Below are 110,916 nucleotides of genomic sequence, written 5' to 3'. Positions count from 1 at the left end.
GAACAGCGACCGCGCTGCGATCACCTTGGGCAGGGTCTGCAACAGCCCCAGCCGCGGGTCGGCCTGCATCCGCGCGATCATCTGGCGGATCGTCTCGCCCTCCATCAGGCTGTCGGCGTCCAGGATCACGGCAAAGCGATAGGCCCCGCCCGAGGTCCTGATGAACTCCTCGATATTGCCGGCCTTGCGCCCGCGATTGTCGGTCCGGCGGCGATAGAACAGCCGCCCCGCGCCCCCGGTTTCGGCCAGAAGGCGCGCAAAGGCGTCGCGCTCGCGCTGGGCGGCGGCGGGGTCCTGGGTGTCGGACAGAACCGCGATATCGACAGTCAGCCCCGCCGCGCGGATCGAGCCGTCCATCGCCGCGATGCGGGCGAAGGTGGCCACCGGGTCCTCGTTGCACACGGGCACCAGCACGACGGTCGGCGGGTGCGGCATCACCAGGGGCACCGGGGCGGCGCGGCGGCGGCGCGGCGCCAGCCCGGCGAACGCGCCCGCGGCCCCCCAGGCGAGCCACGCGGTGGTCGCGAAGATCAGCACCGTGCGCACCACGTCCCAGCCATGCAGGCCGTCCTGGGTCGCGGCCTCGGCCAGCAGGGCGGCCGCCGCCCCCGCGGCCAGCGCGGCAAAGGCAAGCGCCGCCGCCCGCAGCGCGCGGGTGGGCATGTCGGGGGAAAGGGGGCCGGGCATGGCGGGGCCTAGCCGTGCTGAACCGGGCGCAGCAGGCGCATCAGCCAGGCGAGAACGCCCTCGTGGCGCGGTGCCTGCTCCAGCACCTGGCGCGGCATGTCCAGCGGCGCGGCGGGCGGCGCCCAATGGGTGGCCTCGATCGCAAGCGCGGTTTCGGGGTCGATGATACGCTCTGCACTCATTCCTTGATCCATTGGTAAAGCCAGGTTTCGCTGAGAGGCCTGCCATAACCCGCAAGCTCGGCGCGCAGTTCCACCAGGGCGCCGGGTTCGGCGCGCGCCTCGATCACCAGCCGCCAGGTCTGGGTGCCGGAAATGCGCGACAGCACGGTTTCCACGATCTCGCCGCCGCTGGCATGCACCTGCGGTTCGATCTCGGCATCGTCGGGCAGGCCCGACAGCGTGCCGCCTGCGAAATCGACCACGAACTTGCGCCGGTCATGGCCGCCCTCGACGCCCGAGACGCCGCCCTTGCCGACACGCGTCCGCACGATCCGCGCGCGTTCGGTGCAGGCCGCGCCCGGCGGCGTCGCGCCCCAGTGCATACGGTAGGCGAATTCCAGCGCGTCACCCTTGCGGGCGGGCGCGTCGGGCACCCAGAACGCCACGATGTTGTCGTTGCCCTCCAGGTCGGAGGGGATTTCCACCAGCCGGACCGTGCCCTTGCCCCAGTCGCCCAGCGGTTCCACCATCAGCGAGGGGCGGCGTTCGTAATGGGCGCCCGCGTCCAGGTAGCTGTCGAAGGCACGGTCGCGCTGGACCAGCCCGAAGGATACCGGGTCGCGGGTGCCCAGGTAGGAACTGGCCAGGCGCGGCGGGTTGTTCAGCGGGCGCACGAAGGTTTCACCGCCGCGCGTGTTCAGCACCAGCACCTCGCTGTCATGCACGCGGGGGCGGAAATCGTCGAACGTGCCGTGGTCGTTGTCGCCCAGCAGGTACATCGAGGTCAGCGGCGCGACGCCCAGTTGCGCCACGTCCTCGCGCAGGAACAGCCGCGCAGTGACGTCGATCACGGTGTTTTCGCCCGGCCGCACCACGAAGCGGAAGGCGCCCGTCGCAGACGGGCTTTCCAGTGCGGCATGCAGGGTCACGTGGTCGGCGCCCGGGGCGGGGCGTTCGATCCAGAACGCGCTGAAGCGGGGGAATTCCTCGCCCTTGCCGATCGCGGTGTTGATCGCAAGACCCCGCGCGCTGAGGCCATAGACATTGCCCCGGCCCAGTGCCCGGAAATAGGACGCGCCCAGGAACACCACCACCTCGTCGAAGATGTCGGCCCGGTTCAGCGGCGCGTGCAGCCGGAACCCCGCGACGGTGGGCAGGGCCAGCCCCGCGGGCACGCGGTCGGCCAACGCGCCGTCATATTCGAAATCCTCGGCCGAGAAGGCCATCGGCCGTTCGGTCCCGTCCACCACCTCGTACAGCGTGACCGGCGCCTTGTAGAGCCAGCCGGGGTGGAAGGCATGCAGCCGGAACGCCGCCTCGGTGCCGGACCAGCGGGCATGGTCGGGGCGAAAGCGGATCCGGCGATAGGCGTCGTAATCCAGCCCGGCGATCACGCCTTCGGGTTCGGGCGGGCTGCGGTAGGGCGTGGCGGCCAGCGCGCGCATCCGCTCGGCGAGCGCGTCGAACGAGAACGGTGCGGGGGGCATCGCCATCGGTTCGGCCTGCTGCGCCGCCGCAATCGGCGGCAACAGCGCGGCGGCCGCGGCCGTGCCGGCCAGCGCGGCCAGCGTCTGGCGTCGTGTCATGAAAGACCTGCCGGACCCGTGCCCGGTAGTCGAAAAGCCTGGCTTCATGGGGCGCCCCTTGCGCAGCAGCTCGCATCTATTGGTTGCCACGAGAAAAGCGGTTTGTCCCGGTGTGTCGTGATTCCGTCATGCTGCACGGCAGAATCACGCCGCTCCGCGGCATTCCGTGAGCGGAATTTGGTGTATCTTTCGGCGGCTGCAATCTCTCTTTGAGGAGAAGTGCGGAGTTTGGCCGCTAAACCTGTGGCTGATCGGCGGAAACCTGCTTACAGGCTTGGGTTTGCGCCGTTTTTCCGGGCCGGCGACGAGCCGGGGATGCGACCTTTTCTCGCGCCGCGCCATGGGGCAGAACGGGGCGGCAACCGGGGCCGGCGGCCCTGCAGGAACGGGAAGCCATCGCGATGACGGGGACGACACTGGCGATCGGGGCCTATGACGCGGACGACCTGGCCGCGCTGCGCGATGAACTGGGGGCGGCGCATGTCGCGGGGCCGGACCTGCTGGGCGGGCTGGACCAGGCCACGCGTGCCGCCGTCACCGCCGTGGCCTATAGCGGGCAGGCCCGGTTCGGCGCGGCCCAGATGGACCTGTTGCCCAGGCTGGGGATCGTGGCGAATTACGGCGTCGGGTATGACGCGATCGACCTGGCCGCGGCGCGGGCCCGCGGCGTGGCCGTGACCAACACGCCGGGGGTGCTGACCGATGACGTGGCCGACCTGGCGGTGGCGATGTTGCTGACGCAGGCGCGTGGCCTGGTCGCGGCCGACCGGTTCGTGCGCTCGGGCGGTTGGGCCGGGGGCGGGGCCTGGCCGCTGCAGCGCAAGATCGGCGGGGCGCGGGCCGGTATCCTGGGGCTGGGCCGGATCGGGCGGGCCATCGCGACCCGGCTGGCGGCCTTCGGCATGGAGATCCACTATCATTCCCGTGCCCCGAAACAGACGCCGGGCTGGGCCTTTCATGCCGACCCGGTGGAACTGGCGCGCGGGGTGGATTTCCTGGTCGTGGCGCTGGTCGGTGGCCCCGAGACGGCGGGGTATGTCTCGGCCGCGGTGATCGAGGCGCTGGGCCCGGCGGGCGTGTTGGTCAACATCGCGCGCGGCAGTTGCGTCGACGAGACGGCGCTGCTGGACGCGCTGGAAACGGGGCGGCTGGGCGGGGCGGCGCTGGACGTTTTCCGCAACGAACCCGATATCGACCCGCGGTTTCATGCCTTGTCGAACGTGCTGCTGCAACCCCACCAGGGCTCGGCCACCCATGCGACGCGGGCCGCGATGGCCAGGCTGCAGCGCGACAACATCGCCGCCTTTCACGCCGGTCGCCCGCTGCCGACCCCGGTCGTCTAGGGGCGGGCGCGGCAAGCGGGGCGATCGTCACCGCGCCGCGCCGCCCTCGATCGCCCCCCGCACCAGCGCGCCGGGCGCCCGGATCACCCGCCCGGCCAGCGCCATCGCCGCCGCGGCCGCCTCGCGCGGCGATTGTGCCTGCGCCAGCCCCGCGATCAGCCCGGCGGCAAAGCTGTCGCCCGCGGCGGTCGTGTCCACGACGCGCGGCACGGGCGCGGGCGTCAGCGTGGTCGCGCCCCCGCCCGCCTGCCAAAGCACCACCGGCCCCGCCCCCTGCTTGACCGCCACCAGCCCCGCGCCAAGGCCACCATAGCGCGCGATCGTCGCGGCCGGGTCCGCATCGCCGAACAGCGCCGTTTCCTCGTCGAAGGACGGCAGCACGATATCGGCGACCGACGCGCCCAGGGTCAGCCCCGCGCGCATCGCGTCCTCATCCTCCCACAGCCGCGGGCGCAGGTTCGTATCGAACACAACCCGCGCCCCCGCCGCCCGGGCGCAGGCCAGCGCGTCGCACAGCCGTTCCCGGCTGTCCGGCCTGAGGATCGCCAGCGATATTCCTGAAAAATGGATAAAATTCCGCCCCGAAAGGGCCGCGTCCAGCCAATCGGGATCGTCGGCCAAGGCGCGCGCCGCGGATTGCCCGCGCCAATAGGAAAAGCTGCGCTCGCCCCCGGCCAGCGCAATCATGTAAAGCCCCACGGTGCGGTCGGGCAGCCGGCGGATCGGCGCGGTGTCGATCCCCTCTGCCGCCATGAAATCCACCATCTCGCGGGAGACCGCGTCGGTGCCCACGCAACTTGCATAGGCCACCGACCAGTCCGCCGGCAAAAGGCGGCGCGCGTACCAGGCGGTGTTGAACGTGTCCCCCGCAAAGCCACGCCGGTAAAGCCCCCCGCCCGTCGGGGCCAGTTCCACCATGCATTCGCCCAGCGCCAGGACCGAACTCACGACAGGCCCCGCGGCGGGATGGGGCCGGTGGCGATGGGGGCGGGCGCCATGGGGCCTCCGTCAGCTTTCGGGCGGCAGCATCTTGCCGGGGTTCAGGATGTTCGCCGGGTCCCAGGCTGCCTTGATCGCCCGCATCCAGGCCAGCGCGGGCCCGTGTTCGGCGGCCATGTATTTCTGCTTGCCCAGCCCGATCCCGTGCTCGCCCGTCACCGTGCCGCCCAGCCGCAGGGCGGTTTCGGCCAGACGCCCCGAGAAATCCAGCACCCGGGCCATTTCCGCCGCGTCCTCGGGGTTCACCCGCACGCCGCAATGGAAATTCCCGTCGCCGACATGGCCCACGATGGCGCTGGTCAGGCCCATGGTGCGGGCCAGGTCCTGCGCCTCGACCACCGCCTCGGCCAGCGTGGAGATCGGCACGCAGACATCGGTGGCCAGCGTCCGCTTGCCCGGCTCCAGCGCGCCGGTGGCGTAATGGGCGTTGTGCCGCATCGCCCACAGCGCGCTGCGCGCCTCGGTCGTGGTGGCGTCCTGCCAGCCCGCGACGCCGAACTCGGCCGCGATCTCGCGGAAGGCGGCGGCCTGCTCGGCCACGGCCGTGGGCGCGCCGTGGAATTCCAGGAAAAGATGCGGTTTCTCTGGCAGGTCGGTGCCGGAATGCAGGTTGAAGCCGCGCACCATCATCTCGTCCACCAGTTCGATCCGGGCCATCGGGATGGCCGACTGGATCACCAGGATCACGCAATTCACGGCATCCGCCACGGTCGGAAACCGGCAGGTCGCCGCGGCCACCGCCTCGGGCAACGGGTGCAGGCGCAGTGTCAGTTCGGTCAGGATGCCCAGCGTGCCCTCGCTGCCCACCAGCAGATGCGTCAGGTCGTAGCCCGCGGAGGATTTGCGTGCCTGGCTGCCGGTGCGAATGATCGACCCGTCCGCCATCACCGCCTGCAACGCCAGCACGTTCTCGCGCATCGTGCCATAGCGCACGGCGGTCGTGCCGCTGGCCCGCGTCGCGGCCATCCCCCCCAGCGAGGCGTCGGCGCCCGGATCGACCGGAAAGAACAGCCCCGTCGCGCGCAGTTCCTCATTCAGCCGTGTGCGCGTCACGCCGGGCTGGACCACCGCGTTCAGATCCTCGGCATTGACCGCCAGAACCCGGTCCATCCGCGACAGGTCCAGGCTGATGCCCCCCCGGATGGCCAGGTGCTGCCCCTCCAGCGAGGTGCCCGTGCCATAGGCGGTGACCGGCGTGCCATCGGCGGCGCAGGCCCGCACGATCGCCGCCACCTCCTCGGGCGTTTCGGGAAAGGCCACCGCGTCGGGGGGTGCCAGTGCGTAATGCGCCTCGCTGCGGCCGTGCTGCTCGCACACCGAGGCGCCGCGCGACAGGCGCGGGCCCAGCATGGCGGCGATGTCGTCCATGGCGCTCATCGGCAGGCTCCTCGTGGTGAACCGCCCCCTTGAACACCCGAAGGGCAGGCGGCTGCAAGGGCCATGGCGGTGCTGGGGACCAAGCGCGCCAATCCGGGCCGGGACTCGCGGCATCTTCTTCTGGCCGAAAATATCCCGGGGGGTCTGGGGGGCAACGCCCCCCAGCCGGTCGCTCCGGCGTCAGCCGGGGCGAAACCCGCATCACGCGACCGCCCGCCTAGCCATGGCTTGCCAGCAGCGCGCGCAGGTCGGCCAGCGTGTTGGCCTCCTCCACCGGCTTGTCGCGGCGCCAGCGCGCCATCCGCGGAAAGCGCAGCGCGACCCCCGATTTGTGGCGCGGGCTTTCCTGTATCCCCTCGAAGGCGATCTCGAAGACATGTTCGGGTTTCACCTGCCGCACCGGGCCAAAGCGTTGCAGCGTGTTCCTGCGCACCCAGGTGGTGATCTCGCGGAACTCGGCATCGGTCAGCCCGGAATAGGCCTTGGTAAAGGGCACCAACTGGTCCCCGTCCCAGACCGCGAAGGTGAAATCGGTATACAGCGTCGCGCGCCGCCCGTGGCCCGCCTGGGCATAGATCATCACCGCGTCCACGCTCAGCGGGTCCAGCTTCCATTTCCACCAGTCGCCCTTCTTGCGCCCCGCAAGGTAGGGGGCGCCCGCGCGTTTCAGCATCACGCCCTCGGCGCCGGCGGCGCGCGCGCCGGCGCGCGCTTCGGCCAGCGCCCCCCAGTCGCCGAACGGCAAGAGCGGCGACAGCCGCAGGGGGCTTTCCGCCGGCAGCCCGGCGAACAGGTCTTCCAGCCGCGCGCGGCGGTCGGCCAGCGGCGTTTGCCGGAGATCGCGGCCGCCCTGCTCCAACAGGTCATAGGCCTTCAGCACCACCGGCGCCTCGGCCAGCAGTTTCTTGGGCACGGTCTTGCGGGTGATCCGCTTTTGCAGCGCGGCGAAGGGCAGGGGGGCGTCGACGCGCCACGCCAGGATTTCGCCGTCGATCACCGTGCCCTCGGGCAGGAAATCGCGCGCGGCGACCAGCTCGGGGAAGCGGTCGGTCATCAGTTCCTCGCCGCGCGACCAGACGAAATGTTCGCCTCCCCGCACGATCAGCTGGCCGCGGATGCCGTCCCACTTGTATTCCGCCAGCCAGTCGCCCGCCCCGCCCAATGCCTCGGGGCCGTCCTCGACCTGGTAGGCCAGGTAGAACGGGTAGGGGCGCGACAGCGCGGCGGCGGGGTCGGGCGCCTCGATCAGCCCCTGCCAGGAGACCGTGGCGGGGGTCCAGTCGCCCATCAGCCGGTGCGCCAGTTCCGCCTCGTCGATCCCGGTCGCGCGGGACAGTGCGCGGGTCATCAGCTTCTGGCTGACGCCGACGCGGAACCCCCCGGTGATCAGCTTGTTGAACAGGAATCGTTCGGTGCCGTCGAGCCCGTCCCAGGCGGCGAGGATGCGCGCCTTGCGCTCGGGTTCCTCGACCGCGGCCAGCGCGCCGATCTCCGCCATCCAGTCCGACAGGCTGGCCGTGCTGGTTCCGGTCGCGGGCGGCAGGACCAGCGCGATGGTCTCGGCCAGATCGCCCACCACCGGGTAACATTCCTCGAACAACCACAGTGGCAGGCCCGCGCGTTCCGCCGCCCATTCCCTCAGCCGCGTGGTCGTCACCGCCCGGCGCGGCCGGCGGCCGGACAACAGCGCCACGGTCCACAGCCGGTCATCCTCGGGCGCCTCGGTGAAATAGGCGGCCAGCGCGTCGACCTTGGCGGTGGTTTTCGTCGTGCGGTCCAGCGCGGTGAACAGGGCGGCGAAACGCTTCATGCCTCGTCCTCTGCCCGGTCGAGGCTTTCCCCTTCGAAGGCGGTCTGGACGATTTCCGCCTCATAGCCCTGCTCGACCAGCCAGCGGCGAAACACGCTGGTATAGCCGTGGGTGACGAAGACCCGTTCGGCCCCGGTTTCGCGGATCGCGGTGTTCAGCCCCGCCCAGTCGGCATGGTCGGACAGGACGAAGCCCCGGTCGGCGGCGCGCCTGCGGCGCACGCCCCGAAGCGCCATCCAGCCCGAGGCGAAGCCGGTCGCGGCCGGCCCAAAGCACCGCGCCCACGGCCCGCCCAGCGCCGAGGGCGGCGCAAGGACCAGCCCGCCCGCATGGGCCTTGAGGTCGGTGTCGGGGGTGACCGGCACGGTTTCGGGTAGCGCGATGCCCTGCGCGCGCATCACCGCGCAGGTCGCCTCGACCGCGCCATGGGTCAGGATCGGGCCCGTCGCGGCATCCACCCCCGCCAGCAGCCGCTGCGCCTTGCCCAGCGCATAGGCGCCCAGCAGCGTGAACCGCCCCCGGGCCGCGTTCCCGGCCCACCAGGCGTTGATCCCGGCGAACACCTCGGCCTGCGGCGCCCATTTGAACACGGGCAGCCCGAAGGTGCATTCGCTGATGAAGGCATGGGCGCGCACCGGTTCGAACGGTTCGGACAGCCCGTCCTCCTCCAGCTTGTAATCGCCCGAGACGACCCAGACCTCGCCGCCCACCTCCACCCGGATTTGCGCGGAACCCGGCACATGCCCCGCCGGGTGGAACGACACGGTCGCATCGCCGATCCGCCGCGCCTTGCCATAGCCGACGGTTTCCAGCGCGATATCGCCCAGCCGGTGGCGCATCACGGGCGCGGCGGGGGCGGTCGCCAGGTAGTGCCGGTGGCCGGGGCGGGCGTGGTCGGCATGGCCGTGGGTGATGAGCGCGCGGTCCACCGGACGCCAGGGGTCGATGAAGAAATCGCCCGCGGGGCAATAGATGCCGCGCTCGGTGAAGGTCAGGACGGACATGGGGCGCAGTATAGGGCGCGCGGCGCGGCGCGCCATGGGCCCGGCCGGGTCAGGCGCGCAGCGCGTCCGCGTCGCCGCGCGCGGGAAGCGGCCGGGGCGGCGTGGCGTGGCGGGTGAAATGTTCGGCGGTTTCGTCGAAGACGCGGGCGCGGGTGGCGGCGCCTTCCATCATCACCTCGTGGCGGGCGCCCGCGACCTCGCGCAGCGTGCCCGCGGCCCAGGCGCCCTTGAGCGTGCGGATCGCGTTGGGGCAGACGATGCGTTCCTCGCTGCCCAGGTAGGTCAGCGCCGGCACCGCGGGCGGGGCCATGCGCACCAGCGCGCGGGTTTCGCGCAGCGCCTCGTGCAGCCAGGTCAGGCTGGGCCCGCCCAGCGCCATCTCGGGGCGCGCGGCGATCTGGCGGCGCATATAGCCGAACATCTCGGGATCTGCGGTCAGCTCGTTTTCCTCGAAACTGCTGGCCATCACATAGGCATCGCCCCCGCGCCCCGGCGTTACCCGTCCGCCCAGGCCCAGCGGGCGGCTGGCGGCGCTGATCATCCAGGCGGCGGGGCGCATCAGGGGCGTCATCCTTATGCCCCACATCGGCGCGGTGAACACCGCCGAGGCGACGTCCAGACCGCCGTGCAGCGCACGCAGCCCGATGCAGCCGCCCATCGAATGGGCCAACAGGTGGAACGGGCGCGGCAGGCCCAGCGCCGCCGCCGCGCGGGTCACGGCCTCGACATCGCGCTGATAGGCGTCGAACCGGTCGACATGGCCCAGGATCGGATCGTCATGCAACCGGTCGGCCAGCCCCTGGCCGCGCCAGTCGACCGCCACCGTGGCAAAGCCGCGCGCGGCCAGGTCGGCGGCGGCGCGGCCGTATTTTTCGGCGTATTCGGTGCGGCCGGGAAACAGCAGCACCGTGGCCCGCGCCCCCTGCGCGCCCCAGACGGCGATCCTCAGCCGCACCCCGTCGCCCGCCCGTATCCAGAACGCGGCGGCGTCCCCGGGCCCCTCGGCGATATCGTTGTAAAGCGGCGCTGGTTCCATTTGCCCTAGGTTAGGTCAGGTGAATATCTGGGCAAGCTGCATCGCCTTGCCCATGTCGCCCTCGATCTTGAGCTTGCCGGTCATGAAGGCGGCGGTCGGGTTCAACTCGCCCTCCATCATCGACCGGAACGTGTCCAGCGTGGCGATCAGCGTGACGTCGGCATTCGCCTCGCCGGCATGCGCGCCGCTCGAATCGACGATCACGTCGCCCTCGTCCTCGATCGCGAACTTGGCGACCCCGTCAAAGCCCCCGTCGATCTTGTCGTTCAGCATTTCCACGACCTTGTCGATCACGTCGCTCATGGGCATCCTCCGATTGTGAACGCGGGGCCTGTCGCTTTTCCCGCCGGTTGCGCTATCCTTGGCTGTTATGGGCATGCGGCGTCACATTCTCAATCCCGTCGTAACGGCAATTTGCCTCGTACTTGCGCTGTCTGCGCCGGTGCGGGCCGACGAGGCGCGGGCGGCCGAACTTCTGGACGAGTTGCAGACCCCCGACCTGCCGAACTGGAAACAGGTCGAGGAGGCGATCTGGGCGGAATGGGCGAAATCCGGATCGCCCTCGATGGACCTGCTGCTGAAACGCGGGCGCGAGGCGGTCGAGGCGGGCGCGTTCGACACCGCCATCGCGCACCTGACCGCGCTGACCGACCACGCGCCCGATTTCGCCGAAGGCTTCAACGCGCGCGCCATCGCCTATTTCAAGGCCGGTCTCTACGGCCCTGCCATCGCCGATATCGCCCGCACGCTGGACCTGAACCCGCGCCATTTCGGGGCGCTGACGGGGCTGGGCGCGATCCTCGAAGAGACCGGGCGTTACGACGCCGCGCTGGAGGCGGTGCGCGCCGCGCGCGCTATACATCCCCACGATCCTGACCTAGAAGAGGCCGAGAAACGGCTGGAGCTGCTGACATCCGGCCGCACGCTCTGAGGCTGGGCGAAAGGGCAGAGAATGTCAGACCAGGCGAGGATCACCGCGGTCCTCGGGCCGACCAATACCGGCAAGACCCATTACGCGATCGAGCGGATGCTGGCGCACCGGACGGGCGTGATCGGCCTGCCGCTGCGCCTTTTGGCGCGCGAGGTCTATGACCGGATCGTGGGGTTGCGCGGGCCGTCCTGCGTGGCGCTGGTCACCGGCGAGGAACGCATCGTGCCGGACCGGGCGCAATACTGGGTCTGCACGGCGGAAGCCATGCCCACCGGCACCGGCGCCGATTTCCTGGCGGTGGACGAAATCCAGCTTTGCGCCGACCCGGAGCGGGGGCATGTCTTCACCGACCGGCTGTTGAACGCGCGCGGCCATCATGAAACCCTGTTCCTGGGCGCCGAAACCATGCGGGGCGCCATCGCGGCCCTTGTTCCCCGCGCGCAATTCATGCGCCGCGAGCGATTTTCGGAACTGACCTATACCGGCTCGAAAAAGATCAGCCGAATGCCGCCGCGCTCGGCCATCGTGGGGTTCTCGGTCGAGAACGTCTATGCCATCGCGGAACTGATCCGCCGGCAAAAGGGCGGCTGCGCGGTGGTGATGGGCGCGCTGAGCCCCCGCACCCGCAACGCCCAGGTCGAGTTGTATCAGAACGGCGATGTCGATTACCTGGTGGCGACGGACGCCATCGGCATGGGGCTGAACCTCGATATCAAGCACGTGGCCTTTTCCAGCCTGTCGAAATTCGACGGGCGGCGGATGCGGCCGCTGATGCCGAACGAACTGGCCCAGATCGCGGGCCGCGCGGGGCGCCACACCCAGGCCGGTACCTTCGGCGTCACCGGCGAGGCGCGCCCGCTGGACGCGGAAATCGCCGAGGCCATCGTCGAGAACCGTTTCGCCCCCGTGAAAAAGCTGCAATGGCGCAACGCGCGGCTGGATTTCGGCACGCCCGAGCGGCTGATCGCCGCGCTCGAGGCGCGCGCCGAGGGCGACTGGCTGACCCGCGCGCGCGAGGCTGACGACCTGCACGCGCTGAAAACGCTGGCCGCGCTGCCCGAGTTGCGCGACCGGCTGGGCGATGCGCGGGACGTGAAACTTTTGTGGGATGTCTGCCGGATACCCGATTTCCGCGGCATTTCCGCGGCCGAACATACCGGCATGCTGGAACGCATCTTCGGTTTCCTGCACGAGGGCGGCCGCGTGCCCGACGACTGGCTGGCCCGCCAGGTGAAACGAATCGACCGGACAGATGGCGACATTGACACGCTGTCGAAACGTCTGGCGTATATCCGCACCTGGACATATGTCGCACAGCGCACGGGCTGGGTGGCCGACGAAGCCCATTGGCGCGGCCTGACCCGCGCTGTAGAAGACCGCCTGTCCGACGCGCTGCACGGCGCGCTGACGCAAAGATTTGTTGACCGGCGGACGAGTGTGCTCCTTCGCCGGTTGAAGCAGAAGGAGAGCCTTGTGGCCGAGGTGAACGACAAGGGTGAGGTGACGGTCGAGGGGGAATTCATCGGCCGTCTGGAGGGGTTCCGGTTCCGTCAGGACGCCTCTGCCAGCCCCGACGAGGCGCGCACCCTGCGCCAGGCGGCGCTGGCGGCGCTTGGCCCCGAATTCCACCTGCGCGCCGACCGGTTCTACAATTCCCCCGATACCGAGCTTGATTACACCGAGCAGGGCGGGTTGATGTGGGGCGAGCATGCGGTGGGCAAGCTGGTGGCCGGCGCCGACCCGCTGAAACCCGTGGTCGAGGCCTTAGTCGACGAAGAGGCCGGCGCCGAGGTCATCGAGAAGGTGCGCCGCCGGCTGCAGCATTTCATCGACCGCCGGGTGGCAACCCTGTTCGAGCCGCTCTTGAACCTGCAGCGCGACGAGTCGCTGACCGGGCTGACCCGCGGCTTTGCCTTCCGCATGGTCGAGGCGATGGGCGTGCTGCCGCGCGAAGGTGTCGCGAACGAGGTCAAGGAACTGGACCAGGATGCGCGCGCCGCGTTGCGCAAGCATGGCATAAGGTTCGGCCAGTTCACCATCTTCATGCCGCTCTTGCTGAAACCCGCGCCGACCCGGCTGCGGCTGGTGCTGTGGTCGCTGTCCCGGGGGCTGGACGAGTTCCCCGAAAGCCCGCCGCCGGGGCTGGTGACGATCCCCGCGGGCGAGGGCGTGGCGCCCGAGGTGCACACGCTGTCGGGCTATCGCGCGGCGGGGGCCCGGGCGATCCGCATCGACATGCTGGAGCGGCTGGCCGACATGCTGCGCGCCGAGAATACCCGCGGCGGGTTCGAGGCCAAGGCCGACATGCTGTCGATCACCGGCACCACGCTGGACCAGTTCGCCGACCTGATGCAGGGGCTGGGCTACACGGCCGAGCGCGGCGAGCGGCCCAAGGTCAAGGCCGCGCCTGCCCCCGCGCCCCAGGCCCCCGAGGCGGAGGCCGCCGTGGACACATCCGCAACGCCCGCCGAGGGCACGGCGGACACGCCCGCCGCGGACGCCGAGACAGCGCCGGCCGAGGCCGCGACCGAAACCCCGGCAGAAACGCCCGTCGCGGAAACGCCCCCGGCCGAGGTGCCCGCCGAGACCGCCGCGGCGAGCGCGGCAGAACCCGAGATCGAGGTGTTCTATACCTTCTCCTGGGCGCCCCGGCGCAAGGGCGGTGGTCACCGCCCGCGCGGCGACAAGCCCCAGGGCAAGGGCGGCAAGCCGCGCGGCAAGCCCAAGGGCAAGCATGGCGGCGGTCCGCGTTCCGACAAGCCGCAAAGCTTCCAGGCGCGCCCGCCCCGCAAGGAAAAGGCGATCGACCCCGACAACCCCTTCGCCGCCGCGCTGATGGGGCTGCGGGACAAGCAGTAACCGCGTGACCGAGGTCGCCCGTCCGACGATCCGGCTGGACAAGTGGCTCTGGCATGCGCGGTTCTTCAAGACGCGCACGCTGGCCGCCCGGGTTGTCTCGGGCGGCCATGTGCGCATCAACGCGACCCGCACCGACAAGCCCGGCGCCCGCGTCGGCCCGGGCGACACGCTGACCTTTCCGCAGGGCCGCGACATCCGGGTGGTGCGCATCCTGGCGCCGGGTGTGCGCCGGGGGCCCGCGACCGAGGCGCGCACCCTGTACCAGGACTTGACCCCGATCAAGGAAAGCCCCCCCGAAAATCCGCGATACGAGGGGGGCGGACGGCCCACCAAGAAGGATCGCCGCCAGATCGACGAGCGCCGAAAACCCCCGCTTGAATGATCCGCCCCGGTGTTCTAGTTCGAACCCCAAAAGGAAAACGCGAGTCTGCAAATGACCTATGTCGTCACCGACAACTGCATCGCCTGCAAATACACCGACTGTGTCGAGGTCTGCCCCGTGGATTGTTTCTACGAGGGTGAGAACATGCTGGTGATCCACCCCGACGAGTGCATCGACTGCGGCGTGTGCGAACCCGAGTGCCCGGCCGACGCGATCCGGCCCGACACCGAACCGGACATGGACGAGTGGGTCGAGTTCAACCGCAAGTATTCCGAGATCTGGCCGGTGATCATCACCCGCAAGGACCCGCTGCCCGAGGCCCAGGAACGCGACGGCGAAACCGGCAAGCGCGAGAAGTACTTCTCCGAGGCGCCGGGCGAGGGCGGCTGAGGGCCGATTCGGCTTTCCTGCCCATTTCGTGGGCAGGAAATGGCATTGGATGCCAAGGGATTGACCGGGCTTCTGCACCGCGGCGCTTTCATTGCGCCGGTTTTTGTGTTATCTTCTCTTCATAAATGGCTGACCGAATCCTGAGTCCCACGCGCAGATTTCACCGTCTGCGGGGTGGTTTTTCAGCGCCAGAGCATCCACGTGACCGGAAAACATGTTTTCCGGACGCCGCTTTTGTAGCTGTCCAGGTGGTCCAAGCGAGGAAAAACTGAATGACGAAGACCAAGAAAGCCGAGTTCCGCCCCAACGATTACGTCGTCTACCCCGCCCATGGCGTGGGGCAGATCGTGTCGATCGAGGAGCAGGAGATCGCGGGGATCCCGCTCGAGCTCTTTGTGATCTCGTTCGAGAAAGACAAGATGACGCTTCGCGTGCCGACCAACAAGGCCAGCGAGGTGGGGATGCGCTCGCTCTCGACCCCGGATGTCGTGTCCAAGGCGATGGCCACGCTGAAAGGCAAGGCCAAGGTGAAGCGCGCGATGTGGTCGCGCCGCGCCCAGGAATACGAACAGAAGATCAATTCCGGCGACCTGATCTCGATCGCCGAGGTGGTGCGCGACCTGCACCGCACCGACGATCAGCGCGAACAGTCCTATTCCGAGCGTCAGCTTTACGAAGCCGCGCTGGAACGGCTGACCCGCGAGGTCGCCGCGGTGTCCGGCGCCGACGAGGCCGCCGCGCAGAAGCAGGTGGACGAGGTGCTGGTCTCGCGCGCCGCCTGATCGCTGTCGATCACGCTTTCCGGGCCGTGGCGTTCGCGCCGCGGCCCTTTTTCATGGCCGCCCTCAGCCGCCGGGCAGGTCCAGCACGACGTTGCGGCCGTTCTTGACATAGCGCAGCTGGCTTTCGCCGATCGCGGCGACCCGGCCGCCGTCGATCCGGTCACCGACCTTCACCTTTTCATAGCGGCCGCTGGGCAGGCGCACCAGCGCGCGCCGGTCACCCGACGCCCCGTAGACCCCGATCAGGTTAACCTCGCGCAGGTTGATGGCGTTTTCCACCGTGGCCTGGCGCGCGACATTGGCGCTGGTGGGCAGGCGGGGTGCGGGGGCGGCGGCACTGGGCGGCACCGCGGGCGCGGCCGAGGCCACCCGGTCGGCCAGGTCCGAGGGGCGCGCGGCGGGCCGGATCGAGCTGCCGATGGCCAGTTCCGATTCGGCGGCATCGGCCTCGGCTTCGGTGTCCTCGGCAAGGGCGGCTTCCAGCGCGGCCTCGATATCGGCGCCCAGCGTCGGGTCGGGATCGGGCAGGTCCGGCGCAGTTGCGGTCTCGGGTATGTCCGGGCGCGGGCGCGGGCGAAGCCCGGGATCGGGCGCCGGCACCGGCGCGGGGGCCAGCGCCGCGGGCACCAGCGCTTCGGGCCGCAGACGCGGGCGATAGGGCGCCAGCCGCGTCGCGGTCGCGGCATCGGTCGCGATCACCGCGGTGTCGGGCAAAGCGGGCATTGCCGGCCCGGCGTCGTTCCCGGCGGTCTCGGGGGGGGCGTCGGGTGCCGGCCGGATGTCTTCCCCCGGCGGCGGCACGCTGCCCGTCCGGGCCCGCGCATCCGTGTCGGGCGCCGGGGGGGGCTCGGCCTCGGCCTCGGGCGCGGGGGCCGCGGTGTCCGGGGCAATCGCTGCGGGTTCGGGCGCGGGCGCCGTTTCGGCGGGGCGCGCGGGCGGGGTCACCGGCGGTGGGCCGATCGTGACCGGCACCACCAGTTCGGGCCGCGGCGGCGGCGTCAGGTCGGGGCGCCCCTCGATCACGATCACGCCCTCGGGCACCGGGGCCGGTTCCAATGGCACGGCGGCGGGCGGTGCGGCTGTGGTTTCGACGGGGGCTGCTGCCGCTGTGCGGGCATCGGGCGCCTCGGGGTCGACCGCGGGTTCTGGCGTGCGGCCGCGCGGCATCACAGGGGGCGGCCCGGCAAAGACCAGCACCCCCTCGGGCGTCAGCGCGCCTTCGGGTGTCGCCTCGACCAGGCCGCGCGCGTCGACCACGAAGGTCTGGTCCGGGCCGGGCGGATCGGGCTGCAAGGGCAGCGCCTGATCATTCGCGCGGCTGTCGCGCGGATCGGGCAGGCGCACGGCCTGCGGCGGGCGGATCGACGGGTCGAGTGCCGCCACGTACAGGTCTTCGATCCGGTCCTGCGGCGGGGCGGTCATCGGCTCGGGCGCCAACTGCCACACCCCCGTGCTGGCATAGGCCTCGGCCGCGGCGGTTTCGTCAAGTGCGGGTGTGGGGGCGGCCGGGGCGGGCTCGGCCCCCGCATCGGGCAGCGCCGCGTCGCGCGTCGGGGCATCCTCGGCCACCGACGGCATGGCAGGCGGCGTCAGCGCAGGCGGCGCGGTCACGGGTTCGTCGGGCAGGACGGCAAGTTCGCGGCCACCGGCAGGCGGCGTGTCCGATATGCGTGCGACCGGGGCGGGGGCGGTGACGGGCGCCGACGCCTGCGGGGCCTCGGCCCCCTCGGGGCCATCGGGCAGCAAGGACCAGAGCGACACCCCGGCCATCGCCAGAACCAGCGTGCCGGTCAGCGCCAGAACCAGCCGCAGGCCCGCGCGGCCGGGGGCGGCGGGGCGGGCGGCAAGCGCGGTGTCGATCGGAAAGGCCGGCTGGCGCGGCGCGGCGGCGGCAGGTCGGGGGGGCGCGACGATCGGCGCCCGGCGGGCCGGCGTTGGCGGCGGCGTGGTACTGGTCGGGGTGTCCGCCGTGACCTTGGGCGGGGTGTGCGGCGCGGTGGGGGCCGGGTCGGCGCCCGGCGGGGTCAGCGTCAGCCGCGAAGGCGCGGGGGGCGCCGGCGGGACGTCGCCGCCGCCAGGGACGGCGGGCTCGTCTTCCCCGCGCCGACGCGAGGCAAAGGGCAGGGCAGGCACCTCGGGCGGGGCGTTGGCCTGGGCCGCCTCGTCCCGGCGCGGGGGCGCGGGGGCGGGCCCCGGTTCGGGCGTGCGCGGCGGTGCCGCGGTTTGGGCGGCCGGCACGTCGGGGGGGCTGGGCGGTGCGGCAGGCTTGGCCCGGGCGGCGGGCGGCACCGGCTTGGGCCGGGCCTTGGCGGCGGGTCTGGCCGGTTCGGGCGCATCGTCGCCCGTGGCGTAATCGGCCATGCCGCCGGGGCGAACCGGGCGTCCGTCGGGTTCGGGCTTTTCGCCCTTGCCCAACAGGTCGCGCGCGGCGGCGGTCGGTCCGAAGAACGCCTCGCCCTTGAACTTGTCCGCCGGGGGGGCGGCGACGCAGCACACCGGGTTGAACGCGTGCTGAACGGCAAAGGCCTCGGCCTCGTCCAGGGTTTCGCGCGCGACGGCGGCGATCCGCGCCGTGCCGTCGCCGACCTCCTGCCAGTCGAACACGATCTCGTCCAGCGCATAGGGGGTCAGCCCGTCCAGCCCCCGCCTGAGACTGGCGCGTTTCTCGGCCGGGCTGTCGCCGGTGATCGGCAGCGTCGTGTAAAGCAACTGGCTGTCGGGAATGACGAGCTTTGTCAGAAGCTTGCCCGCGGCCAACCCTTCGGCGGTGCCGCGCATGAGCCGCAAGGTCTCGCCCAGGCCGGGATCGTCCAGCGACACGTCGCCCAGCCTCTGCCACCCACCCCTTGCGCGGTGCAGCAGGCCGATCCCGTCCTCGGAGAGAGTCAGCGCAAAACCTGGCTTCATTACCGCTTTCTAAACCGGCCCCCCACCGGTGCCAAACCGGAGTCTGGGGACTATAGCAGGAAAACGCCGAAGCTTAGAAGGGGCATGAGGCATTCGGCATGTCGAAGCCCGCGCGGCGGGCGGTGCCCGGGGTCTGCCCGGGGCCCGCCGCCGCGCGGGTCGCCGGGCTCAGACCTTGGCCAATGCCTGGTCGAGATCGGCGATCAGGTCGTCGGCATCCTCGATCCCGATCGACAGCCGCACCACGTTGGGCGCGGCGCCGGCGGCCACCTGCTGTGCCTCGCTCAGCTGCCGGTGCGTGGTCGAGGCCGAGTGGATGATCAGCGAGCGCGTATCGCCCAGGTTCGCCACGTGGCTGAACAGGTTCACCGAATCGACCAGTTTCACGCAGGCCTCGTAACCGTCCTTCAGCGCGAAGGTGAACAGCCCCCCCGCCCCCTTGGGGCAGATCCGCGCGACCCGGTCGTGCCAGGGCGAGGACGGCAGCCCGGCATAGGTGACGGCGGCGACCTTGGGGTGGGTTTCCAGCCAGGACGCCACCTTGACCGCGTTCTCGGTGTGCCGCTCCATCCGGAGCGACAGCGTCTCGATCCCCATCAGCGTGTAATGGGCGGCCTGCGGGTTCATCGTCATGCCGAGATCGCGCAGGCCCACCGCGATGCCGTGGAAGGTAAAGGCAAGGGGGCCGAAGGTCTCGTGGAATTTCAGCCCGTGATAGGCGGGTTCCGGCTCGGCAAGCGAGGGGAACTTGCCCGAGGCGGACCAGTCGAAACGCCCCGAATCCACGATGGCGCCGCCCGTGACCGTTCCGTTGCCGGTCAGGTATTTCGTGGTCGAATGCACCACCAGCGTGGCGCCGTGGTCGATCGGCCGGCAGAGATAGGGCGTGGCCGAGGTATTGTCGACGATCAGCGGCAGGCCCGCCGCATCGGCCACCCCCGCGATGGCGTCGAGATCGGTGATATAGCCGCCCGGGTTCGCGATCGCCTCGCAGAAGATCGCGCGGGTGTCGTCGTCGATGGCGGCCTTGACCGCGTCGAGATCGTCGAAATCGACGAACTTGGCCGACCAGCCGAAGCGGCGGATGGTCTGGCTGAACTGGGTGACCGTGCCACCGTAAAGCCGGGTGGAGGCGACGATGTTGCGCCCCGGCCCCATCAGCGGGAACAGCGCCATGATCTGCGCGGCATGCCCCGAGGAACAGCACACCCCGCCCACGCCCCCTTCCAGCGTGGCGATGCGTTCGGCCAGCACGGCGACGGTGGGGTTGGTCAGCCGCGAATAGATGTAGCCGACCTCTTGCAGGTTGAAGAGCGCCGCGGCGTGGTCGGCATCGCGGAACACATAGGCCGTGGTCTGGTAGATCGGTGTCTGCCGCGCGCCGGTGGCCGGATCGGGCCGCGCGCCCGCATGCACCTGCAACGTGTCGAAGCCGTAAGTGGGGCCCTCGCTCATCGGAACTCTCCCTGTTTCCCGTGTCGCGCAAGGATTAGGCCATCGCCCGCGCCCCGGCAACATCGCGCGCGGGGAAAGCATCGGGGCGCGGACGCCATTCACCGATCCCGATGGGGGCGCGCGGGATGGCCCCGCCATGTTCGGCCGGCCCACGTGGTCGCCTTTGCGATTTCGCCTTGGCTTCGCCAAGTCGACCCGCGCGGGGGGCGCTGCCCCCCGCGACCCCCCGGAGTATTTGCGCCAAGAAAAAGAACGCGGCGGCCTTTTCCGGCCTGGACGATCCGGGAAGTGCAGCGCCCTTGCCCCGCGCTCCATGGCAAGGAGGCGCGCGAGGCTAGAGCGCGCCCAGCCCTTTCAGGATGTCTTTCAGTTCCGCCACCTGTACCGCGCTCAGCGGGGCCTGCGGGGCGACCGGGGGGCCGACCTCGAAGCCTTGCAGCGTCAGCCCCGCCTTGATCGCCGCGGCCAGGTTGAACCGGGCGAAGGCCTCGTTCACGGCCCAGAGGCGGCGTTGCAAGTCCATCGCCGCGTCCCAGTCGCCCGCGCGGCACAGCCGGTAAAGCTCGGCGCTTTGGGCGGGCACGATGCAGGACGGCCCGGCCATCCAGCCCAGCCCCCCGATCATCATCACCGCCACCGTGATATGCGAACTGGCCGCGAAGACGCCGATCCGGTCGCCGCAGCGGTTCAGGATCGACAACAGCCGCCCGGTATTGGTCGAGGCGTCCTTGAGATAGGCGATGCGCGGGTGGCTGCTGAGCGTCTCGATCGCCGACAGCGACAGGTCGGACCGCTGGAAGTTCGGGTTGGTATACATCGTGACGGGCAGGTCGGTCGCATCGGCCACGGCGGTAAAATAGTCGACCACGCCCGTCTCGGGCACCGGGAAATAGGCCTCCATCACCGCGAGGATCCCGTCCGCCCCCAGCGCGGACCAGTCGCGTGCCTGGCTGACCGCATCGGCCGTGGCGGTGGACGCGACCCCCGCGATCACCGGCACCCGGCCCGCCGCGGCCGAGACCACCGTTTCCACCACGTGGGCCTTCTGCTCACGCGTCAGGTAGGCGAATTCGCCGGTGGAGCCGAGCGGGCACAGCCCCTGCACGCCTTGGTCGATCAGGTGGTCGCAAAGCCGGGTCAGGACAGGGCGGTTCACCTGGCCGGCCGCGTCCAGCGGGGTTGCGATATAGGGGATCACCCCGTGCAGGGTTTCGGTCATGTCTCCTCCTCAGCGCATCCAGAGATTGTTCTTTTTCAGTATGTTGCGGATCGCCTGTTCGCGCCGGGGCAGGGCGGCGCGGTCGAACAGGGCGCGCGCCCTGGCGCCCTTGCCCTGGTAGACGAAACGCTTGATCGGCTCGTGCGCCTTGATCACCTTCTTGACCCTGTTGGGTGCGCAGACTGCCTCCAGCATCTCGACCACGCGGTCGTTTTCGCGCGCGTAGAGCAGCGGCAGCGTGCGCCAGTGGCAGGTGACGTCGCCATCCAGCCCCGCCAATTCGGGCCCCGGGCGCCCGCCGCCGAGGGCGTGGATCACCAAGGGCAGCGCCACCTGGTCGAGCCAGGGGTCGAGCGACTGGCAGACCAGTTCCGGGGGCGGGTCGTCGCGGATCGCGGTGGCATAGTCGAGAAAGTGTGCGCCAAAGGCCCGCGGGCAGCGGTAAAAGAACCAGCCCGCGTTGAAGTAGAGGTAGCGTTGCCAGTATTCGTCGGGCTGATCGGGGTCGAGCGAGCTTTCGAAGTCGAGGCCGAACTTGTCGTAAAGAGACCGCCAGATCGCGCCATGGCCGGGCCCATAGAGTTCGATCTGGGGCCATGTCCCCTCGCGCCGCATCGAGGCCGCGGGCCGGTCGAAATCGAAGGGGACGTCCGACAGGGCGCCGGTGACCAGCGTATCGGTGTCGAAAAACACGAAGGGGCGGCCCTCGGGCAGGGCGGCCAGCGCCTCGATCTTGTTGCCATGGGGATAGGCGGCGCCGAAGGCGCGGCTTTCGAACGGCACGATCTCGGCGCCGAACCCGGCCAGCAGGTCGCGCACGCCCGGGTCCGCGATGCGTGGGTCGCGGTCCCACAGCGGGCCGGGCTGCGGTTCGGCCACGAAAAACCGCCCTGCGAATCCCGGGTCCGCGGTGCGCAGCGAGGCGGCGAACAGCACCGCCTCGTATTGCAGCCGCCCGTCCTGGGCCACGATCACCACGTCGAAGGCACCGTTGCCGGACCCGCCCGCCGCCTGTGTCGCTGTCGTCCCGCTGGCCATGTCCGCCGGTCCCGCCCCCGTTTGCGCGCACTATAGGCGGGGGCATGGGGCTGCGAAAGCCGCTTGCGGCCTGGGCGCCGGTCCTTGTGGGGGCACGAAAGGGGGGAAGTGGTGGGCGACCCTGGAATCGAACCAGGCATGGGTCTCCCCGGCGGATTTACAGTCCGCTGCCGCACCTTGCAGCGCGTCGCCCTAAGTGGGGCGCTGGATACGCCGTGCCCCCGGACGCGTCAACAGGAAAATCCCTTGCGCCCCGCGCCCCGAATGCCCATGGTCCGCGCCAGTCCGAAAGGGGACAAGACGTGGCCAAGAAACCCACCTGGGTGATCGACAAGGAACGCGCCCGGCGGGCGGCGGCGGCGGAAACCGTGTGGCTGTTCGGGCTGCACGCGGTGCGCGACGCGCTGATGAACCCGGCGCGCGAAAAGCTGCGCCTGATCGTGACCAAGAACGCCGCCGACCGGCTGGCCGAGGCCATCACGGCGGCCGGTGTCACCCCCGAAATCAGCGATCCCCGCCGGTTCGAGGCGCCACTCGATCCGGGCGCGGTGCACCAGGGCGCCGCGCTCGAGGTGCGGCCGCTGGACTGGGGGCGGCTTGCCGATCTGTGCCGGGGCGGGCCCGGCGCGCGGGTGGTTCTGCTCGACCGTGTCACCGACCCGCATAACGTAGGCGCGATCCTGCGTTCGGCCGAGGTGTTCGGCGCCCGCGCCGTGATCGCGCCGCACCGCCATTCCGCCCCCGAAACCGGCGCGCTGGCCAAGACCGCCTCGGGTGCGCTGGAACGCCAGCCCTATCTGCGGGTGCCCAACCTGGCCCGCGCGATGGCCGATCTGAAGGACCTGGGCTACACGCTGCTGGGCCTGGACGGGGCGGCCGAGCAGACCATCGGCGCGGCGCTGTCGGGGCTGGACGCCGCGCCCGTCGGGCTGGTGCTGGGAGCCGAGGGGCCGGGCCTGCGGCCGCTGACGCGCGAGACCTGCGACCGCCTGGTGCGAATTCCCGCCGCAGGTGCGTTCGGCTCGCTCAACGTCTCGAACGCGGCCGCCGTCGCCCTATATGCGGCAACGGAACGCACAGTCTGAGGTCCCATGCCCCAGGGCATAAAGATCGCCACCTGCTGCTATTGCGGAACCCGCGCGGCGCTGACGCTGCGGGGTGAGGTGCGGCACGAACTGTCCTGTGCGGCCTGCGGTGCGCCGCTGCGCGAGATGAAGCGCCTGCCCGCGGATGCCGCCGGCAAGCCGGCCCGCCCGAGATGCACCCCGACCCGGCCCGAACCGGCCAAACCCAAGGCAAAACCCAAGGCCAAGCCGATGAAAAAGCGCCGCAAACCCCTGTGGCGCAAGGCCCTGGAAGAGGCGGTCGACCTGGTCGAGGACCTGTTCGACTGACCGCCCCCTGTGCCCGTTCGATCACAGTTCGATGATCGCCACTGGAACGCGTCCCGGTCGCGCCCTACCTTCCGTGGCAGAGGGCAGGGCCCCGGAACGGTCCTGTCCTGCTTCACTGTCCCTCGTTCCGCGACTCGCGCCCGGTGCTATCGCCCGGGCGCCTTTTTGTGGTAAGGCCGGGGCCATGGCCGCATATTCCGACGATTTCCTGAGCGAGACCCTGACCCGGGCGCGGGTGATCGCGGTGGTGGGCGTGTCGCCCAACCCGGTCAGGCCCAGCCATTACGTCGCGCGTTACCTTGGCCTGCGGGGCAAGCGGGTGATCCCGGTGAACCCGGGCCACGCGGGCAAGCGGCTGTTCGGCGAACAGGTCTATCCCGACCTCGCCGCGATTCCCGCGGATATCGCGGTCGACATGGTCGACATCTTCCGCCGCTCGGAACACGTGCCGCCCATCGTGGACGCGGCGCTGGCCCATCTGCCGGCGCTGGAGACCGTCTGGATGCAGATCGGTGTCGAGAATGCGCAGGCCGCCGCGCGGGCCGAGGCGGCGGGCAAGCGGGTGATCCAGGACCGCTGTCCCAAGATCGAGTATCAGCGCCTGTTCGGCGAACTGCGCATGGGCGGGTTCGCAACCGGGATCATCTCGTCGCGCCTGTGACGGGGCGCGCGCCGCGCTAGCGCCGCGCGGCCTTTTCGGCGATCCCGCTGGTGCCTTCGCGCCGTTCCAGTTCCGCCAGCACCTCGGCCAGCGTCACGTCGCGCGCGGCCAGCATCACCAGAAGGTGATAGAGCACGTCCGCCGCCTCTGCGGTCAGCCGTGCGCGGTCGCCCTTGACCGCCTCGATCACAGCCTCGATCGCCTCTTCGCCGAATTTCTCGGCGCATTTCTCGGGGCCCTTGGCCAGCAGCTTCGCCGTCCACGATGTTTCGGGGTCGGCGCCCTTGCGGGCGGCGACCGTCTCGGCCAGCCGCTCCAGCGCGCTCATGCCAGCCTCACGGGGATGCCGGCGGCGGCCATGTGGGCCTTGGCCTCGCCGATGGTGTAGGTGCCGAAATGAAAGATCGAGGCGGCCAAAACCGCGCTTGCGTGGCCTTCGGTGACCCCCTCGACAAGGTGATCCAGCGTGCCGACGCCGCCCGAGGCGATCACCGGCACGTCCACCGCGTCGGCGATGGCACGGGTCAGCTCCAGGTTGAAGCCCGCCTTGGTTCCGTCGCGGTCCATGCTGGTCAACAGGATCTCTCCGGCGCCCTTGGCGACCACGGTTTTCGCGAACGCGACCGCGTCGATGCCGGTGGGGCGGCGGCCGCCATGGGTGAAGATTTCCCATTTCCCCGGCGCCACGGTCTTGGCGTCGATGGCGACGACGATGCACTGGCTTCCGAAATGGTCGGCGGCCTCGCGCACCACGTCGGGATTGGCCACCGCGGCCGAGTTGAAGCTGACCTTGTCGGCGCCCGCCAGCAGCAGCGCGCGCACGTCCTCGACGCTGCGCACCCCGCCGCCCACCGTCAGCGGCATGAAGCATTGTTCCGCCGTGCGCCGCACCACGTCGAACATGGTGCCGCGATTCTCGTGCGTGGCGTGGATGTCGAGGAAACACAATTCGTCCGCCCCGGCCGCGTCATAGGCCTTGGCGGCCTCGACCGGGTCGCCGGCGTCGATCAGGTTCACGAAATTCACGCCCTTGACCACGCGGCCGTCGGCCACGTCGAGGCAGGGGATGATGCGGGTCTTGAGCATGGGGTGGCTGTCCTTTGCCGATCACGGGGTGTTTTATGGGCAAACCGGGCCAGAGGCCAGAGACTGATCGGTATGTCCGCAACCCGAAAGGAAACGTCATGTTCCGGTTCGCCCTTCCGCTTGCCGCGATGCTGACCGCCATGGCCGCAGGGCCGACCGCCGCCAGCGGTGACATCGTCAGGATCAAGTCCGCCGCCACCGTGTCCGCCACGGCGGATGCGCTGGAATCCGTCGTGGCCAAGGCCGGGGCCACGGTGTTCGCCCGAATCGACCACGGCGCGGGCGCGGCCTCGGTGGGGATGGAGATGCCCGACTCGCAGCTGGTGATCTTCGGCAATCCGCGCCTTGGGACGCCCGCGATGCAGGACGACCCGCTGGCTGGGCTGTTCCTGCCGCTCAAGGTGCTGGTCTATGCCGATGCCCGCGGCCAGACCTGGATCGCCTACGAGGAACCCGGGGAAACGCTGGACGATCTGGGCATCCCGGACGACGCGCCCTATCTCGCCAAGATGCGCGGGGCGCTGCAGAACCTGACCATGGCCGCGGCGGCGGGCGGCTGAACGCTAGCGCCCTGTCACGCGGCGCGCTGCCCAGAACCCCACGCCGCCCAGCCCCAGCCACCCCAGGACCACGGGGGCCAGCGCCGCGCCCGGCCCGCCGATCCCGGGCAGGCGCGTGACGTCGAGGCCCAGGACGAGACACGGCGCGGGTGGGCGCAGCGCGGTCGGACAGGCCGACAATTCCGTCACCGCCAGCGCCAGCAACACGTAAAGCGACAAAAGCCCCAGCGGCAGCACGTAAAGCGCGACCGCAATGCGCATCGCGTTAGCCTTTCAGTGCGGCCAGCGCCGCGCGCAGGTCCAGCGCCCCGTCATACAGCGCGCGGCCCGAGATCGCCCCGGCGATCACGCCCGTGTCGCGCAGCGCGACCAGGTCGGCCAGCGACGACACGCCGCCCGAGGCGATCACCGGGATCGACACCGCGCGGGCCAATGCTTCGGTCGCCTCGACATTCGGCCCGGCCATCGCGCCGTCGCGGTCGATATCGGTATAAATGATCGCCGCCACGCCCGCGTCCTCGAACGCGCGGGCCAGGTCGGTGGCCATCACGTCGGTTTCCTCGGCCCAGCCCTTGGTCGCCACGCGGCCCTTGCGGGCGTCGATGCCGACCGCGACCTTGCCGGGAAAGGCGCGCGCCGCCTCGCGCACCAGGTCGGGGTTTTCCACCGCCACCGTGCCCAGGATCACGCGCGCCAGCCCCTTGTCCAGCCAGCGTTCGATCGTGGCCATGTCGCGGATGCCGCCGCCCAGCTGCGCGGGCACGTCGACCGCCGCCAGGATCGCCTCGACGGCGGCGGCATTCACCGGGTGCCCGGCAAAGGCGCCGTTCAGGTCCACCAGGTGCAGCCATTCGCAGCCCGCATCGCAAAACGCGCTTGCCTGCGCCGCAGGGTCGTCGCCGAACACGGTCGCCTTGTCCATTTCGCCGCGCAACAGGCGCACGCATTGGCCGTCTTTCAGGTCGATGGCGGGATACAGGATCATGGCGCGGGGCTCCTCGGGTTGACCGGGCCGGGTTTTGCAGGATTGCGCGGCGAATGCAACGCGGCCCCGCGCCATCACATATCAGCCGATATGGCCTGTGTCGGCCAGCAGCGCCTGCAACTCCTGCCGCATCCGCGTCACCTCCTGCCGCAGCGGCACCGGCAAATCGGCCTTTTCGGCTGCCTCGAACGCCTTGATGACGGTCTCTTCGCCGCTGCGGATCTGGTCCATCGTGTTCTTGTCGATCTCGTCCAGAAGCGCGCGGGTGCCGACCACCAGCCGGTTCACATGCGCCATGAACGACCCGTCCTCGTCGGGATCGCAACCCGCCCCCAGCAGGAGGGCGGCCAGCGATCGCGCGTGGCGCCGGTGCAGGTCGCGAAAGCGGATGGCGGTGGGGCGGAACGGGGCTTCGGCCTTTTCCACCATCTTCTCGTGACCGGCCAGCACATCGACGGTGCGGGTATGGGCCGTGGCCAGCGCGTCGCGCGCGTCATCGTCCAGCGTGATCGTCGTTTCGGTCTGCATGGGGCCTCTCCTGTCGCGCGCCCTTTGGCGCATGGACGCCCTCAACGGCGCGGGCCGGGAAAGGTTCCGCACGGCTGGGCCGCATTTCGGCCGAAAAAGCGCCACGGGGGCGGGGTAGGGCGGGTCTGGATGCGGCGCAGCGGGCCGCGGCACGAACGGAGACGGCATGCCGGCACGATACCTGATCCTCGGTGCGGTTCTGTCGCTGATGGCCGCCTGGCCCGGCCCCGGCGCCATGGCCCGGGGGTGCGATCCCGACTGCCAGAAAGAGCTGCGCGAAAAGGTGCTGCGCGACCTCAAGGCGTTCAACGCCGGCGCGCGCCGGGCCTGAGCCTTAGCGCTCGATCCGCACCGTCTGCCGTAACGCGCCCGTTCCCGCGTCATAGATCAGGATGCGGTCGTCTTCGGTGACCACGGCCACCCAGTCGCGCCCGCGGGTAAAGGCCGTCGCCTGCGCCCCCTCGGGCAGCACCAGCGCCTCGGGCAGGGGCAGGGCATCGCCGCCCCCCGGCATGCGGATGACAAACAGCGCGACGATCACTAGAAAGCCTGCGATCATCGTCACCATCAGCACGGTGACCAGCACGCGCAGCAGTTTCAGGTTCGGGGGCAGGGCCTCCGGCTCCGGGGAATCGTCCATGTCCACGCCCATCTCCACGCCTCGGCGGCTGACGGTCATCATTGGCCCGAACCCGCCCGACCGCCTTGATAAGGCGCTTGCCCGCGATGTGCCAGAGGCCGAGGGGCTGACCCGGTCGCGCCTGGCCAAGCTGATCGCGGCGGGCGGCGTCACCCGCGACGGCGCGGCGCTGACCGAACCGCGCGCCCGCGTAACCGAGGGCGAGGTGATCGAGATCGCCTTTGCCGACCCCACCGAAGTCGCGACCCGGGCGCAGGCGATCCCGCTGGACGTGGTCCATGAGGATGGCGCCCTGATCGTCATCGACAAGCCCGCCGGCATGGTCGTTCACCCCGCGCCCGGTTCGCCCGACGGCACGCTGGTCAACGCGCTTCTGGCCCATTGCGGCGACAGCCTGTCGGGGATCGGGGGCGAGAAACGGCCCGGCATCGTGCACCGCATCGACAAGGAAACCAGCGGCTTGCTGGTCGTGGCCAAGACCGACAAGGCCCATGCCGCGCTCGCCGCCCAGTTCGAGGCCCACAGCGTCGAGCGGCAATATCTTGCGCTGGTCCACGGTGTGCCCGACCCGGCCGACCCGCGCCTGCGCGGCATCCAGGGCGTGGCGGTGGAACCGGGTGGCGTGATCCGCATCGCCACGCAGATCGGCCGCCACCGCACCGACCGCCAGCGCCAGGCGGTGCTGGCCTCGGGCGGGCGCCACGCGGTCACGCGGTTCCGCGTGGTCGAGGCGTTCGGCACGCCCCCCGCCGCGGCGCTGGTCGAATGCTGGCTGGAAACCGGGCGGACGCACCAGATTCGCGTCCACCTCGCCCATGCCGGCCACGGGCTGATCGGGGATCCCACCTATGGCGGGCGGCGCAAGCTGTCGGAAAGGGCACTGGGCCCCGGCGCCGTCGCGGCCGCCGCCGCCTTTGCGCGCCAAGCGCTGCACGCCGCGACGCTGGGTTTCGTCCATCCCGAGACCGGCGAGACGATGCGCTTCGCCTCGCCCCTGCCGCCCGATATGGCCGCGCTGGCCAAGGCCCTCAGGGGTTGAAACAAACGCGCAAACCTGCGTGAGCGGCTGACATGTTTACCGGAAATTTACCCGTTTTCGACGGAATCGCGCACATCATGCGTGCAACCATGTGAATCGACGTAACTTGAACCGCACGGTTCAGTTCCTAGATTCAAGGACAAGCACGAGGGAGCAACAGGGACTCAAATGAGCAACTATGCCAATCTTCCGGCCCCGTCCCCGGAACAGGGGCTGAACCGGTATCTGCAGGAAATCCGCAAGTTTCCGCTGCTGGAACCGGAAGAAGAATACATGCTGGCCAAACGCTGGGTGGACCACCAGGACACCGAGGCGGCGCACCGCATGGTCACGTCGCACCTGCGGCTGGCGGCCAAGATCGCCATGGGCTATCGCGGCTATGGCCTGCCCCAGGCCGAGGTCATCTCCGAGGCCAATGTCGGCCTGATGCAGGCGGTGAAACGGTTCGACCCGGAAAAAGGGTTCCGCCTGGCCACCTATGCCATGTGGTGGATCCGCGCTGCGATCCAGGAATACATCCTGCGGTCGTGGTCCTTGGTAAAGCTGGGCACGACCAGCGCGCAGAAAAAGCTGTTCTTCAACCTGCGCAAGGCCAAGGCCCGCATCGGCGCGCTGGAGGAGGGCGACCTGCGCCCGGAAAACGTCCAGCGCATCGCCACCGACCTGAACGTCACCGAGGACGAGGTCATCGCGATGAACCGCCGCCTGTCGGGGGGCGATGCCTCGCTGAACGCGATGGTGGGGACCGATGGCGACACCTCGACCGAATGGCAGGATTGGCTCGAGGATGAAGACGCCGACCAGGCCGAGGCCTATGCCGAGAAGGACGAACTGGAAAGCCGCCGCGCGCTGCTGGTCCAGGCGATGGACGTGTTGAACGAGCGCGAGAAGGACATCCTGCTGCAACGCCGGCTCAAGGATCAGCCGGTGACGCTCGAGGAATTGTCCGGCGTCTACGATGTCAGCCGCGAACGTATCCGCCAGATCGAGGTGCGCGCCTTTGAGAAACTGCAGAAGCGGATGACCGAACTGGCCCGCGACAAGGGAATGCTGACGCCGGCATAATCGGACAAGACGTCTAAAATTCGTCTTGTTTCGAGAGAAAAATGGACAGATTCCACACGTAGAACGGGTGTCCGAGGGGCGCCCGTTCTTGTTTTGTATGTGGTGAGTGGAATGTCTGTCGATTTTACCGAGCTGCTGACGCGGCTGGAAAGCGCGGCCCGTCGGGGCGCGTTCGACGAGTTCGAGCTGCTCTTGCGCGAGGCCGAGGCGGCGATCGCCGCGCTGCCGCCCGAGGCGCAGGCGGAGAGCGCCACCGGCCGCCGCGCCATCGCCGCGGCCCGTGACCAGCTGGTTCACAGCCCGCAGTTTTTGAAGGAAAACGAACTTTTGGGCGATGCCCTGCTCGCCGCCGAAACGCGCGGCGAAACCGGTCGCGCGCGCCGGTTGTCGGACGCGCTGTACCGGCGCGGCAAGACGATCATGGCCACCCTGCGCCACCCCGAGGACCAGGCCGAGGCGCTGTCCGGCCCCGCGCGCGCACTGTTCGCCGCAATCGCCGCGGGCGATGTCGCGGCCGCCCGCGCACACCTGGCCGGGCTGGATATCAACGCCCGCCACGGCCCGCTGGAGGAAACCGCCCTTTATCACGCGCTGTCGGTCGAACGCCGTTCGCTTGCGATGGTGCACATGCTGCTGGCCGAAGGCGCCGACCCGAATGCCGGCATGACCGAGGGCTATCGCCCGCTGCACGCTGTCGCGGCCTATCCCTGGGGTTGGGAAAGCGCGGCGACCAAGGCGCTTTTGGCCGATGCGCTGGTCGCGGCGGGGGCCGATACCGAGGCGCGGACCAATGGGTGGGGCTGGACGCCGCTGCACCGCGCCGTCCTGGAGGGCCAGGCCGACGAGCTCGAGGCGCTGTTGCGCGCGGGCGCCGATCCCAATGCGCCCTTCGACGGGCGGTCCGAACCGTGGTTCACCGCCGGCCGGCTGCCCCTTCAGATCGCCGGCCACGACACGGCCAAGGTGCGGCTTTTGCTGGAATACGGGGCCGATCCGCGGCGCCCCGACGCGCTGGGCGAGGATACCGCGACCTATCTGCGGTCGCTGATCGCCGAACATATCGCCCACCGCGCCGAAGAGGACGCCCAGCGCGAGGGGCTGGAAAGCTCGCTGGCGCTGGTCCGGGGCTGGCCGTCGCGGACCTGACGCCGATCAGGGCAGCACCGCCAGCCACAGCCACACCGTCAGGATCGAGGCCGCCGTGCCCACCAGCACCGAAGATGCCGCCACCCGCCGCGCGGCGCCGTACATGTTGGCGAAGATATAGGTGTTGACCCCCGGCGCCATCGCCGCGGTCAGCACCGCCGAGCGAAACTGCCCGGTCTCCAGCCCCAGCCGCGTGCCCATCGCCCAGGTCACCGCCGGGTGCAGCACCAGCGACACCGCGCAGGCGTACAGGATCACCCGCAAATCGCCCTCGGGCCGATAGCGCACCAGAACGCCGCCCAGCCCGAACAGCGCCGCGGGCAGCGCGGCGCGGATCATCAGGTCCAGCGCGTCGGCCAGCACCCCGGGCGTCGCCAGCCCCGACAGGTTCACCGCCATCCCCAGCGCGATCCCGATCACCAGCGCGTTGCGGAACATCGCCCGCAGGATCGCGCCCCCGGTGCGTACCAGCCCCGTGCCGCGGTTGCGCACGATCTCCATCGCGGTCAGACCCAGCCCGTAGCAGAACGGCGAATGGATCGCGATGATCGCATAGTTCGGCGCCAGCGCATCCGCCCCATAGGCCCGTTCGGTGATCGGCAGGCCCAGCAGCAGCGAGTTCGAGAACAGGCCGATGAACCCGATCGACACGCTGTCTTCCCAGCTGCGGCCAAAGATCAGCCGCGCGCCCAACAGTCCCACCACGAACCCGCCGGTGGCCCCGGCATAGAAACTGGACAACAGCCGCCAGTCAAAGCTTTGGCCCAGGTCCAGCGTGGACACCGCCCGGAACAGCAGGCAGGGGATCGCGAAATTCTGGGTGAATTTCATCAGCCCGTCGACCGCGTCCGCGCTGAACAGCCCGCGCCAGGCGGCCACATAGCCGAAGCCCATCACCAGGAAGACCGGCAGGATGACCTCGATCAGCGCCTGCATCAGGCCGGCAGGCTCAGCACCATCCCGTCATGGGCGGGGGTGACATGGGCCGGGGTTTCGGCCGCCACGGTCGCGTAATCCAGGTCGATATGCATGTTGGTCAGCACCGCGCGGGCCGGGGCCAGCCGCTCGATCCAGTCCAGCGTGCGTTCCAGGTGGAAATGCGTGGGGTGCGGGCTGCGGCGCAGCGCGTCGATCACCAGGATCTCCAGCCCCGCCAGCAAATCCAGGCTTTCGTCATAGATTTCCGACACGTCGGGCAGGTAGGCCAGCCCCGCGATGCGGAACCCCAGCGCGTCGATCGCGCCGTGGTTCACCCGGAAGGGGCTCAACGTGATGCGCCCGCCCGGCCCGTCCACATGCACCGGCCCGTCGATCGTGTGCATGTCCAGGATCGGCGGATAGGGCGACCCCTCGGGCTGGATGAAGGCATAGCCGAACCGCGCGAACAGCGCGTCCTGCGTGGCGCCATCGGCCCAGACCGGCAGGCGCTGGCGCGTGTTGAACACGATCTGGCGCAGATCGTCGATGCCGTGCACGTGGTCGGCATGCGAGTGGGTATAGACCACCGCGTCCAGCGTGCCGATGCCGGCCTGCAACAGCTGCGCGCGCAGGTCGGGCGAGGTGTCGATCAGCACCCGCGTGGTGCCCTCGGCGCCCTCGCGTTCGACCAGCATGGAACAGCGCTGGCGGCGGTTTCGCGGGTCGTCGGGGTCGCACGCCCCCCAGTGTCCGCCCAGCCGCGGCACGCCCCCCGACGAGCCGCAGCCCAGGATGGTAAAGCGCAACGCCCTGCTCACGCCGGTGCCCGCCACGCGGCGGCCTTGGAAAACAGCCGGTCAAAGTTTTCCTGCGTGCGCGCGGCAAAGTCCGGGTAATCCAGCCCGAAGAGCTCGGCGCCGACGCGGGCGGTGTGCACGGTGAACCCCGGCTCGTTGCGCTTGCCGCGATGGGGCGGGGGGGCAAGGTAGGGGGCGTCGGTTTCCACCAGGATGCGGTCCAGCGGCGCGGCGGCGAAAATGTCCCGCAACTCCTTCGACTTCGGAAAGGCCGCGATGCCCGACATCGACAGGTAGAAGCCAAGGTCCAGCGCGGCCCGGGCAAGCTCCGCCCCCGAGGAAAAGCAATGCATCACGCAGGCATAGGCGCCCGCACGGTGTTCCTCGGCCAGGATGCGGGCCATGTCCTCGTCGGCGGCGCGGGCGTGGATGATCAGTGGCAGGCCCGTCTGGCGCGCGGCCTCGATATGGAGGCGCAGGCTGTGCTGCTGCACCTCGGCGCTTTCGGCGGTGTAGTGATAATCCAGCCCCGTTTCGCCGATGCCCACGAATTTCGGGTGGCGGGCCAGCGCGACCAGCTCGTCCACCGTGACCATCGGTTCCTCGGCCGCGCTCATCGGGTGGGTGCCGGCGGCGTAGAACACCGGGTCATAGGCCTCGGCGATCTGGCGCACCTGGGGTTCGTTGCGCAGCCGGGTGCAGATCGTGACCATCCGCGTGACGCCGGCCGTGACGGCGCGGCCAACGACCTGGTCCAGCTCGTGGCCGAAATCGGGGAAATCCAGGTGGCAGTGGCTGTCGGTGATCTGGGGGGTCTGGTCGCTCATCTTGCCTCAGGCGGCCAGCCGGCCGGCCGTCTCGTCCATCCTCAGAACCGTATCAAGGATGAGCGAGGCAGGGTCAAGGTTGACGGCCCGGCCTTGCCGCGCGCGCGCCGACAGCATCTGCGCCGCCTCGGCCCAGCCACGGGCGGCGGCGGGGCCGGAGGCAAGCCGGGCCAGCATCGTGGCCTCGCCCGGCGCGGCCTCGGGGGGTGGGCTGCCCGTCGCGCCGGTGCGGGCCAGGCGGGCCAGCAACAGCTCGATCAGACGCAGCGTCAGATCGAAGCGTGCCTCGGCCTCGCGCCCCGCGGCGGCCTGGGCCAGCTTGATCGCGCGTGGCCGGTCCAGCCGCCGCTGCTCTGCGAACAGGCCCACGAGATCGGCATAAAGCGACAGCCCGTCCAGCTGCGCCAGCCGGATCGCCTCGCCGACCGACCCGCCCGACAATTCGGCCAGCGCCACGGGGTCGGCCGCCCCGTCCTGGCCCGCGGCGGCCAGCGCCCGTGCCATGTCACCGGGGGCCAGGGGCGCCAGCCGCAATTCGCGGCAGCGCGAGCGGATCGTCGGCAACAGCCGCGCGGGCTGGTGGCTGACCAGCAGAAGCGTGGCGTTCGCGGGCGGCTCTTCCAGCAGTTTCAACAGCGCGTTGGCGGCGCTTGGGTTCATCTCGTCCGCGGCATCCACGATCACCACGCGCCGCCCGCCCTCGGCCGCCGACATCCCGAAGAACCCGCGCAACCGGCGCACCTCGTCCACGGTGATGACCGATTTCAGGCGTTTTGCCTTCTCGTCCCAGGCCCGCCGGATCAGCAACAGCCCCGGTTCCGACAGCGCCGCCACCCGGTGCGCGACCGGGTGATCGGGGTCGATCGCCAGCCGGTCGGGGGCCGGGGGGGCGTCCCCGAAAAGCCCTGCGTCGCCCTCTGCGGGCTGGGCCAGCAGGAACCGCGCGATGGCCCACGCAAGCGTCGCCTTGCCCACCCCGCGCGGCCCGGTCAACAGCCAGCCATGGTGCATCCGCCCGCCCGCGACCGCCTCAAGGAACGCCGCCTCGGCCGCGTCCTGGCCGATCACGCGGGGCGTTTCGCGCGGGTGCGGGGCGCCTTCGACCCGGTCGGGTTCGGGCAGGGCGTCCTCGTCGCTCATGCCAGCACGCCGTCGATCAGCGCCGCGATTTCGGCGGCGATGGCGTCCTCGGAGCGATCGGCATCGACGACCCGGCAGCGATCTGCGAATTCGATCGCCAGGTCCAGGAACCCCGCCCGCATCCGTGCCTGCATTGCGACGCCGAAATCCTCGAACCGTTCCTCGGTGCCGTTCCGCCCCTTGGCGCGCGCCAGCCCGGTATCGGGGGCCATGTCGAGGACGAAGGTCAGGTCCGGTTCGCGCCCGATCATCAGCGCATGCAGCTTGTCGACCGTGCGCCGCAGGTCGCCCCGCGTGATCCCCTGGTAGACCCGCGTGGAATCGGCGAAACGGTCGCAGATCACCACCTTGCCCGCCTCCAGCGCCGGCCGGATCGTCTTTTCCAGGTGGTCGCGGCGGGCCGCGGTGAACAGCAATATCTCGGTTTCCGCCGACCAGCGGTCGGGCTCGCCCTCCAGCACCAGCCGGCGGATTTCCTCGGCGCCGGGGCTGCCGCCCGGTTCGCGCGTCAGGATGACGTCATGGCCGCCCGCGCGCAGATGTTCGGCCAGCCGCCGCGCCTGGGTGGACTTGCCCGACCCGTCGATGCCTTCGAAGGTGATGAAACGTGCCGGGCCACCCATATCAGAGGCCCGCGGCCTCCCGGCCAAGCCCGATCAGCACCTGCGTCGCGGTGCGCAGCCGTGGCACGAACCCGCCGCGCGCGACCGACCGTTCCGCCACCAGCGGCACGCGCAACGCTTCCATGTCGGGGCGCTCGATCACCAGTTCGCCCAGTTCCTGCCCGGCTTCGATGGGCGCCAGGATCGGGTCGCGATAGACGATCTCGGCCTGCAACTCGCCGCGCACCACCGCGGGCAGCAGGATTTCCAGGTCGTCGGGCGCGACCAGCCCCACCTGTTCGATCTCGCCCATCCAGACCTTGGCCTCGGCCAGCCGCTCGCCCTTGCGCAGAACCTCGCGCTGGACGAACTGACGGAACGCCCAGTTCACGATCCGCTCGCCTTCCTCGGCACGCTGCGCCTCGGTTTCCAGCCCGGTGATGACGAAGGTCACCCGGCGCCCGGCCTGCAACGCCGATCCCACCAGCCCATAGCCGGCCTCCTGCGTGTGCCCGGTCTTAAGGCCATCGGCGCCGATCCCCAGCTTCAACAGCGGGTTGCGGTTGAACCGGTTCTGCGGCGCGCGCCCGTCGAACCCGTATTCGGCCTCGGAGAAATAGCCGTAATATTCCGGGAACTCGTCGATCAGCCGCGTCGCGATGATGCCCAGATCCCTCACGCTCATCCGCTGGTTGGGATGCGGCCAGCCGGTGGCATTGGCAAAGGTCGAATTCTCCATCCCAAGCGCGCGGGCGCGCTCGGTCATCAGCCGCGCAAAGGCCTCTTCGGTGCCGGCCAGCCCCTCGGCCACCACCACGCAGGCATCGTTGCCCGACTGCACGATGATACCCTGGATCAGTTCCTCGACGGTGGGCCGGTCCTGTTCGGTCAGGAACATGGTCGACCCGCCCATCGCCATCGCCCGCGACGACACCGAGAACCGCGTCTCCAGCGTCACGCGCCCGTCGCGCAGCGCCTCGAACAGCATGTTCAGCGTCATCAGCTTGGACATCGAGGCCGGCGGCAGCGGTTGGTCGGCATTCTTGGACAGAAGCACCGTGTCGGTGGTCTGGTCCACCACGTAGGCCGCCGTCGCGCGGGTCTCGAACGCGGCGCGCGCGGGCGCGGCCAGCGCGGTCGCCGCGATCAGCACCAGGGTCAGCAGCAGGGTTGGTTTGCGGGTCGCCTCAGCCATGGTCGCGCGGGCCTCAGTTGGTGACGTAATAGGCATCCGTGTAGCCGAGCCCCTTGACCTTCTCAAGCAGCGCCGACCGGTCCGAGCGGGTCGTCGCCGGCCCGACCACCACGCGCCAGAACGGTTTGCCGTCGCGTTGCTGGCCCAGGACCGTCGGCACGACGCCGCCCTTGCGCAGTTTCTCGGCCACGTCCTCGGCATAGTCTTCCACGTTGAAGATGCCGATCTGGATGAACGGCTTGTCCAGCGCCGCGGCCCGGGGGGCGGCGGCGGCGGCCGGGGCGGGCGCCGCCGCAGTGCGGGACGCCGCGGTCTCGCCGGGGATGTCCACGGTGCCGGGCGGCGGGGCGGCCACGTCGCCGGGTGCCATCCTGGGCGCACGCACCGGTGCCGGGGCGGGGGCGGCCCGCGGCCGGGGCGGGGGCGGCGTCGCGCCCGGCACCTTGCGCGCCTCGGCGGCCTCGATCGCGGCCGCGGCAGCGGCCAGCGGCGCGGCCTCGGGGGCCGGCTTGGGTTCGCTCCGGGCCTCGGTTTTGGGCTTGGGCGGCGGGGCGGCGGGAATCTCTTCGCGTCGCAGCGCCACGACGCGCAGCTCGGTCGGCTTGCCGGCCAGCAGCTCCAGCGCCGCCGCCGCGTCCGAGGAAACCTGCAGCCTGGGCCCCGGCATCTCGCGTTCGCGGCGGAACAGGGCGCCGACGATGGACTTGCCGTTCTCGGTGTTGCGGATCATCACCCGTTCGGGGTTCTTCGTGTCGGGATGGGCGATCCAGACCCCCCCAAGCGAGGGCCGGCCGTCCCACAGCCCGGGTTCGGTGGTGGCGAACACCTCGGGGGCCTCGACCTCGCGCTCGACCAGCCCGGGCGCGGTGCCGACCTCTGCGGTCTCGTCGCCCGCCGGCGCCCGCGCAAGACCTGCGAACGGCCCGCCAGTCTGGCACCCCGCCACCAGCGCCGCCGCCCCCAAAGCCAAGGCCAGCCGCCCGATCCGGTTTCCCGTCATGCCTTGCCCCCTCGATCCGCGCGGGTGCCCCCGCGTCGCGTGTTTTCGCTCGCCTTCGGCGGGCGCCCGGGCGCTGACTGGCCCGTACTGCTCTGCCTCGCCGATGGGTTGCATGATAGCGGGCGGCAGGGGGCATGGAAAGGCTCGTGCCGGGGCGCCGTTGAAAATCGGCATGTCGGCGCTTTCAGAATCGAGGCCGCGCCACTAAGCCTATGTCCCGGCCCGGAGGAGTGGCAGAGTGGTCGAATGCACCGGTCTTGAAAACCGGCGTGGGTTCACGCCCACCGTGGGTTCGAATCCCACCTCCTCCGCCACTTGCCCTCGCGAAAGCGTTCTCCCGATCCGGCTGCGGCCGGATTTTTCCGTTGTTTTCGAGGGTTATGCGGGAGGGGCTGAGCACTGGCCCCTAAGCTAGGAGGCCCTAAAGCGGTCTCTGTGGGCCGATATTCTCCGGACCTGATGACTGCGCCGATTTGGTGAATTTCTGCTAAGCTATTGAAGGCATAAGATTTAAACTGCCATTCGCTGAACACTTCGATTTCAGAGACAAGTACCGTGTCGGAACTGAAATCGAACGCGTTCCCATTTGCGACCAGTGCCAAAGTTCAGCGGTTGCACTACCATGCCTTGATCTTCTTGGTGGTCTTGTCGAACCGCGCGAAGCTCTGGCCTGTCTGAAGGTTCGTAAGATTGGCGCCTTTGCCGACGACGCACGCTGCCGCCCCTGGCTTAGCGTTCGTCGCAAATGCTGCGACCAATCCCATGTTGTCGAGGAACTCGTCGTCTTCGCCGGAGAAATCGTCCGGCGATTGCGAAACCAGCATCACCGCGCCACCCTTCGAGCGGACCAGGCGGGACAAGGATGGAAGCCTGGTGCCAAGTATCTGGTGCGCCTCATCGATCATGCAGAGAATGCGTAGACCCCGCGCGCCATCCGGGCTTGTCTCGGCATCGACAAGTCCGTTGAGGTGCTGATCGAGCGCGTCCAGAAGCAGGTTCACCACGATAGACAGCCAACCCGGCGCACATGAAGTCCAATGCCGACGTGGACTTCGAGATTGCCGAAGCGGACATGGAAGCGCTGAAGGCCATCGATGCGCGGGACTGCGGCGACGCAAGCGTTTTCCCCGTCTGCAGCGGCGCCGCGTAACAAGGACGTGCATGGGCGCCGCGGTTCGCCGGGGCGCCTCTGCAATTTTTCCGGCGATATCAACTGAACCGGCTTTCACCGCCTGCGTTTTCATATATTTCAAGTACTTGTGCCGGAGAGCGTTGGACCCCAGTCCCATCCCCTCCGTCATCATCCCTGTTGCGAGCACGGTCAGCCGATTTGTGCGACAGGGGCCCGAAACTGCCGAAATGCGCAATCTTTTTGCGCCGGCGGCCCCGGGGAAACAGGTCGACCGCCGGCGCCGCACCGCCCGCGGAACGCCAAAGGTCGGCGGCTCCGCCCGCAGCGTGACATGAACGCGGTCAGGACCGGCCGGCCCGCGGCCGGTCTGCCTAAGGGGCGCAGGCCTGCCCCAGGAGGGACCAGGCCACCATGTCCGCGGCCGAGGGGCTCAGCGCGACCGGGGTGTCGTGCAGGATCGCCAGCCGGGTCAGCGCCTGCAGATCGGCATCGCCGCCATGGGCGATGGTCGGATCGGCGAAGAACACCACGGCGTCCAGCTCGCCCGTCGCGATCAGCGCGCCCAGCTGCTGATCGCCGCCCCGCGCGCCGCGTTGCAGCCGCTGCACGCTCAGCCCCGGCACCGCCTGCTGGATCATCCGCCCCGTCTCCCCGGTGCAGATCAGACGGTGCCCTCGCAACCGCGCGGCATGGCGCGCCACCCAGGCGCGCAGCTGCGGCTTGCGCGTGTCATGGGCCGAAAGCGCCAGCCGCCGCGGCGCGGTCGATTGCGCGCGGGCGCGCGCGGCGATCGCCAGGATCGCGCGCACCTGCGCGGCAAAACCGCCGCCCTCTGCCGGGAACGCGCCGGCCAGCGCGGCGGTGCCCACGGTGAACCCCGCCGCACCCGCCATCGCCGCCTCGGTCACGCGGGCCTCGCGGTCGATGCTGCCGGCCATTATGACGGGCTTGTCCACCGCCGCGCAGACCGCGGCCATCAGCCCCGGCACGTCGCCCGCATAGCGATAGGCCAACAGGTCCAGCCCGTGCACATGTTCCAGGTCGGCCAGCCGCCGCGCCCCGTCCACGATGGCCTCGGCCGGGCCCTCCAGCACGCTGGGATGCCCGGTCACGCGGCCCGGGAACGGGTAATAGCGCAGCGGGTGGTGGCGGGTGATCGCGGTGACGGCTTCGGCCCGCGTGCCGCCCAACAGACAGTCCACGTCCAGGTCCACCGCGGCCCGCGCCGAGGCCAGTTCGCTGTCGGCGTCCAGGCTGACCACCTCCAGGTAGGACCGCCCGCCCGCGGCGCGGATCGCCTGCGCCAGCGCGCGCAGCTGGTCGAAGGGCAGGCCCACATCCTTGAACCCGATATGCCGCGCGCCGCCCTCCAGCGCCTCGTCCAGGCGGGCGCGCGCATCGGGGATCGTGCGATCCTCCGCCGTCAGCATCAGGATGAAATCGAACGCCATGCTCAGCCCTCCGTCACGCCCGGCATGTCCTCGGCCACCAGTGGCCGCGCGCCGGTCCACTCTGCCGCGGCCTCGGCGATTTGCAAATGGTCGTGGCCAAGGCTCGCCTCGATCAGGGCCGCCAGATGGCCCAGCGCCGCGCCGGGGGTCAGTCCCGCCGCCACCAGCCCCGCAAAGACGTCGCCCACCCCGTGCGGCACGCCCGCCCGTCGCGGGCTCCGCCACAGCCGTGCGCCGTCCGTATCCACGCCCAGAACGCCCGTCTCGTCCGCCGAGACCGGCGTCGAGGTCACCAGCACCCGCGCCCCCGAGCCCGCCCGCAGCGCCTGCGCGGCGGTCAAGACGCCCTCCGGGTCATCGGCCCGCAGCCCGGTCAGCCAGCCCAGTTCGAACCGGTTCGGCGTCAGGATGCCGGCCAGCGGCACCAGACTGTCGCGCAGCGCCCGCGCCGCGTCCTCGGCGATGTACAGCCCGCCCGGATCGTCGCCCAGCACCGGGTCGACCACGACACGGGGCCGCGCGCCGCCCGCCTGCAGCCGTTCGATCAGCCCCACGGCAAGGTCCACATGCGCCGGCGTCGGCAGATAGCCGGTCAGCACCGCGTCCACCCCCGCCAGCCAGCCATTGCCCGCCAGCGCCTCGATCATCGCGGCGATCCGCGGGGCGGGCAGGGGGGCGCCGGCCACCCTTGGCCATCCCGGATGATTGGACAGGATCGTGGTGGGCAACTGCGTCACGCCATGGCCCAGCGCCTGCACCGCGGGGGCCGCGGCACACAGGCCCACATGGCCGTGGGCGACCCAACTCGACAGCATCACGATGCGCGCCACGACCGGCCTCCGGCAAAGGGGCGCGTCGCGGGCACCCCCGGCAGCCCTAGCACCGATCGCCGCCCCGCGCCTAGGGCGGGGCCGATGACGGTGCGATGACGCCGGGCCGCCATCCTCGGCGCGGTGGCGTCCGTGGGCGGCGCCGCCTCCCGCAACCATCACGGCGGATCGCGCAGAATGCCATCACCTGCTCTCGCAGCATGCACCGCCCCGCCGGGAACCCGCCCGGCCGCCATCCGCGCCGTGGCAGGCCGCTGCGTTTTGTCGCAGGGCGCGGGGATGCTATACTCCCCTTCAGCCGAGGGCGCGAACGGGGGGCGCGCAAGGGTGGACACCGGGTCAGATCGCACCGGGACGCGGCCCGCCGGGCCGGGAACCCGCACCGGGGGCTGTGCGTGCGCATGCCTTGTGGGGCCGCTGCGGCTGCGCAGCGGGACCGGCCGGGACATCACCCCCCGCCGCCCGCTTCTTCAGGCGATCCTCGCGGTGCTCGTCACCGCGCGCGACCAGTCCCGCCCGCGCAGCATCCTGCAAGAGATGTTCTGGGGCGCGGCCCCGCCCGACAAGGCCGCCGCCAGCCTGCGCAACAAGCTGTACGAACTGCGCAAGGAACTGGCGCCGCTGGGCGGCGAGGTGCTGATGGCCGACCGCCATGCCGTCTGGCTGGCCCCCGGCCGCATCCGGCTCGATCCTGCCCGGCCCGGCGGTCCGACCTTTCTGGAGGGGATGGACCTCAGGATCGAGGGCGCCGAGCTGTTCGAGGACTGGCTGCGCGAGATGCGCGCCGCCGAAGACCCCGCCCCGTCGCCGACAGGGCCCGCTGCCCCCGCGCTGTCCGGCGCCCGCGGTGCCCGGCGGATCGCGCTGGGGCTCTTGCCGTCGCTGCATGCCGGGCTGTCGCGCGCCGACCTGATCCGCGCCGACGGCTTTCCCGACGCCATCGCGCGCCTTGTTGCGCAGACCACCACGCTGGACGTGCATGACCTGCGCGGTCACGAGGTGCAGGCCGTCCCGCTGCCGGTCGAAACGGGGCAGGGGGCCACGCATTTCCTGCAGGCCCGGGTCGAACGCCGCGGCAAGCGGCTGAACCTGACCTTCCGCCTGCACGAGGCGTCCGCGCGCCGGCTGGTCTGGGTGTCCGACCCGCTGGATGCGCTGGCGCCCGACCACGAGGAAACCGTCTGTGCGCTGGCCGAAACCCTGCTGCAACAGATGGCCGCCAGCCCCGCCGCCGAGGGGTATCCCGACCTGTTCCCGTGGACCGCGCTGACCGCGCTGTTTTCGCTGGATGGCGCGCTGATCGACCGGACCGAGGCGACGGTCGAACGGATGCTGGCCGAGGGCGGGCCTGCCTACCTGGACTGCGTGCGCCTGTTCGCCCAGGTGTTCAAGCTGCACGAAGGCGTCGCCCGGCCCGAGCGCGTCACCCCCGAGGCGCTGGTCGACGTGCTGGCCGCGATGCCGCCCACGCACCCGCTCTTGCCACTGTGCCAAAGCCTGGCGGGCTATTCCGCGCATATGCTGATGGGCGAGAACGACCTGGCCGAGGCGCTGGTCGACGAGGCCGCCCGGCGTGCGCCGAACCTTGCGCTGAACCTCGACCACCTCGCGGTGATGCGGCTGATGCGCGGCGATCTGGACGGCGCCGGGGCGGCACATGCCCGCTGCCTGCGCGCCGGGGCCGCCAGCCCCTGGCGCTATACCTACGACGTGACCGGCGCGATGGTTTCGATGGCCCGCGGCGACGTGCGCGGGGCGCTGACCTGCGCCAACCGGGCGCTGATGCGCAAACCGCGTTTCCTGGGGGCGCTGCGCTACGCGATGGCGGGTTTCGCGTTGGCGGGAAATGCGGGCGATGCGCGGCGGATGCAGGCGCGGATCGCCACGCTGCGGCCGGGCCACGACCTGTCGGACTGGACCGAGAACCTGATGCGGCGCACGCCGCCCGGGCTGGGCGCGCGCCTGTCCCGCAGCCTGCGCGACAGCGGATTGGTGTGAAAGAAGGAGGAGACGAGATGACAGCGACACAGGCCGACCCCCCGGGAAAGGCGAAATACACCGAATACCGCGAGATCCTGACCGCCGCGAAACTGATCGCCACGGACACGCGCATCGAGGTGCAGGGCGATGGATACAACTCCCTGCGCGCGGCCTTGCGGGCGTACGAACAAGAAGATCCCGATATTTCCGACACTGAACGCGTCAATAAGCTTGTCGAGAAAGTGGGTGCCTTCCTTGACCGAAGCCTCGACACACCCAGCGCCTTTGGCGGCGGCAAGCTGCACAAGAGCCTGCACAAGAGCCTGCACAAGAGCCTCCACAAAAGCCTGCACAAGGCCTTTGCCGATGGCGGGGCCGTGCAGGTCGCCACCGGCGGGCTGGCCTGGCCCACGATCGAGGTGCCCTGGCGCGAACTCGGCCTGCTTTACAAGGCCAGGGATCGCCACAACTGGGACCGGCTTCCGTTGGAACCGCCACCCGCGGTCGACGACCGCATGGCCGAAATCCCGCGCCTGCGCGCGTTGCAAGAGAAACTGCGCCTGCCCGAGAACGCCTGGCGCCGCCGCCGTATCGAGATCGAGGCCGGTAACGACCTGACCGCCTACATGCTGCCGCTGGGCGCCGACGTCACCTCGCCCGGCAGCCAGACCGCTGTGATGTTCCAGACCATCCTCTGGCTCGGCAGCCTGATCGGGCTGGTCTACAAGGCGCGTTTCAACGCCTCGCGCCCGCACGTGCTCGACCCGGCGCTGGAACCCTATATCCCGGTGCCGGCCTATTCGTCCTACCCCTCGAACCACGCCTTCCAGTCCTACCTGATCGCCGAGGTCTTTGCCCGCGCCGTGCCCGAACACCCGGGCCTGCCCGCGCTGTTCCGCGCGGCGGGCGAGGTGGCCGAGAACCGCGAATGGGCGGGGCTGCATGTCGCCTCGGACACCGCGGCGGGGCGTAGGCTGGCGCGGCTGTGCGGGCCGCTGTTCGAAGAGATTCTCAAGGACCAGATCCGCGTCGTCCGCGCGGAATGGCTGGGCGAAGGAGCGAGCCGATGACCGAGACATCCCGGAACTCCCTGAACCGTGACACCTGCGGGTCGCATCCGCTGGGCAAGGGCTTGCGCCCCTCGTTCCATGCCCTGTGGCACCTGCCCGAGGGCCGCCTTGGCGTGGTGAAGGACCTGACCCATTTCGAAAGCGCCGACTGGGAGGAGGCATCCACCGCCGACAAGCCGGTGCGCGTCGCGATCATCGACACGCCCATCGCCCACGATCACCCCAACCTGCAAGGCGCGATCGACCTTGGCCTGATGCGCGATTTCTCGCTCTCGCCCGCAGGCGCGTTCGTGTTGCCCCGTCTCGACCCGACCGATTTTCCCGACGACGATGAAAGTCGCCAGAATCTCAAAACGACAATCGAGCAAAAGAACCTGGAAAACGAACCGCTGGGCAAGCGCATCCTCGCAGAAATCCATGGGCCCGATACCGACCCGCCGCATATCATTCCCGGCGCCCATGGCACGGCGCTTGCCGGGCTGATCGGCGCCCGCCCGGCCCGGGTCTGCCTGCGCAAGCCCGATTACCATGAAATCGACAAGCGCTGCTCGATCGTCGGGGCGCAGGAGCTGCCCTATTGCGGAATCAACCCGTTCTGCCGGATCGTGCCGATCTCGATCGGGGCCGGGCCCGATCCCGACATGCTGGCCGGGGCGCTGGACTACGCGTACCTGATCGACGCCGATATCGTGGTGATCGCCGATTCCTGGGACCGCCCGGACGACTGGCACCGCCACGATGGCTGGCGGCGCGTCGAAACGGTGTTCCTGAAACTCTGCCGCCAAAGCCGGGTGTTCTGCGCCGCCGGCAACGAACCGGCCGATGCGCTGGTCTACCCGGCGGCGCTGGCGCGCAAGCCGGGCAAGGACGTGCGCGATACCGGTCCCTGGGCGGTGGGCGCCTGCACCCTCGATGGCAAGGACCTCAGCTATTCGCCGAACTGGCAGGCGATCAACGGCAACGGGCACCGGATGATCCGCACGCTGAGCACCGAGCATTCCCGCTATGACCGCGAGGTGGGTGCCCGGCTCGACCCGTGGGAGATCGTGGACGAGGAACTGGGCCGTCCCCCGGGCGACCCGGATTTTCCGCCCCATGACATCATCTCGACCGACGTTCCGGGCCCGGCGGGCTATAACCCCTCGGTCTATGACCACACCCCCGGCGCAGGCGGCGAGCATTACGAGATCGCCTCGCTCTATTGCCGGTTCTCGGGCACCTCTGCGGCCACCGCCATCGCCGCGGGGCTGGTCAGCCTGGCGATGCAGTCGGGCAAGTCCCCCGGGCAAGGCCGCGCCGATCCGGGCGCCACGCTGTTCGACCTGGGAACCGCCGCACGGCTGGTGTGCCACTACTGAACCCGGGGTGGCCACCGCGCGCCGATCCCGGCATGAAAAAAGGGGGGCCAAGGCCCCCCGCACTCGTCCGACAGGGAGTATCGTTCGCCCGCTCAGCGGGCCGGGGCGACGCCCGAGGTCGACATCACGCCCGAACGGGCCACGGCATCGACGACGGCGGCCTCGAACGCGGCGCGCTGCTTGTGGATCAGCTTGATCCGCTGGCCGCGCTGGAACCCGCCGGTGGTGTAGATCTGCACCATCTCGTGCCGGGTATAGGCGTCGGGATCGACCTTCAGTTCGCGGGCGATCTGTTCGCTTGCAAAGGCCGGGGCGGCCAGGCCAAGTGCAAGGGCGACGATAGCGGTTTTCTTCAGCATGTCTCTTCCTCCAGGTTCTTTTGGTTCGATCCCGCCCGTCTGAACGGGATGTCCCCACCCTGCAGGAGGCGCGTCATCGCACCGTCATCGCCGCCAGCGTGCCAGAACCGCGCCCGCATCCCCGCGCGCGTCGCGCGGTGGGGTAGGGGGCGGCGCGGGCGTTGCGGAAAAGCGCGGCGCCGGGGCCGGTTGCGTTACGCCCGCCACCTCGACGAACGTGGCCCGCGCGGCGTTGTGGGGATCGGCCAGCGCCGCGTCCCAGTCCAGCACTGGGCTCAGACAGGCGTCCACGCCCTCGAACCGCGCCAGCCATTCGGCCCGCGTCCGGCTGCGGAAGGCCGCGGCCAGACGGTCCCGCCACTCGGGCCAGCGCGCGCGGTCGTCCACCGGATGGAAATCGGCAGGGTCCAGGTCCAGGCCGGTCAGCAATGCCCTCAGGAATTGCGGCTCCAGGGCGCCCACTGCCACAAAGGCCCCGTCCGCGCAGGCATAGACCCCATAGTGAAACGCGCCGCCATCCAGCAGGTTCGCCGCCCGGCCGCCCTTCCACGCGCCGCCCGCGCGGAACCCGTGGATCATCGCCGACAACAGCGCCGCGCCATCGGTCATCGCCGCATCCACCACCTGGCCCGCCCCGGTCCGCCCCGCCGCGATCAGCCCGGCCAGCATCCCGAAGGCCAAGAGCATGCCCCCACCGCCGAAATCGCCCACCAGGTTCAGCGGCACCGCGGGCCGGTCCGCCGGCCCGATCGCGGACAAAACCCCGGTCAGGCCGATATAGTTGATGTCGTGCCCCGCGCGTTGCGCCAGCGGCCCGTCCTGTCCCCAGCCGGTCATCCGCCCGTAGACCAGCCGCGGATTGCGCGACAGGCAGATCTCGGGCCCCAGCCCCAGCCGCTCCATCACGCCGGGGCGGAACCCCTCGATCAGACCGTCCGCCTCGGCCACCAGGTCCAGCGCCATCGCACGCCCCGCTTCGGATTTCAGGTCCAGCGCCACGCCCTCGCGCCCCCGCGCCAGAACGTCCGCCGGGCTGTCCATCGTGGCGATGTCGGACCGCCGCACGGGCGGGTGGATGCGCAGCACCTCGGCCCCGTGATCGGCCAGCATCATCGCGGCAAAGGGCGCGGGGCCAAGTCCCACGAACTCGACCACCCGCAGCCCCGCCAGCGCGCCGGTCATGCGCCCAGTGCCCGCGCGATCACCATGCGCTGGATATCGCTGGTGCCCTCGTAGATCTGGCACACCCGCACGTCGCGATAGATGCGTTCGACCGGGAAATCGCGGGTATAGCCGTATCCGCCCAGCGTCTGGATCGCGTCCGAACACACCGCCTCGGCCATTTCGGACGCGAACAGCTTGGCCATCGACGCCTCTTTCAGCGCGGCCCGCCCCGCGTCGCGCAGCGCCGCGGCATGAAGCACCATCTGCCGCGCGGCCTCGATCCGGGTGGCCATGTCGGCCAGGCGGAACGCGACCGCCTGGTGGTCGCGGATCGGCTTGCCCATGCTGACGCGCTCGCCCGCATAGGCCAGCGCCGCCTGGAACGCCGCGTGCGCCATGCCGACCGATTGCGCGGCGATCCCGATGCGCCCGCCCTCCAGGTTCGACAACGCGATGCGGTAACCCTGGCCTTCCTCGCCCAGCAGGTTTTCCGCAGGCAACTCGACCCCTTCCAGCGCGATCTGCGCGGTGTCCGACAGGGTCTGGCCCAGCTTCTTTTCCAGCGACGCCACGCGATAGCCCGGCGTGCCCGTCGGCACCAGGAAGGCCGAAATTCCCTTCTTGCCGGCGTCGGGGTCGGTCACCGCGAACACGATGGCAAGATCGGCGTTCTGCCCGTTGGTGATGAACTGCTTGACCCCGTCGATCACCCAGCCCGCCTTCGTCCGCCGCGCCCGCGTCTTCAGCGCCGCGGCGTCCGATCCCGCCTGCGGTTCGGTCAGGCAGAACGCGCCCAGCATTTCGCCCGCCGCCATCGGCCGCAGGAACCGCGCCTTCTGGTCCTCGCTGCCAAAGCGCAGGATCGGCACGCAGCCGACCGAGTTGTGCACCGACATGATCGTGGACACCGCCCCGTCGCCCGCCGCGATTTCCTCCAGCGCCAGGGCATAGGCCACGTGGTCGACCATCGCGCCGCCCCACTCCTCGGGGACCAGCATCCCCATCAGCCCCAGCCGGCCCATCTCGGCCAGATCCCCGGCGGGGAATTCGCCGGTGGCGTCCCGTTCGCCCGCCTTCGGCGCAAGGCGCTCTTCGGCAAAGCGGCGCGCCATCTCGCGCACCATCTCGTGGTCGTCGCTCAGCAACATCTCTCACCTCCTCCGGCGCCCCTCCCCGGGCGCCCCCTGTCACCGGCTATAGCCCCGGCCCGATGGCCCCGGCAACCACGGCCATGCCCGCGCAGGGGTTGACGGCTGTCAATGCCGCTCGCCCCAGGCGCTAGCATACTGCCCGCACCCGGTCCCCGGACACCATGTTTCCAAGGAGGACACGCCATGACCACCCCCATCGACCGCCGCCTGTTGCGCAAGATCCAGAACGGCGCCCTGCGCCGGCTGCCCGCACGCCGCCGCCAGGCGACCAACCTGTTCGTGCTGGACGACGTGCAGAAACCCGGCGCCCTGCTGCGCGCCCGCCACCAGGAAATCCCGGTGGACCGCGACACCGCGGTGATCTTCGCCGATGACGAACCGCTCGCGAACTGGAGCCATGATTGCCGCTACCTGCTGCATGACGCGCGCACCGGCGAGATGTACCGCGAGGTGCAGGCAGGCTTTCCGCCCTTCCTGCTGGACCCGCCCGACACGTTCCGCGCCTTCCACCTGCCGGTGGTCGCGCAGAACCCGCTGCGCCGGGTCTGGACGCTGGAACGCGAACGCTTCGTCTTTCGCCTGCCCAAGGGGCGGCGCTACGCGATCCTGTATTCCGGCGCCTCGAACAACCGCCATGTCAACGACATGGAATTCCTTTACCGCGAACTGGTGGACCAGTTCTATTTCCGCGAAGAGGACATCACCGTGCTGAACTATGACGGCACGCTGAACTATGCGGGCGGGCCGAAACCCGTTGGCAACTATCCCGGCGACGGCACGCCCTACCGGATGCCGGTCGACGGGCCGGGCACGCGCGCCGCGCTGTCGGATGCGCTTGACGCGCTCAAGCCCAAGCTCAAGGCCGACGACACGCTGTTGATCCACACCAACAACCATGGCGGCCATGACGGGACCGAGTCCTATCTCTGCACCTATTCCGGCGCCGATTACGGGGCGGCGGATTTCGGCACGAAACTGTCCGAACTGCCCGCCTTTGCCGACCTGGTGGTGATGATGGAACAATGCCACTCGGGCGGCTTCAACGACCGGGTGATCGAGAATTCGACCGCCGCGCGCACGACCTTCGCCGGGGCCTGCACCGAGCGGAAGAACTCCATCGGCGGGGCCGAATTCGACCCCTTCGCGCGCGACTGGATTTCCGCGCTCGCGGGTGCCGACCCCTATGGCGGGGCCTTGGCCTCCGATCCCGACCACGACGCCAGCGGGCGCATCTCGGCGCGCGAGGCCTTCGCCTATGCCGATGACGTGCACCACTGGTATGACAGCCCGGTCTACTCGGCCTTTGGCGTGGATGCGGGCGACCAGACGCTGCACCAGAAATGGCGTTACCTGTTCCTGCACCGCGAACTGGTGATGCGCGAGATCGAGGAATTGCGCCTGCGCATCGACGATCCGCGCAAGTTCCGCGAAATCATGCGCGAAAAGGTGCTGCCGGCGCTGGGCGATCTCGACGACCGACTGGTGGCGCGGCCCGAACGCCCCGAGGCGATCGAAAAGATCATCCGCGAGGCCGTGGCGGGCCTGCCCGGGTGACGGGGTTGGCGCCCGACTGGACGCAGCTGGCGGGGGCGGCGCTGGCCGCCCTCGACCCGGCCGAGCGTGAAACGGCGATCCTTTACCTCGTTCGCCGGATGATCCCGGCGGGCGCGCCGCTGCCCTGGCCCGAGGGGACGGGGCTGCGCTTCGATCAAGCGGTGGCGCTGGCCTTCGCCGACCTGGAACCCGGCGTGAACTGGACCCACCGCGCGCGCTACCTGGTGCTCGGGTCCGGCGGCGCGGTGCTGGACCGGATCGACACCGACCGCCCGCCCTTCCTGCGCGGGGTGCCGGACGACCTTTACCTGGTCCACCTGGGGGAAAACGCCCCCGCCTGGGCCGCCGCCACCGGCCGGAGGCTCGACCGTTAGGGGGCGAGGGGGGCGCGGGGCAGGGCAATCGGCCCGGCCCCGCGCCCATTCGTCAGGCACCTAGCGGAACTTGCGGATCTCGCCCGATTTCAGCCGTGACAGGTAGCTGTCCAACTCCCGCTTGACGATGGGCATCAACACGTAAAGCGCGATGATGTTCACCACCGCCATGGCAAAGATCGCCGCATCCGAGAAGTCGATCACCGGCCCAAGGCTCGCCGCCGCGCCGATCACCACGAAGATGCAGAAGATCACCTTGAAGATCAGCTCGGTGACCTTGCCCTCGCCGAACAGGTAGGTCCAGGCCTTCAGCCCGTAATAGGACCAGCTGATCATCGTCGAGAAGGCGAACAGGATCACCGCCAGCACCAGGATGTACTGGAACCAGCCGAAGGCCGACGAGAACGCCGCCGAGGTCAGCGCCACGCCCGAATTGCCGTCCACGGTCTGGATCGCGGTGCCCGCCTCGTTCAGGATGTAGCGCCCGGTTTCGGGGTCGGCGATCAGTTGCCCGGTGATGATGATGACCAGCGCCGTCATGGTGCAGATCACCACGGTGTCGATGAACGGTTCCAAAAGCGACACGAAGCCTTCGGTGATCGGCTCCTTGGTGCGCACCGCCGAGTGGGCGATGGCTGCGGACCCCACGCCCGCCTCGTTCGAGAACGCGGCCCGGCGGAACCCCTGGATCAGCGCGCCGATCATGCCGCCCGCGACCCCCAGGCCCGTAAAGGCGCCCGCGAAGACCTGCCCGAAGGCCCAGCCGATCTTGTCGGCGTTCAGCCCGATGATGACCAGCGCCGTGAGCACGTAGAGGATGCCCATGAACGGCACGACCTTCTCGGTCACCCGCGCGATGGATTTCAGCCCGCCCACGATCACCGCAAAGACGACACCCGCCAGCACGATGCCGGTGATCCAGCCCGGGTAGTCGCCGACCACATTTGCGATCTGGGCATGCGCCTGGTTGGCCTGGAACATGTTGCCGCCCCCCAGCGCGCCCAGGATGCAGAACACCGCGAAGAACACCGCCAGGATCCTGCCGCCCGGCAGCCCACGCTCGGCAAAGCCCTTGCTCATGTAATACATCGGCCCGCCCGAAACGGTGCCGTCGGGGTATTCGTTGCGGTATTTTACGCCCAGCGTGCACTCGGTGAACTTGGACGCCATGCCCAGAAGACCCGCAAGGATCATCCAGAACGTCGCCCCGGGCCCTCCGATGCCGACCGCGACCGCGACACCCGCGATGTTGCCCAGGCCCACCGTGCCCGACAGGGCAGTCGCCAGCGCCTGGAAATGGCTGACCTCGCCCGCGTCGTTCGGGTCGGAATAGTCGCCCTTCACCAGCGCGATGGAATGCGGGAAGGCGCGGAACTGGATCAGCCCGAAATAGACCGTGAAGACGCAGGCGCCGACCACCAGCCACAGCACGATCCACGGAAACGACGTGCCGGGCAGCGGTGCGAAGATGAAGCTGACGAACCAGCCGGTGGAATTGGCGAAGATCTCGTTGACCTTCGCGTCGATGGATTGCGCCGCGGCCGGTGCGGCCATCGCGCAAAGGGCGGCAAGGGCGACCAGCGCGCCCGCGAAAGACCTGTTCATGTCGTGATCCTTTTTCCGGGGCTCATGGCACGATGGTGACGGGGATGGGCGCGGCCTGGGCCAGCGTGCCCGCGACCGACCCGAACAGCCGCGAGGCCAGGGCCGAATGGCCGGTGCGGCCGATGACGATCTGGCTGATGTCATGTTCCGTGGCGAGCCGGCACAGCGTTTCTGCGATATGGCCGTATTTCAATTCGGTTTCGACCGCGATCCCCGCGCTCTTCAGCCGGGCGACGACGGGCGCCAGCAAGGCGGTTTCGGCGCGCGCCAGTTCCTCGTTGCGCCGCTTGTGGCGTTCGGCCAGTTCCTCGGGCGTCAGGAACGAATAGGGCGACCATTCCAGGACATGCGCGATCAGGATATCCGCCCCCTCGGCCTTGGCCCGGCCCGCGGCATAGTCGACCGCGCGCTGGGCGCTGTCGCTGCCGTCATAGCCGACAAGTATCTTTCCGGTCATCTGTCCACTCCCTCTTGGCATCTGCCGATCCGCCCAAGACTAAAGACAATCGCGCGAATCCGGACAGGCTTTTTTCCCGGCCGACATGCCGCGCGGCCGGATCTGCGGAAAATCAGGGGCGAAAAAGCGGGCGTTGCCGGGTTTTCTTCCAGCGCGCGCATCGTTTGCGGCACTGGCAGCAGGGTGAGCGGCGACAGGAGGTTTTGACACTCGCGGATTTTCGGCGCCTTTGAAGTCAAAGGTTTGGCGGGTAGCGATTTGCAGGGATTTTGACAGTTTCAGAGCTTTTCAGCGGCCAGACGGGGCGTGCCTGGCTGTTCGATGCCAGGGTTTGATGGTGCGATCCGTTCGATGGAATGGAAGGACGCCTTGCGGGACAAGTACGTCATGGCGGAGCCACGACCACGCCCGCCATCAGGGCAGCAATGCTGCGGTCGCAAGCTTTGACCGCGGAACCGAGCCGGAAACCCGGGATCGATCCGAAGACGGTCGCGAAGGGGCGCAAGCGGCCGTCGGTCGAGGATCGCAAGACCGGGCCGAGGGAGCCACGCTCGACCGTTCTCGGCGAGGAAGACCAGGCCGTCATTGTCGATTTGCCTCGCGCATTGGCCGCCGGTTCGTTCAGTTCACGGCGGTCTCGGACCGGTTGCCTTTCCCAGCAGGTGACCGGCCCATCCCGCCCGCGCCGTCCCATGCCGCGCCTTATGTCGATATCCTCGGCTCGGCGCTGGCGGTGCGCTTCCTTCTGACCTTCGGCGGGGCCGACCTCTACATGGCCGCCAACCCGACCGAACGCGCGCGCGTGGTGCAGCTCGTAGGCGTGGACCTGGCCCGCGCGCTGGGCGCGGCGGACCTTCCGTCCCGCGTGCCGCTCGCCAAGCCCGGGCTGGCCGCCTGCCTGTCGCATGAGGGCCAGACCGTCGCCGAGATCGCCCGCATGCTCCGCGCCAGCGACACGAGCGTTCGGGGCTGGCTGAAGTGCAACCCTTACCGGCCTTCACCTGCCCGATGGAGGGACGCATGAGCCGCGCCCACCGCCCCGGCCGCCCACCCAAGATTGACGGCGACCCCGAATTGCGCGCCTTCATCCGCGCGCATCGACCGGATGACCTTCATTGACCTGGCCGACGAAGTCGCCAAGGCATTCCCCCCCGAGCGCCGCGTCGGAAAGAGCGCCATTCATGCCTGGTGGCGGAAGAACCGGCGCTGATCCACGACCCCGGACGGTGCCGGGCCATCCCGGATAGCCCGCGGACTTCGGTGGTCTTCCGGTATCAAAACCCGTGTAATCCCCTGTCAGAACCTCGTGTAACTACACACGAGGCGACCGGCCGGGGGGCGCTGCCCCCCGGACCCCCCGGGATATTTGCGGCCAGAAGAAGCCACAGGGTCCTTCTTCTTGGTGCAAGTACCCTGGGGGGTCTGGGGGGCAAAGCCCCCCAGCCGGTCGCCCCGGCGACAGCCGGGGCGAAACCCGAAACGCGTGGCGGTTCAGGTCGGGGTGGGGTGTGTCGTTTCGCGCAGGCGTTGGAAGCGGGCCTGCGCCGCGGCGCAGGCCCCGGACAGGCCGGGATCGGGTTCGAAGCGGCGCGCGACCGGCGGCGGGGTGCAGATCGTGGCCGGGTCCGCCCTTTCCGCCGCGATCAGCCCCAGCCGCGCCGCGCCGAAGGCCGCGCCGCCCGCGCCCGCCGCGGGCCGGTCCACCGCCAGCCCCAGCACGCCGGCGATGATCGACAGCCACAGGTCCGACCGCGCGCCGCCGCCCACCGCCAGCAGGCGGGCGGGCCGCGTGCCGGCGGCCTGGAGCGCGTCGAGATTGTCCTTCAGCGCGAAGGCCACGCCGTCCAGCACCGCGCGGGTCATGTCCTCGCGCGTAGTACCCGCCGAGACCCCGTGAAAGCCCGCCCGCAGCCCCGGGTCGTTATGCGGCGTCCGCTCGCCCGAGAGGTAGGGCAGGAAGGTGACGGGCGAGGGCGGGCCGACCTGCTCGCCCAGGTCCGCGATCAGCCGGGCCGGGGTGGCGCCCGCGATGCCCGCGAACCAGGCCAGCGCCGAGGCCGCCGACAGCATCACCCCCATCTGGTGCCAGCGTCCCGGCAGCGCGTGGCAGAAGCTGTGCACCGCCGTTTCGGGGCGCGGTGTGTAGGCGTCGCAGGCCGCGAACAGCACGCCCGAGGTGCCCAGCGACACGAACCCGTCGCCCGGCGCCACCGTGCCCAGCCCCACGCCCGAGGCCGCGTTGTCGCCCGCGCCGCCCGCCACCACCGTGCCGGGGCGCATCCCCCAGCGCGCCGCCAGTTCGGTCCGCAGCCCGCCCGAGGGCGCCGTGCCCTCGACAAGTGCCGGCATCTGCGCCCGGTCCATGCCGCTGGCCGCCAGCAGCCTGTCCGACCAGTCCCGCGCGCCCGTGTCCAGCCAGGCCGTTCCGGCGGCGTCGGACATCTCGGACACGTGCTCGCCGGTCAGCCACAGCCGCAGGTAATCCTTGGGCAGCAGCACGCGTGCCACCCGTGCGAACAGCGCGGGGTCGGTTTCCTTCAGCCAGACCAGTTTCGGCGCGGTGAAGCCGGGGAACACGATATTGCCCGAGATCGCCCGGAAGTCGGGATCGGCGTCCAGCCGCGCGGCCTGTTCGGCGCTGCGCGTGTCGTTCCACAGGATGCAGGGGGCCAGCACCCGGTCATCCGCCGCCAGAAGCGTCGCGCCATGCATCTGTCCCGACAGCCCGATGCCCGCGATATCGGCCATCCGCGCGCCCAGTTCGGCGCGCAACGCCTCCATCACTGCCTCGGCCGCGGCGATCCAGTCGGCGGGCGGCTGTTCCGACCAGCCGGGGCGCGGGTGGCTGGAGGTCATCGCCGCATCGCGGCTGGCGATCACATGTTGGTCCTCGTCGATCACCACCGCCTTCAGTGCCGAGGTGCCCAGATCCAGCCCCAGATACAGCATCGCTTGCCCCCTAGGTGGTGGCGACGATGGCGTCGGGCCGGATGCCCGAGCGCCGGATATACGCGGCCACGTCACAGCCGGCGAACAGCCCGTGATCGGCCACCAGCACCGTGCCCAGCCCCGCCGCGCGCCCGCCCAGGATATCGGTGTGCAACGTGTCGCCCACCATCGCGTAGTTTCCCGGCCCCATCCGGTCCAGCACCGCCTGGAACGCCGCGCCATAGGGTTTGCCGAAGAAATGCGGCATCTGCCCCGTCCGGTCGGCCAGGTCGTGGCCCCAATAGCCCGGCTCGATCGTCAGCCGCCCCTCGCGCGGGGCGACGAGGTCGGGATTGGCGATCACTACCGGCCGGGGCAGCGCGTCGAGCGCCGAGACCAGACGGTCCTGCCAGGCGGGCGTCCAGCGCGCGGACGACAGGAACAGGATCGCGTCGGCCCGGTATAACGCCGCCGGGTCCGCCATCGCGTCGGTCAGGTCGGCGGGGATATCCGCGAAATCGTCGCCCTCGGCGCAGATCGCCGCCCAGCGCGCGCCCGGTGCCACGGCCTCCAGGTGTGCGGCGGCGATATCGCGGCTGGAGACCACCTCGTCCACGGTGAAATCGAACCCCAGGCGCCGGTACTTGGCCTCGGCTTCCGCGCGGGTGTAACTCGCCGCGTTGGTCAGCACGCACAGCCGCTTGCCCATCGCCCTCAGCCGCGCCATCCGTTCCACCGCGCCGGGGATCGGCGTGTCGCCCACGTTCAGCACCCCGAACGCGTCGAGGACGAACCCGTCGAACCGCTCGGCCACGTCTTCCAGCGTGCCCGCGTGTTGCGGCACCACGTCGAACGCCGCCGCGGGCAACCTCTCGTGCAAGTCCTCGTAGCGGGCGAAGGTCGTCTCGACGTCCAGGCACAGGTCAGACACTGGTGAACCCGCCTTCCACCATCAACAGATGGCCGTTCACCAGTTCGGAGGCGGGCGAGGCGAGGTAAAGCGCCGCGTCCGCGATCTCGACCGGTTCGCCGAACCGGCGCAGGGGTGTTGCCGCGATGAAGGGGGCCGATTTCTCCTCGGGGCCCCAGATCTCGCGGCCCATCGGGGTCATCACCACCGTGGGGCAGATCGCGTTGACCTGCACGTTGAACCGCGCCCATTCCGCGCACAGCGATTTCGTCAGCGCGTTCAGCCCGCCCTTGGAACTGGCATAGGCGGCGTGGTCGTCCAGCGCGATCACGCCCGTCTGCGACGAGATGTTGATGATCTTGCCCCAGCGCTGGTCGATCATCGCGGGGGCCAGCGCCTGCGCCATCAGGAAGGGCGCGCGCAGGTTCAGCGCCATCGTCGCGTCCCAGTCCTCTGCCGTCAGCTCCAGCGCGGGCGCGGTCCGGGCGATGCCCGCGGAATTCACCAGGATGTCGATCACCCCCCAGCGGTCCAGCGCCTGTTGCGCCGCGGCCTTGCAGCCCTGCGCGGTGGACAGGTCCGCCTCGATCACCTGGCAATCGCGGCCGAAGCCGTGCACCCGTTTCGCGGTGTCGGCCAACCCCGCGGGGTCGCGGGCCACCGCGATGATGTCGGCGCCCGCCTCGGCGAAGACCGTGCAGATTTCCGCCCCGATCCCCCTGGAGGCGCCGGTGACCAGCGCGCGGCGGTTCTCGATGGAAAAGCGGTGCTGCCAGCCCGACATGGCCTCACTCCAGGTTGGTGTGGGTGGCGCGCATCGCCGCCGCGCTGACGCCCAGCCGGTCGCGCAGCATCAGCACCAGGCATTCGAAGACCAGGTATTGCGCGCCTTCGTAAAGCGATCCCATCGGCAGCACCGAGGCGGGCGCGGGCGCCTGGTCGTCGGCCATGGTCTGCGCGGGGATCGTCAGCACGCTGTCGCACAGCGCGGGCACCGGGCCGTCGGGCTGCGCCGTAATGCAGGCCGCCCGCGCGCCTGCGCCCTGCGCCACGCCCACCAGCGCGCGCACGGTGGAAAACGCCCCCGGCCCCGCGCTGACCAGCAACAGGTCGCCCGGGCCCAGCGGCGGCGTCGTCATGTCGCCCACGATATGCGCGTCCAGGCCAAGGTGATAGAGCCGCATCCCCAGCGCCTTCATCATCAGCCCCTCGCGCCCCACGCCATACAGCGCGATGCGCCCGGCGCCGGCGATCTCGTCGATCAGCGCGTCCAGCTGGGCGGCATCCACGGCCAAAGCGGCGGCCTTCATCTCCTCGGCGGCGCGGGCGGCGAGATCGGCGTAGGCGCTCATGCGGTCTCCTCCCCGAAACAGGCGTCCAGTGCGGCCGACAGTAACCCGGCCTCGTCCAGCAGGTCGAGAACCGTATAGCGCCGCCGCAGGAACCGCGCCGCGGCGACCGTCTCGCGCAGCTTGGCCTGCGTGATCCCGATCTCCTCGGGCGCGGCGGGGGCGCCCGCGCGGCGCAGCATCGCGGCCATCTCGTCGGCGGGGATCACCTGCGCGCCCAGCCGCGCGCGCAACTCGGGCCAGACCTGCCGCAGCCTGTCCAGCCGGGCGCACAGCGTGCGTGGCTCCAGCGCCTTGGCGGCGGTTTCCTCGGCCGCCCGCGCCGCCACGCCCGGATCGGGGAAGGCGCGCGCGATTTCCGCCTGCACCGCCTCGGCGGGCGCGCGGGCCGCGACCGCCGCGCCCACGTCCAGTGCGCCCAGGTCCTGCGCGATCAGCCAGTCATACAGCCGCAGCGCCGCGACACAGCCCACCGCCACGCAGGCCCCGTGGCTGACCCGTTCGCCCGCCAGGGTCAGGTTCTCCATCTCCCACAGATGCGCGATCTGGTGATCGGCCCCGGACGCGGGCCGCGACGAACCATGCGCCTCCATCGCCAACCCCACCAGCGCCAGCCCCTCGAACAGGCCCGCGATCGCCTCGAACTGGCCGCCCGCGATGGCCTCGGGCGCGGCCAGCCAGCCGCGCAACCGGTCCTGCACCATGGGCCAGGCGGTATCGTCCACCGGCTCGATGCCCAGGGCGTCGGCCACGATCCAGTCCGCACCCGCCGGCACCTTGCCCGCCAAATCTCCATAGCCCCAGCCCGCCATTTCTGGGGGTGCCGCCGCGATCACGTCCAGGTCGCCGATCACGGCCACCGGCGGGCGGCAGGGAATGGTGATCTTGAACCCCTTGTCCGACAGGGGCGAGCCGCCCGACGTGTAGCCGTCCATCGAGGCCGCCGTGGCCACGCAAAGATACCGCCGATCCCGCACGAAGGCCGCGTATTTCGCCAGGTCGTTCAGCACGCCCGAGCCCAGCGCCAGCAGGGTTTCCTCGCCCTCGATCCGCGCGGCGATCTCCTCGCCCAGCTCGCGCACGGGCTTCACCCGCGGGCGGCCCGGCAGGATCAGCCGCCGATGCGCCACGCCCGAGGTCTCCAGCGCCGCCTCGACACCCGCGCCCGCCGCGCCCCAGGTGTTGTCGTCGGCCAGGATCAGTGCGGGCCGGTCGCCCAGGGCCGCGCGCCATATGCGCCCGGTCTCGGCCAACGCGCCGCGCCCGATCTCCAGCGCCGCGACGCTTTCCGAACGCGCCACCGCGCGCGCCAGCAGGCCATCGCCCCCCGCCGCCATCCTAAACCCCGACCCGCGCGCCGTCGCGCGCAAAGAAATGCAGCCGCCCCTCGGGAAAGCCCAGCCCCACCGTGTCGCCCGGCGCGATCTCGGTCTCGCCGTCCGCGCGCACCACGATCTCGTCGCCCGCCTCGGTCCGGGTGTAGAGATAGCTCTCGCCGCCCAGCGCCTCCTTCACGCGCACGGTCACGTCGATCAGCCCCGCGCCCGGCGCGGCCAGCGCGACATGCTCGGGGCGGATGCCGGCGCGTGCAGGCGCGGTCTCGAGCGCGCGCGTCCCGAGCGGCACCCCGCGATAGGCGACCGCACCGCCGCCGGGCTCGACATCGAGGAAATTCATGCTCGGCGCCCCGATGAACCCCGCGACGAATTCCGTGGCGGGGCGGTGGTACAGCTCCATCGGCGCGCCCACCTGCTCGATCCGGCCGCCGTTCAGCACCACGATCACGTCGGCCATGGTCATCGCCTCGACCTGGTCATGGGTGACGTAGATCATCGTGGCGCCCAGTTCCCGGTGCAGCGTCTCCAGCTCCACCCGCATCTGGATGCGGAGCTTGGCGTCGAGATTCGACAAGGGCTCGTCGAACAGGAACACGCGGGGCTGTTTCACGATGGCCCGCCCGATGGCGACCCGCTGGCGCTGGCCGCCCGACAGCTGGCCGGGCTTGCGGTCGAGATACTCGGTCAGTTGCAGGATGCGCGCGGCCTCGGCGATGCGGGCCGCGCGGGTCTGTGGATCGAACCCGTTGACCTTCATGCCGAAATCCATGTTCTCGCGGACCGACATGTGCGGATAGAGCGCGTAGGACTGGAACACCATCGCCACGTTGCGGTCCGACGGCGCCACCGCCGTCACGTCGTCGCCGCCGATGGCGATGCGGCCCGAACTGATCCCCTCCAGCCCGGCGATGGACCGCAGCAATGTCGATTTCCCGCACCCCGAAGGCCCCACGAACACCGCGAACGCCCCGTCGGGGATATCCAGCGAGATGTCGAACAGCGCCTGGTCGGCGCCGTAATGCTTGTTGACCCCCTCCAGGGTGACCTGCGCCAAGATTGTCCTCCCCGGTCCCGCGCGCGCCGTCACGCAACGGCTTTACATTTGTATGATGGTTGATACAAATGAATGTCAAGCCCGCAACCGAGGGGCTGAACAACGGGAGGAGGACCCATGAAACTGAGATCCCTGGCAAGCGCCGGTGCCATCGCGGCTGCGCTGACGGCGGGCGGCACAGCCGCCAACGCCTGGTCGCTGGAAGAGGCGGCTGCGCCTTACGCGGGCACGACCGTCGATGTCGTGTTCCTGCTGCGCCCCGGCTACGAGGCGGCCGAGGCGATGATCCCCGAATTCACCGAGAAGACTGGCATCGAGATCAACATCACGAAACTCCCCTACGAGAACGCGCTGGGCGAACAGGTGCGCGATTTCGTGGCGGGCGGCGATCTGGATATCGCGCTGATCGACCTCGTCTGGATCGGCAACTTCGCCGAGAACGAGTGGATCGTGCCGATCGACAAGTTCACCTCGAATCCCGATCTGGCCGACCCCGAGCTCGACATCGACGATTTCTTCCCGCTGGTGCTGAACGCCTTCGGCGGCTGGAACGGCACGATCTACGGCCTGCCCTTCGACAACTACTCGGGGCTTCTCTTCTACAACCGCTGCATGCTGGAAGAGGCCGGGTTCGACGGCCCGCCCGAAACCTGGGACGCGGTGATGAACGAGTACGGCCCGGCGCTGACCAAGGACGGCAAATACGCCTACGCGCTGCAATCCAAGCGCAACGAGACCCAGTCCGCCGACAGCTTCGCGCGGATGCTCTGGCCCTTCGGGGGCTCGTTCCTCGACGAGAATTTCCGCTCCAACCTGATGAGCGCGGAAAGCCAGGCGGGGCTGAAATTCCGCCAGAACCTGATGCAGTACATGCCCGAGGGCATCGTCAGCTACGACCACGCCGAAACCGTGAACGCGCTGGCCCAGGGCGACGTCGCCTTCATCACCGAGTGGTCGGCCTTCTACGCCACGCTCAAGAACCCCGAGACCAGCCAGGTCACCGACTGCCTCGGCATCGCGCCCGAACCGATGGGGCCGGCGGGCCGCAAGCCCGCGCTGGGCGGCTTCAGCCTTGCCGTGGCCTCCCAGGCCGACGAGGACGAACAGGCCGCCGCCTGGCTCTTCATCCAGTGGGTGACGTCGAAGGCCAATGCCGAGACCTACCTCCGGAAGGGCGGCGTGCCCGCGCGCCAGTCGGTCTATGAACTGCCCGGGATCGCCGAGGAGTTCGACTTCGTCCCCGCGCTGGTCGAAAGCTGGCAGGACGGCGTGCCGGAATTCCGCCCGCGCTTTGCCGAGTGGCCCGAGATCACCGAGATCGTCCAGGAATGGGGCACCAAGATGATGCTGGGCGAGGTCACCACCGAGGAAGGCGCGCAAGAGATCGGCACCCGGATGGAGGCCGTGCTCGACCAGGCCGGCTATTACAGCGGCGAAAAGCCGCTGGCCCAGTAACGGGCCGGCACCGGGCCGGGGCGTGACGCGCGCCCCGGCCCGTTCTTTACAAGGGGCAGAAAGGTCACGCGCATGTCGTCACGCGTCCCGAAACGTACGCTGTTTTCCTTCATCGGGCCGTCGATCCTGGCGCTTGCGCTGGTGGGCATCGGCCCGCTGATCTACGCGGTCTGGACCTCGCTGCACTTCTTCAACCTGACCAAGCTGAGGCAGGTGGAGTTCATCGGGCTGGACAACTATGCCCACGTCCTGACCGACCCGATCTTCTGGGACGCGATGGGGCGGACCTTCCTGCTGCTCGGCATCGCGTTGCCCTTGCAGATCGCCTTCGGCCTCGGCATCGCGCTGCTGCTGCACCAGCCCGGGATCGGCTTCCTGAAAACGCTGACGCGGCTGGCCCTCGTCCTGCCGATGGCGACCACCTATGCCGTGGTGGGCCTGCTGGGGCAGGTGATGTTCAACATCAAGTACGGCGTGGTGAACCAGTTGCTGGGCTTCGTCGGCGTGGACCCGATCAACTGGATCGGCGACCCTGCCAACGCCTTCTACGCCGTCGTGTTCTGGGACGTCTGGCAATGGACGCCCTTCGTCGCGCTGGTCCTTCTGGCGGGCCTCACCACCGTCCCCCCCGAGATCGAGGAGGCCGCCCGGCTGGAAACCAGAAGCTGGTGGAAGGTGCTGCGCTATGTGCAACTGCCCTTCCTGCTCCCCGGTCTTGTCGCCGTGCTGATCCTGCGCACCGCCGACACGCTGAAACTCTTCGACATGGTCTTCACCATGACCCGGGGCGGGCCGGGAAATGCCACCGAGTTCATCTCGATCCTGATCCAGCGCGTGGGCTTCCGCGCCTTCGACCAGGGGCTGGCCTCGGCGCAGGCGGTGATCCTGCTGGTCATCACCATCGTCCTCAGCCAGCTTTACATCCGCGTCTTCTACAAGGAGGTGCGCTAGATGTCCGCGCGCGCGCCGGGGCAGGGGCGGGGCCTCGCCGTTCAGGCGGCGCTGCTCTGCCTGATCCTGATCTTCTGCGTCTTTCCGTTCTACTGGATGGTCACCACCAGCCTGAAGACCCAGCTTATCGCGCTGCAGGAACCGCCCGCGTGGATTTTCTCGCCAACGCTCGGCAACTACACCGAGGTGCTGTTCGAGGACGGGGTGGGCCGCACGCTGATCAACTCGCTGATCATCGCGGTCTCGACCACGCTGCTCGCCGTCGGCCTCGGCGCACCGGCCGCCTATGCGCTGGCCCGGTTCGAGTTTCGCGGCAAGAAGGACCTGTGGTTCTGGTTCATCACCAACCGCATGGTTTCGCCCATCGTCCTTGCCTTGCCGTTCTTCCTGATCGTGCGGCATCTCGGGCTTCTCGACACCCACCTCGTCCTGATCCTGATCTACCTGACCTTCAACCTGCCCATCGTGATCTGGATCTGCACCGACCAGTTCCGCGCCATCCCCTATGACCTCGACGAGGCGGCGATCCTCGAAGGCGCCTCGCATTGGCGCATCTTCCGCTCGATCTGCCTGCCGCTGGCGATGCCGGGGGTTGCGGTCAGCGCCATCTTCTCGTTCATCTTCTCGTGGAACGAGTTGATGTATGCCATCGTGCTGACCCGCAACACCGCCAAGACCGCGCCCGCCATGGCCGTTTCCTTCATGGAGGGTTACAACCTTCCCTATGGCAAGATCATGGCCACCTCGACGCTGATCGTGGTGCCCGTCCTGATCTTCGCGCTGATCGCGTCGAAACAGCTTGTGCGCGGCCTGACCATGGGCGCCGTGAAATAGTGCGCCCCGAACCCAAGACCCCCCGCGTCGACGAGGAGGAACGCTTTCTCACCCGCGTCGCCTGGGCCTATCACGTCGAGGGGATGACCCAGGGCGAGGTCGCCGCGAAACTGGGCGTCACCCGCCTCCGCGTGAACAGGGCCCTGGCCGAGGCCCGCCGCATCGGCCTTGTCCGCGTGTCCTTCAACACCGCCTATGCCGCCTGCGCCGAGGTCGAGGCCGCCCTGGTCGACCGGTTCGACCTGACCACGGCCTATGTGGTGCCGTCCGCCTCGGACCCGGGCGACACGCAGACCATCGTGGGCGCGGCGCTGGGCAACCTGCTGACCGAGGTGCTGGCCGACCCCGCGGTGCGGCTCTTCGGCATGTCCTGGGGCAACACGCTGAACCTTGCCACGCGCTTCATGGCGCCGCTGAACCGGCCCGACCTGGAAATCGTGTCGGTCATGGGCGGGCTGACCCGCGGCTCGGACCTCAACAGTTTCGAGATCACCACCCGGCTGGCGGATTTGTGCAACGCGCGCCACAGCTATTTCACCGCGCCGCTTTACGCCGGCAGCCGCGCCAGCCGCGACACGATCATGCAGCTCGACGTGTTCGTCGAGGTGCTGGAGAAAATCCGGTCCGCCGACGCGCTGGCGATCGCCGCGGGCGACATTTCCGACCGCTCGCTTCTGATGCGCGACGCGCTGCCCGGCGACGTGACGCAGGCGGAACTGCGCGCACTGGGCGCGGTGGGTGATATCCTCGGCGTGGTGATCGACGCCGATGGCCGCCCGCTGGATCACCCGGTGAACGAGCGCGTGATCGGCGTGGGGCTGGCCGACCTCGCCCGCGTGTCCAACGTTATCCTCGCCTCGGGCGGAGCGCACAAGGTGCCCGTCCTGCGCGCGGTCCTCGGCCTCGGGCATATCGACAGTTTCGTGACCGACGAGGCCACCGCCCAGGCCATCCTGGGGGCGCCATGAGCCAGGTCATCGGCATCGACATCGGCACCTCGGGCGTCAAGGCCGTCCTGGTGGGCGAGGCGCTGGACGTGCTGGCCGAGGCCAACCGCCCCATCCCCGTCTCGGTCCCCCATCCGGGCTGGAGCGAGCAGCACCCCGACCTCTGGGTCGACGCCGTGTTCGCTTGCCTCGACGCACTGGCCGCCGCGAACGACCTGTCGGGCGTCGCCGGGATCGGTTTCTCGGCGCAGATGCTGGGCCTCGTGCTGCTGGACGAGGCGCTGCGCCCCGTCCGCCCCGCGATCCTGTGGAACGACCAGCGCGCGCTGGCCGAATGCGCGGACCTTGCCGCGCTTGTTCCCGATATCGGCCAACGCACCAATTGCGCCCCCGATCCGGGGATCAACGCCGCGAAACTGCTGTGGCTGGCGAAACACGAACCCGAGGCGCTGGCCCGCGCGCGCATGCTGGTGCTGACCAAGGATTACGTGCGCCTCGCCCTGACCGGAGAGCTGGCCTCGGACCCAACCGACGCGGGTGGCACCCAGCTTTTCGACATTCCCACGAACCGTTGGGACGAGGGCCTGTGCGCCGCAGTCGGCTGGAACCCCGACTTGCTGCCCCCCATTGTCAACACCTGGGCCGCCGCCGGGCAGGTGCGTCCTGACCTTGCCCGCCGATGGGGCCTTGGCCCCGCCGTGCCCGTCGCCGCCGGGGCGGGCGACAACATGGCCGCCACGCTGGGCGTGGGCGCGGGCGCGCCGGGCGATGCGGTGGTCACCGTCGGCACCTCGGGCGTGGCCTGCATCGTGGACGGGGCCTTTCACCCCGCGCCGCAGGCGGCCGTCCTGACCAGCGCCCACGCCGCGCCCCGGGCGTTTCTCTCCATGGGCGTGGTGATGGCCGCGACCGCGTCCCTCGACTGGGCCGCGCGGCTGACGGGCCGAACCGCCGCCGACCTCGCCGCCGCCGCCGAGACCCTTCTGGCTGAGGGCCGCGCCCCCGACGCGCCGGTCTTCCTGCCCGCGCTGACCGGCATCCGCACCCCCCATGGCCGCCCCGACCTGACCGCGCGGCTCGACGGGCTGCGGCTGGGGTCGGATGCCGCGTCGCTGGGCTGGGCCGCGCTGGAAGGGGTGGCCTTCCTGATGGCCGATTGCGTCGCCGCCCAGGTCGCCGCGGGCGTGCCCTTCGACCGGCTGGCGGTGGTGGGCGGCGGCACGCGCAGCGCGCTGTGGATGCGGATGATCGCCACGCTTCTGGGCCATCCCGCGGGCCTGCCCGACCGCGCCCCCGTCTCGGCCTGCCTCGGCGCCGCGCGGCTCGCCCGCGTCGCCGCCGGGCTTGACCGCGCCGACAGCCTCGCCGCCCGGATGCCCGGTTTCGACCGCGTGATCGACCCCGACCCGGCGCTGGCCGAGATCCTCGCCCCCCGCCGCGCCCGGTTCCACCGCCTGATGGATCAGGCGCTGGCCTGACCTCAGCCCGCCAGCGCCTGCATCACCGACAGGAAGCGCGCGACCTCGGCTTCGGTGTTGTAGTGGCAGATCGACAGCCGCACGCAATCGTCCATCCCCAAGGGCCGCAGCACGCTGCCCGAGTAGTGATCGGCCTTGCGCGTGTGCACCCGGATCCCGTTCTGGCGCAGGTGTTCCACCAGGTCGGCCGATGCCCAGCCCGCCAGCCGGAATGACACCACGCCTTCGCGCCCTTCGACCGCGTCTCCGCCCACAAGCGTGACACCCGCCATCCCGCCAAGGCCCGGCAAGTTCCCCGTGCCGCCCACCAGCGCCCGGGTCAGCGCGGCCTCGTGCGCCTTGATCGCGCGGCCCGCCGCTTCCAGCCGTACGCGCCGGTCGGCGCTGTCGTCGAACCGCCCGCCCAGCCAGTCCAGATAGGCCACCACGTCCGAAAACGTCGCATAGGCGCCCGCGTCCCGCGTGCCCAACTCCCAGTTGTCCTCCGGCCCGCCGGCCAGCTGGTCCTTGGCGCAGGCGGTCAGCCGGTCCGACGCCCAGGCCACGCCATAGCCGTGGCGCGAGAACATCTTGTAGGGCGAGACCGCATAGCCATCGACGCCCAGCGCGGCGACATCGACGGCGCCATGGCTGGCATGCTGGATGCCGTCCACCACGATCAGCGCCTCGGGCGCGACCTCGCGGATCGCCGCGGCGACCCCGCCCACATCCACCGCCATCCCCGTCACCGGCGAGGTGTGCAGGATCGTCGCCACCCGCACCTCGGGGGTGAGATGCGCGCGGTAGGCCTCCACCCCGACACAGCCCGTCGCGTCGTCATGCGGCACCCGGATCACCGCGCGCCCCGTGATCCCCGCCCAGCGCGCCATGGCGCTGGCCGTCGCCGGATGCTCCAGCGTGGACCCGATCATCACGCCGCCCGCCTCGGCCCCCAGCGCCGCCGTGCGTACCAGCCGGAACAGCAGCTCCGTCCCGCTTTCGCCGACGAAGACCCGGCCGCCCGCGGCGTTGAAGAACAGGCGCATATCGGCCTTGCCCGCGTCCACGATCTCCTGCAGCCGCTGGCCTGCGCCGTTCACCCGGCCGGGATTGTCGGGGATCGAGGCGTGGAACGCGCTGGTCTCGGCCACCTTTTTCAGGTGCAGCGCGCCGCCCGCGTTCTCGAAGAAGATCCGCGGCCCCTCGAAGGGGCAGGCGTCCACATGGGAAAAGCGGCTGCGGACCTCGTCCATCAGGCCGGGCGTATCGGCGATCATGATCTGCGCTCCATGGCTGTGCGAAGCGCCCCGTCAAGGGCGGGGCTGGCCTTTCCGATACGACAGGCGGCGGGGCTTGCCCACCGCAGAATGGTGTCAGGTCCCGGCCCGCGACGTCGCATCGACTGGCGCACCGGCATCGCGCCGCCCGTGTTTCTGGCGCGGTCGGTCCCTTCGGGTTTCGCCCCGGCTGCGCCGGGGCGACCGGGGCCGGGGGCTGGCGCCCCCGGCCTTGGGGGCGGCGGGTCGGCAGTTTTTCCGGGGAGTTCGGGGCGGGTGTTCTGCGGGCTGTCGAGGCGTAGGGGGCGTGCCGGGGATCGGAGGTGTCGGGCGGGCGGGATGCTCGTGGCGGGTTCCCGGTCGCGCGTTCTGCGTCGGTCTGGTCTTCCCTTCGGGTTTCGCCCCGGCTGCGCCGGGGCGACCGGGGCCGGGGGCTGACGCCCCCGGCCATGGGGGCGGCGGGTCGGCAGTTTTGCCGGGGAGTGCGGGGCGGGTGTCCTGTGGGCTGTCGAGGGGAGGGGGCGTGCCGGGCATCGACGGCATCCCGCGGGCAATATGATCGTGGCGGGCCTCTGGCCGCGCTTTCTGCGGCGCGCTTTGTCACACGGCGCCCTCGGCGTCGCATCGGCAAAACGGGCCGGGGGCGTCAGCCCCCGGCCCCCGGTCGCCTCGCGCAGCGAGGCGAAACCCGCAGGGTCCTGTTCCACCGCACCCCGCCCGTTCACCCGTCAGGCCGCCGCTCAGGGCTGGTCGGCGGCGCGGCAGGGCGTGTGGCGCAGCAGGTCGTCCAGCATGTCGGAAATGTCCTCGATCCGTTCGGCCACCACATGGGTCACCCCCGCCTCGCGCTGCAGCCGCCCGGTGACCCGCAACAGCCGTCCCGCGATCACCGCCCGGCGATGCCGCTCGAACATCTTGGCCCAGACCACCACGTTCGCCACGCCCGTCTCGTCCTCCAGCGTGACGAAGATCACCCCCTTGGCGGTGCCCGGCCGCTGGCGCACCAGCACCAGCCCCGCCACCGCCACCCGCGCGCCTGCCGGCGGCAGGTCCAGCATCGCGTGCGGCAGACAGGAAGGCGGCCTGGGCCAGTCGCGGGGGCGGGGCATATCCATCAGAACAAGAGTAGAACAAACCGCCTGTCAGGGAAAGGGGGCATGCCCGGGGCAAACGCCGGTGACCGCGATCCCGTACCCTGCGGCCCAGCCCCAAGGTCGCGCCCGGCCCCCTTTGCTCCGCGTCGGCAGGCGAAAGCCGACCGGGATCGGCCCGCAAAGCCGGGCCTCCGCGCCCGCCCCCGTCAACCCCGAACGGCAACCCGCACGAATCCGCCTGCCTGATCCGCAATCTGCCCGGTTCGATCCCGTCGCTTCCCGGCCTTGCAAAGGGCAAGGGCTGCCTGACCGGTGCGGGCCGCGACAACCCGGTTTCTAAAAAGGTGACCCGCCCTGGACCGCGCGCGGCCCGAACCCCCGCCACGCCCGCGCCCGGAACGGCGCGCAAGGAAACCACCTGCACTACCCTGGTCAGCGCAGGGCACCGGGCCTTGGGGGCACTTGCGCCCCGGTCCTCCTTCGATCACCGCGCCCGGGCGATCCGTCCAGGCGCCCGTTCGTGCCGGTGCGGCAGGTGGCGCCCATGCGGCCGCCGCCATGGCCGGCGACCTCCTCGGGCGCGCCGGCCCTGTCTGGCCCCGCGCGGCCTCGCCCCGGGGGGAACGCCCATCACGCCGACCCTCCGCACCCGATCGCGGCCCACCCGATCGGCATCGGCGCCCCACGGCACCCGCCCGCACCCGTCCGGGCCGTCGCCGCCCGCGAATGCGAAGGGGCCGGGTTGTTTCCGGTCCTCGGGCCGGTCCTCGGGGCGACCCGAAGCCTGCCCGGGACGACACGAAAAGTCATATGGAATTCATATGGAAATCATATGCGATTCATATACTGGAATCCGGTCCCGCCGCCCGCTTTCGGCTTTCGCTGGAAAAACCCGCCCGCCTCGCCTATGTGGGGCCTCGACCCGGAGCAAAGGAGGCACGGCCCGCATGGCGAAGATCACCTATATCGAGTTCAACGGCACCGAACATGTCATCGATGTTGCGAACGGTTTGACCGTCATGGAAGGCGCCCGCGACAACGCCATCCCCGGCATCGACGCCGATTGCGGCGGCGCCTGCGCCTGCTCGACCTGCCATGCCTATATCCACCCCGACTGGGTCGACCGGCTGCCCGCCATCGAGGAGATGGAGGCCGACATGCTGGATTTCGCCTATCAAACCGACCCCAAGCGGTCGCGCCTGACCTGCCAGATCAAGGTGACCGACGCGCTGGACGGGCTGATCGTGCAGATGCCCGAGAAACAGATCTGATGCGGCTGGCGGCGGCCCTGGTCGCCGCCCTTCTCGCCGCCCTTCTCGCCGCCCCGGCGGCGGCCGAAATCGTCTCGGCCCGCTATGCCGAGCCCACCACGCGCTATGCCCACGGGGTGCTGGGCGACGCGGTGGAATGGGGCGCGCTCGACCTGCGCCTGTCGGACGGTCGCAACCGCCGCATCATCCTGCCGAAGGGCCGCGTCTTCGAGGATACCGAACCGCGGCTGGCCGATCTCGACGGCGACGGAAATCCCGAGATCATCGCCGTCGAAAGCCACCTCGATCGCGGCGCAAGGCTTTCGATCTACAACGAAAACGGGTTGCTCGCCGCAACCCCCTTCATCGGGACGCGCCACCGCTGGCTGGCGCCGGTGGGCGCGGCCGACCTCGATGGCGATGGGCGGGTGGAAATCGCCTATGTCGACCGCCCGCACCTGGCCCGCACCCTGCGCATCTGGCGGTTCGAAAACGGCCGCCTCCACGAAATCGCCAGCGCCGAGGGGCTGACCAATCACCGCATCGGCGACGATTTCATCTCGGGCGGCATCCGCGAGTGCGGGCAAGGCCCCGAACTTGTCCTCGCCAGCCCCGACTGGTCGCGCCTCTTGCTGGCCCGCCTCGTGACAGACCGCATCGAAACCCGCCCCGCCGGCCTGCCCGCGACCGCTGCGGGGTTCCGCGCCGCGCTGGCCTGCCGAAACTAGGCGCAGCCCCTTGTTCTTCTTGGTGAAAATACCCTCTGGGGTGAATTGTCCGCAGGACAAGATGGGGCGGATAGCCCCCTGCGTCCGGCCGGTCAGAGCGCGCGCCAGCCGATATCGCGGCGATGGAATCCACCGGGCCAGTCGATCCGGTCCACCATGTCATAGGCCCGGTCGCGGGCCTCGCGCAAACTGGCGCCCCGGGCGGTCACGTTCAGCACCCGCCCGCCCGTGGCCACCACCTTGCCCTCGCGCGCGTCCGTTCCCGCGTGGAACACCATGTGCGACGAATCCTCGGGCAGGGCGTCCAGCCCACCGATGACAGACCCTTTCGCGTAGGCCCCCGGATAGCCCTGCGCGGCCATCACCACCGTCATCGCGTGGTCGTCCGCCCAGTTCACCCGTGCCTCGCCCAGCCGCCCCTCGGCGCAGGCCAGCAAAAGATCCAGAACCTGGCCGCCCAGCCGCATCATCAGCACCTGGCATTCCGGGTCGCCGAAACGGACATTGTATTCCACCAGGCGCGGCGCGCCGTTCTCGATCATCAGACCGGCATAAAGCACCCCGCGATAGGGCGTGCCGCGGCGCGCCATCTCGGCCACGGTGGGTTTCACGATCTCGTTCAGCGCCCTCTCGCAGACCTCGGGCGTCATCACCGGGGCGGGGGAATAGGCGCCCATGCCGCCCGTGTTGGGGCCGGTATCGCCCTCGCCCACGCGCTTGTGGTCCTGGGCGGTGCCGATCGGCAGCACGTTTTCGCCGTCGCACAGCACGAAGAACGACGCCTCTTCGCCGGCCATGAATTCCTCGATCACCACCTCGGCGCCCGCACCGCCGAAGGCGCCGCCGAACATGTCGTCGATGGCCGCCTCGGCCTGTTCGACGGTTTCGGCGACGATCACCCCCTTGCCCGCGGCCAGCCCGTCGGCCTTGACCACGATGGGGGCACCTTGGGCGCGCACGTAAGCCTTGGCCGCCGCGGCCTCGGTGAAATGGCCGTAGGCGGCGGTCGGCGCGCCGCAGGCATCGCACACCGCCTTGGTGAACGCCTTGGAGGCCTCGAGTTCGGCGGCCGCCCGGCTGGGCCCGAAACACGCGATGCCCGCCGCCGCCAGCCGGTCGGCTACACCCGCCGCCAGCGGTGCCTCGGGGCCGATCACCACGAAATCGACGGCGTTTTCCTCGGCGAAGGTGGCCACCGCGCCGCCATCCTCGATGTCCAGCGCCGCGCATTCGGCGATTTCGGCGATCCCGGCATTGCCCGGCGCCACGATCAGCCGGTCGCATTTCGGGTTCTGCAGGATCGCCCAGGCCAGCGCATGTTCGCGCCCGCCGCCGCCCAGGATGAGGATGTTCATGGCGCTCTCCGCTTGGCCTTTCCTGCCGCGCGTTCTAGGCTCCGCGCAGGCCATAGGCAACTGGGTTTCCCCATGGGAGGTGCGGCGCGACATGACCTGGACCGAGCTGTTCGACGCGGCGTTCCTGCGGGATGTCCTGGCCGCCGTTCTGGCGATCGCGCTGGGCGTCTGGCTGCCGGCCCTGTTCGCGTTCCGCCGATTCCGCACCCGCCAGTGGTGGGAGAAAAAGGCCGCGTTCTACCAGGAGGTGATCGCCGTTCTGGGCAATCTCAAGCGGCTGGAGGATCGCGACCTGCAGGACGAGATGGACGGGCGCGACCCGGGCGACGACCACCGCGCGCACGTTGCCTGGGACCACGAGGAGGCCAACCAGCACTTGCGCCGCCTGTCGAACGAGGGCGTGTTCCTGCTGTCGCGGGACAGCCAGGATGTGCTTGCGCGTTATTTCCGAGATATCGCGCTGGCCATTGGCAAGGAGACCCTGCGCGACAGGTTGATCTTTCGCGCCGAGGTGACCAATGACGCGCTGATGGACGTGATCGCGGCGGCAAGGACGGATCTGGGGGTGCGCGAATGATGTCGGACCTGATCGACGACGACGGCCCGGGCGGCAACGCGCCCGAATTCACCGTGTCCGAGATTTCCGGGGCGGTCAAACGCACCATCGAGGGCGCTTTCACCCATATCCGCGTGCGCGGCGAGGTGGGGCGCGTCAGCCGGCCGCGTTCGGGGCATATCTATCTGGATCTCAAGGACGACCGGAACGTGTTGGCCAGCGTGATCTGGAAGGGGGTCGCGGGGCGGCTGGCCACCCAGCCCGAGGAAGGGATGGAGGTGGTCGCGACCGGGCGGCTGACGACCTTTGGCGGGCAATCGCGCTACCAGATGGTGATCGAGGATATCGCGCCGGCGGGTGTCGGCGCGCTGATGGCGATGCTGGAAAAGCGCAAGGCGGCGCTGGCCGCCGAGGGGCTGTTCGCGGCCGAGCGCAAGCAGGCGCTGCCCTATCTGCCGGAGGTGATCGGGGTGGTGACCTCGCCCTCGGGGGCGGTGATCCGCGACATCCTGCACCGGCTGCGCGACCGCTTCCCGCGCAAGGTGCTGATCTGGCCCGTGGCGGTGCAGGGCGCGGCCTGCGCGCCCGAGGTGGCGCGCGCGATCCGCGGTTTCAACGCGCTGACGCCCGGCGGCGCGCTGCCCCGGCCCGACCTGCTGATCGTGGCGCGCGGCGGCGGCAGCCTGGAGGATTTGTGGGGCTTCAACGAGGAAATCGTCGTCCGCGCGGCGGCCGAGTCGAAAATCCCCCTGATTTCCGCCGTGGGCCACGAAACCGATACCACGCTGATCGACTTCGCCGCCGACCGCCGCGCGCCCACGCCCACGGCGGCGGCCGAGATGGCGGTGCCGGTGCGCCTGGAACTGATGGCCTGGGTCGACGGGCAGGAGGCGCGGCGATCGCGCGCGATCGCGCGGGCGTTGCAGCAGCGCCGCCAGCGGTTGGCGGACCTGTCGCGCGCGCTGCCGCGCCCGGCCTCGCTGGTCGAGGCGGCGGCGCAGCGGCTGGACCGCGCGGGCGAACGGTTGCCCGCCGCGCTGAAGGCCCGCATCAGCCGCGAAAAGCTGCGCCTGTCCGAGGCGGGCGCGGCGTTGCGCCCGGCGCTGCTGCGCCGCCGGATCACCGACGAGGCGCGGCGGCTGGAGGATCGCGCGGGGCGCGTGCGCCCGGCGCTGTCGCGATTGATCCGCGCCCGCCGGGCCGAACTGGACGCGCGCGCCGCGCGCATCCGCCCCGAGGCGGTCGCCCGCCAGATCGAGGCGCGCGGCAAGGCGCTTGACGCGCTGGACCGGCGCCTGGCGGCGGCGCTGCGGGCCGGTCTGGACCGCCGCCGCACGCGGCTGGATGCGCTGGAGCGGGTGCGCCAGGGGTTGAGCTACGAGGAAACGCTGAAACGTGGCTATGCGGTGATCCGCGGCGACGGGCAGGTGGTCACCACCAAGCGCGCCGCCGAGACGGCCGCGGCGCTGGAGATCGAGTTCCGCGATGGCCGCCTGTCCGTTGCGGCGGGCGGGACGGAGGGCAAGGCGCCCAGGCGCCCCCGCGGGTCCGGTGGCAAGAAGCCGGAGCAGGGCACGCTGTTCTGAACCGGGCGGCCGGGGGTCAGACGCCGACCTCGGGGCCGGTGCAGACCAGCGGTTCGCGGCTTTGGTTCACTTCGACCAACTCGGTCGCGGCCGGGTCGTTCTCGAACCGCGCCATCAGCCCCGTGGAGGAGCGGTAAAAGCTCCAGCATTGGGGGTCGTCGGGGTCGTGATCGTAGCGAAAGCAGATCTGGCCCGCGGATTCGTACCAGACCCCCTGGGTGCATTCGCCGTCGAGAAACGTCCAGATCACCCGCCGCCCGGACAGGTATTGTTCCGCCCCGTAGGCCTGGCCTCGGGTCGCGTAGAACAGCGTCTTGCCGGTGGAATAGCGGTCGAACTCGTCCGCGGTCATCGGCTGGGGTTCGGCCGCGGGGACAGGCGCGGCCAGCGCCGCAAGCAGGGGCAGGGCGGTCAGCAGGGGACGCATGCGTGATCCTTCCGGGTCAATCCGGCACCGAGTCTGCCAGAGCGGATGCGGAATGGCCAGCGTCGCGGGGTGCGGCGGCGGGCGGCATGGTGTGGGCGGCCCGTGGCGGCGCAGGATGGGCGTGGCACGGGAAGGGGCGGCCCCTTCCAAATCCCGCCGTTTGCGCATAGGTCAAGGCAGGGTCCGGCAGGAGGCGACATGGCGTTCTTCAAAAAGCTCAGGGACAAGCTGCGAAAGTCTTCCTCGAAGATCGAGGAAGGGCTTGAGGCCATCGTGCGCGAGGGCGGCGAGGCAGAGGAAGTCGAGGTCACCGAGACCGCGGCGCCGCCTGCCGACCAGCGCCCCGAGCGCCGCGACGCCCCGCCCGCCGCCGCGCCCGATGCGCCCGATGCGCCCGCAACGGCCCCGCTGGTGCTGGGTGCCGCCCATGCGGTGAAATCGCTTGCCGAGCCGATGCCCGGCCCGCCCGCGCAACTGCCCGAGATCGCCCGCGATCCCGTCGAGGCCAGCCCCCCCGCCGCGCCCGTGACGCCGCCGCTTGAGGAGACCGCGCCCGAGATCCCGGAGGTCGAGACGCCGGATACGGAACCCGCCCCGCCGGAGCCCGCAAAACCGCCGCGCGACGATGACGCGGGCCCCGCGCAGGAGGCGCAAGCCCCCCCCGCCGACCCGGTTCCGTCAGAGGCGGAGGCCGATGCGCCGCCCGCCGAACCACCCGTGCCCGCCGCCCGGAACGACGCGCCGCCCGCGGCGGGGTGGGCCCCCGCACCGGCCTGGCCGCCGGCCAGCGCGCCCGAGCCCGAACCGCCCGTGGCCACCCCGTCCGAGGAACCTGCCGCCGCGACCGGCTGGCCGATGGCCGGGGACGCCGCGCCGGTCCCGCCCTCCGACGATACATCTATTGACGGACGGCCCCGGGCCGAGGCACCCCAAACGACGCCGGAGCCGGAGCCAATTGCCGATGCCGCCGGTGCAGAGGATCAGGGCCGGGCGGACGTCCAGCCATATGTCGAATCCCGGCCCGAGCCCGAACCCGAGCCCATGCCGGAACCCGAGCCGGAGCCGATCCCTGCGCCGGAGCCTGAACCGGAACCTGAACCCGAGCCCCTGCCCGAACCGGAACCCGCGCCGATCCCGGAGCCGGAGCCTGAACCGGAGCGTCCGTCGGAACCTGCGCCGGAACCGGAGCCCGAACCGCACCCCCAGCCGGAGCCTGAACCGAAGCCCGAGCCAGTGAACGTGCCGACCGCGCCCTCGGAACTGCCCCCCGCCGCCCCGCCGGAACTGCCCGTCCCGCCCGCCGAGGTCCCGGAGCCGGCGCCAGGCGAACTGCCGCCCGCCGGGCCGGTCGAGATGCCCTATGACAGGGGCGCCTCGCCGCTGGAGTCGCTGGAACGGGGCGGTATCGAGGAGATCGTCGAAGAGGTCGAGGAAGAGGCGCCGCGCCGCGGCTTTCTCGGCCGGATGCTTGGCCGCACGGTGCGCAAGAAGACGGTGATTCGGCGCGAGCTGGACGACGACATGCTGGAAAGCCTGGAGGAGTTGCTGATCACCGCCGACATGGGCGTCGATACGGCGATGCGGGTCACCGCGAACATGGCCGAGGGCCGGTTCGGCAAGCGGCTGTCGGTGGACGAGATCAAGGGGCTGCTGGCCCACGAGATCACCCAGATCATGGACCCGGTCGCGCGGCCCATGCCGCTGTATCCGAAGAAACCGCAGGTGGTGCTGGTGGTCGGCGTCAACGGGTCGGGCAAGACCACGACCATCGGCAAGCTGGCCAGCCAGTTCCGCGCCGCCGGCAAGTCGGTGATCATCGCCGCGGGCGATACGTTCCGCGCCGCCGCTGTCGAACAGCTTCAGGTCTGGGGCGACCGGGCGGGCGTGCCGGTGATGACCGCACCCGAAGGCGCGGACCCGGCCAGCCTGGCCTTCGATGCGATGGCGCGGGCCGAGGCAGAGGGCGCCGACCTGCTGATGATCGACACGGCGGGGCGTTTGCAGAACCGCGCCGACCTGATGGCCGAGCTGGAAAAGATCGTGCGCGTCATCCGCAAGCGCGACGAGACCGCGCCGCACAACACGCTTTTGGTTCTGGATGCGACGACCGGGCAGAACGCGCTGAGCCAGGTCGAGATCTTCCAGAAGCTGGCCGATGTTTCGGGGCTGGTGATGACCAAGCTGGACGGCACCGCCAAGGGGGGCGTTCTGGTGGCGCTGGCCGACAAGTTCGGCCTGCCGATCCACGCCATCGGGGTGGGCGAACAGATCGACGACCTGGCCCCCTTCGAACCCGAGGAATTCGCCCGCGCGCTGGCGGGGATCGATGGTTGAAGTCCCGGAAAGGCCCGCCAGCCCGGAGGAATGCCCGGCGCTGCGGCAGGTTGCGGGGGTGTCCGGCTTTCGCCTTGCCTTTGCCCGGGGCGGGCCTGGCGACAGGCTGTTCGATGCGTGGCTGCGCGCGGGCGGGCGGCTGGCCGATCCCGGGGCCGAACGGCTTTTTGAAAAGGCAGGCTTCGCCGTCCGCCCCGGGATGGCGCAATTCCCGTGATGGCCGATTGGGTAGCGAGTATCGAGGGCACCGAGGCGGGGCACCAGTTGGCGCTGATCCTGGCGCTGTCGGCGGCGGTCCTGCACGCGGTGTTCGGCGCGTTGCAGAAGGGGCGGCACGACCCGTGGCTGTCGCGCGGGGCGATCGACTTTTCCTATGGCGCGATGGCCGCGCCCGTGGCGCTGTTCGTGGTGCCCTGGCCGGAACCGCACATGTGGCCGATCTTCGGCGTCGTGTTCCTGATCCATCTCGGCTACAAGATCGCGCAGGGGTATACCTACACCAAGGGCGCCTACACGGTGGTCTACCCGGTGGTGCGCGGCACCGGGCCGCTGTTCACGGTGATCGGGGCCTACCTGCTGTTCGGCGAGGTGTTCACCCTGACACAGTGGCTGGGGGTGGGGGTGCTGCTGGCCGGCATCTTCGGGCTGGCGGCCTATAACCTGGTGCACTGGCAACTGGACCGCGACACGCTGAAACCGGCGCTGGCGCTGGCGGTGCTGACCGGGGGGTTCGTGGCGCTGTACACTACCTATGACGCCTATGGCATCCGGGCGACTGCCGACCCCTTCACGTTTCTGGCCTGGTTCTTCTTCATCGACGGGCTGACGGTGATGCCTTGGCTGGCCGCGGCGCGCTGGGCACGGATGACGCACCGGCCGACGCTGGGTCCGCTGATGGTGCGGGGCTTGGCCGGCGGGTTGGTGGCGTTCCTCAGCTTCGGCGCGGTGATGATGGCCACGCGGCTGGACAAGGTGGGCGAGGCGGCGGTGCTGCGCGAGACCTCGACCGTGTTCGCGGCGCTGATCGGCTGGCTGGTGCTGGGCGAGACGGTGGGACCGCGCAGGATGGCGCTGATGGCATTGATCGCGGCCGGTGCCGTGATCGTGGAAATGGGAGGCTGACAGGGCCGATGGCGGACAAGAAACCGATCAACCCGATCCTGAAACTGACGCTTGAGATCGGCCCCATCGCGGCCTTTTTCATCGCCTACCTGCGGCTGCGCGACCAGGTCTTTACCATCGGCGGCACCGAGTATGATGGCTTCGTGCTGGCGACGGCCGGGTTCATCCCGCTGATCCTGGTCACGACCGGCATCCTCTGGGCGCTGACCGGGCATATCTCGAAGATGCAGGTCGCGACCGCGGTTCTGGTCGTGGTTTTCGGCGGGCTGACCGTCTGGCTGAACGACGACCGGTTCTTCAAGATGAAGCCCACGATCATCTACGCGCTGTTTGCCGGCGTGCTGGGCGCGGGGCTGTTGCGCGGCCAGTCCTACCTGCAATTCGTGATGGAAGAGGTGATGCCGATGCAGCGCGTGGGCTGGATGATCCTGACCCGCAGGCTGGCGTTTTTCTTCGCCGCGCTCGCCGTGCTGAACGAGGTGATCTGGCGCACGATGTCCACCGACATGTGGGTGAATTTCAAGACCTTCGGCCTGACCATCGCGATCTTCGGCTTTTTCATGACCCAGGGCGCGCTGATCCAGAAATACGGCATCGAGGAAGAGAAGGACGACCAGGGCTGAGACCGGCCCCCGGCGATCAGCCCCGGCGGAACAGCATCGCCTGCGCCTTGCGATCCGTCGAAAGGTTTCCGCGCTTTTCGTTCGCCAGGGCGCGGCCCCGCTGCACCCCGGGCCTTGCGCCCACCTCGTCCAACCAGCGCGCCATGTGCGGCTTGTCCTCCAGCGTCTGTTGCTGACCCTCCCATAGGGTCGCCCAGGGCCAGATCGCCATGTCGGCGATGGAAAAGAACCCGCCCGCCACGAAGCGGTTCTTTGCCAGCTGTCGGTCGAGCACGCCGTAAAGCCGGGCGACCTCGGCGCGGTAGCGATCCTTGGCATAGGGCAGGTCCTGGGGCGGGTCCATTGCGGGGGCGTATTTCAGGAAGTGATGCGCCTGGCCCGCCATCGGGCCCAGCCCGCCCATCTGCCACATCAGCCATTCCTCGACCGCGATCCGGTCGCGCGCGCTTTCTCCGTGAAACCGCCCGGTCTTGCGCGCCAGGTACATCAGGATCGCACCCGACTCGAAGACCGAGACGGGGGCACCGTCCGGGCCGTCCGGATCGACGATGGCGGGCATCCGGTTGTTCGGCGCGATCTTCAGGAAGTCGGGGTCGAACTGGTCGCCCGCGCCGATATCCACCAGGTGAACCCGGTAGGGCAGGCCCATTTCTTCCAGCGCGATGGCGATCTTCCAGCCATTCGGCGTGGGCCAGTAGTACAGGTCGATCTCGGCGGGCATGGCGCGGTCCTTTCGACGGGGTCGCGCTTCAGGATGGGGCATTCCCCGCAAACGGCAAGGGCAACGGGCGCCGCGGCGGCGCCAGAAGCCGGGACCAGCGCGCCGGGCGGGCCGGCGGCAATCCCGCGCACAGGTTTTCGAAGGGCAGGGCGCCGCGGATCAGGGCGCGATACAGCGCCAGCATGCCGGGCCGCAGGTAGGGGCTCCAGTGACAGACCCGGCGCTCGGGGGGCGCGATCCGGTGGCCCATGGCGGCCAGCGCCTGTAGCGTGTCGGGGTCGTCGATGTGCAGGTCCAGCCAGCCCGGCGGCGCATCCTCCAGCCCGTGGCCCAGCGACCGGCCGCCACCACGGGCGGGCGCCAGCAGGGCTTCCAGCAACAGGTCGAACGGGTCGTTTTCGCGGCTGGTGACGTTCAGCACCCGCCCCCGGCGCCCGGCCGCGCTGTCCAGCGCCGCGCGGGCGCGGGGGGTGAACTCGGCCGGGGCCATCAGCACCGCGTGGTTCAGCGCGCCCGCCGGCATCTTGCCCATCGCCGTCAGCGCCACCCGCGCGCCCAGGGAATGGGCCAGGATATCGACGCTGCGGCCCGGCGCGCGGGTGGCGATCTGCTCCACCAGGCGGGCTAGCGCCGTGCCCGCCCGCGCCGCATTGTCATAGGCCTGCCAGATCGTCCCGTCCGATTCCCAACCGAAGGCGATGCACAACCCTTCGCCTGGGCCGGTGCCGGTAAACCCCAGCGCCCGCGGCCAGGACACCGCCCGCCGCCCGCCGGTTTCGGGGTTCAGTGCCAGGATATGGCGATGCGGGGTCTTGGCGGGTTGGCCCGGGCTGAACCGGAAGCCGTGGACCAGGACCGCGATCGGCGTCCCGCCGGGCAGCTCCGCCAGCGCCGTGTCCAGCTGAACGCCCAGAGGCGGCGCGCCGGGCAGCGGGCCGGGGCGGTCGGCCGTGGCATTGACGCGAACCAGGGGCATCGGGCAGGACCCACTACATCTTGTGGTGCAGAAGCGCAGGACCATACAACACCGGCATGAAAGCCCTGTTACACCTGCGTGACGCGGCTTGACGGCAACGCCTGTTGCGCGTAGGACGCCGCGCAGATCGTGGCGATTTGTTCACCGGATTGCGGGCCACGTTAAACATGCCGCTAAAGAGGTCAGGGTCGCACCCCCGACGTCTTGGACGGTGGGGGTTTTTCTTTGCGCGGGAGGGCGCGGATGAAACGGACCTGGAGCAAACGCACCGCGGCGGTGCATGGCGGCGCGCGCCGCAGCCAGTATGGCGAACTGTCCGAGGCGCTGTTCCTGACCCAGGGCTTCGACTACCCCAGCGCCGGGGCGGCCGAGGCGCGGTTCATCGAGGCGGGCCCCGACGAGTTCATCTATGCCCGCTACGGCAACCCCACCGTCGCCATGTTCGAGGACCGGCTGGCCGCGATCGAGGGCGCCGAGGCGGCCTTTGCCGCCGCGTCCGGCATGGCCGCGGTCAACGGCGCGCTGATGGCCAGCGTGAAATCGGGCGAGCGGGTTGTGGCCGCGCGCGCGCTGTTCGGGTCTTGCCTCTACATTCTGGAAGAGATCCTGCCGCGCTTCGGGGTCGAGGTGGCCTTCGTCGACGGCACCGACCTGGACCAGTGGCGCGCCGCGGTCACGCCCGGCACGCGCGCGGTGTTCTTCGAAACGGTCTCGAACCCCACGCTGGAGGTGATCGACACCGCCGCCGTGGCCGAGATCGCCCATGCGGCCGGGGCGACGGTGATCGTCGACAACGTCTTTGCCACGCCGGTTTTTTCGCGCGCGGTCGAACAGGGCGCCGACCTGGTGGTCTATTCCACGACCAAGCATGTCGACGGGCAGGGGCGGTGCCTGGGCGGGGCGATCCTGGGGCCGCGGGACGTCGTGCGGGGCCCGGTCGAAACCTACATGAAACATACCGGCGGGGCGATCAGCCCGTTCAACGCCTGGGTGATGCTGAAGGGGCTGGAGACGCTGGATTTGCGGGTGCGGGCCCAGGCGGCCAGCGCGCGGGCCATCGCCGAGGCGCTGGCGGGGGACGGGCATCTGGCGCGGGTGATCTATCCGGGCCTTCCGGGCCATCCGCAGCATGCGCTGTTCCCCGAGGGCGGCACGGTGCTGTCGGTCGAACTGGCGGGCGGCAAGGACGCGGCCTTCGCGATGCTGGACCGGCTGGATATCTGGAAGATCTCGAACAACCTGGGCGACGCCAAAAGCATCGCGACCCATCCGGCGACGACCACCCACCAGCGGCTGTCGGATGCGCGCAAGGCCGAACTGGGAATTGGGCCGGGGCTGGTGCGGCTCAGCGTCGGGCTGGAAGATCCCGACGACCTGATTGCCGACCTGAAGTCGGCGCTCACGGGGCTGTGAGCGACCGACCGCCGGCAAAACCGTCATTCGAAGTGGACATTCCCCGCGTGCCCCCCATCTTTAGGGTCCGTCGCAACGATGTGAAAGGGAGGGGGCGGCCGATGAACGTCCATAGTCGCGAGATCGAACGCAGCCCGGACCGCGAGGACGCGGAACGCGCGCTGGAGTTGTTGCGCCGCTGGGCGGATCGTGCCTCCGAGGCCGAACTGGCCGCGCTCGACCCCGGGCTGGCCGCGCTGTTGCCGGGGGGGCGCCCGGCGGGTGACTATCCCGTGCTCAGCCGCGACTATCCGCATGGCTTCGAGGCCGATGCCGCCTACAAGGCGACCATGCCCGACCTGCAGAACGGCCCGGCCAGCCTGATCCGTGGCTCGCGCCGCCCGATCCAGCATGTCGGTATTTCCAACTTTCGACTGCCGATAAGGTTCCACACCCGCGACAACGGCGATCTGACGCTGGAGACCTCGGTGACCGGCACCGTCAGCCTGGAGGCCGAGAAGAAGGGCATCAACATGTCGCGCATCATGCGCAGCTTTTATGCCCATGCCGAACGGACGTTCAGTTTCGAGGTGATCGAGGCGGCGCTGGAAAGCTACAAGTCGGACCTTGAAAGTTTCGACGCGCGCATCCTGATGCGGTTTTCCTTCCCGATGAAAATGCGGTCGCTGCGCTCGGGGCTTGACGGGTTCCAATATTACGACTTTGCGCTGGAACTGGTCGAACAGGCGGGCGTGGCCAAGAAGATCATGCACATGGACTATGTGTATTCGTCCACCTGCCCGTGCTCGCTTGAACTTTCTGAACATGCCCGGCGCGAGCGGGGCCAGCTGGCCACGCCGCATTCGCAGCGGTCGGTGGCGCGTATCTCGGTCGCGCTCGATCCCGATGCGCCCTGTCTGTGGTTCGAGGACCTGATCGAACTTTGCCGTTCCGCGGTGCCGACCGAAACGCAGGTGATGGTGAAACGCGAGGACGAACAGGCCTTTGCGGAACTGAACGCCGCGCACCCGATCTTTGTCGAGGATGCCGCGCGGCTGTTCTGCGAAGCGCTGGAACGCGACCCCCGGATCGGCGATTTCCGGGTCATCGCCAGCCACCAGGAAAGCCTGCACAGCCATGACGCGGTCAGCGTTCTGACCGAGGGGCCGACCTTTGCTGCGGAAAGCCTGGACCCGAAACTGTTCGCCACGCTGATCCACCGGGGCTGAGCGGCCGCTTGACAGGCGCGCGCGGCGCGGACAAGCCTGCGCGTCATGTTGGACCTGCGCCCCGTCGGATATGTCGTCGGCCTGTTGGTGGCCGTGCTTGGCGCCACCATGCTGGTGCCGATGGTGTTCGACATGGTGCGGGGCGATCCGAACTGGTCGGCCTTCCTGGAGTCGGCGTTGATCACGGGTCTGATCGGCGGGCTCATCGCGCTGTCCTGCGCCAATGGCGTCGAGGATCGGCTGACATTGCAGCAGACCTTTTTCCTGACCACGGGCGTCTGGGTGGCGCTGCCGGTCTTCGGCGCGCTGCCCTTCGTGCTGGGCGCGCCCGAAGCGCGCACGGTCGATGCCTTTTTCGAGGCGATGTCGGGGCTGACCACCACCGGGTCCACGGTGTTCACGGGGCTGGACGCGCTGCCCCATGGCACGCTGTTATGGCGGTCGATGCTGCAATGGTTCGGCGGCATCGGCATCATCGTTGTCGCGATGGCCTTTCTGCCCGAACTGCGGGTCGGCGGCATGCAGATTTTCCGGTCCGAGGCATTCGATACCTCGGGCAAGGTGCTGCCCCGCGCGGTCGAGATCGCGTCCCAGATCTCGGTGATCTACCTGGCACTGACGGTGGCCTGCGCGCTGAGCTATTCGGCGGTGGGGCTGGGGCCGTTCGACGCGCTGAACCATGCGCTGACCAGCATGTCGACGGGCGGCTTTTCCACGCATGACGCGTCCTTCGGGGTGTTCCAGGGGGCGCCGGAATACGTGGCCTCGGTCTACATGATCCTCGCCAGCCTGCCCTTCGTGCGTTACGTGCAGCTTCTGGCCGGTACCGCGCGCCCGCTGCTGCAGGACAGCCAGGTCTGGACCTACCTGGGGATCATCGCCACCCTCGTCGTGGTGATCGCGGCCTACCGGGTTGTGATCAACGGCGACCATTACGAACACGCCTTCCGCGAGGGGGTGTTCAACGTGACCTCGATCATTTCCGGCACGGGCTATGCCAGCGTCGACTATCAGCTGTGGGGCGCCTTCCCGGTGATCCTGTTCTTCTTCATCGGGCTGATCGGGGGGTGCTCGGCCTCGACCGCGTGTTCGATCAAGGTATTCCGCTACCAGATCCTGTTCTCGGCGATCCGGGTGCAGATCAAGGCGATCCACGCGCCCCACGGGTTGTTCCAGCCGCGGTTCAACGGCCGGCCGGTGGACGAGGACGTGCTGTCCTCGGTCACGTCGTTCTTCGTGTTCTTCGTGGTGACGCTGGGTCTGACATCGGTGTTGCTCAGCGCGACGGGGCTGGATGCCACGACAGCGCTGTCGGGGGCGGCGACGGCGCTGGGCAATATCGGCCCGGGCCTTGGCGAGCAGATCGGCCCGTCCGGCAATTTCGCCGGGCTGAACGACTCGGCGAAATGGATCCTCAGCGTGGCGATGCTGATCGGGCGGCTGGAACTGCTTGTCGTCTTCGCGATCCTGACCGTGCAGTTCTGGCGGGTCTGACGGGGTGGGCCGCCGGGGCGGCGGCCCGACGCCTCAGTTCCAGCAGGAAACCGGCACCGTCATGTCGGCCGCGCGCCGGGTCAGCGCGGCGGGCGGCAGCGCCCCCTCGGCCTCGGCGGTGCGCATCTCGACGCCGTTCGCCGACAGGAACGCCCCGATCGCGGCCACATCGGCGGCATAGCGCACGTTCTGGGGCAGTTGGCGCGCGCCTTCCCCCGGGGCCAGCAGCACGCCGAGCACCGCGCCCGCCGCGTCCAGCACCGGCCCGCCGGTATCGCCGGGCAGCGCCTCGATCTCCAGCCGCGCGACGGCGTCCTGGCCGTCCAGACCTGTCAGGTCGGCAAGCGTGCCGTAGGTCAGCACCGGCAGGTCCAGCACCTCGCCATAGGAAAAGCCCGCCACCGCCACGTCCGAGCGCAGGCGCGGCACCCGGGCCTGGAAGCTGGCATATTCGATCGGCGCCAGCGCGACCGAGGGTTTCAGCACCGCCAGCCCCAACGCCGGGTCGCTGGCGGTCAGCGTCACGTCGACATCGTGGCCGATGGTGATCCGGTTGCACGCGGTCAGCCCGGTGGTCGTGGTCAGGACCGTGCCCGCACCGTCGATGAAAAAGCCCGAGTGGGTCGCGTCGGGCTGGCGGATTTCCAGCCCGGACAGCATGTCGGCGCGCTGGTCGGCGCTGGCCTCGCCCAGGGTTTCGTCCAGCGCGACGTTCGGCACCGAATCGAGCGTTTCGCGCATCGTCATCGCGGCCCGCATCATCAGCTTTTCGTCCTCGGTGGGCGGCCAGACCAGGGTAAAGCCCTTGACCGCGCCGCCGATCAGCCGTGCATAGGTATAGGATTGCAGCCGCGCGTTCTGTCCGGCCAGCGTGAAGGACGTGGTGTTCCGTTCCCGCGTGCCCCCCAGCGGCACGATTTCCAGCGTCTGCATGATGTCGTACAGCCCGTACAGCGTCGCCTGGTCGCCGCGCTGGCTGATCAGCAGGGCGCGCACGCCGCTGTCACCCCTGGCGCGGTAGTGCACGAAGGGCGGTTCGTAGCGGTCGAATTCCACCAGGCCAAGGGGCATCTCAATGCGGATGCCGGCCTCGCGTTCGTCGATGGGCTGCATGCCCAGCCGGGCGATCTCGGCGCGGTAGGCGCCGACCAGCTCCTCGCGCTGGCGCGTGGTCAGAACGCCGGTCGGTTCATATCCCAGCGCGGCCTGCCAATCGGCCATGGCGCGCCGCGTGCCGGGGCCGAAGGCGGCGTCGATCGCCTGGGCATAGAACCCTTCCCATTGCAGCGCGGTTTGGATCAGGGCGCGCCCGTCCCGGTCGAGCGCGCGTTCGGATTGGCGTGCCTCGGCCGGGGTTTCGTCGGGCAGCGGTTGAAGGGGGGCCGCGGCCCGGGTTTCGGGGGCGGGCGTCGCCGTTGGCACGGGGGTGCGCAGTTCGGCGCCCACGGGCCAGACCTGCTGGCGGAAATCGGCCCCGTCCGAGATGAAGCTGTCGCGCGGGATCGCGCCTTGTGCGCGCATCGTCCGAAGTGCGGCGTTCGCCTCGGGTTCGGCATAGGGGCCCAGCGCGATGGAATACCATCCCGACGCGATCCGGAAGGCGCCGACATTCGGCAATGTGCCGGCATAGGTGCGGGCGCGCTCCTCGGCTTCGCGCAGCGTGGGATGCGCCTCGATCTGAAGCCAGACCCGATCCTGTGCCCCGGCGGGCAGGGCGGCGGCGATCACGAGCAGCAGGATGGTTGCAAGTCTCTTCATAAGTCCCGGAATCCCCGACAATCCTTAACGTTGCCCTTAAGGGCGAATCTTCCGCCGACCCTACCAAAGCCTCGGGTCAATGCACGACAAACATCGGTCTTTCGTGCAGGTTCGATTGACCCTGTTGCATCGCTTGCCTATTGAAGCTGCGTTTCCCACCGCCAAGAGGGGCCAGCCGCGCCATGACCCAAGCCAGACCCAGGAGTTTCCAGGAGATCATCCTGCGGCTTCAGGACTATTGGGCCGGCAAGGGCTGTGCGGTCCTGCAACCCTATGACATGGAGGTGGGGGCGGGTACCTTTCACCCGGCGACCACGCTGCGGTCGCTGGGCTCGCGGCCCTGGGCTGCGGCCTATGTCCAGCCCTCGCGCCGTCCGACCGACGGGCGCTATGGCGAGAACCCGAACCGGTTGCAGCACTATTACCAGTTCCAGGTGCTGATCAAACCGTCGCCCCCCGACCTGCAGGAACTCTATCTCGGCTCGCTTGCGGCCATCGGCATCGACTTCGACTATCACGACATCCGCTTCGTCGAGGATGACTGGGAAAGCCCGACGCTGGGCGCCTGGGGCCTGGGCTGGGAGGTCTGGTGCGACGGGATGGAGGTCAGCCAGTTCACCTATTTCCAACAGGTCGGGGGGCATGACTGCCACCCGGTCTCGGGCGAGCTGACCTATGGGCTGGAACGGCTGGCGATGTATGTGCTGGGCATCGACCACGTGATGGAGATGCCGTTCAACGCCCCCGATGCGCCGATCCCGCTGACATACGGTGACGTGTTCCGCCAGACCGAAGAGGAATACTCGCGCTGGAACTTCGACGTGGCCGATACCGAGAAGTTGTTGCACTTCTTCGAGGCGGCGGAAGCCGAATGCCAGCGCATCCTCGACCACCCGCAAGTGGACCCGCGGTCGGGCAAGCGGATCATCATGGTGCACCCCGCCTATGACCAGTGCATCAAGGCCAGCCATTTCTTCAACCTGCTGGACGCGCGCGGCGTGATTTCCGTGACCGAGCGGCAGGCCTATATCGGGCGGGTGCGCGCGCTGGCCAAGCGCTGCGCGGACGCCTTCGTCGAGACCAATGCCGGCGGCTGGACGGCCGACGCCCCCGCCGCGGCTGACTAGGAACACCCCATGCCCGACCTTCTGATCGAGCTTTTCTCCGAGGAAATCCCCGCGCGGATGCAGGCCGATGCCCGCGAGGCGCTGAAAAAGCGCGTCACCGACGGGCTGGTCGAGTCGGGGCTGACCTATGCCCATGCCCGCGCCTGGTCGACGCCGCGCCGGCTGACGCTGGCCATCGAGGGGCTGTCGGCACAAAGCCCGGACGTGCGCGAGGAACGCAAGGGCCCGCGCACCGATGCACCAGAAAAGGCGCTGGAGGGGTTCCTGCGGTCCACCGGCCTGACCAAGGATCAACTTGAGGCACGGGACGACAAGAAGGGGCAGGTCTGGTTCGCCATCATCGAGAAACCCGGGCGCCCGGCAGCCGGGATCGTCGCCGAGGTGCTGGAGGCCACGATCCGCAATTTCCCCTGGCCCAAGTCGATGCGCTGGGGCGCGGGGGCCATGCGCTGGGTCCGGCCGCTGCATTCCATCCTGTGCGTCCTGTCCGACGAGGCCGGCACGCAGGTGGTGCCGCTGGAAATCGATGGCATCCGCGCGGGCGACGAAACCCGCGGCCACCGCTTCATGGCGCCGGGGCCGATCAGGGTCACGGGGATCGAGGATTACCAGGTCAAGCTGAAGCGCGCCAAGGTCATGCTGGACCAGGACGAGCGCGCCGAGCATATCTGGCACGCGGCCACCAACGCCGCCTTTGCCAGCGGGCTGGAAGTGGTCGAGGACAAGGGTCTTCTGGCCGAGGTCGCGGGCCTGGTGGAATGGCCCGTGGTGCTGATGGGCAAGATCGGCGAGGCGTTCCTGGACCTGCCCGCCGAGGTCTTGCAGACCTCGATGAAGGAGCACCAGAAGTTCTTTTCGGTGCGCGATCCGAAATCGGGCCGCATCGTGCGTTTCGTCACGGTGGCGAACCGCGAGACCCCCGATGAGGGCGAAACCATCCTGAAGGGGAACGGAAAGGTGCTGGCCGCGCGGCTGTCGGATGCGGCGTTCTTCTGGTCCAACGACCTGGCCGTGGCGCGCGCGGGCATGCAGGACTGGATCGACTCGCTGGGCCAGGTCACGTTCCAGCGCGAGCTGGGCAGCCAGGCCGCCCGCATCGACCGCATCGCCAACCTTGCGCGCGAGATCGCGCCCATCGTCGGCGCCGATCCCGACACCGCCGAACGTGCGGCGCGGGTGGCCAAGGCCGATCTTGCCTCGGAAATGGTCTACGAGTTCCCCGAACTTCAGGGCACCATGGGCCGCTACTACGCCCAGGCCGCCGGGATGGCACCCGAGATCGCCGAGGCCTGCGAGATGCATTACAAGCCGCTGGGCCCCGCGGATGATCTGCCCCGACACCCGGTCTCCATCGCCGTGGCGCTGGCCGACAAGCTGGACACGCTGGCCGGGTTCTGGGCCATCGACGAGAAGCCCACCGGGTCCAAGGACCCGTTCGCGCTGCGCCGGGCCGCGCTGGGGGTGATCCGCATCGTGCTGGGCCATGACCTGCGGATCGGGCTTCAGGCGGTTCTGAACAGGCACCTTCTGGTGCACGTGATCGCGCTGAACCTCGACACTGCCGAAGAGCGCGAGGTCTACGTGCTGGAGCAGATGGTCGACGAGATCGCCCGCCACGGCGTTTTCGGCGCGGCCTTCCACGCGGTGATCGACAAGCTGGCCCAAGGCGACACGGCGCCCGCGATCGCCGAGGGCAGCTGGCTGGCCCGCATGCGTCAGCACCTGCCCGCGCTTGGCGACGACCTGATGGCGTTCTTCCATGACCGGCTCAAGGTCCACCTGCGCGGCGAGGGCATCCGCCACGACGTGATCGACGCCTGTCTGGCCACGCCGAACGCCGATGACCTGACCCTTCTGGTGCGCCGGGCCGAGGCGCTGGACGCGGTGCTGAAGACCGAGGATGGCGAGAACCTGGTGCAGGGGTTCAAGCGGGCCAACAACATCCTGACCCAGGCCGAGGCGAAGGACGGGGTCGAATACAGCTTTGGCGCGGATCCGAAATTCGCCGAGGATGCCACCGAAACCGTCCTGTTCACCGCGCTGGATACCGCGGAGGCGGCGATCGGCCCGGCGCTGGAGGCCGAGGATTTCGCCACCGCGATGGCCGCGATGGCGGCGCTGCGCGGGCCGATCGACGCCTTTTTCGACACGGTCCAGATCAACACCGACAACGAGATCGTGCGCCGCAACCGCCTGAACCTTTTGCACCGGATCCGTGCGACCTGCCTGCAACTTGCCGACCTGACCCGCATCGAGGGTTCGTAGCGTTTCCACAAGCTTCGCTTGCCTGCCGACGCCATGGGCGTATGCTGCGTTAGGCGAAAGGACGCTGCGGTGCAGAAACACGCGGATATCATTGACTTTACCGAGATAACGCCGAGCGCGAACATCGCCGTCGACCGGCATGGTGCACGCGCCAAATGCCTGCAGCGGCTGGTGCGGATGGACCTGCCGATGCCGCGCACGGTGGCGCTGTCCTTCGACGCGGTGCATCGGATCGCCCAGGGCAAATCCCCCGATATCAGCGCGCTCATGTCCTGTTTCGGCCCCGCGCCGCTGGTTTCGGTGCGGCCCAGCTCGGCCGATTTCGAATGGGGTGGGCCGGCCTCAATCCTGAATATCGGCATGAACGACGCGCGCCATGCCGCGCTGTGCGACAGCCATGGCGAGACGGCGGCAACCGCGCTTTACCTGCGGTTCATCCAGTCCTTCGCGGTGCATGTCGCGCGGCTGGACCCGGACATGTTCGAGCCCGAGGAACCCTCGGCCAAGGCATTGCGCGCCGCGCTTGATGCCTATGCGGACGAAACTGACGACCCTTTCCCGCAGGACCCGGGGCGGCAATTGCTCGAGGTGCTGCGTTCGATGGCCCGCGCCTGGGAGGGGACGACCGCGCGGCTGTTGCGCCAGGCCAAGGGGGCGCCCGCCGATGCGGGGCTGGGCCTTGTGGTGCAGGCGATGGCGCTGGGCCTTGGCCCCGCCGAAAGCGGCTCGGGCGTGATCCAGTTCGTGGATGGCAGCACCGGCCAGCGCCGGATCACCGGCCGCTACCTGGTGCAAAGCCAGGGCCGCGACGCCATCGCGGTGCGCGAGGGGGCGATCTTCCTGACCCGCGACCCGCGTGGCGCCTCGCTGGAGGATCGCTGTCCCGATGTGGTCGCCCAATTGCGCCGCTATGGTGAAACCTGCCGGTTGAACCTGCGCGAAGAGATGCAGATCGACTTTACCATCGAGGCCGGCAAGCTGTGGGTGCTGGATGCCGTTCGGGTGCCGCGCAGCGCGCGCGGCGCGGTGCGAATCGCGGTGATGCTGGCCGATGAGGGGATCATCGCCCGCGAAGAGGCGCTGCGCCGGATCGAACCGCGCGCGGTCAGCGAATTGCTGCACAGCCAGGTCGACCCGGCCGGACCGCGCCAGGTCATCGCCCACGGGATTGCCGCCAGCCCCGGTGCGGCCACCGGGCGGCTGGTGTTCGGTTCGGCCGCCGCGCAGGCCAGCGCAGCGCGCGGCGAGCCGTGCATCCTGGTGCGCCGCGAAACCACGCCCGAGGATATCCGCGGCATGCATGCCGCCGCCGGCGTGATGACCGAACGCGGCGGCATGACCAGTCACGCCGCGGTGATCGCCCGCGGGCTGGGCGTGCCCTGTGTCGTCGGTATCTCGGACATGCGGCTGAACCGGCGCGACGGTGTCTTGATCACCGCCGACGGGCGCAAGCTGCACGAGGGCGACATTGTCACGCTGGACGGCACCAGCGGGCAGGTGCTGCTGGGCGAGGTGGCGATGCTGGAACCGGCGCTGGACGACGCGTTCCAGGCGCTGATGGGCTGGGCCGAGGCCGCCTGCGACATCGGTGTGCGGGCCAATGCCGACACGCCCGCCGATGCCCAGACCGCGCGCCGTTTCGGCGCCGACGGGATCGGGCTGTGCCGCACCGAGCACATGTTCTTCGAGGAAGACCGGCTGACGGTGATGCACGAGATGATCTTCGCCGACCGCGCGCAGGACCGTGCCGCGGTGCTGGCCCGCCTGTTGCCGATGCAGCGCGCCGATTTCACGCGCCTGTTCGAGATCATGCAGGGGCTGCCGGTCTGCATCCGCCTGTTCGACCCGCCGCTGCACGAATTCCTGCCGCAATCGCGCGAGGGCGTGCGCGATCTGGCCGAGGCGCTGGACCTGCCGGTGTCGGATGTCCAGCGCCGGGTTCAGGCGCTTTCGGAATTCAACCCGATGCTGGGGATGCGGGGGGTCCGGCTGGGGATCACCATCCCCGAGATCTACGACATGCAGGCCCGTGCGATCTTCGAGGCGACGATCGAGGCCAGCCATAACGGCGACCCGGTGGTGCCCGAGATCATGATCCCGCTGGTTTCGGCGATGCGCGAGGTCGAACTGGTCAAGACGCGGATCGACTCGCTGGCGGCCGCGGTGCGGACCGAGCGGGGCGTCGATTTCGACTATCGGTTGGGCGTGATGGTCGAAACCCCGCGCGCGGCGCTGCGCGCGGGTGACATCGCCCAGCACGCGGCCTTTCTCAGCTTCGGCACCAACGACCTGACACAGATGACCTATGGCCTGTCGCGCGACGACGCGGGGCGGTTCATGGGGTCCTATGTCAAGCAGGGGGTATTCGCCGAGGACCCGTTCCACATCCTCGATGCCGAGGGGGTGGGCGAGCTGCTGAAGATCGGCGCCGAACGCGGCCGGGCGTCCCGCCCGGGTGTTACCCTGTCGATCTGCGGCGAGCATGGCGGCAACGCGGAATCGATTGCCTTCTGCCGCGCGGCGGGGTTCGACTACGTCTCCTGCTCGCCGTTTCGGGTTCCGGTGGCGCGCCTCGCGGCGGCGCAATTGGCGCTGGGTAAGCAGGTTCATGCCGATTGAGCGCGATGCGTGGCAAGGTGCTTGCATTCCGATGCTCAGGCAATGCATCAGCTTCGGCAGCTAACCCCTTGATGCAGAATATGCGTCGCGCTGTTGCAGAATGGCCACAGGGGTAGACTCGGCAGGCCGTTCGCGTTAAGCAATGCGGCGGGGCCTTGCTGGGGCCACGTCACCGTTGGGGGATCAATGGGTATCGTTACTGTACGGGCAGCCGGCCTGGCGGCCGCGCTTGCGCTTTCCGCGGGGGTCTCTCACGCCGAAATGACCGGGTCGCACTCGAACGATCCGACGGCCATGCTGGGGGAAAACCTCACCCGGCTCCTGGGGGCCGAGCGCAGCGCGCTGAAAAGCGTGGGCGAGCGCCGGCTCAAGCGATTGGCCAACCGCAAGACCAGCAAGGAGGCCGCTGCAACACCGCGTTACGATGCGGCCTGGCTGGCCGCCCAGCCGCGCGCGCGCGGCGGCGCGCAGTGGGAATGCCTGACCGAGGCACTGTATTTCGAGGCCCGCGGCGAGACCGTGAAAGGCCAGTTCGCGGTGGCCGAGGTTATCCTGAACCGCGTCGCCTCGCCGGCCTATCCCGACAGTGTCTGCGGCGTCGTCCACCAGGGCACCGGCAAGCGTTATCAATGCCAGTTCACCTATACCTGCGACGGACATGCCGAGGTGGTGCGCGAACCGGCCGTCTACGATCGCCTGGGCAAGATCGCGCGGGTCATGCTGGACGGCGCGCCGCGCCCCCTGACCAAGGGCGCCACCCATTACCACACAAGTGCCGTGAACCCGCGCTGGGCCAGCCGCTTCCCGCGCACCGCCACCATCGGCGTGCACCACTTCTATCGCCAGCCCGGCGCGCAGGTCGTGGCGCAGAACTGACCGTCCGCTGTCGCGTGTGGTCCACGCCCTGCCGCATCGGGGGCTGTCCTCCGCGCCGCATCCGGCGTATCAGGGGGCCAGGACCGGCCCGGGAGGCCCCCCATGACTGACGAGATCCGCCTTGCCTTCGCCCACCCGTCCGAGCGTGCCCAGGCGCTGGCCCCGGCGCGGCCGATGCGCGACCGGATCTCGCTGCGTGACCATATCGTCGAGGTCGAGATCGGCGCCTTCCAGGCCGAGCGGGGCACGACGCAGCGGCTGCGCTTCAACGTGGTCGTCGAGGTCCGCCCCCATCCCGCGCCACTGGAGGACGATGTCGACCGTGTCCTGTCCTATGACACGATCACCGAGGCCATCGCGGCCGAGTTGTCGTCGGAACGGCTGAACCTGCTGGAAACGCTGGCCGACCGGATCGCCGAACGTATCCTCGCCGAACCCCAGGCGATGCGCGCCTTTGTCCGTATCGAGAAATTGGACCGCGGCCCCGGCGCTCTGGGGGTCGAGATCGTGCGTGACCGCCGGCCCGACGCGCCGCGCCTGGTCGAACCCGCCGACCCCGAGGACGCGGCGCTGCATCACCCGCTGGTCGTGTTCCTGTCGAACGCGGCCATCGCCGACCCGGACCTGCCGCGCTGGCTGGACCGGATGGCGGGGGGGGCGCACCCCGTGGTGCTGTGCGTGGGCGCCCCCGATGCACCCGCGCCGCGGTCGGCCATCGCGCCGGCGCAGCGGCGGATCGACCTGCTGGCGATCGAACAGAACGCCTGGGTGCTGGCGGGCCGCGATCCGCGTTGCGTGGTCCGCGGCAGCCGGACGGAAATCGACTGGGCGATGAAGCATCGGCAATTCACCGTCTGGGCGCCGTCCAAGATCGTGCTCGACTCGGTCGAACATCCTTCGGTCAGCCCGCGTGACGCGCTGGCCCTGGCGCTGTGGCTGGCGCACGGGCTTCAGGCGGCGCGGGTGCTGGTGATCGGCGCGGACGCGTTGCCCGAGACCGGTGGCCTGGATGTCACGGCGGTTGCGCCGGGGGCCGTGCTCGACGCGCTCTGAGGGCTTGCCAAGCCAAGGCGCATCGCCCATTCAGCCCCCATGCAGCGTTATTTCCGCCCCATCGTCCAGACCGACGCCGCCCGCCCCGCCGATGCCCTGCCGCTGGCCGGCGGCTGGGCCTGGTTCGCCGCCGCCGAAGAGCTGTTTCGCGACGCGCCGCCCCGGCTGCTGCCCGCAGGCGCCTTGCCCGAGGAGGCGCGCGCCGCGCTGGCAGGGCCGCGCCCCGCGCTGGCAGGGCTGACCATGGACCGGCCGCGGATCATGGGGATCCTGAACGTCACGCCCGACAGCTTTTCCGATGGCGGCCGGTTCGACGCGCCCGCCGCGGCCCTGGCCCATGGCCGCGCACTGGCCGAGGCGGCGGATATCCTGGATATCGGCGGCGAATCCACCCGCCCCGGCGCGCGCGAGGTTCCGGTTGACGAGGAAATCGCCCGCACCGCGCCGGTGATCGCGGCGCTACGCAAGGCGGGCGTGACCGTGCCGATCTCGATCGACACCCGCAAGGCCGCGGTGGCCGGGGCGGCGCTGGCCGCCGGGGCAGACATGGTCAACGATGTCGCCGCCTTCACCCATGATCCGGCGCTGGCCGAGGTCGCGGCCCGGGCCGAGGCGCCGGTCTGCCTGATGCATGCGCAGGGCGACCCGGAAACCATGCAGAACGACCCGCACTATGACAACGTGCTGCTGGATGTTTATGATTTTCTCGCTCAACGGATTGCCGCGGCCGAGGCGGCGGGCATCCCGCGGGCGCGCATCGTGGCCGACCCCGGCATCGGCTTTGGCAAGACGGTGGCGCATAACCTGGCGCTGCTGCGCGGGCTGAGCCTGTTTCACGGGCTGGGCTGCCCGGTTCTGTTGGGCGCCTCGCGCAAGCGGTTCATCGGTGCGCTGGGCCACGAACCGCAGGCGGACCGGCGCGGCCCGGGCTCGGTCGCGGTGGCGCTGGCCGGGATCGCGCAGGGGGTGCAGATCCTGCGCGTCCACGACGTGGCCGAGACGCGGCAGGCGATGCGCCTTGACGGGGCGCTGAAAGGATACGGAGTGGCGGAATGAGCGGCAGGACGATCTTTGGCACCGACGGGGTGCGCGGGCGGGCGAACAGCTATCCGATGACCGCCGGGATGGCGCTGAAACTGGGCGCGGCGGCGGGCCGCTATTTCCGCCGCGACGGCACCGACAAGCACCGCGTGGTGATCGGCAAGGATACCCGGCGGTCGGGCTACATGCTGGAAAACGCGCTGACCGCGGGGCTGACATCCACCGGAATGAACGTGCTGCTGCTGGGGCCGGTGCCGACGCCCGCGGTGGGGTTCCTGACCCGGTCGATGCGGGCCGATCTGGGCATCATGATCTCGGCCAGTCACAACCCGCACCATGACAACGGCATCAAGTTCTTCGGCCCCGAGGGGTTCAAGCTGTCCGACGAGGCCGAGGCCGAGATCGAGGCGATCCTCGCCCGCGAAATCGACCCCGCCCAGCCCGAGAATATCGGCAGCGCGCGGCGTATCGACGACGGGCTTTGGCGTTACGCGGAATTCGCCAAGACCACCTTCCCGGCGGGGCGGCGGCTGGACGGGCTGAAGGTGGTGGTCGACTGTGCCAATGGCGCGGCCTACAAGGTGGCGCCCGAGGTTCTGTGGGAGTTGGGGGCCGAGGTCGTGCCCCTGGGGGTGAAACCCAACGGCCTGAACATCAACGATAAATGCGGCTCGACCCACCCCGAGGCGGCAGCCGCGGCGGTCGTGGCCCATGGCGCGCATCTGGGGATCTGTCTGGATGGCGATGCCGACCGGGTGATGATCATCGACGAAACCGGCACGGTGGCGGATGGCGACCAGATCATGGCGCTGTTCGCCGAGCGATGGGCCAAGGCGGGGCGGTTGCAGGCGGGAACGCTGGTCGCCACCGTGATGTCCAATCTCGGGCTGGAAAAGCACCTTGCAGGACATGGGATCCGGCTGGAACGCACCGCCGTCGGCGACCGCTACGTGGTCGAGGCGATGCGCCGGGGCGGCTGGAACCTGGGCGGCGAACAGTCGGGCCATATCGTGATGACCGATTTCTGCACCACCGGCGACGGGTTGCTGGCGGGGCTGCAATTCCTCGCCGCGATGGTCGAAAGCGGCCAGCCCGCCTCGGCGCTGGCACAGCGGTTCGACCGGGTGCCGCAACTGTTGCAGAATGTCCGGTACGCCGCCGGGACCGACCCGCTGGCCCTGCCGCCCGTCGCGTCCGCCATCGCCGAGGCCGAGGCGCGCCTTGCCGGCTGCGGGCGCCTGCTGATCCGCAAATCGGGAACCGAACCCCTGATCCGGGTGATGGCCGAATGCGAGGACGAGGCGCTTCTGGCCGAGGTGGTCGCCGCGGTCGTGGCCGCCGTCACCCGGGCCGCCGGCACCCCCGTCGAGGCGGGCTGAGGCGCGCCATCACGGGCACGTGAGCCGCATTCCCGGAACAACGATCCGGGGCGGGCGGTTCCTTTCACGACGGGCGGCGCAATCGGTGCCGCCCGCGACATGAAAGGAGGACCGACATGACCGCGACCGACCTGATCGTGATCCTGGCCCTCGGAACGCTGGGCGCGGGTGCGATCTATGCGCTTGTCGACAAGCGCAGGACCGAGGCGCGCAAGGCCGACCCCGATGCGCCGAAAAGCACGCTGGCGGCCGATGCGCCCAGCACCACGCCCAGCGGCAAGGGTCAGCCGTGACGCAAAAGGGCGCCCCGCGGGGCGCCCTTTCGTGATCCGGACAGGCGGGATCAGTTCTTGGACTTGTCGACCATCTTTCCGGCGGTGATCCACGGCATCATCGCGCGCAGCTTTTCGCCGACCTGTTCGATCTGATGGGCGTCGTTGTTGCGGCGGGTCGCCTTGAAGCTGGGCTGGCCGACGGCGCATTCCTGCATCCAGTCGCGCACGAAGCGGCCCTGCTGGATGTCGGTCAGAACCGCTTTCATCCGCGCCTTGGTCTCGTCATAGGGCAGGATGCGCGGGCCACTGACATATTCGCCGTACTCGGCGGTGTTCGAGATCGAGTAGTTCATGTTGGCGATGCCGCCTTCGTAGATCAGGTCGACGATCAGCTTCACCTCGTGCAGGCACTCGAAATAGGCCATCTCGGGGGCATAGCCCGCCTCGACCAGCGTTTCGAAGCCCATGCGGATCAGTTCCACCAGGCCGCCGCACAGAACCGCCTGTTCGCCGAAAAGGTCGGTCTCGCACTCTTCCTTGAAATTGGTCTCGATGATGCCGGAACGCCCGCCGCCGATCGCCGAGCAGTAGGACAGGCCCAGTTCCAGCGCTTTGCCGGTCGCGTCCTGGTGCACCGCCACCAGGCAGGGCACGCCGCCGCCCTTGGTGTATTCGCCGCGCACGGTGTGGCCCGGGCCCTTGGGGGCCATCATGATCACGTCGACGCCGGCGGGTGCCTCGATCAGGCCGAAATGGATGTTCAGGCCGTGGGCAAAGGCGATCGCGGCGCCTTCACGGATGTTGTCCTTGACGTATTTGTTCCAGGTGTCGGCCTGCAGTTCGTCGGGCATGGTGAACATCATAAGGTCGCACCAGGCCGCGGCCTCGGCGATGCCCATCACCTGCAGGCCCTCGCCCTCGGCCTTCTTGGCGCTGGCCGAGCCTTCGCGCAGGGCGACGGCCACGTTCTTGGCGCCCGAATCGCGCAGGTTCAGCGCGTGGGCATGGCCCTGGGAGCCATAGCCCAGGATCGCCACCTTCTTGTCCTTGATCAGGTTGATGTCGCAGTCACGGTCGTAATACACGCGCATCGCGTCGGTCCTCTTGCCGGTTCAATCTGGCGTGACAATAGGCAAGGGGCGAAGTGCAGGGGTTTCATTCTTTGAAGAAAGTCGCCAAATTGCAAAAAGATCATGCGCATTGAGATGATTTTGTGAAATGACCATTCCTATCGACGATACCGACCGCCGCTTGCTGCGCTATCTGCAGGCAGACCCGGACCTGTCCACCGCAGAGTTGGCGGACCGGGCGGGGGTGACCACCGCGACCTGCTGGCGGCGGCTGGAAAAGCTGCGCGCCAAGGGGCTGTTCAAGGGAATACAGGCGGTGATCGACTGGCGCGCGCTGGGCTATTCGCTCGAGGTCAGCTTGCGATTCTCGCTCGACAAGACCGACCCGCGTGCCTTTGACGAATTCGTGGCCGCCGCGCGCGAGGTGCCCGAGGTCCGTGAAATCCAGACCTTCCTGGGCCGGGTCGACGTGCGGCTGAACATCCTGGCCCGCGACATGGCCCATTACCAGGACCTGTACCGCAGCCGCATCCTGACCCTGCCGCATATCGCCGATATCGAGGCGTTGATGCACGTGGCCGACATCAAGCGTGCCGAGGCGTTGCCGGTATGATCGATCTGGACGAGATTGACCGCCACATCCTGCGGGCGCTGGCCGAGGACGCGACGCAAAGCGCGGGCGCGTTGGGCCGGCGCTTCGGTCTGTCGCAGCCGGCGACCTGGCGGCGGGTGAAGCGGCTGGAAGACTCGGGCGTGATCGCCGGTCGGCGTGTGGTGCTGGATGCCGAGGCGCTGGGATTCGGGGTCAGCGTGTTCCTGGGCGTGAAGCTCGCCACCAAGGGCCGCGTCGGGCTGGAACAGTTCGAACGCGCGGTCAGCGCCATTCCCGAGGTGCAGACGGTGCAGCACGTGCTGGGCCTGTTCGACTACCGGCTGAAGGTCGTGGCGCGCGACCTGTCGGATTTCGAGCGGGTGCTGCGCCGCCGCATCATGACCCTGCCGGGCGTCGGCAATGTCGAGGCCAACGTGATCCTCAGCGAAGAACGGCTACCGGGGCCCTTGGGCTAGCCGCGCGCCCCCATGCCCAGTTGCATCAGCGTCTTGCGCACCGGTTTCAGCGCGTAAAGCGAGGCGATGCCCGCCGCGCGCAGGTCACGGATGGCGGGGGCGCCCTGCATCGAGGTGCGGTTGAGCACGTCTATGCCGGTCACGCGGGCCGCCACCTCGGGATAGCGGCGGCGGTGATACAGCTCCAGCATGGCGGGTTCGCCGATCTGGGCGGGGGCGGCGCGGCACAGCTCCAGCAGAACGCGCAGATCGGCGAGGCTCATGTTCAGCCCCTGCGCGCCGATGGGCGGCACCACGTGGGCGGCCTCGGCCACCAGCGCCGTTCGGTCGGCCCGGAAACTGTGGGCGATCTGGCTGATGATCGGCCAGACGGTGCGGCGCGTGACCAGGTTCAGCGGCCCGTAGATCGCGCCCGAGCGTGCCGTCATCTCGGCGTTGAACTCGGCCTCGGGCATGGCGGCCAGCCGCAGCGCCTCGGGGCCGCGTTCCATCCAGACGATGGCCGAACAGGGCTTGCCGTCGCGGTCGGGCAGGGGAACCAGGGTGAACGGCCCGCCCGAGCGGTGGATCTCGGTCGAGACGTTGTGGTGCGGTTCGGGGTGGGTGACGGCGAAGGCCAGCGCCTTTTGCCCATAGCGGATCGTGCGCGCGCCGATCCCGACCGCCTCGCGCACCGGGGAATTGCGCCCGTCCGCGGCGACCAGAAGCCGGGCCGAAACACGGGTGCCGTCGGTCAGCGTGACCAGCGCCTCGGCATCGCGGGTCAGGACCGATTTCGTGCCGATGCCGGGGCGGAAATCGACATTGGGCAATTCCGCGACGCGGGCCACCATCTCGCGCCGCAGCAGCCAGTTGGGCAGGTTCCACCCAAAGGGCAGGCTGGACACGTCGCGTGCGTTGAAATCGCGGGTGATCCGGGGCGCGGGCGTCTTGCCGCCGGCATCGACGATGCGCATCACCTGCAAGTCGGTCGCAAAGGGGGCCAGCCGATCCCAAAGCCCCGCCTGTTGCAGCACCTTCAGCGAGGGTTGCAGGAAGGCGGTGGTCCGCAGGTCCGCGCCGTCCGCCGTTTCCTCCGTCACGGGCGGCGCGGGGTCCACGCAGATCACGCGGAAGCCGGCCGAGCCGAACAGGGCCGCCGCGGTCAGGCCGGCGACGCCGCCGCCGGAAACCAGGATATCGGTTGAAATGCGCGTCATGGGATGCCTCCTGACCCCCGAGATAGCCCGCCCGGGCGCCGGGTCCAAGAGGCGATCCGCCGGTCAGCCCATGCTGATCCAGACCAGCACGATCAGGCAGATCGGCACCGCGATGACGGCTGGCATGTAAAGCCCCAGAACGCCCCATTTGAAGATAGAGAAGCCCCATCCCGTGAAAAGCGCGAGGATGGCCACCCAGATGCCCGCCTCGGTCCAGAACCCGCCGGGTTCGTCGTGGCTGTCAGTCATATTCGTCCCCATGAATATCTCCCTTCGCGGACCATAGGTCGGCCATCCGCGTTTTGCAACACGTTGCATACCTATGCATGCATAAAATTGCCCCGGCCAGACCGACCTTCGGACCGGTGCGGGTCAACCGCCTGTCAGATCGGCAAGAAAGGCGCCCAGGTCGTCGGTGTGGTGGTGGATATGGGCGGCGTGTTCGGGCGTGGGGGCCACGTGAACGGTGCGCATCCCCATCGCGTGCGGCGCGGCCAGGTTACGGGGATCGTCCTCGAAGATCGCGCCTTCCAGCGGGATGATTCCGCCCTGCGCAAAGACCACCTCGAACGCCTCGCGCCGCGGTTTCGGCTGGAATCCCGCGTGTTCCACGCCATAGATCGCGTCGAACACGCCATCCAGGCCGCGCGCGGCCAGAACCCGTTCGGCATAGGGGCCGCTGCCGTTGGTGTGCACGATCTTGCGGCCGGGCAGGGCCGTGATGCGGGCGCGCAGGTCGGGGTCGGGGGCCAGATCGTCCAGCGAGATGTCGTGCACCTCGTGCAGATAGGGGCCGGGATCGACGCCGTGCACCTCCATCAGGCCAGCCAGCGTGGTGCCATACTCCGCCCAGTATTGCTTGCGCAGCCGGTTCGCCTCGGCCGCATCCACGCCCAGCGCCTCGCTTACGAAGGCGATCATCCTGTGCTCGATCTGGTCGAACAACCGTATGTCGGGCGAATACAGCGTGTTGTCCAGGTCGAACACCCAGCCCCGGACATGCGTGAAATCACTGGCCACCATGGGCGTCGCTTAACCCCCTGCGGCAAAAGGCACAATCACGAAGGCTTGTTTGCTGCAAGCGCAGCCTCTATTGTAGACCATCGTATGCAGGAGCCCCCGCAGATGAAGGACACCCGTCCCGCGCACAAGGACGCGTATGAACTGATCCTAGAGGCGATCGACGTCGGCGTCTACACGCCCGGCGATCGGCTTGTCGAAAGCGAACTGGCCGAACGCTTCGGGGTCTCGCGCACGCCGATCCGCGAGGCGCTGCAGCGGCTGGAAACGCAATCGCTGCTGACCCGCGACGGCCGCAGCCTGATCGTGGCGTCTCTGACCCATGACCAGATGGCCGAACTATACGTGGTGCGCGCGGAGCTTGAGGGGCTGGCCGCGCGCCTTGCCGCGCGGCATGCCACCGCCGAGGAGGTGCGGGTGCTGCGCGCCATGGTGAACGACGACCGCAAACTGTTGAACGACTCATCCGCGATGGCGCGGGCGAACCGGCGGTTCCACAAGCAGATCCACCTAGCCTCGCACAACCGCTATCTGGTGCAACAGCTTGACCTGGTGCACCGGACCATGGCGCTGATGGCGACCACCTCGCTGGCGATCGAGGGCCGGGGCCAGGACGCGCTGGCCGAACATGATGCCATCGTCTCGGCGATCGAGGCGGGCGATGGCGACGCGGCCTATGATGCGCTCAAGGCTCACATCTCGATCGCGTTCGAGGCACGGCTGCGCCACGACGCCGAGGCGTTGATGGCCGAGGGCTGATCGGCGGGGGTGGTGACGGGCGTGGGGGCGGTTACATCCACCGCGCCGGCGCGTGCGATCGCGGCGCCGACATGGGCACGGGCGGCGTCGGCCCGCGTGTCGTCGGGGCCGTCCAGCCCGTGCCGTGTCTTGTCCCAGAAGAACGGCTTTGCCGCCATTTCCCAGACCGCCTTGTACGAGGCCAGCGCGGCCAGAGGGAAATACAGGTGCAGCGTCGGCAGCCAGGGAATCAGCCGGCGCTTGCCCGCCCGTGTCACCCCCATCGCGCCCACGCCCAGCGTTACCAGTTCCGAACCGATGAACACCGCGAACAGGGCTGCCATGCCGCCCGCGGGCAGCACCTGTTGCAACGGATGGCTCAGCCCGAGCGGCAGCGCCCAGAACGACCAGATCAGCGGCATGAAGACGAACTGGGTCAGCGTGCCCAGGAACAGCACCTGCATGCCGAGAAAGCCCAAGGGCCCGAACTGGCGCAACAACCGGTCGGGGCGGCGCATATGGGTGGCCCAGGTCAGCGCATAGCCCTTGAGCCAGCGCGAGCGTTGCCGCACCCAGGGCCAGGCCCGGCAATTGGCCTCTTCCTCGGTGACGCTGTCCAGGAATTCGGTCCGATAGCCATGGCGGGCCAGCCGCAGGCCCAGGTCGGCATCCTCGGTCACGTTATGGGCGTCCCAGCCGCCCAGGTCTTCCAGCACGCGGCGGCGGAAGAACAACGTCGTGCCCCCCAGCGGCACCGGCACGCCCAGCCGCGCCAGACCGGGCAGGACCACGCGGAACCAGGCGGCGTATTCGATGGCGAAACAGCGCGCCAGCCAGTTGGCGCGGAAATTGTAGAAATCCAGCACCCCCTGCAGCACGGCCACGTCCGGGCCACAGCTGTGGAAATGCTCGACCACCCGGCGCAACTGGTCGGGGGCGGGGGCGTCCTCGGCGTCGTAGATGCCCACGATCGAGCCGTGGCAGAAATCCAGCGCATAGTTCAACGCCCGCGGCTTGGTCCTGAGCGCGCCGCCCGGCACCGTCACCCGGCGCATCCACGGCGGAAGCTGTGCCGCGTCCAGCGTGGCCTGCGTCGCGGCGTCGCCTTCTTCGGTAACCAGGCAGATATCCAGCAGCGCGCGGGGATAATCCAGCCGCGACAGCCGCCGGATCAGCCGCGAGGCCAGCTCGGTTTCCCGGAACAGGGGCACCAGGATCGAGATGCGCGGCAGCCGGGCAATGGTCGGCGCGGCGGGGGGCGGGACGCGGCGCGCCCGGCGCAGCGCGTGCGCCTGGGTCACCGCGGCCGCGGCCTTGAGCAGGCTGCCCAGCGCCATCCACCCCACCGTCCATAGTGTCAGCGCCGCCAGGACCGGCATCGGCGCCAGCACCGCCAGCAGCACCAGCGCGGCCAGCGCCGCCACGACTGCGGCGCGCGGCCCGGCGCGCAGCCAGGCCCGGCAGCTTTCGGCCTCGGGGACGCGGGTTTCGGCCGCGGCCACCAGCAACGGCGCGCGGCGCTCGGCCAGGGCGTCCTGCAATTCGTCCTCGCGGCAGATCACCATGATCGCGGGGGTCAGCTCGGCCGGCAGGGTCGGGGCGATCTGCTCGAACCTATCGGGGCGCGAGGTGGCCACCAGCGTGGCGCCCGCGAACCGCCGCCAGGGCAGGATACCCAGATGCAGGCAGCGCTGGGCGCCGATCACGTCGATCAGGCGCGGATCAGGCGGATAGGCCGCGAAATCGGCGCGCCCCGTGCCGTATTGCGCGCAAAGCGCCTGCGCCACATCTTCGGCGTTGGCCGCGCCCTCGGCGATCAGCAATTCGCCCAGCCGGACATCCATTCGCGCATGGTCTGCCAGGGCGCGCTCCAGCGCCTCGGCACTGACGGCGCCGGTGGCGCGCAGCTTTTCTCCCAGGCGCAGCGCGCTGCGGTGCTGGAAGGCGAGTTCGGCGGTCTCGGCAGAGGTTTGCCGGGCCGCCGCCAGAGAGATCACCGGCGGCATGGCGGATCTTTCGACTGTGACCCGCTCTTATTGCTTTGTTAAGGTTAATGAACCGTAAAGGGGTGCCGGGCCGTCGCGAAAGTGCCGCGCAGCCCCCGCCTTGGCCGGGATCAGACCTCTTCGATGCGGATCGCCACCGGGTCGCCCACCACCACGCCGGTGGCCGCAAACCCCGCGCGTGCGTGATCCAGCGCGTCGCGCGTGGTCTTGTGGGTAACGACCAGCACGGGCGCGGTGCTGGCCGCGTGGCGATACTGGCGCATCCGGTCGATCGAGATGCCCGCCTCGCCCAGTGCCGCCGCCACCTTGGCCAGCGCACCGGGTTTGTCCTCCAGTTCCATCCGCAGGTAATAGGGGGCCGCCGCCGAGGCACGGGCCGCGCGCGACTGTGCCAATCCGGCCGCAGGCTGGCCGAAGGTCGACACCCGGGTGCCGCGCGCGATGTCGATCACGTCAGCCATCACGGCGCTGGCGGTCGGTCCCTCGCCCGCGCCGGCGCCGCGCAGCACGATCTGGCCGACCGCGTCGCCTTCCAGCACGACCATGTTGGTCGGTCCCTCCAGCTGGCCCAGCGGAGAGGTCGCCGGCACCAGGCAGGGCGACATGCGCTGTTCCAGCCCGCGGCCCGTCATCTGCGCCACGCCCAACAGCTTGATCCGAAAGCCCATGTCGGCGGCGTGGTGGATATCGTCGATCGAGATCCGCTCGATCCCCTCCAGCTCCATCGCCGGGAAATCGACCCGCGTGCCAAAGGCAATGGCGGCCAGCAGCGACAGCTTGTGGCCCGCGTCGATGCCGCCCACGTCCAGCGTCGGGTCGGCCTCCAGATAGCCCAGCGCGTTGGCCTCTTCGAACACCTTTTCATAGGGCAGGCCCTCGCTTTCCATCCGCGTCAGGATGTAGTTGCAGGTGCCGTTCATCACGCCCATCACACGGGTGATCTGGTTGCCCGCCAACCCCTCGGTCAGCGCCTTGACCACGGGAATCCCGCCCGCTACCGCCGCCTCGAAACGGATCACCCGGTCCGCGGCTTCGGCGGCCTCGGCCAATGCCTGGCCATGGACCGCCAGCATCGCCTTGTTTGCGGTCACCACGTCCTTGCCGGCGGCGATGGCGGCCTCGGTCGCGGCCTTGGCCGGCCCGTCGCTGCCGCCCATCAGTTCCACGAACACGTCGATATCCTCGCGCCGGGCCAGCACGACGGGGTCATCCTCCCAGGCATAGGCCGACAGGTCGACGCCGCGATCCTTGTCGCGGGTCCGGGCCGAGACGGCGCTGATCGTGATCGGCCGGCCGCCGCGCTGGGCGATGAGGTTCGCCCGGGCCTGGACGATCTTGACGACACCGGCGCCGACGGTGCCGAGCCCGGCGATGCCGATGCGCAGGGGGGTGGTCATGGGGCGTGCTCCCGGCTGGGATGATCTGACGAGGTTCGACGGGGTGTTAGCGCGAAGGCGCGGGGCTTGCAACGCGGCCCGCACATGTGCACCGGGCGGGGGGGAGGGGGCGCGGCCTAGAACGGGCGTGTGCGCAACGCGGCGGTCTTCTGTCGCAAGAGCGCCGCCCGCGCCTCGAGGCGGGCCGCGTCTTCGGGTTCCGCCCCGGTCCGGGCGGCGCGCGCCAGGATCGGCTCGACCGGCACGATGCGCGGGGCTTCGGTGGGCAGCGCGCGGGCCTGTTCGGCGGCGTCGACCTCGGGGAAGGTGGCACACCCCGCGAGTCCCGCGGCCAACATGCCTGCCGCCAATGCCGTCGCGATGCGTTCTGCCATGCCCGTGCCCATCCTTGCCCGGCCGGTTTGCGCAAGGCGTGCGCGTATCCGGCCCCGCGTGACCATAGCCGCGCGACACAGCCCCCGGCAAGACGCACCGGCCGGGGCGGGGATTGAACTGAACGCACGTTCAGATAACACTGAACACCATGGCACGCACATCCGGTTCGCATTCCCAGATCACCGGCCCCCGGTTGCGCGCGGCCGCGCTGCGGCTGTTCGCCCGCCATGGCTATGCTGCCGTGTCGATGCGCCAGATCGCGGCCGAGGTGGGCGTGCAGGCCGGCGCGCTTTACAACTACATCCCCGACAAACAGGGGCTTCTGGCCGACCTGATGCGCAGCCACCTGGAGGAACTGCTTGCCGCCTGGGACCTTGAACCCAAGGGCACAGGGCCGCTTGATGCGCTGGAGGCGTTCACACGGTTCCACATCCGCTTTCACCTGGAACGGCCCGACGCGGTGTTCATCGCCTATATGGAACTGCGCAATCTCGACCCCCGGAACTTTGCCGAGATCGAAGCGCTGCGCAAACGCTACGAGACCGGGCTGGAGGATATCCTGCGCGCGGGCCGGGCGGCGGGAGTGTTCGACCTGCCCGATACCAAGCTGGCCACGCTGGCGGTGATCGCGATGCTGACGGGCGTCACCACCTGGTACCGGCCCGGCGGGCGGCTGAGTGCAGAGCGCGTGGCCGCGCTGTACTGGGAGATGGTGCGCAAGGCGGTCGGCGCCTGACCCCGCGTTCCGTGCATGGGGCGCGGCCGCGGAAACGACGGCACCCGGCGATGGCAGTCGCCGGGTGCACGTATTGCAAGGACGGCTAAGCGCTTATTTCTGCGGTTCGCCGGTCATGATGCCGCGAATGAACTTGTTGAAACCGCTGTCGCTGGCGCTCGAGCTGCTGGCGCCGGGCGTGGTCAGTTCGGTGTCGAACATGGTGCTCTTGCTGCTCAGCAGCGGCCAGTTCATCATCCGCGACAGCGGGGTCGGGTCGCTGGAGCGCAGCTCGACATTCGTCGCGCGCCCGCTCAGCAGTGCCATGTTCATCGCGCTCGAGAACGGCGTCGGGTTGTTCGTGCTGAGCTGCGGGTTGGTCATGGTCTTGGTTTCGACCTGCGGGTTGGTCATGGTCTTGGTCTCGACCTGCGGGTTGGTGAAGGTCTTGGTTTCGACCTGCGGGTTGGTCATGGTGTTGGATTTGTCAGTCATGGTCCACCTACGTTGATCCTGTCCACCAAACGAATTGGCTTCTTCGCAAGGATGGCGTGTTGTGCGCTGCGGGCAAGGTGATTTTTCGCCGCGTCCCCGCATTCGCGTATTGACGGCACCGGGTTTGCCCGGCGCATGGGCAGTCTAGGCGATTGTCTGCCAAACTCCGAGTCGCTTGATACCCTTGGCCCCGGCGGCCGGGCGGGTTAGATCGCCGCATGCAGTCCGGGAAAGGGTGCCGATGACCGAAGAACTTGCCGTTTTGCGCGTCTCTGCCGTGCGTCGCGTGGTCGGGCTGGGCGTGATGGTCCTGCTGGCCGGGTTGCTGTTGTCGGTCGCGCTGGTGCGCCCGCCCGACGCGCCGCTCTGGCGCGGATTCCTGCTGGTGCTGGGGGGCGCCGTGCTGGCCCTGGGTGAGGCAATGCGCCGCGCCACCGCGCACCCGCTGCGGTTGACCCGTGCCGGCCTGTTCGATGACACGGGCCGCGAACTGGCGCGGATCGACGACATCGAAGGCATCGAGCGGGGCATGTTCGCGCTGAAGCCGTCGAACGGGTTCACGCTCAAGCTGACGCGCGCCGGAGGCCGGGCCTGGGCGCCCGGGGTGTGGTGGCGGTTCGGCCGGCGGCTGGGCGTGGGCGGCGTGACCTCGGCGGCGCAGGCCAAGGCGATGGCCGAGATCCTGACCGCGCTTTTGCTCGAACGCTCGCAGGGCGGGCAGGGGGACGAGGGCGCCTGACACCGACGCGCGTTCGGCCGCCGTGTCATGGTCCATCGCGGTGCGGCGGCGTCATGCGATCGGCAAACCTGCCGGGGATTCTTCCCGCGTTGACCGGCGCTGCGCGCGACCCGGGCGGCGGTCCTGCCGGACGCGGTGTCGGCAGGCTTCGGCCGCGATCTCAGACAGAGCCGGACCCGTCATCCCATTCCAGCTTTGGCACGAAACGCGGGCGCGTCGCGACGAAGCTGTCCATCGTGCGGGGGAACACGCCGAACCAGACCGGCGGGCGGTACAGCACCTGGGTTTCCACCAGGATCACCCGTTCATTGGTGGGCAGGATCGGGATCTTCGAGTCGAAGACATTGGCCAGGTCGCTTTCCGTCATCGCCGGGGCGTTGTCGGTGCCGTAGGACCAGTCGATGTCGAGATCGCGCGCGGCGGTGTCGCAATTCTTTTCGCAATAGACCAACGTCACCCGGATCCGGCTCATCTTGTCGGGCGTATCGGTCAGAAAGGCGAACATGTCGTCCAGGCCCTCGATATCGGCGGGGGTGACCGGGCCTTCCTGCTGGCGGCTGATCAGGTCGGAGATCGTGTAGGAACCGGTCATGTTCAGCGTCTTCAGGTGGAAGCCGTAGAAATAGATGATGATGCCGAGGATCGCCCAGATGAAGAAAGGCAGCACCAGCAGGAGTTCCATCACCATGTTGCCGCGGTCGTCGCGGGCGAAACGGCGGAACGGATCGGTGAACAGGCGTGCCATGGCTCAGATCCCCGCGCCAGGTTCGTTGACGAAGGCCGAGCGGGCCACCAGCGCATAGCCGTCGCGCGGGTCCTCGTGCAGCTTCAGCCCCAGGCCGATGCCCGGGAAGAACGGGTCGACCACGACGCAGGCCCGCACCACCATCAGCGTGTTCTGCGGACCCTGGGCAAAGTTCGTCAGCGGCTGGATCGGCGCCCGCCGGTCGACGCAGGTGATTTCCTCGCCGGGCAGGTCCCAGGTGGTGCGCGACACCGGCGTCAGTTCGATCTTGAGCACGTTCTCGCAATCGGGGAACAGGTTGATCTGCGAACAGAGCAGCTTCTTGAACTTGTCGTGGTCCAGTCCAGGGTAATGGCCCAGCCGCACCCCCCGCATCGACGTGTCCAGTGCGTGTTCCAGAAGCATCTGCCGGGTCATCAGGATCGAGGCCTCGAGACCCATCAGGAACATCGAAAAGACGACCGGCAGCGCCAGTACCACCTCGATGCTGGCGGTGCCGTCCTCGCGGCGAACTGCCCGGCAGATGCGGGCCTTCAGGCGGGCAAGCGCGCTCATTCCGTCAGCCTCAGCTGGTTGATCGACGAGGCGATGGCGCCGAAGGTGTCGGCGAGGTTCATGCCATCCGCCAGGAAGAAGTGGTTGTACGTGCTGGCGCAGCTGCGCATCACCGCCTCCTCTTCGCTGCCCTCGCCCACCTCGAAGCCGATGGTGTAGACCAGGATGTCCTGTTCCTTGGCGGCGGTGCAGATATCGGCCAGGCGGGCGTTCTTGGTGGCGTTGCCGTGTTCGCTCACCGGGTTCGGGGCGAAGCGGTCGAACCATTTGGTGGTGAACTTCGACCAGACCTCTTGATAGGTCATCTGATAGGCTTCCGCGCCGTCGGAGCCGACATAGGGGTTACTGTGCCAGTTGTAGTCGTAGTAATACCCGTTCGGCTTGACCCAGCGGTATTTCTTATAGTCGTCGTTGTAGATCGAATAGATTTCGGTATCTCCGAAGTCCCCGTTTGCCTTCTTGTAGTGCCAGACGATCGACGGGCCGGACCGGTATGTGTCCTTGAGATAATGCTGGTCGGTGTTCACCCCGTCGGTCATCAGGATGATGGCCTTCATGTTGTAATCCTGATCATAGGCATAGGGCCGTCCGTCGAACACCGGGTCGATCACCATCTCGGTCGAACCGGAGGCCACCGGGGTATTGGTCAGGTTGGTCACCACCTGCTGGCTGCCGGGATCCAGCAGCGCCGTGCCCCATTTCATGCCGAGGTCGATCGAGGTGTTGCCGCCCGCCGACAGCGCGTTGATCGCGCTGTAGACCTCGCCCAGGTCGTCCATGAACGGCTTGATCCAGCGCCAGCTTTCATTCCGGCAAGTCCAGCTCCCGGGCGAATAGTTATAGTTGTTCCAGGGGTCGAAGTGGCCGGTCCGTTCCAGAATGTCCTGGGGCGCCGGCGTGATGATCGCCGGATCCTTGACGAAGTTCTGCATGCTTGTCGTGGCGAAATCGTCAGAGGTGAAATCGACGCAGAACGAGGAATTGTGTTCGTTGGTGACGTTGTACTGGCCCAGCAGGACAGGCCCGGCCGCCACCTGTTCGGAATAGGGTACGATCGAGATCGAGACCTTGCCATGCTGCACCTCGCAGGCCGCGCCCGAGCCGCGGTCCTGGTTCGGGTTGCACTGCATGTTGTAGGCGAAATCCTTGGCCGCCTCGCGCAGCTCGTAAATCTTGCTGTTGCCGGAACTCGATCCCCATCCCATCGACCCCGACACGTCGACCACCAGCGATATTTCAAGATCGCTGATGCCTTCCTCGGCCGTGCTGGCGGCGAAGACCGGCATCTTGGTGAAGTCGACCTGGTTGGCCAGCAGGTTGTTGGCGTCTTCGGAATGACCTTCGCGGACGGCCCATTTCCGGGGGCGGACGACCTTCTCCATGATCGGCAGGAAGATCGGGTCCAGCGTGGCCCCGGCGACAGCCTTCACCTTGCGATAGGCGGCGGTCCCCGAGGAGATATCCTCCTCGATCTGGATCGGGCCGAGATAGTCGCCGAGGCCGGCCTTGAGGAAATAGTCGCGGACCACCTCCTCGGCGTCCTGGGACTGGTTGAGGCTGGCGGCGGCCAGAACGGCGCGGTCCATCGTGTTCTGCAACTGGGAACGGGTCGATTCGTAGCGCATGAAATCGACCGCCAGACCGGCGGTGAACAGCATCGCCACCAGAAGCATCAGCGAAAAGATGACAAGGCTGCCGTTTTCCTCGCGGCGGAACCGCGCAAGACTGCGACGCAACGCGGCCTGCCGCCCGTCACGCGCGCGGCCGACGCGGTCTTTCGGAGCAATCGACATCGTAATCGTCCTCGGTTCGGGGCCCGCCGGGCCAGTCTCTGCACGCACCAGGTGCGGCCATAGTAAGACGCCAAGCTGTGGCGAAAATGAGGCCGAATTCTGCGCTTTTACTTTGTTTTCGGGCGGGAGCCGTGCGTTTTTCGGGCGTGCCGCGGACATTGTGGACGGATGGGAAACGACGCACCGCGCGGCTGAGTCTGACCGCGTCAACTGGGGCTGGAAACCGCCGACGTGTCGCGTAGGGTGCGACGGGGAGAGCAGGGAGGAAAGCGATGGCGCCGCCGTCCGAGCCGAGGTTTCGCGAATCGGTCGATCGCATGTTCGCCAAGGCGGTGGCGCTGATGGACCTGGCCCCGGGCCTGGCCGAGAAGATCCGGGTCTGCAACGCCACCTACACGGTCCGTTTCGGGGTGCGCCTGCGCGGCAAGATCGAGACCTTCACCGGCTATCGCTCGGTCCATTCCGAGCATATGGAACCGGTCAAGGGCGGCATTCGCTATGCGCTGGCCGTCAGCCAGGATGAGGTCGAGGCGCTGGCCGCGCTGATGACCTATAAATGCGCGCTGGTCGAGGCGCCCTTCGGCGGCTCCAAGGGGGGGCTGTGCATCGACCCCCGCGCCTGGGACGTGCACGAGCTGGAACAGATTACCCGCCGCTTTGCCTATGAGCTGATCAAGCGCGACCTGATCTCGCCCAGCCAGAACGTGCCCGCCCCCGACATGGGCACCGGCGCGCGCGAGATGGCCTGGATCGCCGACCAGTACCAGCGGATGCATACAACCGACATCAACGCGCATGCCTGCGTGACGGGCAAGCCGCTGAACGCGGGCGGAATCTCGGGCCGGGTCGAGGCGACGGGCCGCGGGGTGCAATACGCGCTGCGCGAGTTCTTTCGCCATCCCGAAGACGTGGCGCGCGCGGGTCTGTCCGGGCTGCTGGACGGCAAGCGGGCGATCGTGCAGGGGCTGGGCAACGTGGGCTATCACGCGGCCAGGTTCCTGTCCGAGGAGGACGGCGTGCGGGTGATCGGCGTGGCCGAGCACGATGGCGGCATCTGGAACCCCGAGGGCATCGACATCGAGGCTCTGCGCCACTGGATCACGGCGAATGGCGGCGTGCAGGGCTTTCCGGGCGGTACCTACCTGATGGACGGCGCGGTGCTGCTGGAGGAGGATTGCGATATCCTGA

The 110,916-nt window shown here is 69.4% G+C and carries 109 protein-coding genes, 2 tRNA genes and 1 riboswitch (2 of these 112 running past the window's edge); of the genes, 52 read left to right on the top strand and 59 right to left on the bottom strand.

The genetic code is table 11. The features are described from left to right. The 3 genes in view from mdoH to EV662_RS05540 are tightly spaced (at most 8 nt apart) and all read right to left on the bottom strand, a layout consistent with a single transcriptional unit that may run on beyond the window. Nucleotides 1–687: the 5' portion of a glucans biosynthesis glucosyltransferase MdoH gene (gene mdoH, locus EV662_RS05545; RefSeq protein WP_132461136.1), read on the bottom strand. Its footprint begins 1,083 nt before the window's first position; 687 of the gene's 1,770 nt are visible here — the first part of the coding sequence; its start codon is at nt 685–687; its stop codon lies off the left edge, out of view. Nucleotides 688–695: 8 nt separating this feature from the next. Next, on the bottom strand, nt 696–869 hold the full coding sequence (locus EV662_RS19465) for a hypothetical protein (protein ID WP_165915530.1): 174 nt from the start codon (nt 867–869) through the stop codon (nt 696–698). Next, complete coding sequence (locus EV662_RS05540; RefSeq protein ID WP_243695773.1) at nt 866–2,434, bottom strand: OpgD/OpgG family glucan biosynthesis protein; 1,569 nt, start codon at nt 2,432–2,434, stop codon at nt 866–868. Before EV662_RS05540 ends, EV662_RS19465 begins: the two co-directional genes overlap by 4 nt. Before the next feature lie 401 nt (nt 2,435–2,835). Here EV662_RS05540 and EV662_RS05535 point away from each other — a divergent pair, with 401 nt between their 5' ends. Next, nucleotides 2,836–3,777 carry a 2-hydroxyacid dehydrogenase gene (locus tag EV662_RS05535; RefSeq protein ID WP_132461134.1) on the top strand — a complete coding sequence of 314 codons (942 nt, stop codon included), beginning with the start codon at nt 2,836–2,838 and terminating at the stop codon, nt 3,775–3,777. 27 nt (nt 3,778–3,804) lie between these two features. Here EV662_RS05535 and EV662_RS05530 read toward each other — a convergent pair whose 3' ends face one another. The 6 genes from EV662_RS05530 to EV662_RS05505 all read right to left on the bottom strand — a co-directional run bounded on the left by EV662_RS05530 (nt 3,805) and on the right by EV662_RS05505 (nt 10,306). Continuing rightward, the gene (locus EV662_RS05530; RefSeq protein ID WP_132461133.1) at nt 3,805–4,725 is read right to left on the bottom strand and encodes a sugar kinase; all 921 of its coding nucleotides are present in this window, start codon (nt 4,723–4,725) and stop codon (nt 3,805–3,807) included. Nucleotides 4,726–4,785: 60 nt separating this feature from the next. Then, on the bottom strand, nt 4,786–6,153 hold the full coding sequence (locus tag EV662_RS05525) for an FAD-binding oxidoreductase (RefSeq protein ID WP_132461132.1): 1,368 nt from the start codon (nt 6,151–6,153) through the stop codon (nt 4,786–4,788). A 217-nt stretch (nt 6,154–6,370) separates the two neighbouring features. Beyond that, nucleotides 6,371–7,963: an ATP-dependent DNA ligase gene (locus tag EV662_RS05520; protein WP_132461131.1), complete on the bottom strand. Its 1,593-nt coding sequence runs from the start codon at nt 7,961–7,963 to the stop codon at nt 6,371–6,373. Beyond that, nucleotides 7,960–8,967: a ligase-associated DNA damage response exonuclease gene (locus tag EV662_RS05515; RefSeq protein ID WP_132461130.1), complete on the bottom strand. Its 1,008-nt coding sequence runs from the start codon at nt 8,965–8,967 to the stop codon at nt 7,960–7,962. The genes EV662_RS05520 and EV662_RS05515 overlap by 4 nt, the downstream gene beginning before the upstream one ends. Nucleotides 8,968–9,016: 49 nt before the next feature. After that, nucleotides 9,017–10,003, bottom strand: coding sequence for an alpha/beta fold hydrolase (locus EV662_RS05510; RefSeq protein WP_132461129.1), 987 nt, complete (start codon nt 10,001–10,003; stop codon nt 9,017–9,019). 15 nt (nt 10,004–10,018) lie between these two features. Beyond that, a complete protein-coding gene (locus EV662_RS05505) occupies nt 10,019–10,306 on the bottom strand; it encodes an SCP2 sterol-binding domain-containing protein (protein WP_132461128.1) in 288 nt (95 codons plus the stop codon). A 73-nt stretch (nt 10,307–10,379) separates the two neighbouring features. On the opposite strand from EV662_RS05505, the gene EV662_RS05500 reads away from it, so the two are divergent. The 5 genes from EV662_RS05500 (at nt 10,380) to EV662_RS05480 (ending at nt 15,347) form a co-directional block, all read left to right on the top strand. Beyond that, the gene (locus tag EV662_RS05500; protein WP_132461127.1) at nt 10,380–10,934 is read left to right on the top strand and encodes a tetratricopeptide repeat protein; all 555 of its coding nucleotides are present in this window, start codon (nt 10,380–10,382) and stop codon (nt 10,932–10,934) included. Nucleotides 10,935–10,955: 21 nt separating this feature from the next. Continuing rightward, nucleotides 10,956–13,793, top strand: coding sequence for a helicase-related protein (locus EV662_RS05495; protein WP_132461126.1), 2,838 nt, complete (start codon nt 10,956–10,958; stop codon nt 13,791–13,793). Between the two features lie 4 nt (nt 13,794–13,797). Then, on the top strand, nt 13,798–14,175 hold the full coding sequence (locus EV662_RS05490) for an RNA-binding S4 domain-containing protein (RefSeq protein ID WP_132461125.1): 378 nt from the start codon (nt 13,798–13,800) through the stop codon (nt 14,173–14,175). Between the two features lie 51 nt (nt 14,176–14,226). Further along, on the top strand, nt 14,227–14,565 hold the full coding sequence (gene fdxA / locus EV662_RS05485; RefSeq protein WP_132461124.1) for a ferredoxin FdxA: 339 nt from the start codon (nt 14,227–14,229) through the stop codon (nt 14,563–14,565). A 272-nt stretch (nt 14,566–14,837) separates the two neighbouring features. After that, entirely contained in the window at nt 14,838–15,347 is a 510-nt protein-coding gene (locus EV662_RS05480) for a CarD family transcriptional regulator (protein ID WP_132461123.1), read from the top strand. Between the two features lie 63 nt (nt 15,348–15,410). Here the strand turns inward: EV662_RS05480 and EV662_RS05475 are convergent, their stop codons facing one another. The 5 genes from EV662_RS05475 to EV662_RS19460 form a co-directional block, all read right to left on the bottom strand. Then, nucleotides 15,411–18,254, bottom strand: coding sequence for a hypothetical protein (locus EV662_RS05475; protein WP_132461122.1), 2,844 nt, complete (start codon nt 18,252–18,254; stop codon nt 15,411–15,413). Nucleotides 18,255–18,422: 168 nt separating this feature from the next. Beyond that, on the bottom strand, nt 18,423–19,709 hold the full coding sequence (locus EV662_RS05470) for an O-acetylhomoserine aminocarboxypropyltransferase/cysteine synthase family protein (RefSeq protein ID WP_132461121.1): 1,287 nt from the start codon (nt 19,707–19,709) through the stop codon (nt 18,423–18,425). Between the two features lie 334 nt (nt 19,710–20,043). Continuing rightward, nucleotides 20,044–20,928: a dihydrodipicolinate synthase family protein gene (locus EV662_RS05465; RefSeq protein WP_132461120.1), complete on the bottom strand. Its 885-nt coding sequence runs from the start codon at nt 20,926–20,928 to the stop codon at nt 20,044–20,046. Between the two features lie 9 nt (nt 20,929–20,937). Beyond that, a complete protein-coding gene (locus EV662_RS05460; protein ID WP_132461119.1) occupies nt 20,938–21,966 on the bottom strand; it encodes a hypothetical protein in 1,029 nt (342 codons plus the stop codon). Between the two features lie 109 nt (nt 21,967–22,075). Continuing rightward, nucleotides 22,076–22,159, bottom strand: a tRNA-Tyr gene (locus tag EV662_RS19460). A 109-nt stretch (nt 22,160–22,268) separates the two neighbouring features. Here EV662_RS19460 and rlmB point away from each other — a divergent pair. From rlmB to EV662_RS05445, 3 genes are all read left to right on the top strand, one after another. Continuing rightward, a complete protein-coding gene (gene rlmB, locus EV662_RS05455; RefSeq protein ID WP_165915529.1) occupies nt 22,269–23,051 on the top strand; it encodes a 23S rRNA (guanosine(2251)-2'-O)-methyltransferase RlmB in 783 nt (260 codons plus the stop codon). A gap of 6 nt (nt 23,052–23,057) precedes the next feature. Continuing rightward, nucleotides 23,058–23,360, top strand: coding sequence for a hypothetical protein (locus EV662_RS05450; RefSeq protein WP_132461117.1), 303 nt, complete (start codon nt 23,058–23,060; stop codon nt 23,358–23,360). Nucleotides 23,361–23,544: 184 nt separating this feature from the next. Beyond that, a complete protein-coding gene (locus EV662_RS05445) occupies nt 23,545–24,021 on the top strand; it encodes a CoA-binding protein (protein ID WP_132461116.1) in 477 nt (158 codons plus the stop codon). 16 nt (nt 24,022–24,037) lie between these two features. Here EV662_RS05445 and EV662_RS05440 read toward each other — a convergent pair whose 3' ends face one another. After that, nucleotides 24,038–24,349, bottom strand: coding sequence for a phosphoribosyl-ATP diphosphatase (locus EV662_RS05440; RefSeq protein WP_132461115.1), 312 nt, complete (start codon nt 24,347–24,349; stop codon nt 24,038–24,040). Further along, nucleotides 24,346–25,107 (bottom strand): imidazole glycerol phosphate synthase subunit HisF, encoded by a 762-nt coding sequence (gene hisF / locus EV662_RS05435; protein WP_132461114.1) that lies wholly within the window; start codon nt 25,105–25,107, stop codon nt 24,346–24,348. Before hisF ends, EV662_RS05440 begins: the two co-directional genes overlap by 4 nt. 98 nt (nt 25,108–25,205) lie before the next feature. Here hisF and EV662_RS05430 point away from each other — a divergent pair, with 98 nt between their 5' ends. Further along, nucleotides 25,206–25,667 (top strand): DUF302 domain-containing protein, encoded by a 462-nt coding sequence (locus EV662_RS05430; protein WP_132461113.1) that lies wholly within the window; start codon nt 25,206–25,208, stop codon nt 25,665–25,667. 3 nt (nt 25,668–25,670) lie between these two features. Here the strand turns inward: EV662_RS05430 and EV662_RS05425 are convergent, their stop codons facing one another. The 3 genes from EV662_RS05425 to EV662_RS05415 all read right to left on the bottom strand — a co-directional run bounded on the left by EV662_RS05425 (nt 25,671) and on the right by EV662_RS05415 (nt 27,180). After that, nucleotides 25,671–25,928, bottom strand: coding sequence for a hypothetical protein (locus EV662_RS05425; protein ID WP_132461112.1), 258 nt, complete (start codon nt 25,926–25,928; stop codon nt 25,671–25,673). 4 nt (nt 25,929–25,932) lie between these two features. Further along, entirely contained in the window at nt 25,933–26,652 is a 720-nt protein-coding gene (gene hisA / locus EV662_RS05420; RefSeq protein WP_132461111.1) for a 1-(5-phosphoribosyl)-5-[(5-phosphoribosylamino)methylideneamino]imidazole-4-carboxamide isomerase, read from the bottom strand. Nucleotides 26,653–26,733: 81 nt separating this feature from the next. Continuing rightward, nucleotides 26,734–27,180, bottom strand: a complete 447-nt coding sequence (locus tag EV662_RS05415; RefSeq protein WP_132461110.1) for a DUF2383 domain-containing protein — start codon at nt 27,178–27,180, stop codon at nt 26,734–26,736. A gap of 166 nt (nt 27,181–27,346) precedes the next feature. On the opposite strand from EV662_RS05415, the gene EV662_RS19455 reads away from it, so the two are divergent. Beyond that, nucleotides 27,347–27,511 carry a hypothetical protein gene (locus EV662_RS19455; RefSeq protein ID WP_165915528.1) on the top strand — a complete coding sequence of 55 codons (165 nt, stop codon included), beginning with the start codon at nt 27,347–27,349 and terminating at the stop codon, nt 27,509–27,511. Nucleotides 27,512–27,514: 3 nt separating this feature from the next. Here the strand turns inward: EV662_RS19455 and EV662_RS05410 are convergent, their stop codons facing one another. Then, a complete protein-coding gene (locus EV662_RS05410; RefSeq protein WP_132461109.1) occupies nt 27,515–27,820 on the bottom strand; it encodes a DUF6476 family protein in 306 nt (101 codons plus the stop codon). On the opposite strand from EV662_RS05410, the gene EV662_RS05405 reads away from it, so the two are divergent. The 3 genes from EV662_RS05405 to EV662_RS05395 all read left to right on the top strand — a co-directional run bounded on the left by EV662_RS05405 (nt 27,819) and on the right by EV662_RS05395 (nt 31,070). Then, nucleotides 27,819–28,859, top strand: a complete 1,041-nt coding sequence (locus EV662_RS05405; RefSeq protein ID WP_132461108.1) for an RluA family pseudouridine synthase — start codon at nt 27,819–27,821, stop codon at nt 28,857–28,859. The genes EV662_RS05410 and EV662_RS05405 overlap by 2 nt on opposite strands. Nucleotides 28,860–29,027: 168 nt before the next feature. Beyond that, a complete protein-coding gene (gene rpoH / locus EV662_RS05400) occupies nt 29,028–29,924 on the top strand; it encodes an RNA polymerase sigma factor RpoH (protein ID WP_132461107.1) in 897 nt (298 codons plus the stop codon). A 111-nt stretch (nt 29,925–30,035) separates the two neighbouring features. Next, a complete protein-coding gene (locus tag EV662_RS05395; protein ID WP_132461106.1) occupies nt 30,036–31,070 on the top strand; it encodes an ankyrin repeat domain-containing protein in 1,035 nt (344 codons plus the stop codon). 6 nt (nt 31,071–31,076) lie between these two features. On the opposite strand, the gene EV662_RS05390 is transcribed toward EV662_RS05395, so the two are convergent. Genes EV662_RS05390 through EV662_RS05360 form a run of 7 tightly spaced genes read right to left on the bottom strand, consistent with a single transcriptional unit; the run spans nt 31,077 to nt 37,549 of the window. Beyond that, a complete protein-coding gene (locus EV662_RS05390) occupies nt 31,077–32,006 on the bottom strand; it encodes an AEC family transporter (RefSeq protein ID WP_132461105.1) in 930 nt (309 codons plus the stop codon). Next, complete coding sequence (locus EV662_RS05385) at nt 32,006–32,806, bottom strand: MBL fold metallo-hydrolase (RefSeq protein WP_132461104.1); 801 nt, start codon at nt 32,804–32,806, stop codon at nt 32,006–32,008. Before EV662_RS05385 ends, EV662_RS05390 begins: the two co-directional genes overlap by 1 nt. Continuing rightward, nucleotides 32,803–33,612 carry a TatD family hydrolase gene (locus EV662_RS05380; RefSeq protein ID WP_132461103.1) on the bottom strand — a complete coding sequence of 270 codons (810 nt, stop codon included), beginning with the start codon at nt 33,610–33,612 and terminating at the stop codon, nt 32,803–32,805. The genes EV662_RS05385 and EV662_RS05380 overlap by 4 nt, the downstream gene beginning before the upstream one ends. Nucleotides 33,613–33,618: 6 nt before the next feature. Continuing rightward, entirely contained in the window at nt 33,619–34,752 is a 1,134-nt protein-coding gene (locus EV662_RS05375) for a DNA polymerase III subunit delta' (RefSeq protein WP_132461102.1), read from the bottom strand. Then, nucleotides 34,749–35,375 carry a dTMP kinase gene (gene tmk / locus EV662_RS05370; protein ID WP_132461101.1) on the bottom strand — a complete coding sequence of 209 codons (627 nt, stop codon included), beginning with the start codon at nt 35,373–35,375 and terminating at the stop codon, nt 34,749–34,751. Before tmk ends, EV662_RS05375 begins: the two co-directional genes overlap by 4 nt. A 1-nt stretch (nt 35,376) precedes the next feature. Next, on the bottom strand, nt 35,377–36,549 hold the full coding sequence (locus tag EV662_RS05365; RefSeq protein ID WP_132461100.1) for a D-alanyl-D-alanine carboxypeptidase family protein: 1,173 nt from the start codon (nt 36,547–36,549) through the stop codon (nt 35,377–35,379). A 13-nt stretch (nt 36,550–36,562) separates the two neighbouring features. Further along, nucleotides 36,563–37,549 (bottom strand): SPOR domain-containing protein, encoded by a 987-nt coding sequence (locus EV662_RS05360; RefSeq protein WP_132461099.1) that lies wholly within the window; start codon nt 37,547–37,549, stop codon nt 36,563–36,565. Nucleotides 37,550–37,773: 224 nt separating this feature from the next. On the opposite strand from EV662_RS05360, the gene EV662_RS05355 reads away from it, so the two are divergent. Continuing rightward, nucleotides 37,774–37,863 (top strand) — tRNA-Ser (locus EV662_RS05355). Between the two features lie 303 nt (nt 37,864–38,166). Here EV662_RS05355 and EV662_RS05350 read toward each other — a convergent pair. Further along, complete coding sequence (locus EV662_RS05350; protein ID WP_165915500.1) at nt 38,167–38,553, bottom strand: hypothetical protein; 387 nt, start codon at nt 38,551–38,553, stop codon at nt 38,167–38,169. Between the two features lie 23 nt (nt 38,554–38,576). Here EV662_RS05350 and EV662_RS20015 point away from each other — a divergent pair, with 23 nt between their 5' ends. Further along, on the top strand, nt 38,577–38,699 hold the full coding sequence (locus EV662_RS20015; protein WP_279533231.1) for a hypothetical protein: 123 nt from the start codon (nt 38,577–38,579) through the stop codon (nt 38,697–38,699). A gap of 353 nt (nt 38,700–39,052) precedes the next feature. Here EV662_RS20015 and EV662_RS05345 read toward each other — a convergent pair whose 3' ends face one another. Together EV662_RS05345 and EV662_RS05340 are read right to left on the bottom strand one after the other, a co-directional pair. Next, nucleotides 39,053–40,132: a methylglyoxal synthase gene (locus EV662_RS05345; protein WP_132461097.1), complete on the bottom strand. Its 1,080-nt coding sequence runs from the start codon at nt 40,130–40,132 to the stop codon at nt 39,053–39,055. Nucleotides 40,133–40,134: 2 nt separating this feature from the next. After that, nucleotides 40,135–40,962, bottom strand: a complete 828-nt coding sequence (locus EV662_RS05340) for a PfkB family carbohydrate kinase (protein WP_165915526.1) — start codon at nt 40,960–40,962, stop codon at nt 40,135–40,137. A gap of 408 nt (nt 40,963–41,370) precedes the next feature. Here EV662_RS05340 and EV662_RS05335 point away from each other — a divergent pair, with 408 nt between their 5' ends. The 3 genes from EV662_RS05335 to EV662_RS05325 are packed head-to-tail and all read left to right on the top strand — an operon-like array spanning nt 41,371 to nt 45,370. Further along, nucleotides 41,371–42,960 carry an AfsR/SARP family transcriptional regulator gene (locus tag EV662_RS05335; RefSeq protein ID WP_132461095.1) on the top strand — a complete coding sequence of 530 codons (1,590 nt, stop codon included), beginning with the start codon at nt 41,371–41,373 and terminating at the stop codon, nt 42,958–42,960. A 17-nt stretch (nt 42,961–42,977) separates the two neighbouring features. Further along, nucleotides 42,978–44,012 (top strand): phosphatase PAP2 family protein, encoded by a 1,035-nt coding sequence (locus tag EV662_RS05330; protein ID WP_132461094.1) that lies wholly within the window; start codon nt 42,978–42,980, stop codon nt 44,010–44,012. Beyond that, the gene (locus tag EV662_RS05325) at nt 44,009–45,370 is read left to right on the top strand and encodes a S8/S53 family peptidase (RefSeq protein ID WP_165915525.1); all 1,362 of its coding nucleotides are present in this window, start codon (nt 44,009–44,011) and stop codon (nt 45,368–45,370) included. Before EV662_RS05330 ends, EV662_RS05325 begins: the two co-directional genes overlap by 4 nt. Nucleotides 45,371–45,462: 92 nt before the next feature. Here EV662_RS05325 and EV662_RS05320 read toward each other — a convergent pair whose 3' ends face one another. From EV662_RS05320 to EV662_RS05310, 3 genes are all read right to left on the bottom strand, one after another. Further along, complete coding sequence (locus EV662_RS05320; protein ID WP_132461092.1) at nt 45,463–45,729, bottom strand: hypothetical protein; 267 nt, start codon at nt 45,727–45,729, stop codon at nt 45,463–45,465. A gap of 84 nt (nt 45,730–45,813) precedes the next feature. Then, complete coding sequence (locus EV662_RS05315; protein ID WP_132461091.1) at nt 45,814–46,911, bottom strand: CaiB/BaiF CoA transferase family protein; 1,098 nt, start codon at nt 46,909–46,911, stop codon at nt 45,814–45,816. Then, on the bottom strand, nt 46,908–48,041 hold the full coding sequence (locus tag EV662_RS05310) for an acyl-CoA dehydrogenase family protein (protein WP_132461090.1): 1,134 nt from the start codon (nt 48,039–48,041) through the stop codon (nt 46,908–46,910). Before EV662_RS05310 ends, EV662_RS05315 begins: the two co-directional genes overlap by 4 nt. A gap of 186 nt (nt 48,042–48,227) precedes the next feature. Here EV662_RS05310 and EV662_RS05305 point away from each other — a divergent pair, with 186 nt between their 5' ends. Both EV662_RS05305 and EV662_RS05300 read left to right on the top strand, forming a co-directional pair. Next, nucleotides 48,228–49,598 (top strand): caspase family protein, encoded by a 1,371-nt coding sequence (locus EV662_RS05305; protein WP_132461089.1) that lies wholly within the window; start codon nt 48,228–48,230, stop codon nt 49,596–49,598. Further along, a complete protein-coding gene (locus EV662_RS05300) occupies nt 49,595–49,972 on the top strand; it encodes a hypothetical protein (RefSeq protein WP_132461088.1) in 378 nt (125 codons plus the stop codon). Before EV662_RS05305 ends, EV662_RS05300 begins: the two co-directional genes overlap by 4 nt. A 60-nt stretch (nt 49,973–50,032) precedes the next feature. Here EV662_RS05300 and EV662_RS05295 read toward each other — a convergent pair whose 3' ends face one another. Both EV662_RS05295 and EV662_RS05290 read right to left on the bottom strand, forming a co-directional pair. Continuing rightward, nucleotides 50,033–51,577 carry an alanine/glycine:cation symporter family protein gene (locus EV662_RS05295; protein WP_132461087.1) on the bottom strand — a complete coding sequence of 515 codons (1,545 nt, stop codon included), beginning with the start codon at nt 51,575–51,577 and terminating at the stop codon, nt 50,033–50,035. Between the two features lie 22 nt (nt 51,578–51,599). Further along, a complete protein-coding gene (locus EV662_RS05290) occupies nt 51,600–52,034 on the bottom strand; it encodes a universal stress protein (protein ID WP_132461086.1) in 435 nt (144 codons plus the stop codon). Between the two features lie 646 nt (nt 52,035–52,680). Here EV662_RS05290 and EV662_RS05280 point away from each other — a divergent pair. Continuing rightward, entirely contained in the window at nt 52,681–53,058 is a 378-nt protein-coding gene (locus EV662_RS05280) for a helix-turn-helix domain-containing protein (RefSeq protein ID WP_243695772.1), read from the top strand. 467 nt (nt 53,059–53,525) lie between these two features. Here EV662_RS05280 and xylB (EV662_RS05275) read toward each other — a convergent pair whose 3' ends face one another. From xylB (EV662_RS05275) to EV662_RS05250, 6 genes are read right to left on the bottom strand one after another with little or no spacing between them, the layout of a single operon-like run. Further along, entirely contained in the window at nt 53,526–54,980 is a 1,455-nt protein-coding gene (gene xylB / locus EV662_RS05275) for a xylulokinase (protein ID WP_132461249.1), read from the bottom strand. 13 nt (nt 54,981–54,993) lie between these two features. Further along, a complete protein-coding gene (locus tag EV662_RS05270; RefSeq protein ID WP_132461084.1) occupies nt 54,994–55,893 on the bottom strand; it encodes an HAD-IIA family hydrolase in 900 nt (299 codons plus the stop codon). Next, complete coding sequence (locus tag EV662_RS05265; protein ID WP_132461083.1) at nt 55,886–56,656, bottom strand: SDR family NAD(P)-dependent oxidoreductase; 771 nt, start codon at nt 56,654–56,656, stop codon at nt 55,886–55,888. Before EV662_RS05265 ends, EV662_RS05270 begins: the two co-directional genes overlap by 8 nt. Nucleotides 56,657–56,660: 4 nt before the next feature. Then, nucleotides 56,661–57,224: an SIS domain-containing protein gene (locus EV662_RS05260; protein ID WP_132461082.1), complete on the bottom strand. Its 564-nt coding sequence runs from the start codon at nt 57,222–57,224 to the stop codon at nt 56,661–56,663. After that, nucleotides 57,221–58,558 carry a sn-glycerol-1-phosphate dehydrogenase gene (locus tag EV662_RS05255; RefSeq protein ID WP_132461081.1) on the bottom strand — a complete coding sequence of 446 codons (1,338 nt, stop codon included), beginning with the start codon at nt 58,556–58,558 and terminating at the stop codon, nt 57,221–57,223. Before EV662_RS05255 ends, EV662_RS05260 begins: the two co-directional genes overlap by 4 nt. Before the next feature lies 1 nt (nt 58,559). Further along, nucleotides 58,560–59,612 carry an ABC transporter ATP-binding protein gene (locus tag EV662_RS05250; protein ID WP_132461080.1) on the bottom strand — a complete coding sequence of 351 codons (1,053 nt, stop codon included), beginning with the start codon at nt 59,610–59,612 and terminating at the stop codon, nt 58,560–58,562. Between the two features lie 117 nt (nt 59,613–59,729). Here EV662_RS05250 and EV662_RS05245 point away from each other — a divergent pair, with 117 nt between their 5' ends. The 5 genes from EV662_RS05245 (at nt 59,730) to xylB (EV662_RS05225) (ending at nt 65,277) form a co-directional block, all read left to right on the top strand. Beyond that, nucleotides 59,730–61,067: an ABC transporter substrate-binding protein gene (locus EV662_RS05245; protein WP_132461079.1), complete on the top strand. Its 1,338-nt coding sequence runs from the start codon at nt 59,730–59,732 to the stop codon at nt 61,065–61,067. 72 nt (nt 61,068–61,139) lie between these two features. Beyond that, entirely contained in the window at nt 61,140–62,018 is an 879-nt protein-coding gene (locus EV662_RS05240) for a carbohydrate ABC transporter permease (RefSeq protein WP_132461078.1), read from the top strand. After that, nucleotides 62,019–62,852 (top strand): carbohydrate ABC transporter permease, encoded by an 834-nt coding sequence (locus EV662_RS05235; RefSeq protein WP_132461077.1) that lies wholly within the window; start codon nt 62,019–62,021, stop codon nt 62,850–62,852. Further along, the gene (locus tag EV662_RS05230) at nt 62,852–63,820 is read left to right on the top strand and encodes a sugar-binding transcriptional regulator (protein ID WP_243695771.1); all 969 of its coding nucleotides are present in this window, start codon (nt 62,852–62,854) and stop codon (nt 63,818–63,820) included. The genes EV662_RS05235 and EV662_RS05230 overlap by 1 nt, the downstream gene beginning before the upstream one ends. Beyond that, nucleotides 63,817–65,277, top strand: coding sequence for a xylulokinase (gene xylB / locus EV662_RS05225; RefSeq protein ID WP_132461076.1), 1,461 nt, complete (start codon nt 63,817–63,819; stop codon nt 65,275–65,277). The genes EV662_RS05230 and xylB (EV662_RS05225) overlap by 4 nt, the downstream gene beginning before the upstream one ends. 2 nt (nt 65,278–65,279) lie before the next feature. Here the strand turns inward: xylB (EV662_RS05225) and EV662_RS05220 are convergent, their stop codons facing one another. Then, a complete protein-coding gene (locus EV662_RS05220; protein WP_132461075.1) occupies nt 65,280–66,533 on the bottom strand; it encodes an aminotransferase class V-fold PLP-dependent enzyme in 1,254 nt (417 codons plus the stop codon). A 740-nt stretch (nt 66,534–67,273) separates the two neighbouring features. After that, a complete protein-coding gene (locus EV662_RS05215) occupies nt 67,274–67,648 on the bottom strand; it encodes an OB-fold nucleic acid binding domain-containing protein (protein WP_132461074.1) in 375 nt (124 codons plus the stop codon). 926 nt (nt 67,649–68,574) lie between these two features. Here EV662_RS05215 and EV662_RS05210 point away from each other — a divergent pair. Both EV662_RS05210 and EV662_RS05205 read left to right on the top strand, forming a co-directional pair. Beyond that, entirely contained in the window at nt 68,575–68,898 is a 324-nt protein-coding gene (locus tag EV662_RS05210; protein WP_132461073.1) for a 2Fe-2S iron-sulfur cluster-binding protein, read from the top strand. Further along, nucleotides 68,898–69,605, top strand: a complete 708-nt coding sequence (locus EV662_RS05205; protein ID WP_132461072.1) for an FG-GAP repeat domain-containing protein — start codon at nt 68,898–68,900, stop codon at nt 69,603–69,605. The genes EV662_RS05210 and EV662_RS05205 overlap by 1 nt, the downstream gene beginning before the upstream one ends. 92 nt (nt 69,606–69,697) lie before the next feature. Here EV662_RS05205 and purD read toward each other — a convergent pair whose 3' ends face one another. After that, nucleotides 69,698–70,960: a phosphoribosylamine--glycine ligase gene (purD, locus tag EV662_RS05200; RefSeq protein WP_132461071.1), complete on the bottom strand. Its 1,263-nt coding sequence runs from the start codon at nt 70,958–70,960 to the stop codon at nt 69,698–69,700. Between the two features lie 91 nt (nt 70,961–71,051). Here purD and EV662_RS05195 point away from each other — a divergent pair, with 91 nt between their 5' ends. After that, entirely contained in the window at nt 71,052–71,537 is a 486-nt protein-coding gene (locus EV662_RS05195) for a hypothetical protein (protein ID WP_132461070.1), read from the top strand. Next, nucleotides 71,537–73,102 (top strand): exodeoxyribonuclease VII large subunit, encoded by a 1,566-nt coding sequence (xseA, locus tag EV662_RS05190; RefSeq protein ID WP_132461069.1) that lies wholly within the window; start codon nt 71,537–71,539, stop codon nt 73,100–73,102. Before EV662_RS05195 ends, xseA begins: the two co-directional genes overlap by 1 nt. Before the next feature lie 16 nt (nt 73,103–73,118). Here xseA and EV662_RS05185 read toward each other — a convergent pair whose 3' ends face one another. Continuing rightward, nucleotides 73,119–73,529 (bottom strand): hypothetical protein, encoded by a 411-nt coding sequence (locus EV662_RS05185; RefSeq protein ID WP_132461068.1) that lies wholly within the window; start codon nt 73,527–73,529, stop codon nt 73,119–73,121. Between the two features lie 1,041 nt (nt 73,530–74,570). On the opposite strand from EV662_RS05185, the gene ftsY reads away from it, so the two are divergent. The 4 genes from ftsY to EV662_RS05165 are packed head-to-tail and all read left to right on the top strand — an operon-like array spanning nt 74,571 to nt 77,608. Then, nucleotides 74,571–75,863 carry a signal recognition particle-docking protein FtsY gene (gene ftsY / locus EV662_RS05180; RefSeq protein WP_425056994.1) on the top strand — a complete coding sequence of 431 codons (1,293 nt, stop codon included), beginning with the start codon at nt 74,571–74,573 and terminating at the stop codon, nt 75,861–75,863. Further along, nucleotides 75,856–76,080, top strand: a complete 225-nt coding sequence (locus EV662_RS05175) for a hypothetical protein (protein ID WP_132461067.1) — start codon at nt 75,856–75,858, stop codon at nt 76,078–76,080. Before ftsY ends, EV662_RS05175 begins: the two co-directional genes overlap by 8 nt. After that, the gene (locus EV662_RS05170; RefSeq protein WP_132461066.1) at nt 76,080–76,985 is read left to right on the top strand and encodes an EamA family transporter; all 906 of its coding nucleotides are present in this window, start codon (nt 76,080–76,082) and stop codon (nt 76,983–76,985) included. Before EV662_RS05175 ends, EV662_RS05170 begins: the two co-directional genes overlap by 1 nt. 8 nt (nt 76,986–76,993) lie before the next feature. Then, nucleotides 76,994–77,608 carry an inner membrane-spanning protein YciB gene (locus EV662_RS05165; RefSeq protein ID WP_132461065.1) on the top strand — a complete coding sequence of 205 codons (615 nt, stop codon included), beginning with the start codon at nt 76,994–76,996 and terminating at the stop codon, nt 77,606–77,608. Nucleotides 77,609–77,624: 16 nt separating this feature from the next. Here EV662_RS05165 and EV662_RS05160 read toward each other — a convergent pair whose 3' ends face one another. Continuing rightward, nucleotides 77,625–78,329: a glutathione S-transferase N-terminal domain-containing protein gene (locus tag EV662_RS05160; RefSeq protein WP_132461064.1), complete on the bottom strand. Its 705-nt coding sequence runs from the start codon at nt 78,327–78,329 to the stop codon at nt 77,625–77,627. Between the two features lie 28 nt (nt 78,330–78,357). Continuing rightward, nucleotides 78,358–79,305 (bottom strand): alpha/beta hydrolase, encoded by a 948-nt coding sequence (locus EV662_RS05155; protein WP_165915524.1) that lies wholly within the window; start codon nt 79,303–79,305, stop codon nt 78,358–78,360. A 119-nt stretch (nt 79,306–79,424) separates the two neighbouring features. Then, a riboswitch (SAM riboswitch) is annotated at nt 79,425–79,503 on the top strand. Nucleotides 79,504–79,548: 45 nt separating this feature from the next. Here EV662_RS05155 and metZ point away from each other — a divergent pair. The 3 genes from metZ to EV662_RS05140 all read left to right on the top strand — a co-directional run bounded on the left by metZ (nt 79,549) and on the right by EV662_RS05140 (nt 83,420). Then, nucleotides 79,549–80,718 (top strand): O-succinylhomoserine sulfhydrylase, encoded by a 1,170-nt coding sequence (gene metZ / locus EV662_RS05150; protein WP_132461062.1) that lies wholly within the window; start codon nt 79,549–79,551, stop codon nt 80,716–80,718. Nucleotides 80,719–80,819: 101 nt separating this feature from the next. After that, complete coding sequence (folE2, locus tag EV662_RS05145; RefSeq protein ID WP_132461061.1) at nt 80,820–81,926, top strand: GTP cyclohydrolase FolE2; 1,107 nt, start codon at nt 80,820–80,822, stop codon at nt 81,924–81,926. 45 nt (nt 81,927–81,971) lie between these two features. After that, complete coding sequence (locus tag EV662_RS05140) at nt 81,972–83,420, top strand: TrkH family potassium uptake protein (RefSeq protein WP_132461060.1); 1,449 nt, start codon at nt 81,972–81,974, stop codon at nt 83,418–83,420. A 33-nt stretch (nt 83,421–83,453) separates the two neighbouring features. Here the strand turns inward: EV662_RS05140 and EV662_RS05135 are convergent, their stop codons facing one another. Beyond that, nucleotides 83,454–85,178, bottom strand: a complete 1,725-nt coding sequence (locus tag EV662_RS05135; RefSeq protein WP_132461059.1) for a serine protease — start codon at nt 85,176–85,178, stop codon at nt 83,454–83,456. Nucleotides 85,179–85,360: 182 nt separating this feature from the next. Between EV662_RS05135 and EV662_RS05130 the strand changes: the two genes are divergently transcribed. The 8 genes from EV662_RS05130 to EV662_RS19450 all read left to right on the top strand — a co-directional run bounded on the left by EV662_RS05130 (nt 85,361) and on the right by EV662_RS19450 (nt 95,831). Next, nucleotides 85,361–86,305: a glycine--tRNA ligase subunit alpha gene (locus tag EV662_RS05130; RefSeq protein WP_132461058.1), complete on the top strand. Its 945-nt coding sequence runs from the start codon at nt 85,361–85,363 to the stop codon at nt 86,303–86,305. Nucleotides 86,306–86,314: 9 nt separating this feature from the next. Then, nucleotides 86,315–88,570 (top strand): glycine--tRNA ligase subunit beta, encoded by a 2,256-nt coding sequence (gene glyS / locus EV662_RS05125; RefSeq protein ID WP_132461057.1) that lies wholly within the window; start codon nt 86,315–86,317, stop codon nt 88,568–88,570. Nucleotides 88,571–88,639: 69 nt separating this feature from the next. Next, a complete protein-coding gene (locus EV662_RS05120) occupies nt 88,640–91,189 on the top strand; it encodes a putative PEP-binding protein (protein WP_165915523.1) in 2,550 nt (849 codons plus the stop codon). 294 nt (nt 91,190–91,483) lie between these two features. Then, nucleotides 91,484–92,065, top strand: a complete 582-nt coding sequence (locus EV662_RS05115) for a cell wall hydrolase (RefSeq protein WP_425056992.1) — start codon at nt 91,484–91,486, stop codon at nt 92,063–92,065. A gap of 102 nt (nt 92,066–92,167) precedes the next feature. After that, nucleotides 92,168–93,118, top strand: a complete 951-nt coding sequence (locus EV662_RS05110; RefSeq protein ID WP_132461055.1) for a dihydroneopterin aldolase — start codon at nt 92,168–92,170, stop codon at nt 93,116–93,118. A gap of 39 nt (nt 93,119–93,157) precedes the next feature. After that, a complete protein-coding gene (gene folP / locus EV662_RS05105; protein ID WP_132461054.1) occupies nt 93,158–94,174 on the top strand; it encodes a dihydropteroate synthase in 1,017 nt (338 codons plus the stop codon). Further along, nucleotides 94,171–95,538 (top strand): phosphoglucosamine mutase, encoded by a 1,368-nt coding sequence (gene glmM / locus EV662_RS05100; protein WP_132461053.1) that lies wholly within the window; start codon nt 94,171–94,173, stop codon nt 95,536–95,538. Before folP ends, glmM begins: the two co-directional genes overlap by 4 nt. 116 nt (nt 95,539–95,654) lie before the next feature. Beyond that, nucleotides 95,655–95,831 carry a hypothetical protein gene (locus tag EV662_RS19450; RefSeq protein ID WP_165915521.1) on the top strand — a complete coding sequence of 59 codons (177 nt, stop codon included), beginning with the start codon at nt 95,655–95,657 and terminating at the stop codon, nt 95,829–95,831. 50 nt (nt 95,832–95,881) lie between these two features. On the opposite strand, the gene ilvC is transcribed toward EV662_RS19450, so the two are convergent. Continuing rightward, a complete protein-coding gene (gene ilvC, locus EV662_RS05095; RefSeq protein WP_132461052.1) occupies nt 95,882–96,904 on the bottom strand; it encodes a ketol-acid reductoisomerase in 1,023 nt (340 codons plus the stop codon). 127 nt (nt 96,905–97,031) lie between these two features. On the opposite strand from ilvC, the gene EV662_RS05090 reads away from it, so the two are divergent. Both EV662_RS05090 and EV662_RS05085 read left to right on the top strand, forming a co-directional pair. Beyond that, nucleotides 97,032–97,496, top strand: coding sequence for an Lrp/AsnC family transcriptional regulator (locus tag EV662_RS05090; RefSeq protein ID WP_132461051.1), 465 nt, complete (start codon nt 97,032–97,034; stop codon nt 97,494–97,496). Continuing rightward, complete coding sequence (locus EV662_RS05085; protein WP_132461050.1) at nt 97,493–97,951, top strand: Lrp/AsnC family transcriptional regulator; 459 nt, start codon at nt 97,493–97,495, stop codon at nt 97,949–97,951. Before EV662_RS05090 ends, EV662_RS05085 begins: the two co-directional genes overlap by 4 nt. On the opposite strand, the gene EV662_RS05080 is transcribed toward EV662_RS05085, so the two are convergent. From EV662_RS05080 to EV662_RS05070, 3 genes are all read right to left on the bottom strand, one after another. Beyond that, nucleotides 97,948–99,150 (bottom strand): UbiH/UbiF family hydroxylase, encoded by a 1,203-nt coding sequence (locus tag EV662_RS05080; protein ID WP_132461049.1) that lies wholly within the window; start codon nt 99,148–99,150, stop codon nt 97,948–97,950. The two genes, EV662_RS05085 and EV662_RS05080, sit on opposite strands and share 4 nt — an antisense overlap. A gap of 63 nt (nt 99,151–99,213) precedes the next feature. Further along, nucleotides 99,214–99,399 carry a hypothetical protein gene (locus EV662_RS05075; RefSeq protein WP_132461048.1) on the bottom strand — a complete coding sequence of 62 codons (186 nt, stop codon included), beginning with the start codon at nt 99,397–99,399 and terminating at the stop codon, nt 99,214–99,216. A gap of 123 nt (nt 99,400–99,522) precedes the next feature. Next, the gene (locus EV662_RS05070) at nt 99,523–100,173 is read right to left on the bottom strand and encodes a pyrimidine 5'-nucleotidase (RefSeq protein WP_132461047.1); all 651 of its coding nucleotides are present in this window, start codon (nt 100,171–100,173) and stop codon (nt 99,523–99,525) included. A gap of 102 nt (nt 100,174–100,275) precedes the next feature. On the opposite strand from EV662_RS05070, the gene EV662_RS05065 reads away from it, so the two are divergent. Continuing rightward, nucleotides 100,276–100,929 (top strand): GntR family transcriptional regulator, encoded by a 654-nt coding sequence (locus tag EV662_RS05065; protein ID WP_132461046.1) that lies wholly within the window; start codon nt 100,276–100,278, stop codon nt 100,927–100,929. On the opposite strand, the gene EV662_RS05060 is transcribed toward EV662_RS05065, so the two are convergent. From EV662_RS05060 to EV662_RS05050, 3 genes are all read right to left on the bottom strand, one after another. Continuing rightward, on the bottom strand, nt 100,863–102,914 hold the full coding sequence (locus EV662_RS05060; RefSeq protein WP_132461045.1) for a glycosyltransferase family 2 protein: 2,052 nt from the start codon (nt 102,912–102,914) through the stop codon (nt 100,863–100,865). The two genes, EV662_RS05065 and EV662_RS05060, sit on opposite strands and share 67 nt — an antisense overlap. A gap of 110 nt (nt 102,915–103,024) precedes the next feature. After that, nucleotides 103,025–104,311: a homoserine dehydrogenase gene (locus EV662_RS05055; protein WP_132461044.1), complete on the bottom strand. Its 1,287-nt coding sequence runs from the start codon at nt 104,309–104,311 to the stop codon at nt 103,025–103,027. Between the two features lie 116 nt (nt 104,312–104,427). Then, nucleotides 104,428–104,685 (bottom strand): hypothetical protein, encoded by a 258-nt coding sequence (locus EV662_RS05050; protein ID WP_165915520.1) that lies wholly within the window; start codon nt 104,683–104,685, stop codon nt 104,428–104,430. 149 nt (nt 104,686–104,834) lie between these two features. On the opposite strand from EV662_RS05050, the gene EV662_RS05045 reads away from it, so the two are divergent. Next, nucleotides 104,835–105,422, top strand: coding sequence for a TetR/AcrR family transcriptional regulator (locus tag EV662_RS05045; protein ID WP_132461042.1), 588 nt, complete (start codon nt 104,835–104,837; stop codon nt 105,420–105,422). A 93-nt stretch (nt 105,423–105,515) separates the two neighbouring features. On the opposite strand, the gene EV662_RS05040 is transcribed toward EV662_RS05045, so the two are convergent. After that, on the bottom strand, nt 105,516–105,896 hold the full coding sequence (locus EV662_RS05040; RefSeq protein WP_132461041.1) for a hypothetical protein: 381 nt from the start codon (nt 105,894–105,896) through the stop codon (nt 105,516–105,518). Nucleotides 105,897–106,137: 241 nt separating this feature from the next. Between EV662_RS05040 and EV662_RS05035 the strand changes: the two genes are divergently transcribed. After that, complete coding sequence (locus tag EV662_RS05035; protein WP_132461040.1) at nt 106,138–106,635, top strand: hypothetical protein; 498 nt, start codon at nt 106,138–106,140, stop codon at nt 106,633–106,635. Between the two features lie 160 nt (nt 106,636–106,795). Here the strand turns inward: EV662_RS05035 and EV662_RS05030 are convergent, their stop codons facing one another. Genes EV662_RS05030 through EV662_RS05020 form a run of 3 tightly spaced genes read right to left on the bottom strand, consistent with a single transcriptional unit; the run spans nt 106,796 to nt 109,728 of the window. Next, nucleotides 106,796–107,380, bottom strand: a complete 585-nt coding sequence (locus EV662_RS05030; RefSeq protein ID WP_132461039.1) for a TadE/TadG family type IV pilus assembly protein — start codon at nt 107,378–107,380, stop codon at nt 106,796–106,798. A gap of 3 nt (nt 107,381–107,383) precedes the next feature. Beyond that, nucleotides 107,384–107,935: a TadE/TadG family type IV pilus assembly protein gene (locus tag EV662_RS05025; protein WP_132461038.1), complete on the bottom strand. Its 552-nt coding sequence runs from the start codon at nt 107,933–107,935 to the stop codon at nt 107,384–107,386. Then, nucleotides 107,932–109,728, bottom strand: coding sequence for a TadE/TadG family type IV pilus assembly protein (locus tag EV662_RS05020; protein WP_165915519.1), 1,797 nt, complete (start codon nt 109,726–109,728; stop codon nt 107,932–107,934). The genes EV662_RS05025 and EV662_RS05020 overlap by 4 nt, the downstream gene beginning before the upstream one ends. A 272-nt stretch (nt 109,729–110,000) precedes the next feature. Between EV662_RS05020 and EV662_RS05015 the strand changes: the two genes are divergently transcribed. After that, on the top strand, nt 110,001–110,916 hold the 5' portion of the coding sequence (locus EV662_RS05015) for a Glu/Leu/Phe/Val family dehydrogenase (protein WP_132461036.1). It continues 515 nt past the right edge of the window; only the first 916 of its 1,431 coding nucleotides appear in the window; the start codon lies at nt 110,001–110,003; its stop codon lies beyond the right edge, outside the window.

This window comes from Rhodovulum marinum (assembly GCF_004343075.1).
Classification (GTDB): domain Bacteria; phylum Pseudomonadota; class Alphaproteobacteria; order Rhodobacterales; family Rhodobacteraceae; genus Rhodovulum; species Rhodovulum marinum.
Note: the sequence above shows the minus strand (reverse complement) of the source record. Positions and strands in the feature narration are given on the sequence as shown.

Excerpts from the sequence above, each read along its gene's own strand:
- EV662_RS19465 (WP_165915530.1), bottom strand. The coding sequence starts at position 869 with ATGAGTGCAGAGCGTATCATCGACCCCGAAACCGCGCTTGCGATCGAG.
- EV662_RS05540 (WP_243695773.1), bottom strand. The coding sequence starts at position 2,434 with ATGACACGACGCCAGACGCTGGCCGCGCTGGCCGGCACGGCCGCGGCC.
- EV662_RS05535 (WP_132461134.1), top strand. The coding sequence starts at position 2,836 with ATGACGGGGACGACACTGGCGATCGGGGCCTATGACGCGGACGACCTG.
- EV662_RS05525 (WP_132461132.1), bottom strand. The coding sequence starts at position 6,153 with ATGAGCGCCATGGACGACATCGCCGCCATGCTGGGCCCGCGCCTGTCG.
- EV662_RS05520 (WP_132461131.1), bottom strand. The coding sequence starts at position 7,963 with ATGAAGCGTTTCGCCGCCCTGTTCACCGCGCTGGACCGCACGACGAAA.
- EV662_RS05515 (WP_132461130.1), bottom strand. The coding sequence starts at position 8,967 with ATGTCCGTCCTGACCTTCACCGAGCGCGGCATCTATTGCCCCGCGGGC.
- EV662_RS05510 (WP_132461129.1), bottom strand. The coding sequence starts at position 10,003 with ATGGAACCAGCGCCGCTTTACAACGATATCGCCGAGGGGCCCGGGGAC.
- EV662_RS05505 (WP_132461128.1), bottom strand. The coding sequence starts at position 10,306 with ATGAGCGACGTGATCGACAAGGTCGTGGAAATGCTGAACGACAAGATC.
- EV662_RS05500 (WP_132461127.1), top strand. The coding sequence starts at position 10,380 with ATGCGGCGTCACATTCTCAATCCCGTCGTAACGGCAATTTGCCTCGTA.
- EV662_RS05495 (WP_132461126.1), top strand. The coding sequence starts at position 10,956 with ATGTCAGACCAGGCGAGGATCACCGCGGTCCTCGGGCCGACCAATACC.
- fdxA (WP_132461124.1), top strand. The coding sequence starts at position 14,227 with ATGACCTATGTCGTCACCGACAACTGCATCGCCTGCAAATACACCGAC.
- EV662_RS05480 (WP_132461123.1), top strand. The coding sequence starts at position 14,838 with ATGACGAAGACCAAGAAAGCCGAGTTCCGCCCCAACGATTACGTCGTC.
- EV662_RS05475 (WP_132461122.1), bottom strand. The coding sequence starts at position 18,254 with ATGAAGCCAGGTTTTGCGCTGACTCTCTCCGAGGACGGGATCGGCCTG.
- EV662_RS05470 (WP_132461121.1), bottom strand. The coding sequence starts at position 19,709 with ATGAGCGAGGGCCCCACTTACGGCTTCGACACGTTGCAGGTGCATGCG.
- EV662_RS05465 (WP_132461120.1), bottom strand. The coding sequence starts at position 20,928 with ATGACCGAAACCCTGCACGGGGTGATCCCCTATATCGCAACCCCGCTG.
- EV662_RS05460 (WP_132461119.1), bottom strand. The coding sequence starts at position 21,966 with ATGGCCAGCGGGACGACAGCGACACAGGCGGCGGGCGGGTCCGGCAAC.
- EV662_RS05450 (WP_132461117.1), top strand. The coding sequence starts at position 23,058 with ATGCCCCAGGGCATAAAGATCGCCACCTGCTGCTATTGCGGAACCCGC.
- EV662_RS05445 (WP_132461116.1), top strand. The coding sequence starts at position 23,545 with ATGGCCGCATATTCCGACGATTTCCTGAGCGAGACCCTGACCCGGGCG.
- EV662_RS05440 (WP_132461115.1), bottom strand. The coding sequence starts at position 24,349 with ATGAGCGCGCTGGAGCGGCTGGCCGAGACGGTCGCCGCCCGCAAGGGC.
- hisF (WP_132461114.1), bottom strand. The coding sequence starts at position 25,107 with ATGCTCAAGACCCGCATCATCCCCTGCCTCGACGTGGCCGACGGCCGC.
- EV662_RS05430 (WP_132461113.1), top strand. The coding sequence starts at position 25,206 with ATGTTCCGGTTCGCCCTTCCGCTTGCCGCGATGCTGACCGCCATGGCC.
- EV662_RS05425 (WP_132461112.1), bottom strand. The coding sequence starts at position 25,928 with ATGCGCATTGCGGTCGCGCTTTACGTGCTGCCGCTGGGGCTTTTGTCG.
- hisA (WP_132461111.1), bottom strand. The coding sequence starts at position 26,652 with ATGATCCTGTATCCCGCCATCGACCTGAAAGACGGCCAATGCGTGCGC.
- EV662_RS05415 (WP_132461110.1), bottom strand. The coding sequence starts at position 27,180 with ATGCAGACCGAAACGACGATCACGCTGGACGATGACGCGCGCGACGCG.
- EV662_RS19455 (WP_165915528.1), top strand. The coding sequence starts at position 27,347 with ATGCCGGCACGATACCTGATCCTCGGTGCGGTTCTGTCGCTGATGGCC.
- EV662_RS05405 (WP_132461108.1), top strand. The coding sequence starts at position 27,819 with ATGTCCACGCCCATCTCCACGCCTCGGCGGCTGACGGTCATCATTGGC.
- EV662_RS05410 (WP_132461109.1), bottom strand. The coding sequence starts at position 27,820 with ATGGACGATTCCCCGGAGCCGGAGGCCCTGCCCCCGAACCTGAAACTG.
- rpoH (WP_132461107.1), top strand. The coding sequence starts at position 29,028 with ATGAGCAACTATGCCAATCTTCCGGCCCCGTCCCCGGAACAGGGGCTG.
- EV662_RS05395 (WP_132461106.1), top strand. The coding sequence starts at position 30,036 with ATGTCTGTCGATTTTACCGAGCTGCTGACGCGGCTGGAAAGCGCGGCC.
- EV662_RS05390 (WP_132461105.1), bottom strand. The coding sequence starts at position 32,006 with ATGCAGGCGCTGATCGAGGTCATCCTGCCGGTCTTCCTGGTGATGGGC.
- EV662_RS05380 (WP_132461103.1), bottom strand. The coding sequence starts at position 33,612 with ATGAGCGACCAGACCCCCCAGATCACCGACAGCCACTGCCACCTGGAT.
- EV662_RS05375 (WP_132461102.1), bottom strand. The coding sequence starts at position 34,752 with ATGAGCGACGAGGACGCCCTGCCCGAACCCGACCGGGTCGAAGGCGCC.
- tmk (WP_132461101.1), bottom strand. The coding sequence starts at position 35,375 with ATGGGTGGCCCGGCACGTTTCATCACCTTCGAAGGCATCGACGGGTCG.
- EV662_RS05365 (WP_132461100.1), bottom strand. The coding sequence starts at position 36,549 with ATGGCTGAGGCGACCCGCAAACCAACCCTGCTGCTGACCCTGGTGCTG.
- EV662_RS05360 (WP_132461099.1), bottom strand. The coding sequence starts at position 37,549 with ATGACGGGAAACCGGATCGGGCGGCTGGCCTTGGCTTTGGGGGCGGCG.
- EV662_RS20015 (WP_279533231.1), top strand. The coding sequence starts at position 38,577 with ATGAAGTCCAATGCCGACGTGGACTTCGAGATTGCCGAAGCGGACATG.
- EV662_RS05345 (WP_132461097.1), bottom strand. The coding sequence starts at position 40,132 with ATGGCGTTCGATTTCATCCTGATGCTGACGGCGGAGGATCGCACGATC.
- EV662_RS05330 (WP_132461094.1), top strand. The coding sequence starts at position 42,978 with ATGACAGCGACACAGGCCGACCCCCCGGGAAAGGCGAAATACACCGAA.
- EV662_RS05325 (WP_165915525.1), top strand. The coding sequence starts at position 44,009 with ATGACCGAGACATCCCGGAACTCCCTGAACCGTGACACCTGCGGGTCG.
- EV662_RS05320 (WP_132461092.1), bottom strand. The coding sequence starts at position 45,729 with ATGCTGAAGAAAACCGCTATCGTCGCCCTTGCACTTGGCCTGGCCGCC.
- EV662_RS05315 (WP_132461091.1), bottom strand. The coding sequence starts at position 46,911 with ATGACCGGCGCGCTGGCGGGGCTGCGGGTGGTCGAGTTCGTGGGACTT.
- EV662_RS05310 (WP_132461090.1), bottom strand. The coding sequence starts at position 48,041 with ATGTTGCTGAGCGACGACCACGAGATGGTGCGCGAGATGGCGCGCCGC.
- EV662_RS05305 (WP_132461089.1), top strand. The coding sequence starts at position 48,228 with ATGACCACCCCCATCGACCGCCGCCTGTTGCGCAAGATCCAGAACGGC.
- EV662_RS05295 (WP_132461087.1), bottom strand. The coding sequence starts at position 51,577 with ATGAACAGGTCTTTCGCGGGCGCGCTGGTCGCCCTTGCCGCCCTTTGC.
- EV662_RS05290 (WP_132461086.1), bottom strand. The coding sequence starts at position 52,034 with ATGACCGGAAAGATACTTGTCGGCTATGACGGCAGCGACAGCGCCCAG.
- EV662_RS05265 (WP_132461083.1), bottom strand. The coding sequence starts at position 56,656 with ATGTCGGGCTGGCAGCACCGCTTTTCCATCGAGAACCGCCGCGCGCTG.
- EV662_RS05260 (WP_132461082.1), bottom strand. The coding sequence starts at position 57,224 with ATGAGCGCCTACGCCGATCTCGCCGCCCGCGCCGCCGAGGAGATGAAG.
- EV662_RS05255 (WP_132461081.1), bottom strand. The coding sequence starts at position 58,558 with ATGGCGGCGGGGGGCGATGGCCTGCTGGCGCGCGCGGTGGCGCGTTCG.
- EV662_RS05245 (WP_132461079.1), top strand. The coding sequence starts at position 59,730 with ATGAAACTGAGATCCCTGGCAAGCGCCGGTGCCATCGCGGCTGCGCTG.
- EV662_RS05240 (WP_132461078.1), top strand. The coding sequence starts at position 61,140 with ATGTCGTCACGCGTCCCGAAACGTACGCTGTTTTCCTTCATCGGGCCG.
- EV662_RS05235 (WP_132461077.1), top strand. The coding sequence starts at position 62,019 with ATGTCCGCGCGCGCGCCGGGGCAGGGGCGGGGCCTCGCCGTTCAGGCG.
- xylB (WP_132461076.1), top strand. The coding sequence starts at position 63,817 with ATGAGCCAGGTCATCGGCATCGACATCGGCACCTCGGGCGTCAAGGCC.
- EV662_RS05220 (WP_132461075.1), bottom strand. The coding sequence starts at position 66,533 with ATGATCGCCGATACGCCCGGCCTGATGGACGAGGTCCGCAGCCGCTTT.
- EV662_RS05215 (WP_132461074.1), bottom strand. The coding sequence starts at position 67,648 with ATGGATATGCCCCGCCCCCGCGACTGGCCCAGGCCGCCTTCCTGTCTG.
- EV662_RS05210 (WP_132461073.1), top strand. The coding sequence starts at position 68,575 with ATGGCGAAGATCACCTATATCGAGTTCAACGGCACCGAACATGTCATC.
- EV662_RS05205 (WP_132461072.1), top strand. The coding sequence starts at position 68,898 with ATGCGGCTGGCGGCGGCCCTGGTCGCCGCCCTTCTCGCCGCCCTTCTC.
- purD (WP_132461071.1), bottom strand. The coding sequence starts at position 70,960 with ATGAACATCCTCATCCTGGGCGGCGGCGGGCGCGAACATGCGCTGGCC.
- EV662_RS05195 (WP_132461070.1), top strand. The coding sequence starts at position 71,052 with ATGACCTGGACCGAGCTGTTCGACGCGGCGTTCCTGCGGGATGTCCTG.
- xseA (WP_132461069.1), top strand. The coding sequence starts at position 71,537 with ATGTCGGACCTGATCGACGACGACGGCCCGGGCGGCAACGCGCCCGAA.
- EV662_RS05185 (WP_132461068.1), bottom strand. The coding sequence starts at position 73,529 with ATGCGTCCCCTGCTGACCGCCCTGCCCCTGCTTGCGGCGCTGGCCGCG.
- ftsY (WP_425056994.1), top strand. The coding sequence starts at position 74,571 with ATGCCGGAACCCGAGCCGGAGCCGATCCCTGCGCCGGAGCCTGAACCG.
- EV662_RS05175 (WP_132461067.1), top strand. The coding sequence starts at position 75,856 with ATGGTTGAAGTCCCGGAAAGGCCCGCCAGCCCGGAGGAATGCCCGGCG.
- EV662_RS05170 (WP_132461066.1), top strand. The coding sequence starts at position 76,080 with ATGGCCGATTGGGTAGCGAGTATCGAGGGCACCGAGGCGGGGCACCAG.
- EV662_RS05165 (WP_132461065.1), top strand. The coding sequence starts at position 76,994 with ATGGCGGACAAGAAACCGATCAACCCGATCCTGAAACTGACGCTTGAG.
- EV662_RS05160 (WP_132461064.1), bottom strand. The coding sequence starts at position 78,329 with ATGCCCGCCGAGATCGACCTGTACTACTGGCCCACGCCGAATGGCTGG.
- EV662_RS05155 (WP_165915524.1), bottom strand. The coding sequence starts at position 79,305 with ATGCCCCTGGTTCGCGTCAATGCCACGGCCGACCGCCCCGGCCCGCTG.
- metZ (WP_132461062.1), top strand. The coding sequence starts at position 79,549 with ATGAAACGGACCTGGAGCAAACGCACCGCGGCGGTGCATGGCGGCGCG.
- folE2 (WP_132461061.1), top strand. The coding sequence starts at position 80,820 with ATGAACGTCCATAGTCGCGAGATCGAACGCAGCCCGGACCGCGAGGAC.
- EV662_RS05140 (WP_132461060.1), top strand. The coding sequence starts at position 81,972 with ATGTTGGACCTGCGCCCCGTCGGATATGTCGTCGGCCTGTTGGTGGCC.
- EV662_RS05135 (WP_132461059.1), bottom strand. The coding sequence starts at position 85,178 with ATGAAGAGACTTGCAACCATCCTGCTGCTCGTGATCGCCGCCGCCCTG.
- EV662_RS05130 (WP_132461058.1), top strand. The coding sequence starts at position 85,361 with ATGACCCAAGCCAGACCCAGGAGTTTCCAGGAGATCATCCTGCGGCTT.
- glyS (WP_132461057.1), top strand. The coding sequence starts at position 86,315 with ATGCCCGACCTTCTGATCGAGCTTTTCTCCGAGGAAATCCCCGCGCGG.
- EV662_RS05115 (WP_425056992.1), top strand. The coding sequence starts at position 91,484 with ATGCTGGGGGAAAACCTCACCCGGCTCCTGGGGGCCGAGCGCAGCGCG.
- EV662_RS05110 (WP_132461055.1), top strand. The coding sequence starts at position 92,168 with ATGACTGACGAGATCCGCCTTGCCTTCGCCCACCCGTCCGAGCGTGCC.
- folP (WP_132461054.1), top strand. The coding sequence starts at position 93,158 with ATGCAGCGTTATTTCCGCCCCATCGTCCAGACCGACGCCGCCCGCCCC.
- glmM (WP_132461053.1), top strand. The coding sequence starts at position 94,171 with ATGAGCGGCAGGACGATCTTTGGCACCGACGGGGTGCGCGGGCGGGCG.
- EV662_RS19450 (WP_165915521.1), top strand. The coding sequence starts at position 95,655 with ATGACCGCGACCGACCTGATCGTGATCCTGGCCCTCGGAACGCTGGGC.
- ilvC (WP_132461052.1), bottom strand. The coding sequence starts at position 96,904 with ATGCGCGTGTATTACGACCGTGACTGCGACATCAACCTGATCAAGGAC.
- EV662_RS05090 (WP_132461051.1), top strand. The coding sequence starts at position 97,032 with ATGACCATTCCTATCGACGATACCGACCGCCGCTTGCTGCGCTATCTG.
- EV662_RS05085 (WP_132461050.1), top strand. The coding sequence starts at position 97,493 with ATGATCGATCTGGACGAGATTGACCGCCACATCCTGCGGGCGCTGGCC.
- EV662_RS05080 (WP_132461049.1), bottom strand. The coding sequence starts at position 99,150 with ATGACGCGCATTTCAACCGATATCCTGGTTTCCGGCGGCGGCGTCGCC.
- EV662_RS05075 (WP_132461048.1), bottom strand. The coding sequence starts at position 99,399 with ATGACTGACAGCCACGACGAACCCGGCGGGTTCTGGACCGAGGCGGGC.
- EV662_RS05070 (WP_132461047.1), bottom strand. The coding sequence starts at position 100,173 with ATGGTGGCCAGTGATTTCACGCATGTCCGGGGCTGGGTGTTCGACCTG.
- EV662_RS05065 (WP_132461046.1), top strand. The coding sequence starts at position 100,276 with ATGAAGGACACCCGTCCCGCGCACAAGGACGCGTATGAACTGATCCTA.
- EV662_RS05060 (WP_132461045.1), bottom strand. The coding sequence starts at position 102,914 with ATGCCGCCGGTGATCTCTCTGGCGGCGGCCCGGCAAACCTCTGCCGAG.
- EV662_RS05055 (WP_132461044.1), bottom strand. The coding sequence starts at position 104,311 with ATGACCACCCCCCTGCGCATCGGCATCGCCGGGCTCGGCACCGTCGGC.
- EV662_RS05050 (WP_165915520.1), bottom strand. The coding sequence starts at position 104,685 with ATGGCAGAACGCATCGCGACGGCATTGGCGGCAGGCATGTTGGCCGCG.
- EV662_RS05045 (WP_132461042.1), top strand. The coding sequence starts at position 104,835 with ATGGCACGCACATCCGGTTCGCATTCCCAGATCACCGGCCCCCGGTTG.
- EV662_RS05040 (WP_132461041.1), bottom strand. The coding sequence starts at position 105,896 with ATGACTGACAAATCCAACACCATGACCAACCCGCAGGTCGAAACCAAG.
- EV662_RS05035 (WP_132461040.1), top strand. The coding sequence starts at position 106,138 with ATGACCGAAGAACTTGCCGTTTTGCGCGTCTCTGCCGTGCGTCGCGTG.
- EV662_RS05030 (WP_132461039.1), bottom strand. The coding sequence starts at position 107,380 with ATGGCACGCCTGTTCACCGATCCGTTCCGCCGTTTCGCCCGCGACGAC.
- EV662_RS05025 (WP_132461038.1), bottom strand. The coding sequence starts at position 107,935 with ATGAGCGCGCTTGCCCGCCTGAAGGCCCGCATCTGCCGGGCAGTTCGC.
- EV662_RS05020 (WP_165915519.1), bottom strand. The coding sequence starts at position 109,728 with ATGTCGATTGCTCCGAAAGACCGCGTCGGCCGCGCGCGTGACGGGCGG.